The organism is Streptomyces sp. Ag109_O5-10 (assembly GCF_900105755.1).
Taxonomy (GTDB): domain Bacteria; phylum Actinomycetota; class Actinomycetes; order Streptomycetales; family Streptomycetaceae; genus Streptomyces.
The window spans coordinates 5,819,418-5,930,961 of record NZ_FNTQ01000001.1 but is presented as its reverse complement, the minus strand read 5'-3'; the positions used below and the strand labels follow the sequence as shown (position 1 = coordinate 5,930,961).

At 70.2% G+C, this 111,544-nt stretch carries 103 protein-coding genes, 4 tRNA genes and 1 riboswitch (2 of these 108 only partly in view); of the genes, 55 read left to right on the top strand and 52 right to left on the bottom strand.

Features of this window, described 5'->3' with window-relative positions:
• The 5 genes from BLW82_RS27165 to BLW82_RS27145 all read left to right on the top strand — a co-directional run.
• Positions 1-535: the 3' portion of a hypothetical protein gene (locus BLW82_RS27165; protein WP_093502612.1), read on the top strand. The gene continues 1,055 nt to the left of window position 1, outside the view; the window shows 535 of its 1,590 coding nt (coding positions 1,056-1,590); its start codon lies off the left edge, out of view; its stop codon occupies positions 533-535.
• Positions 535-1,869 (top strand): AAA domain-containing protein, encoded by a 1,335-nt coding sequence (locus BLW82_RS27160; RefSeq protein ID WP_177233324.1) that lies wholly within the window; start codon positions 535-537, stop codon positions 1,867-1,869. Before BLW82_RS27165 ends, BLW82_RS27160 begins: the two co-directional genes overlap by 1 nt.
• Before the next feature lie 112 nt (positions 1,870-1,981).
• Positions 1,982-2,344: a hypothetical protein gene (locus BLW82_RS27155; RefSeq protein ID WP_093502608.1), complete on the top strand. Its 363-nt coding sequence runs from the start codon at positions 1,982-1,984 to the stop codon at positions 2,342-2,344.
• Between the two features lie 115 nt (positions 2,345-2,459).
• Positions 2,460-3,083, top strand: a complete 624-nt coding sequence (locus BLW82_RS27150) for a bifunctional DNA primase/polymerase (protein WP_093502606.1) — start codon at positions 2,460-2,462, stop codon at positions 3,081-3,083.
• A tRNA-Lys gene (locus BLW82_RS27145) sits at positions 3,074-3,147 on the top strand. The genes BLW82_RS27150 and BLW82_RS27145 overlap by 10 nt, the downstream gene beginning before the upstream one ends.
• A gap of 117 nt (positions 3,148-3,264) precedes the next feature.
• On the opposite strand, the gene BLW82_RS27140 is transcribed toward BLW82_RS27145, so the two are convergent.
• Positions 3,265-4,479 carry a M6 family metalloprotease domain-containing protein gene (locus tag BLW82_RS27140; RefSeq protein WP_093508298.1) on the bottom strand — a complete coding sequence of 405 codons (1,215 nt, stop codon included), beginning with the start codon at positions 4,477-4,479 and terminating at the stop codon, positions 3,265-3,267.
• A gap of 372 nt (positions 4,480-4,851) precedes the next feature.
• On the opposite strand from BLW82_RS27140, the gene BLW82_RS27135 reads away from it, so the two are divergent.
• Complete coding sequence (locus BLW82_RS27135) at positions 4,852-6,717, top strand: putative bifunctional diguanylate cyclase/phosphodiesterase (RefSeq protein WP_093502604.1); 1,866 nt, start codon at positions 4,852-4,854, stop codon at positions 6,715-6,717.
• Here BLW82_RS27135 and BLW82_RS27130 read toward each other — a convergent pair.
• From BLW82_RS27130 to BLW82_RS27120, 3 genes are all read right to left on the bottom strand, one after another.
• Positions 6,687-7,784: an LLM class flavin-dependent oxidoreductase gene (locus tag BLW82_RS27130; protein ID WP_093502602.1), complete on the bottom strand. Its 1,098-nt coding sequence runs from the start codon at positions 7,782-7,784 to the stop codon at positions 6,687-6,689. The genes BLW82_RS27135 and BLW82_RS27130 overlap by 31 nt on opposite strands.
• Before the next feature lie 614 nt (positions 7,785-8,398).
• Complete coding sequence (locus BLW82_RS27125; RefSeq protein ID WP_093502600.1) at positions 8,399-9,130, bottom strand: maleate cis-trans isomerase family protein; 732 nt, start codon at positions 9,128-9,130, stop codon at positions 8,399-8,401.
• A complete protein-coding gene (locus BLW82_RS27120; protein ID WP_093502598.1) occupies positions 9,127-9,924 on the bottom strand; it encodes a maleate cis-trans isomerase family protein in 798 nt (265 codons plus the stop codon). Before BLW82_RS27120 ends, BLW82_RS27125 begins: the two co-directional genes overlap by 4 nt.
• Positions 9,925-10,084: 160 nt before the next feature.
• Between BLW82_RS27120 and BLW82_RS27115 the strand changes: the two genes are divergently transcribed.
• Positions 10,085-11,038, top strand: coding sequence for a D-2-hydroxyacid dehydrogenase (locus tag BLW82_RS27115; protein WP_093502596.1), 954 nt, complete (start codon positions 10,085-10,087; stop codon positions 11,036-11,038).
• A 20-nt stretch (positions 11,039-11,058) separates the two neighbouring features.
• Positions 11,059-12,465: an amidase gene (locus BLW82_RS27110; RefSeq protein WP_093502594.1), complete on the top strand. Its 1,407-nt coding sequence runs from the start codon at positions 11,059-11,061 to the stop codon at positions 12,463-12,465.
• 190 nt (positions 12,466-12,655) lie between these two features.
• Here the strand turns inward: BLW82_RS27110 and BLW82_RS27105 are convergent, their stop codons facing one another.
• Positions 12,656-13,150: a DUF3830 family protein gene (locus tag BLW82_RS27105; protein ID WP_177233081.1), complete on the bottom strand. Its 495-nt coding sequence runs from the start codon at positions 13,148-13,150 to the stop codon at positions 12,656-12,658.
• A 47-nt stretch (positions 13,151-13,197) separates the two neighbouring features.
• On the opposite strand from BLW82_RS27105, the gene ehuB reads away from it, so the two are divergent.
• The 6 genes from ehuB (at position 13,198) to BLW82_RS27075 (ending at position 17,477) form a co-directional block, all read left to right on the top strand.
• Complete coding sequence (gene ehuB / locus BLW82_RS27100; protein ID WP_093502590.1) at positions 13,198-14,136, top strand: ectoine/hydroxyectoine ABC transporter substrate-binding protein EhuB; 939 nt, start codon at positions 13,198-13,200, stop codon at positions 14,134-14,136.
• The gene (gene ehuC / locus BLW82_RS27095; RefSeq protein WP_093502588.1) at positions 14,133-14,849 is read left to right on the top strand and encodes an ectoine/hydroxyectoine ABC transporter permease subunit EhuC; all 717 of its coding nucleotides are present in this window, start codon (positions 14,133-14,135) and stop codon (positions 14,847-14,849) included. The genes ehuB and ehuC overlap by 4 nt, the downstream gene beginning before the upstream one ends.
• Positions 14,846-15,496 carry an ectoine/hydroxyectoine ABC transporter permease subunit EhuD gene (gene ehuD, locus BLW82_RS27090; RefSeq protein ID WP_093502586.1) on the top strand — a complete coding sequence of 217 codons (651 nt, stop codon included), beginning with the start codon at positions 14,846-14,848 and terminating at the stop codon, positions 15,494-15,496. Before ehuC ends, ehuD begins: the two co-directional genes overlap by 4 nt.
• A complete protein-coding gene (gene ehuA / locus BLW82_RS27085; RefSeq protein WP_093502584.1) occupies positions 15,486-16,268 on the top strand; it encodes an ectoine/hydroxyectoine ABC transporter ATP-binding protein EhuA in 783 nt (260 codons plus the stop codon). Before ehuD ends, ehuA begins: the two co-directional genes overlap by 11 nt.
• A gap of 268 nt (positions 16,269-16,536) precedes the next feature.
• Complete coding sequence (locus BLW82_RS27080; protein ID WP_177233080.1) at positions 16,537-17,295, top strand: IclR family transcriptional regulator; 759 nt, start codon at positions 16,537-16,539, stop codon at positions 17,293-17,295.
• Between the two features lie 108 nt (positions 17,296-17,403).
• A tRNA-Lys gene (locus tag BLW82_RS27075) sits at positions 17,404-17,477 on the top strand.
• Here the strand turns inward: BLW82_RS27075 and BLW82_RS27070 are convergent.
• The 5 genes from BLW82_RS27070 to BLW82_RS27050 all read right to left on the bottom strand — a co-directional run bounded on the left by BLW82_RS27070 (position 17,443) and on the right by BLW82_RS27050 (position 23,041).
• Positions 17,443-19,098 (bottom strand): long-chain-fatty-acid--CoA ligase, encoded by a 1,656-nt coding sequence (locus BLW82_RS27070; protein ID WP_256215968.1) that lies wholly within the window; start codon positions 19,096-19,098, stop codon positions 17,443-17,445. The genes BLW82_RS27075 and BLW82_RS27070 overlap by 35 nt on opposite strands.
• Before the next feature lie 105 nt (positions 19,099-19,203).
• Positions 19,204-19,677 carry a DUF3592 domain-containing protein gene (locus tag BLW82_RS27065; RefSeq protein ID WP_371131415.1) on the bottom strand — a complete coding sequence of 158 codons (474 nt, stop codon included), beginning with the start codon at positions 19,675-19,677 and terminating at the stop codon, positions 19,204-19,206.
• Between the two features lie 130 nt (positions 19,678-19,807).
• Entirely contained in the window at positions 19,808-20,413 is a 606-nt protein-coding gene (locus BLW82_RS27060) for a lytic polysaccharide monooxygenase auxiliary activity family 9 protein (RefSeq protein ID WP_093502580.1), read from the bottom strand.
• A 127-nt stretch (positions 20,414-20,540) separates the two neighbouring features.
• Complete coding sequence (locus BLW82_RS27055) at positions 20,541-21,671, bottom strand: SPFH domain-containing protein (RefSeq protein WP_093502578.1); 1,131 nt, start codon at positions 21,669-21,671, stop codon at positions 20,541-20,543.
• Positions 21,672-21,745: 74 nt separating this feature from the next.
• Positions 21,746-23,041 (bottom strand): peptidoglycan-binding protein, encoded by a 1,296-nt coding sequence (locus BLW82_RS27050; protein ID WP_093502576.1) that lies wholly within the window; start codon positions 23,039-23,041, stop codon positions 21,746-21,748.
• A gap of 186 nt (positions 23,042-23,227) precedes the next feature.
• On the opposite strand from BLW82_RS27050, the gene BLW82_RS27045 reads away from it, so the two are divergent.
• From BLW82_RS27045 to BLW82_RS27035, 3 genes are all read left to right on the top strand, one after another.
• Positions 23,228-23,301 (top strand) — tRNA-Lys (locus tag BLW82_RS27045).
• A gap of 473 nt (positions 23,302-23,774) precedes the next feature.
• Positions 23,775-25,733, top strand: a complete 1,959-nt coding sequence (locus BLW82_RS27040) for a glycosyltransferase family 2 protein (protein WP_093502574.1) — start codon at positions 23,775-23,777, stop codon at positions 25,731-25,733.
• Complete coding sequence (locus BLW82_RS27035; RefSeq protein WP_093502572.1) at positions 25,730-27,667, top strand: radical copper oxidase GlxA; 1,938 nt, start codon at positions 25,730-25,732, stop codon at positions 27,665-27,667. Before BLW82_RS27040 ends, BLW82_RS27035 begins: the two co-directional genes overlap by 4 nt.
• 65 nt (positions 27,668-27,732) lie before the next feature.
• On the opposite strand, the gene BLW82_RS27030 is transcribed toward BLW82_RS27035, so the two are convergent.
• The 7 genes from BLW82_RS27030 to BLW82_RS27000 form a co-directional block, all read right to left on the bottom strand.
• Positions 27,733-28,761 (bottom strand): glycoside hydrolase family 6 protein, encoded by a 1,029-nt coding sequence (locus BLW82_RS27030; protein WP_093502570.1) that lies wholly within the window; start codon positions 28,759-28,761, stop codon positions 27,733-27,735.
• 324 nt (positions 28,762-29,085) lie between these two features.
• Positions 29,086-29,394 (bottom strand): hypothetical protein, encoded by a 309-nt coding sequence (locus BLW82_RS27025; protein ID WP_093502568.1) that lies wholly within the window; start codon positions 29,392-29,394, stop codon positions 29,086-29,088.
• Between the two features lie 99 nt (positions 29,395-29,493).
• A complete protein-coding gene (locus tag BLW82_RS27020) occupies positions 29,494-30,165 on the bottom strand; it encodes a class F sortase (RefSeq protein WP_093502566.1) in 672 nt (223 codons plus the stop codon).
• Positions 30,166-30,176: 11 nt separating this feature from the next.
• Positions 30,177-30,719 carry a hypothetical protein gene (locus BLW82_RS27015; protein ID WP_093502564.1) on the bottom strand — a complete coding sequence of 181 codons (543 nt, stop codon included), beginning with the start codon at positions 30,717-30,719 and terminating at the stop codon, positions 30,177-30,179.
• A gap of 190 nt (positions 30,720-30,909) precedes the next feature.
• On the bottom strand, positions 30,910-31,689 hold the full coding sequence (locus tag BLW82_RS27010) for an HAD-IIA family hydrolase (RefSeq protein ID WP_093502562.1): 780 nt from the start codon (positions 31,687-31,689) through the stop codon (positions 30,910-30,912).
• A 199-nt stretch (positions 31,690-31,888) separates the two neighbouring features.
• Positions 31,889-32,887: a hypothetical protein gene (locus tag BLW82_RS27005; protein WP_093508295.1), complete on the bottom strand. Its 999-nt coding sequence runs from the start codon at positions 32,885-32,887 to the stop codon at positions 31,889-31,891.
• 904 nt (positions 32,888-33,791) lie between these two features.
• Complete coding sequence (locus tag BLW82_RS27000; RefSeq protein WP_093502560.1) at positions 33,792-34,910, bottom strand: ROK family transcriptional regulator; 1,119 nt, start codon at positions 34,908-34,910, stop codon at positions 33,792-33,794.
• A gap of 48 nt (positions 34,911-34,958) precedes the next feature.
• On the opposite strand from BLW82_RS27000, the gene BLW82_RS26995 reads away from it, so the two are divergent.
• A complete protein-coding gene (locus tag BLW82_RS26995; RefSeq protein ID WP_093502558.1) occupies positions 34,959-36,038 on the top strand; it encodes a Gfo/Idh/MocA family protein in 1,080 nt (359 codons plus the stop codon).
• Complete coding sequence (locus BLW82_RS26990) at positions 36,038-36,538, top strand: heme-degrading domain-containing protein (RefSeq protein ID WP_093502556.1); 501 nt, start codon at positions 36,038-36,040, stop codon at positions 36,536-36,538. The genes BLW82_RS26995 and BLW82_RS26990 overlap by 1 nt, the downstream gene beginning before the upstream one ends.
• A 108-nt stretch (positions 36,539-36,646) precedes the next feature.
• On the opposite strand, the gene BLW82_RS26985 is transcribed toward BLW82_RS26990, so the two are convergent.
• The 4 genes from BLW82_RS26985 to BLW82_RS26970 form a co-directional block, all read right to left on the bottom strand.
• Entirely contained in the window at positions 36,647-37,504 is an 858-nt protein-coding gene (locus tag BLW82_RS26985) for a fumarylacetoacetate hydrolase family protein (protein WP_093508294.1), read from the bottom strand.
• Between the two features lie 133 nt (positions 37,505-37,637).
• Positions 37,638-38,357 (bottom strand): membrane protein insertase YidC, encoded by a 720-nt coding sequence (gene yidC, locus BLW82_RS26980; protein ID WP_093508293.1) that lies wholly within the window; start codon positions 38,355-38,357, stop codon positions 37,638-37,640.
• A gap of 281 nt (positions 38,358-38,638) precedes the next feature.
• The gene (locus tag BLW82_RS26975; RefSeq protein ID WP_093502554.1) at positions 38,639-38,965 is read right to left on the bottom strand and encodes a DUF6412 domain-containing protein; all 327 of its coding nucleotides are present in this window, start codon (positions 38,963-38,965) and stop codon (positions 38,639-38,641) included.
• A gap of 32 nt (positions 38,966-38,997) precedes the next feature.
• Positions 38,998-39,525, bottom strand: a complete 528-nt coding sequence (locus BLW82_RS26970) for a winged helix-turn-helix transcriptional regulator (protein WP_177233079.1) — start codon at positions 39,523-39,525, stop codon at positions 38,998-39,000.
• 66 nt (positions 39,526-39,591) lie between these two features.
• On the opposite strand from BLW82_RS26970, the gene BLW82_RS26965 reads away from it, so the two are divergent.
• Complete coding sequence (locus BLW82_RS26965; RefSeq protein WP_093502550.1) at positions 39,592-40,998, top strand: MFS transporter; 1,407 nt, start codon at positions 39,592-39,594, stop codon at positions 40,996-40,998.
• A gap of 70 nt (positions 40,999-41,068) precedes the next feature.
• Here the strand turns inward: BLW82_RS26965 and BLW82_RS26960 are convergent, their stop codons facing one another.
• Both BLW82_RS26960 and BLW82_RS26955 read right to left on the bottom strand, forming a co-directional pair.
• Complete coding sequence (locus BLW82_RS26960) at positions 41,069-41,353, bottom strand: hypothetical protein (RefSeq protein ID WP_093502548.1); 285 nt, start codon at positions 41,351-41,353, stop codon at positions 41,069-41,071.
• A 133-nt stretch (positions 41,354-41,486) separates the two neighbouring features.
• On the bottom strand, positions 41,487-42,269 hold the full coding sequence (locus tag BLW82_RS26955) for a class E sortase (protein ID WP_256215966.1): 783 nt from the start codon (positions 42,267-42,269) through the stop codon (positions 41,487-41,489).
• A gap of 340 nt (positions 42,270-42,609) precedes the next feature.
• Between BLW82_RS26955 and BLW82_RS26950 the strand changes: the two genes are divergently transcribed.
• On the top strand, positions 42,610-44,082 hold the full coding sequence (locus BLW82_RS26950; protein WP_093502547.1) for a glycoside hydrolase: 1,473 nt from the start codon (positions 42,610-42,612) through the stop codon (positions 44,080-44,082).
• A gap of 67 nt (positions 44,083-44,149) precedes the next feature.
• Here the strand turns inward: BLW82_RS26950 and BLW82_RS26945 are convergent, their stop codons facing one another.
• Complete coding sequence (locus BLW82_RS26945) at positions 44,150-44,449, bottom strand: DUF1905 domain-containing protein (RefSeq protein ID WP_093502546.1); 300 nt, start codon at positions 44,447-44,449, stop codon at positions 44,150-44,152.
• Positions 44,450-44,543: 94 nt separating this feature from the next.
• Here BLW82_RS26945 and BLW82_RS26940 point away from each other — a divergent pair, with 94 nt between their 5' ends.
• The 8 genes from BLW82_RS26940 (at position 44,544) to BLW82_RS26905 (ending at position 60,158) form a co-directional block, all read left to right on the top strand.
• Positions 44,544-45,563, top strand: coding sequence for a hypothetical protein (locus BLW82_RS26940; protein ID WP_093502545.1), 1,020 nt, complete (start codon positions 44,544-44,546; stop codon positions 45,561-45,563).
• Positions 45,564-46,690: 1,127 nt separating this feature from the next.
• Positions 46,691-48,784 (top strand): hypothetical protein, encoded by a 2,094-nt coding sequence (locus tag BLW82_RS26935; RefSeq protein ID WP_093502543.1) that lies wholly within the window; start codon positions 46,691-46,693, stop codon positions 48,782-48,784.
• Positions 48,784-49,734: a hypothetical protein gene (locus tag BLW82_RS26930; RefSeq protein ID WP_093502541.1), complete on the top strand. Its 951-nt coding sequence runs from the start codon at positions 48,784-48,786 to the stop codon at positions 49,732-49,734. The genes BLW82_RS26935 and BLW82_RS26930 overlap by 1 nt, the downstream gene beginning before the upstream one ends.
• The gene (locus BLW82_RS26925; protein WP_093502539.1) at positions 49,727-55,312 is read left to right on the top strand and encodes a DEAD/DEAH box helicase; all 5,586 of its coding nucleotides are present in this window, start codon (positions 49,727-49,729) and stop codon (positions 55,310-55,312) included. Before BLW82_RS26930 ends, BLW82_RS26925 begins: the two co-directional genes overlap by 8 nt.
• 118 nt (positions 55,313-55,430) lie before the next feature.
• Positions 55,431-56,897 carry a PIN-like domain-containing protein gene (locus BLW82_RS26920; protein WP_143063722.1) on the top strand — a complete coding sequence of 489 codons (1,467 nt, stop codon included), beginning with the start codon at positions 55,431-55,433 and terminating at the stop codon, positions 56,895-56,897.
• 356 nt (positions 56,898-57,253) lie between these two features.
• A complete protein-coding gene (locus BLW82_RS26915) occupies positions 57,254-58,168 on the top strand; it encodes a transposase family protein (protein WP_177233323.1) in 915 nt (304 codons plus the stop codon).
• Between the two features lie 261 nt (positions 58,169-58,429).
• Positions 58,430-59,410, top strand: coding sequence for a NaeI family type II restriction endonuclease (locus tag BLW82_RS26910; protein ID WP_093502535.1), 981 nt, complete (start codon positions 58,430-58,432; stop codon positions 59,408-59,410).
• Between the two features lie 262 nt (positions 59,411-59,672).
• Complete coding sequence (locus BLW82_RS26905) at positions 59,673-60,158, top strand: very short patch repair endonuclease (RefSeq protein ID WP_093502533.1); 486 nt, start codon at positions 59,673-59,675, stop codon at positions 60,156-60,158.
• Here BLW82_RS26905 and BLW82_RS26900 read toward each other — a convergent pair.
• Positions 60,136-60,825, bottom strand: a complete 690-nt coding sequence (locus BLW82_RS26900; protein ID WP_143063721.1) for a hypothetical protein — start codon at positions 60,823-60,825, stop codon at positions 60,136-60,138. The two genes, BLW82_RS26905 and BLW82_RS26900, sit on opposite strands and share 23 nt — an antisense overlap.
• Positions 60,826-61,043: 218 nt before the next feature.
• On the opposite strand from BLW82_RS26900, the gene BLW82_RS26895 reads away from it, so the two are divergent.
• The 3 genes from BLW82_RS26895 (at position 61,044) to BLW82_RS26885 (ending at position 65,045) form a co-directional block, all read left to right on the top strand.
• Complete coding sequence (locus BLW82_RS26895) at positions 61,044-61,721, top strand: hypothetical protein (RefSeq protein WP_177233322.1); 678 nt, start codon at positions 61,044-61,046, stop codon at positions 61,719-61,721.
• A gap of 88 nt (positions 61,722-61,809) precedes the next feature.
• Entirely contained in the window at positions 61,810-63,225 is a 1,416-nt protein-coding gene (locus tag BLW82_RS26890; RefSeq protein WP_093502527.1) for a ParB N-terminal domain-containing protein, read from the top strand.
• The gene (locus BLW82_RS26885; protein WP_093502525.1) at positions 63,222-65,045 is read left to right on the top strand and encodes a DEAD/DEAH box helicase; all 1,824 of its coding nucleotides are present in this window, start codon (positions 63,222-63,224) and stop codon (positions 65,043-65,045) included. The genes BLW82_RS26890 and BLW82_RS26885 overlap by 4 nt, the downstream gene beginning before the upstream one ends.
• 54 nt (positions 65,046-65,099) lie before the next feature.
• On the opposite strand, the gene BLW82_RS26880 is transcribed toward BLW82_RS26885, so the two are convergent.
• Positions 65,100-66,230, bottom strand: a complete 1,131-nt coding sequence (locus BLW82_RS26880; protein ID WP_093502523.1) for a DNA cytosine methyltransferase — start codon at positions 66,228-66,230, stop codon at positions 65,100-65,102.
• 270 nt (positions 66,231-66,500) lie between these two features.
• On the opposite strand from BLW82_RS26880, the gene BLW82_RS26875 reads away from it, so the two are divergent.
• Entirely contained in the window at positions 66,501-67,127 is a 627-nt protein-coding gene (locus BLW82_RS26875; RefSeq protein WP_256215965.1) for an HNH endonuclease, read from the top strand.
• A gap of 8 nt (positions 67,128-67,135) precedes the next feature.
• Here BLW82_RS26875 and BLW82_RS26870 read toward each other — a convergent pair whose 3' ends face one another.
• The gene (locus tag BLW82_RS26870) at positions 67,136-67,762 is read right to left on the bottom strand and encodes an ATP-binding protein (RefSeq protein ID WP_093502521.1); all 627 of its coding nucleotides are present in this window, start codon (positions 67,760-67,762) and stop codon (positions 67,136-67,138) included.
• A gap of 215 nt (positions 67,763-67,977) precedes the next feature.
• Here BLW82_RS26870 and BLW82_RS26865 point away from each other — a divergent pair, with 215 nt between their 5' ends.
• The 5 genes from BLW82_RS26865 (at position 67,978) to BLW82_RS26845 (ending at position 71,937) form a co-directional block, all read left to right on the top strand.
• A complete protein-coding gene (locus tag BLW82_RS26865; RefSeq protein ID WP_093502519.1) occupies positions 67,978-68,826 on the top strand; it encodes a helix-turn-helix domain-containing protein in 849 nt (282 codons plus the stop codon).
• On the top strand, positions 68,827-69,027 hold the full coding sequence (locus tag BLW82_RS26860) for a DUF397 domain-containing protein (protein WP_093502517.1): 201 nt from the start codon (positions 68,827-68,829) through the stop codon (positions 69,025-69,027).
• A 142-nt stretch (positions 69,028-69,169) separates the two neighbouring features.
• Positions 69,170-70,861 (top strand): hypothetical protein, encoded by a 1,692-nt coding sequence (locus tag BLW82_RS26855; protein WP_093502515.1) that lies wholly within the window; start codon positions 69,170-69,172, stop codon positions 70,859-70,861.
• A complete protein-coding gene (locus tag BLW82_RS26850; protein ID WP_093502513.1) occupies positions 70,858-71,385 on the top strand; it encodes a hypothetical protein in 528 nt (175 codons plus the stop codon). The genes BLW82_RS26855 and BLW82_RS26850 overlap by 4 nt, the downstream gene beginning before the upstream one ends.
• A gap of 39 nt (positions 71,386-71,424) precedes the next feature.
• Positions 71,425-71,937 carry a nucleoside deaminase gene (locus BLW82_RS26845; RefSeq protein WP_093502511.1) on the top strand — a complete coding sequence of 171 codons (513 nt, stop codon included), beginning with the start codon at positions 71,425-71,427 and terminating at the stop codon, positions 71,935-71,937.
• 267 nt (positions 71,938-72,204) lie between these two features.
• On the opposite strand, the gene BLW82_RS26840 is transcribed toward BLW82_RS26845, so the two are convergent.
• A complete protein-coding gene (locus BLW82_RS26840) occupies positions 72,205-72,537 on the bottom strand; it encodes a hypothetical protein (RefSeq protein ID WP_143063720.1) in 333 nt (110 codons plus the stop codon).
• A gap of 529 nt (positions 72,538-73,066) precedes the next feature.
• Between BLW82_RS26840 and BLW82_RS26835 the strand changes: the two genes are divergently transcribed.
• Complete coding sequence (locus BLW82_RS26835) at positions 73,067-74,989, top strand: N-acetylmuramoyl-L-alanine amidase (RefSeq protein WP_093502507.1); 1,923 nt, start codon at positions 73,067-73,069, stop codon at positions 74,987-74,989.
• A gap of 95 nt (positions 74,990-75,084) precedes the next feature.
• Here BLW82_RS26835 and BLW82_RS26830 read toward each other — a convergent pair whose 3' ends face one another.
• Positions 75,085-75,789 carry a Clp protease N-terminal domain-containing protein gene (locus BLW82_RS26830; RefSeq protein ID WP_093502505.1) on the bottom strand — a complete coding sequence of 235 codons (705 nt, stop codon included), beginning with the start codon at positions 75,787-75,789 and terminating at the stop codon, positions 75,085-75,087.
• A 96-nt stretch (positions 75,790-75,885) separates the two neighbouring features.
• Here BLW82_RS26830 and BLW82_RS26825 point away from each other — a divergent pair, with 96 nt between their 5' ends.
• The gene (locus BLW82_RS26825; RefSeq protein WP_093502503.1) at positions 75,886-77,055 is read left to right on the top strand and encodes a serine hydrolase domain-containing protein; all 1,170 of its coding nucleotides are present in this window, start codon (positions 75,886-75,888) and stop codon (positions 77,053-77,055) included.
• Between the two features lie 276 nt (positions 77,056-77,331).
• Here BLW82_RS26825 and BLW82_RS26815 read toward each other — a convergent pair whose 3' ends face one another.
• On the bottom strand, positions 77,332-78,207 hold the full coding sequence (locus BLW82_RS26815; protein WP_093502501.1) for an SDR family oxidoreductase: 876 nt from the start codon (positions 78,205-78,207) through the stop codon (positions 77,332-77,334).
• A gap of 142 nt (positions 78,208-78,349) precedes the next feature.
• Here BLW82_RS26815 and BLW82_RS26810 point away from each other — a divergent pair, with 142 nt between their 5' ends.
• The 4 genes from BLW82_RS26810 to BLW82_RS26795 all read left to right on the top strand — a co-directional run bounded on the left by BLW82_RS26810 (position 78,350) and on the right by BLW82_RS26795 (position 81,353).
• A complete protein-coding gene (locus BLW82_RS26810) occupies positions 78,350-78,889 on the top strand; it encodes a TetR/AcrR family transcriptional regulator (RefSeq protein ID WP_218162418.1) in 540 nt (179 codons plus the stop codon).
• 145 nt (positions 78,890-79,034) lie between these two features.
• Positions 79,035-79,556, top strand: coding sequence for a SigE family RNA polymerase sigma factor (locus tag BLW82_RS26805; RefSeq protein WP_093502499.1), 522 nt, complete (start codon positions 79,035-79,037; stop codon positions 79,554-79,556).
• 69 nt (positions 79,557-79,625) lie between these two features.
• Positions 79,626-80,903 carry a hypothetical protein gene (locus tag BLW82_RS26800; RefSeq protein WP_093502497.1) on the top strand — a complete coding sequence of 426 codons (1,278 nt, stop codon included), beginning with the start codon at positions 79,626-79,628 and terminating at the stop codon, positions 80,901-80,903.
• Positions 80,904-81,050: 147 nt separating this feature from the next.
• Positions 81,051-81,353, top strand: coding sequence for a hypothetical protein (locus BLW82_RS26795; protein WP_093502495.1), 303 nt, complete (start codon positions 81,051-81,053; stop codon positions 81,351-81,353).
• 109 nt (positions 81,354-81,462) lie between these two features.
• Here the strand turns inward: BLW82_RS26795 and BLW82_RS26790 are convergent, their stop codons facing one another.
• Positions 81,463-82,413, bottom strand: a complete 951-nt coding sequence (locus tag BLW82_RS26790; RefSeq protein WP_093508289.1) for a GlxA family transcriptional regulator — start codon at positions 82,411-82,413, stop codon at positions 81,463-81,465.
• A gap of 144 nt (positions 82,414-82,557) precedes the next feature.
• On the opposite strand from BLW82_RS26790, the gene BLW82_RS26785 reads away from it, so the two are divergent.
• The 3 genes from BLW82_RS26785 to BLW82_RS26775 all read left to right on the top strand — a co-directional run bounded on the left by BLW82_RS26785 (position 82,558) and on the right by BLW82_RS26775 (position 85,426).
• A complete protein-coding gene (locus BLW82_RS26785) occupies positions 82,558-83,016 on the top strand; it encodes a hypothetical protein (protein WP_093502493.1) in 459 nt (152 codons plus the stop codon).
• A gap of 341 nt (positions 83,017-83,357) precedes the next feature.
• The gene (gene ctaD / locus BLW82_RS26780) at positions 83,358-85,052 is read left to right on the top strand and encodes an aa3-type cytochrome oxidase subunit I (RefSeq protein WP_093502491.1); all 1,695 of its coding nucleotides are present in this window, start codon (positions 83,358-83,360) and stop codon (positions 85,050-85,052) included.
• Positions 85,049-85,426, top strand: a complete 378-nt coding sequence (locus BLW82_RS26775) for a cytochrome C oxidase subunit I (protein ID WP_093502489.1) — start codon at positions 85,049-85,051, stop codon at positions 85,424-85,426. Before ctaD ends, BLW82_RS26775 begins: the two co-directional genes overlap by 4 nt.
• A gap of 152 nt (positions 85,427-85,578) precedes the next feature.
• Here BLW82_RS26775 and BLW82_RS26770 read toward each other — a convergent pair whose 3' ends face one another.
• From BLW82_RS26770 to BLW82_RS26745, 6 genes are all read right to left on the bottom strand, one after another.
• The gene (locus BLW82_RS26770) at positions 85,579-87,063 is read right to left on the bottom strand and encodes an MFS transporter (RefSeq protein ID WP_093508288.1); all 1,485 of its coding nucleotides are present in this window, start codon (positions 87,061-87,063) and stop codon (positions 85,579-85,581) included.
• An 84-nt stretch (positions 87,064-87,147) separates the two neighbouring features.
• Positions 87,148-88,467, bottom strand: coding sequence for a DUF445 domain-containing protein (locus BLW82_RS26765; RefSeq protein ID WP_093508287.1), 1,320 nt, complete (start codon positions 88,465-88,467; stop codon positions 87,148-87,150).
• A 705-nt stretch (positions 88,468-89,172) separates the two neighbouring features.
• The gene (locus BLW82_RS26760; RefSeq protein ID WP_093502487.1) at positions 89,173-89,907 is read right to left on the bottom strand and encodes a DUF1707 SHOCT-like domain-containing protein; all 735 of its coding nucleotides are present in this window, start codon (positions 89,905-89,907) and stop codon (positions 89,173-89,175) included.
• Between the two features lie 50 nt (positions 89,908-89,957).
• Positions 89,958-90,926, bottom strand: a complete 969-nt coding sequence (locus BLW82_RS26755; protein WP_093502486.1) for an ABC transporter ATP-binding protein — start codon at positions 90,924-90,926, stop codon at positions 89,958-89,960.
• Between the two features lie 4 nt (positions 90,927-90,930).
• Positions 90,931-91,695, bottom strand: a complete 765-nt coding sequence (locus tag BLW82_RS26750) for an ABC transporter permease (protein WP_093508286.1) — start codon at positions 91,693-91,695, stop codon at positions 90,931-90,933.
• 76 nt (positions 91,696-91,771) lie between these two features.
• Positions 91,772-92,557 (bottom strand): ABC transporter permease, encoded by a 786-nt coding sequence (locus BLW82_RS26745; RefSeq protein WP_177233077.1) that lies wholly within the window; start codon positions 92,555-92,557, stop codon positions 91,772-91,774.
• A gap of 221 nt (positions 92,558-92,778) precedes the next feature.
• On the opposite strand from BLW82_RS26745, the gene BLW82_RS26740 reads away from it, so the two are divergent.
• On the top strand, positions 92,779-95,634 hold the full coding sequence (locus BLW82_RS26740; RefSeq protein ID WP_371131413.1) for a transglycosylase domain-containing protein: 2,856 nt from the start codon (positions 92,779-92,781) through the stop codon (positions 95,632-95,634).
• A gap of 21 nt (positions 95,635-95,655) precedes the next feature.
• On the opposite strand, the gene BLW82_RS26735 is transcribed toward BLW82_RS26740, so the two are convergent.
• From BLW82_RS26735 to BLW82_RS26725, 3 genes are all read right to left on the bottom strand, one after another.
• Positions 95,656-95,979, bottom strand: a complete 324-nt coding sequence (locus BLW82_RS26735) for a DMT family transporter (protein ID WP_093508284.1) — start codon at positions 95,977-95,979, stop codon at positions 95,656-95,658.
• Between the two features lie 34 nt (positions 95,980-96,013).
• A riboswitch (guanidine-III (ykkC-III) riboswitch) is annotated at positions 96,014-96,082 on the bottom strand.
• Between the two features lie 66 nt (positions 96,083-96,148).
• Entirely contained in the window at positions 96,149-96,505 is a 357-nt protein-coding gene (locus BLW82_RS26730; protein WP_093502483.1) for a GroES family chaperonin, read from the bottom strand.
• Positions 96,506-96,529: 24 nt separating this feature from the next.
• Positions 96,530-96,862 carry a DUF3618 domain-containing protein gene (locus tag BLW82_RS26725; RefSeq protein WP_093502481.1) on the bottom strand — a complete coding sequence of 111 codons (333 nt, stop codon included), beginning with the start codon at positions 96,860-96,862 and terminating at the stop codon, positions 96,530-96,532.
• Between the two features lie 96 nt (positions 96,863-96,958).
• Here BLW82_RS26725 and bcp point away from each other — a divergent pair, with 96 nt between their 5' ends.
• The 4 genes from bcp (at position 96,959) to BLW82_RS26705 (ending at position 98,978) form a co-directional block, all read left to right on the top strand.
• Positions 96,959-97,426: a thioredoxin-dependent thiol peroxidase gene (gene bcp, locus BLW82_RS26720; protein WP_093502479.1), complete on the top strand. Its 468-nt coding sequence runs from the start codon at positions 96,959-96,961 to the stop codon at positions 97,424-97,426.
• Positions 97,427-97,577: 151 nt separating this feature from the next.
• Complete coding sequence (locus tag BLW82_RS26715) at positions 97,578-98,231, top strand: HNH endonuclease signature motif containing protein (RefSeq protein ID WP_093502477.1); 654 nt, start codon at positions 97,578-97,580, stop codon at positions 98,229-98,231.
• Positions 98,228-98,893 (top strand): HNH endonuclease signature motif containing protein, encoded by a 666-nt coding sequence (locus BLW82_RS26710; RefSeq protein ID WP_093502475.1) that lies wholly within the window; start codon positions 98,228-98,230, stop codon positions 98,891-98,893. Before BLW82_RS26715 ends, BLW82_RS26710 begins: the two co-directional genes overlap by 4 nt.
• 9 nt (positions 98,894-98,902) lie before the next feature.
• Positions 98,903-98,978: transfer RNA gene (locus BLW82_RS26705), tRNA-Leu, on the top strand.
• A gap of 44 nt (positions 98,979-99,022) precedes the next feature.
• On the opposite strand, the gene rdgB is transcribed toward BLW82_RS26705, so the two are convergent.
• From rdgB to BLW82_RS26685, 4 genes are all read right to left on the bottom strand, one after another.
• Positions 99,023-99,628 carry an RdgB/HAM1 family non-canonical purine NTP pyrophosphatase gene (rdgB, locus tag BLW82_RS26700; RefSeq protein ID WP_093502473.1) on the bottom strand — a complete coding sequence of 202 codons (606 nt, stop codon included), beginning with the start codon at positions 99,626-99,628 and terminating at the stop codon, positions 99,023-99,025.
• Between the two features lie 33 nt (positions 99,629-99,661).
• Entirely contained in the window at positions 99,662-100,069 is a 408-nt protein-coding gene (locus BLW82_RS26695) for a hypothetical protein (protein WP_093502471.1), read from the bottom strand.
• 147 nt (positions 100,070-100,216) lie between these two features.
• Positions 100,217-100,954, bottom strand: a complete 738-nt coding sequence (rph, locus tag BLW82_RS26690) for a ribonuclease PH (RefSeq protein WP_093502469.1) — start codon at positions 100,952-100,954, stop codon at positions 100,217-100,219.
• A 79-nt stretch (positions 100,955-101,033) separates the two neighbouring features.
• Positions 101,034-101,267 carry a PTS sugar transporter subunit IIB gene (locus tag BLW82_RS26685; RefSeq protein WP_089106674.1) on the bottom strand — a complete coding sequence of 78 codons (234 nt, stop codon included), beginning with the start codon at positions 101,265-101,267 and terminating at the stop codon, positions 101,034-101,036.
• 169 nt (positions 101,268-101,436) lie between these two features.
• Here BLW82_RS26685 and BLW82_RS26680 point away from each other — a divergent pair, with 169 nt between their 5' ends.
• Both BLW82_RS26680 and BLW82_RS26675 read left to right on the top strand, forming a co-directional pair.
• On the top strand, positions 101,437-102,735 hold the full coding sequence (locus BLW82_RS26680; RefSeq protein ID WP_093502467.1) for a PTS transporter subunit EIIC: 1,299 nt from the start codon (positions 101,437-101,439) through the stop codon (positions 102,733-102,735).
• A gap of 132 nt (positions 102,736-102,867) precedes the next feature.
• A complete protein-coding gene (locus BLW82_RS26675; RefSeq protein ID WP_093502465.1) occupies positions 102,868-104,115 on the top strand; it encodes a PTS transporter subunit EIIC in 1,248 nt (415 codons plus the stop codon).
• 121 nt (positions 104,116-104,236) lie between these two features.
• Here BLW82_RS26675 and BLW82_RS26670 read toward each other — a convergent pair whose 3' ends face one another.
• Positions 104,237-104,989: an MBL fold metallo-hydrolase gene (locus tag BLW82_RS26670; RefSeq protein ID WP_093502463.1), complete on the bottom strand. Its 753-nt coding sequence runs from the start codon at positions 104,987-104,989 to the stop codon at positions 104,237-104,239.
• A gap of 237 nt (positions 104,990-105,226) precedes the next feature.
• Between BLW82_RS26670 and BLW82_RS26665 the strand changes: the two genes are divergently transcribed.
• A complete protein-coding gene (locus BLW82_RS26665; protein ID WP_093502459.1) occupies positions 105,227-105,682 on the top strand; it encodes a type II toxin-antitoxin system PemK/MazF family toxin in 456 nt (151 codons plus the stop codon).
• 6 nt (positions 105,683-105,688) lie between these two features.
• Here the strand turns inward: BLW82_RS26665 and BLW82_RS26660 are convergent, their stop codons facing one another.
• The 7 genes from BLW82_RS26660 to BLW82_RS26630 all read right to left on the bottom strand — a co-directional run.
• Positions 105,689-106,165 (bottom strand): hypothetical protein, encoded by a 477-nt coding sequence (locus BLW82_RS26660; protein ID WP_093502457.1) that lies wholly within the window; start codon positions 106,163-106,165, stop codon positions 105,689-105,691.
• A 135-nt stretch (positions 106,166-106,300) separates the two neighbouring features.
• On the bottom strand, positions 106,301-108,373 hold the full coding sequence (locus tag BLW82_RS26655; RefSeq protein WP_093502455.1) for a putative Ig domain-containing protein: 2,073 nt from the start codon (positions 108,371-108,373) through the stop codon (positions 106,301-106,303).
• Positions 108,374-108,618: 245 nt separating this feature from the next.
• Entirely contained in the window at positions 108,619-109,569 is a 951-nt protein-coding gene (locus BLW82_RS26650) for a PLP-dependent cysteine synthase family protein (RefSeq protein ID WP_093502453.1), read from the bottom strand.
• A gap of 7 nt (positions 109,570-109,576) precedes the next feature.
• A complete protein-coding gene (locus tag BLW82_RS26645; RefSeq protein ID WP_093502452.1) occupies positions 109,577-109,855 on the bottom strand; it encodes a MoaD/ThiS family protein in 279 nt (92 codons plus the stop codon).
• Between the two features lie 84 nt (positions 109,856-109,939).
• Positions 109,940-110,035, bottom strand: a complete 96-nt coding sequence (locus BLW82_RS46350) for a putative leader peptide (protein WP_345053128.1) — start codon at positions 110,033-110,035, stop codon at positions 109,940-109,942.
• Between the two features lie 592 nt (positions 110,036-110,627).
• The gene (locus tag BLW82_RS26635) at positions 110,628-111,050 is read right to left on the bottom strand and encodes a M67 family metallopeptidase (RefSeq protein ID WP_093502448.1); all 423 of its coding nucleotides are present in this window, start codon (positions 111,048-111,050) and stop codon (positions 110,628-110,630) included.
• Positions 111,051-111,182: 132 nt separating this feature from the next.
• Positions 111,183-111,544, bottom strand: partial view of an amino acid permease gene (locus tag BLW82_RS26630; protein ID WP_093502446.1) — the final stretch only. Its footprint extends 1,078 nt past the window's final position; the window shows 362 of its 1,440 coding nt (coding positions 1,079-1,440); the start codon falls outside the window, past its right edge — the gene reads right to left on this strand; it ends in the stop codon at positions 111,183-111,185.

The window sequence follows — 111,544 nt, the reverse complement described above, 5'->3', positions numbered from 1 at the left end:
GCGCCGCGACGACGCGGTGACCGCCGCGAACAAGCTGGCGACGCGCGAGCGCGAACAGGCCCGCCTCGACGCCCAGGAGGCCCTCGACGACCCGCTGGTGATGGCGGGGCGGCGGCTGTCCGGGGAGGCGTTCGCGGGCGAGGTCCTCGACGTCGTCATGGCGTACAGCGAGGGCAAGCGGCCCAGCCCGCGCCCGCTGCTGACCGTGCGCACGGAGGACCGGCCGCAGCTGGGCGAGCGCGCCAAGGCGTACCGCTCACTGGGCGGCAAGCCGCAGTCGGTGGAGTTCGCCGGCTACGAGGCGGAGGGGGTCCTGGTGCTGCGCGTCCTGGACAAGATGGGCCGCGGCAAGGAACCCGAACCCGGTTCGGTCCCCGAGAAGGGCGACCGGCTCGTCTTCACCCTGTTCGAGCACGAGCAGCGCGGCGGCGCCAAGCTGCCCGACCCGGAGGACACCCCGTGGACGCACGGCGGGCCGCCGGGCGAGACGGCGCCCGAAGCGGCCGACACCGCGACGCCGGAGGACATCCTTTGATCACCACGGACTCCGATCCCGGCACGGCCGCCGCACAGGCCACCGCCGCGATCCTGCACGACACCCTGCACGGCACCGAGCGGGGTGTGGTCGTGGACTCCCCGCCGGGCGCCGGCAAGTCCACGCTGGTGGTGCGGGCGGCGCTCGAACTCGCCGACGCCGGCCGCCCGCTGATGGTGGTCGCGCAGACGAACGCGCAGGTCGACGACCTGGTCCTGCGGCTCGCCGAGAAGAACCCGGAGCTGCCCGTCGGCCGCCTGCACAGCAGCGACGCGGACCCGTACGACAAGGCGCTGGACGACCTGCCGAGCGTCCGCAAGTCGGCGAAGGCGGCCGACCTGAAGGAGGCGCAGGTCGTGCTCTCCACCGCCGCGAAGTGGGCGCACGTGACGGTGGACGAGCCCTGGCGGCACGCGATCGTCGACGAGGCGTACCAGATGCGCTCGGACTCCCTGCTCGCCGTGGCCGGCCTGTTCGAACGGGCGCTGTTCGTGGGCGACCCCGGCCAGCTGGACCCGTTCGCGATCGTGGGCAGCGAGCAGTGGGCGGGCCTGTCGTACGACCCCTCGGCGTCCGCCGTCTCCACCCTCCTCGCCCACAACCCGGGCCTGCCCCAGCACCGCCTCCCGGTCTCCTGGCGCCTCCCGGCGTCTGCGGCCCCCCTGGTCTCCGGCGCGTTCTACCCGTACACCCCGTTCCGCAGCGGAACCGGCCACGGCGACCGCCGCCTCACCTTCGCCGTCCCCTCCGACGGTTCCGGGCCCGACCGGGTCATCGACGAGGCGGCGGAGTCCGGCTGGGGCCTGCTGGAACTGCCCGCCCGGCACACCCCGCGCACCGACCCGGAGGCGGTCCGCGCGGTGGCCACGGTGGTACGGCGCCTGCTCGACCGCGGCGGCGCGGCCCTCTCGGAACGCTCCCCGGCCCCCGCGCCCCTCACCGCCGACCGGATCGCCGTCGGCACCGCCCACCGGGACCAGGCGGCAGCCGTCCGCGCGGCCCTGGCGGAGCTGGGCGCGGCCGACGTCACCGTGGACACGGCGAACCGTCTCCAGGGCCGGGAGTACGACGTGACGGTGGTCCTCCACCCGCTCTCCGGCCGCCCCGACGCCACCGCGTTCCACCTGGAGACGGGCCGCCTCTGCGTCCTCGCCTCCCGCCACCGCCACGCCTGCATCATGGTCTGCCGCGCCGGCGTGACCGACCTCCTGGACGACTACCCGTCCACGGAACCGGTCCAGCTGGGAACCCTCGTCAAGTTTCCGGACGGCTGGGAGGCGAACCACGCCGTGCTGGCCCACCTGGGCGAGCACCGGGTGACGTGGCGGTCCTGAGTGGCAGAGCACCCGGTGAGCCACCGGCCTCAGGGTCCCCTTGCGCGGGCGCGGGACAATGGACGGTGGTCATCGGACCGCAGTCGTCGACACCGTACGAGGAGGACCAGACATGGCGGAGCCCACGCCGCGTCGGAACGAACCGCGGCTACGCCCCGCGCCCCTGCTCTTCGAGCCTGTGGAAGCGGTCGCCGACCCCGAGCACTTCTTCGGCCTGGAGTCGGTCGACGACCCCGGGGCGCTGCTGAGCCGTGCGACGGAGCTGACCCAGGCGTTCCGGGTGGCCACCGACCGGGCGGTGGAGTTCCAGGCCATGGCCGCCGCCCAGCTCGCCGACCCGCGCCGCTTCGACCGGCTGACCCCGGCCGACATCGCCGAGCGGGCCGAGTGGACCGAGGACTACGCGAAGAAGATGGTCGAGTTCGGCCGGGATCTGCTGAGGGGGAAGGAGGGCCGGGGGCCCGAGCAGATCTAGCCGGACCGCGCTGATGGCATATGCCGGGTGGGCAAGATACGCCCCTCCGATCGGTCCTGTCCGGGTTTCCCGCAACTGACGGCGAGCGGGTGTTCACGCGAGGTATCAATTCCTCATGAGCCGCACACCGTACGAGACCTTCCCGGGCCACCTCGCCGAGCTCCGCGAGCTCGGCGACGCGGCCGGGGTCACCCCGGACGGAGCCGCCTGGCTGGCCTCCGCAGGAACGTATCCGCGGAGCACGCTCGCGTTCTGGGAGGAGCGGCCGGACGCCCCGGTCGTGCTGCCCTGCGGGACCGTGTTCGACGTGGTGAACGCCCCGGCGATCTTCGGCCGCCGCATGCTGGACCGGCTGTGGGACGAGGGGCCGGGCTCCGGGCCGGTCGCGGTCTTCCGGGGCCGGATGCTCCTGTTCGCCGCCCCCGGCACCGCCGCCCGGCTGCCGTCGCTCCTGGACTGGGAGGAGTGGGGCGGCCGGAGCGGCGCCGTACCGCCGCTGCTGTGCCACGGCACCGGCGACGCGGTGACCGTACCGGCGCCGGCACCGCGCGCCGCTCCCGCTCCCGCCCCGGCCGGCACCCGCTGGCTGGTCGCCCCGGACACCCGGCATCCATGGCTTCCCGGCCCGGAGATCCTGCTCTGGGCGGCCGTCCGCGCGGCCCGCCCGACCGTCCGCATATCGATTTTTCCTCCCGCCGACCAGGATGCTAAGGTCTACGACGTCAGCAGGCGCCGCTAGCTCAGTTGGTTAGAGCAGCTGACTCTTAATCAGCGGGTCCGGGGTTCGAGTCCCTGGCGGCGCACGCGAAGTAACCGAAGGCCAAGCTCCTGTGAGCTTGGCCTTCGGCTTTTGGTCGGCGGGTTTCCGTCGATGGCCTTTCGCGGGCGGGTTTCGGTCGGCGGGTTTCGGTCGGCGGGTTTCAGTCCGGCTTCGCCGGCGTGATCTTCACGTTCCAGGCGCCGGACGCCGTCCGCCCCTCCACGGCCACCTGCACGCCGTCCCCCGGCACGGTGAAGCTCTCACCGAGGGCGACCGGGGCGTCGGCCAGCGGCGGGTAGACCGAGTTCTCCCAGCAGGCCTCGGTACGCGGATGGGCGTCGATCACCTGGATCGGCCCGTTGCCGGACGTGGTGTCGTCGCGGACCCGGTAGACGAGGATGCCCTGCCGGCAGGCCGCGCTGTCGTTGCCGGACGCGTCCCGCGCCTCGAAGGCCAGCGCGGCGCCGGGCCCGGTGCGCACCACCGCCAGCTTGGAGCCGTCGCCGAGCCCGAAGGCCGGGGCGCCCGCGGCGCCCCGCGCGGGGCCGCCCGGCCCGGCGGAGAGCGGTTCCAGGGTCAGCCGGGTCGGCGCGGCCCCCCGGACACACACCACCTGGCGCGGATCCAGCCATCCGAGCTTCCACTTGTGCCAGGCGAAGAGGTCCGGGGAGAGCCCGAACTGGCTGCCCATCAGGTCCCAGTCCCCGACGTACGTGTCCCAGTCGCCCTTGCCGTCCACCGGGCGGTGGTAGAGGTCGGGGAGGTCGAAGACGTGTCCGGTCTCATGGGCGAGAACCAGCCGGTCCGGGGGATGCTTCTCGAAGACCGTGACGACCCGGCGGACGTCGGTGCCGTCCACGTGCACCGGGGTGTCGAGGTTGACCACCTTCGTGGCGTCGGAGTCGACGCCGGGCGCGTCCGGGTCGGCCACGAGGTACACGATGTCGTAGTGCGAGAAGTCGACCTCGGGATCGGCCGCCGCGAACGCGTCCCGCAGGTAGGCGGCCCGCAGCGGGATGCTCCAGTCGCGCCGCATCCCGTAGGCGGCCGAGGGCCGCGGCATGCGCAGCCAGCGGCTGAGCGGGTGCGGGTGGATGGTGAACTTCCCGTAGGAGGCCTGCTCGTAGTAGCGGCTGGTGGCCGGGAAGTGGTCGGCGACCAGCTCCGCGGGGGTGGTCCGCGGGACCGCGTCCGGGAAGGAGAGGAACACCATCACGGCCGAAAGCGGGTGGGTGGGGCGCGTGTAGTCGGGGTTCCAGGTGTCGACGCCCTCGGAGTGGTGCGCGTCGGTGCGGTGCAGGGCGCAGGGGGCCGTGGAGAACGGCTCGGCGGACGACGGCCCGGTCAGGATCGTCGTGGCGACGAGCGCCGACATCGTGGTGAACACGGCGGCGGAACTGCGCAGCAGGAGACGCGGCACGGAAGGACCTCCGGAGGCGGTTCGCGGGACACCGCACCCAGCCTCTGTGAGTTTGTCACCTTATGACCTGTTTATCTGCACCAGAAGGGTGAGGAGCCACCTGCTCACCACAGGCAGACCCGAACGGCCGACACCCCGGGACGCTAACGGAACGTCACAAGTGGTCGCACGGCTCAAGAACCCGTCCAGGTGCGGGCAGAAACGATCTGTCAGAATCCCCGGTTCATCGGGGACACTGGACAGTGGCTGGAAGGCCCTCGGGCCAGCCTCTATGATCGGCACACTTTCCTGCACGGACAGAGATCGAGTGCACTGCGGGAGCGAGCGGTGAGCGGAACGTCCGAAGGGCCGACGCCCGCGGCAGACCTCGACCGGTCAGCCGTCACAGAGAGTGACAATACCTACCGGAAGTCGTACGAGAAGACAGACGAAACGACAGACGCGCAGACAGCGCCGGCGACCTACGAGCACGCCTTCGCGGCCGCCGCGCTGCCCATGGCCATGGTCGACCGCGAAGGGCTGGTCACCGCCGCCAACGAGGCGTTCGCCACCCTGATCGGCGCCGATCAGGCCGGGCTGCCCGGGCGGATCGCCGCGGACCTGGTGGACCTGGCCTCCGACGCCCGTACCTGGCACGCCTACCGTGAGGTACTGCGCGGCCGGCAGGCCAGGCTGCGCTGCACCCGCCGGCTGAAGCACCCCGACGGGCACTCGGTCTGGACCCAGGTCACCATCGCCCCGCTGGCCAAGGACGTGCCGGGCGTGCTGATCTCGGTCTCCGACATCAGTGCCCGCCGCGAACTCCAGGCCCGGCTGCGGCACTTGCAGATGCACGACCCGGTGACCCGGCTGCCCAACCGGACGCTGTTCTTCGAGCGGCTGTCGGCCGCGCTGGAGGCGGAGTCGTACGAGCAGAGCGGCACCGGCCGGATCGGCCTGTGCTACCTGGACCTGGACGGCTTCAAGGCGGTCAACGACACCCTCGGCCACCGGGTCGGCGACCGCCTGCTGGCGGCCGTCGCCGAACGGCTGACCCGGGTCGCCGACGAGGCCGGCTTCGCGCGGGCCGGGGCGCCGCTGGTGGCCCGGCTCGGCGGCGACGAGTTCGCCCTGCTGGTCGAGGACTCCACGGGCACGGAGCAGCTGGCCGACCTCGCGGAGTCCGCCCTCGCGGCCCTCCAGGCGCCGTTCGACCTGGCCGGTCAACGGCTGTCGCTGTCGGCGTCGATCGGGGTGGTGGAGCGGCACGCCGCCGGCACCACCGCCACCGGCCTGATGCAGGCCGCCGACACGACGCTGTACTGGGCGAAGGCCGACGGCAAGTCCCGCTGGACGCTGTTCGACCCGGAGCGCAACGCCCACCTGGTGACCCGGCAGGCGCTCTCCTCCACCCTCCGCCCGGCCATCGAGCGCGGCGAGTTCGTGCTGGAGTACCAGCCGCTGGTGGGCATGGGGGACGGCCGGCTCAGCGGGGTCGAAGCCCTTGTCCGCTGGCACCACCCGGAGTTCGGCACACTAGCGCCGAATCGGTTCATCGGATTGGCGGAGGAGGACGGCTCGATCGTCCCGCTCGGCCGCTGGGCCCTGACCACCGCCTGCCGGCAGGCCCGCCGCTGGCAGCTGGACCACCCCGGCGAGCCGCCGATCTTCGTCAGTGTGAACGTGGCGGTCCGCCAGGTCTGGGACTCCGACCTGGTCGCGGACGTGGCGGAGACGCTGGCCGAGACCGGTCTGGCCCCGCACCTGCTCCAGCTGGAGCTGACGGAGTCGGCGGTCATGGGCTCGGCGGGCCGCCCGCTCCAGGCCCTCCAGGCCCTCAGCGACATGGGGGTGCGCATCGCCATCGACGACTTCGGCACCGGCTACTCGAACCTGGCGTACCTGAGCCGGCTCCCGGTGTCGGTCCTCAAGCTGGACGGTTCCTTCGTCCGGGGCTTCCAGTACGACGACCCGGGCGACCGCCCCAACCCGGCCGACGAGGTGGTGGTGGAGGCGATGATCCAGCTGGCCCACCGCCTGGGGCTCACCGTCACCGCGGAATGCGTCGAGACCTCGGCGCAGGCCTCCCGGCTCCGCCACATCGGCTGCGACACCGGCCAGGGGTGGCTCTACTCCCGGCCGGTGACGGCGGATCGTATCTCCGAGCTGCTGGACACCGGGACCTACGCGGACGCCCCGGCCGGCAAACCGTAGGCGTCGGCGACCAGTTCGTAGGAGCGCAGGCGCAGCTCGCCGCGGTGGGCGTGGGTGGTGAGCATCAGCTCGTCGGCGCCGGTGCGCTTCTGCAGGTCGTCGAGGCCGGCGCGGACCTCGTCGGCGGTGCCGTGCACGATGTTGGCGGTCCAGGAGTGCACGAACTCCTCCTCCATCGGGGAGAACTCGTGCTTCTCGACGTCGTCGGGGTCGGGGAACAGGCCGGGCCGCCCGGTGCGCAGCCGCAGCATGTTCACCGCACCGGCCCGCACCTGCCGCCGCGCCTCGCGCTCCTCGTCCACGGCGAGGACGGACACGCCGATGAGGGCGTAGGGCTCGTCGAGGACTGCGGACGGGCTGAAGGACTCGCGGTACAGGTCGAGGGCCGGGACGGTGTTCTGCGCGGAGAAGTGGTGCGCGAAGGCGAACGGCAGCCCGAGCATGCCGGCGAGCCGGGCGCTGAACCCGGAGGAGCCGAGCAGCCAGACGGGCGGGCGGTGCGGCGACTGCACCCCGCCGGGGGTGGTGGCCTGGACGGGCCCGGGGATGGCGTGGATCTTCCGGTACGGGTGCCCGTCCGGGAAGTCGTCGTCCAGGAACCGGAGCAGCTCGGCGAGCTGCTGGGGGAAGTCGTCGGCGCCCTCGTTGAGGGTCGGGGTCCGGCGCAGGGCGGCGGCGGTGGCGCCGTCGGTGCCCGGCGCCCGCCCGAGCCCCAGGTCGACCCGCCCCGGCGCCAGCGCCTCCAGCGTGCCGAACTGCTCGGCGATCACGAGCGGCGCGTGGTTGGGGAGCATCACACCGCCCGACCCGAGCCGGATCCGCTCGGTGTGGGCGGCGAGGTTCGCGAGGATCACGGCGGGTGAGGAGGAGGCCACGCCGGGCATCGAGTGGTGCTCGGCGACCCAGTACCGGTGGAAGCCGCGCGACTCGGTGAGCCGCGCGAGCGAGGCGCTGGTGCGCAGGGCGTCGGTGGCGGTACTGCCCGTGCCGACGGTCACCAGGTCCAGTACGGAGAGAGGGACGGGGGCCGTCCCGTGCGTGATGCCCCGGATCTCGTCTGCCGACACGGTGAGAGCCTCCTGTTTTGCGGCCGTGAGCTGTCCTCCCGGCGTTAACAGGAGGATGTCTCCGGTTATTCCGGCGCTTCCCGTCCTGGCACGACCGCGACTGAGTGGGGGCTGTTCGCGCAGTTCCCCGCGCCCCTCGGCCCACTGCGCCACCCGGCACCGCAGAGCGCCGCCAGGCCCGCCCCTCACCCTTCGGCCGCCCGTACTCCCCGCCCCTCGCGTCTCAGCCGACCGGGTCGGGGGTGGGTGGGGTGGGCGGAGGATCCGGTCTTCCGGCCGCCCCGTGCTCCCCGCCCCTCGCGTCTCAGCCGACCGGGTCGAGGGTGGGGTGGGGTGGGCGGAGGATCCGGTCTTCCGGCCGCCCGTGCCTCCCGCTCTCCGCACATCTCAGCCGACCGGGTCGGGGGTGGGAGGCGGAGGATCCGGTCTTCCGGCCGCCCGTGCCTCCCGCTCTCCGCACATCTCAGCCGACCGGGTCGGGGGGTGGGTGCAGGGTCCGGCGCATCGGCCGACCGTGTCTTGCCCTTCTCTCGTCTCAGCCGACCGAGTCGGGGGGTGGGTGGGCGAAGGATTTCGGGGGGCCGGGGGCGGAGCCCCGTGGTGTGGGGGCTGTGTCAGGCCTGGACGATCGGTTCGCGGGTGAAGAGGGTGCCGAGGGACGGGGCGTTGACCCGGCGGTCGGCCAGGCGGAGGCCCTCCCAGACGGTCACCTGGTTCGCCGTGAGCACCGGCTTGGAGAGGGCCTTCTCCAGGAGGGACACGTGGGCCGCCGTGTGCAGTGCCGTGTCCGGGAGGAGGACCGCCTCGGCCTCCCCCACGTCCGCGGCCCGCGCCAGGGTCAGGACCTCCTCCTCACCCCACGTCCCCACCTCCGCCGCCGTCACTATCCCCGAGGACCGCACGCCGGTCACCTCCAGGCCTCCGGCCCGGAGGAACTCGGCGAAGAGGGACGCCACGTCCTCGGGGTAGGTCGCGCCGACCGCCACCCGCCGTACCCCGAGTTCCCGCGCCGCGTGCACGAACGCGAAGGAGGTGGACGACGCGGGCATCCCGGCCGCCATGGCGAGCGCCCGGACCTGCTGCTGGGCGCCCTCCCAGCCGTACACGAAGCTGCCGCTGGTGCACGCCCACACCACCGCGTCCGCACCCGCGAGCCGTAGCTCCGCCACCCCGGCGGCCAGCCGTTCCTCGGTCCCCATCTCGCGGAGCGCGTCCACCCGGTGCGCGTCCTCGCCGATGTCGGTGTGGACGACGTCCACCCGGATGTCGCTGCCGAGGAGCTGTTCGATACGGGGGTAGTCGTCCTCCGCGGAGTGTCCCGGATAGAGGAGTCCGAGCGCTGTCATGTCCACCCTTCCTGCTGTTCTTCCGGCAGTACGGGCCAGTCACGCGCCGCCGATTCGTCCAGGTGACGGATCAGCGCCTGATAAGGGCCCACCGCTCGGGTACCCAGCCTGCGCAGCGCCGCCCACATCGTGACCTGGTTGGCCGACAGGACGGGTATCCGCAGCTCGGCCTCCAGCTGGGGGATGACGTCGTAGGTGGAGAGGTTGGTGCAGGAGATGAACAGGGCGTCGGCGGCCCCGGGCCGTACCGCCTGCCGGGCCATGGCCACCACGTCCCGGTACGGCACCTGCCAGATGTGCCTGGTCAGACCCATGAACGCGCAGCCGGCGACCTGTACGCCCGCCTCCGCCACGTACTCCTCCAGGACCCGGGTCACCGAGACCGTGTAGGGCGTGACCAGCGCCAGCCGTCGTACGCCCAGCTCGGTCAGCGCGTCGAGGAGCGCCCCGGAGGTGGTGAGGGCGGGCACCGCGCCGGAGCGGGCCATCGCCTCGCACATCGCCCGCTCGCCCGCGATGCCGCCGACGAAGCTGCCGGAGGTGCAGGCGTAGGCGACGACCTCGGGCGCGACCGCGGTCAGCGCGCGTACCGCCTCGCCGAGGGTCTCGTGCTCGCTGACCAGCCGGGCCAGGTCCAGGCTGACCTCGACCGGCACGAACGGTGTCCTGGTCAGATGCAGGGAGACGTCGTCCGGCACCCATCGCCACAGCTCACGGTCGAGCGCGAAGTCGAAGGGCGCCACGACGCCGACACCGCGCTGGGGACGAGGTCCGCCCAGAAAGGAGACGTCCATGGGAAGTCACCGGCCTCAGGTGGGAGAGCGAGGGGCAACGGTCGACGGATACGCCCGTGTTGACGAAGGTAGGTTCGGGTGCCAGCGTGGTCAATCCGCGCATCCGAGACGTTCCGTCCGCCCATGTCAGACACTGTCGGACACCGGGAGACCGCCCCGAATGACACCGCCCGTGCCCACTCTGCTGGTCCTCGACGCCGACCCGCCCCCGCGGCTCGGCCGGCTCACCGGCCGCGCCCGGATCGTGCACACCGACGCGGCGGGCCTGGCGGCGCGGCTGCCGGCGGCGGACGTCCTGCTCGTCTGGGACTTCGCCTCGCCCGCCGTCCGCGAGGCCTGGCCCGGCGAGGGGCCCCGGCCGGGCTGGGTGCACACGGCGAGCGCGGGCGTCGACCATCTGATGTGCCCGGAGCTGGCCGCGTCCGACACGGTCGTCACCAACGCGCGCGGGGTCTTCGACGCGCCCATCGCCGAGTACGTGGCCGCGCTGGTACTGGCCGTCGCCAAGGACCTGCCCCGGACCCTGGACCTCCAGCGGGAGCGGACCTGGCGGCACCGCGAGGCGCGCCGGGTGGCCGGCACGCGCGCGTGCGTGGTCGGTTCCGGGCCGATCGGCAGGGCGATCGTCCGCGCCCTCAAGGCGCTCGGCGTCACCACGGCCCTCGTCGGCCGCGTCCCGCGCACCGGCATCCACGGCCCGGACGACCTGGACCGGCTGATGTCCCGCGCGGACTGGGTCATCGCCGCCGCTCCGCTGACCGAGCAGACGTACGGCATGTTCGACGCGCACCGCTTCGGCGTGATGCAGCCGTCGGCCTGCTTCATCAACGTCGGCCGGGGCGGGCTGGTCGACGAGGAGGCCCTGGTCCGGGCGCTGACCCGGCGCTGGATCGCCGCCGCGGCCCTGGACGTCTTCGCGACCGAGCCGCTGCCCGCCGACAGCCCGTTGTGGAACGTGCCGGGCCTGCTGGTCTCGCCCCACATGAGCGGGGACACAGTGGGCTGGCGGGACGAACTGGGCTCCCAGTTCGTGGAGTTGTACGAGCGGTGGGCGGCGGGCAGGTCCCTGCTGAACGTGGTGGACAAGAAGCGCGGTTACGTACGCGGTCACTGACTCCCGGGAGGGTGCCCCTCATGCAGCTCACCGACCTCACCGCCCGGCAGCTCCTCGACGGTTACCGCAAGGGCGAGTTCGGCCCGGTGGCGGCGGTCCGGGCGGTCCTGGAGCGGGCGGCGCGGATCCAGCCGGAGGTCAACGCCTTCGTCCGGCTCACCGAGGAGGACGCCCTGGCGCAGGCGCGGGCGTCGGAGGAGCGGTGGCGGCGGGGCGAGCCGCGGGGCCTGCTCGACGGCGTGCCGGTGACGGTCAAGGACATCCTCCTGATGCGCGGCCACCCGACCCTGCGCGGCTCGAAGACGATCGCGGAGACCGGGAGTTGGGACGAGGACGCGCCGTCCGTCGCCCGGCTGCGCGAGCACGGCGCGGTGTTCGTCGGGAAGACCACCACACCCGAGTTCGGCTGGAAGGGCGTGACCGACTCCCCGCTCTCCGGGGTCACCCGCAACCCGTACGACGTCTCCCGCACCGCGGGCGGTTCGAGCGGCGGCAGCGCGGCGGCCGTCGCCCTGGGCGCGGGTCCGCTCTCCCTCGGCACGGACGGCGGCGGCAGCGTGCGCATCCCGGCCGCGTTCTGCGGCATCTTCGGCCTGAAACCGACGTACGGCCGGATCCCCCTGTATCCCGCGAGCGCCTTCGGCACGCTGTCCCACGTGGGCCCGATGACCCGGGACGCGGCCGACGCGGCGCTGCTGCTGGACGTGATCGGGACCCCGGACGCCCGCGACTGGTCCGCCCTGGGCCCGGCGCCCGGCTCCTTCGTGGCCGGCCTGGCCGGTGGCGTCCACGGCCTGCGGGTGGCCTTCTCACCCACGCTCGGCGGTCAGGTCGCGGTGGATCCGGCGGTCGCGGCGGCGGTACGCCGGGCGGTGGCGCGGCTCGCGGAACTCGGGGCGTACGTCGAGGAGACCGACCCGGACTTCAGCGACCCGGTGGAGGCCTTCCACGCCCTGTGGTTCGCCGGTGCCGCCCGGGTGACGCAGCGGCTCTCCCCCGGGCAGCGGGAGTCGCTCGACCCGGGGCTGCGGGAGATCTGCGGTACCGGTGCCCGCCTGTCCGCGCTGGACTACCTCGCCGCGGCGGACGTCCGGACGGACCTGGGCCGCCGGATGGGGCTCTTCCACGAGTCGTACGACCTCCTCGTCACGCCCACCCTGCCCGTCACGGCGTTCGAGGCGGGCCGGGAGGTGCCGAAGGGCTCGGGCCTCCGCCGCTGGACGGGCTGGACCCCGTTCACCTACCCGTTCAACCTGACCCAGCAGCCGGCGGCGACGGTCCCGGTGGGCACGGACGCCGACGGCCTGCCGGTGGGCCTCCAGCTCGTGGCCGCCCGCCACCGCGACGACCTGGTCCTGCGCACGGCCCACGCCCTGTACGAGGCCGGGGTGGCCACGGCACCGCCGGGCAGCGCCGTCCTGGCCTAGCGCCGTGGCGGCGGAAGAGAGAGACCGACACCCCACGAGGAAACAGGCGGCGGCACCGCAGGAGAAGGCAGGAGAAGAGCGGGCAGCGCGACGGCCCGGTCGGGTTCGGCACCGCCGGGCAGCACCGCCGTGGCGGAGAGACGGGTGAGCGGCGGTGGAAGGCGCTGAAGGCGGGAGCCGGAGGTCCCGGTCAGAGCGCCCGGAACGCCAGTTGTTCTCCCGCCGCGCCGTTGCGCCACAGGTCGTTGCAGGCCTCGGCGAGGGCCGGCAGGCCTTCCACCACCTCGGCCCAGACGGTGCCTGGGACCCAGCCCACGTCGCCGTTGAGCAGGAGGTTGTTGCGTTCGTAGAAGAGGGCCAGGTCGACGACCGTGGTGCCGGGGGGTGGCTCGCGGTCGTAGCCGTAGGCCTTCGTGGCCAGTTCCGAGCCGGCGAAGGAGAAATAACAGAGGTCGCCGGGGATCGGTGTGACCGTCGGGTTCTCCAGGGGCGGTTCCGTCGGCGTGAACGGCGGGAAAAGCGCGTAGATCTCGTTGCGGGCGTACTTGGCGTGGTAGACGTCGCCGGACAGCGGCAGGGCCGCCCAGACCGCGGCGCAGGTGACGGGAGCGCGGTCGTCCAGGAGCCTGGCCCTGGCGGCGACACCGCGGCTGACCAGCGAGACTTCGATGAATCGTTCGGTCATGCCTTCCATGGTGCATAAGTCGGTTGGGGTCGGGTAGCCGCGCCGCCATGGCTCCACCTCTCCGGAACGAATCAGACACATCAGGGCACGAATCCAGACAGAGTCGGCGGGCCGTGCTCGCGGGTGCCGCCGCGGTCGGCGCACTCGGCGCACTCGGCGCCGCCGGCTGCACGCGCGTCGCCACCGCGGCCGGCACCGACGGGGGTGACCTGCTGCAACGGCTGCGTGCCCAGGGTGTCGTTCGGCTCGGCATCGCCGGTGAGATCCCCTTCGGGTACATCGACAAGGACGGGCACCTGACCGGTGAGGCGCCGGAGCTGGCGAAGGCGGTCTTCAAGCGGCTCGGGGTGGACAGGGTCCAGCCGGTGCCGACCGAGTTCGGTTCGCTGATACCCGGGCTGAACTCGCAGCAGTTCGACGTCGTGGCCGCCGGGATGTACGTCAACCCTGAGCGCTGCCAGCAGGTGATCTTCGCCGATCCCGACTACCAGATGCTCGACTCGTTCATCGTGCGCAAAGGCAACCCCAAGGGGCTGCACGACTACAAGGACGTGGTCCGGAAGAAGGCGAAGTTCGCCACCGGGACGGGCTACGCCGAGATCCAGTACGCGGTCGAGGCCGGGTACAAGGAGAGCGACATCCTGATCGTTCCCGACCAGGTCGCCGGGCTGAACGCCGTGGAGGCGGGACGCGTCGACGTCTTCGCCGGTACGGCGCTCACCACGCGTTCCGTCGTCAAGAAGTCCGCCAAGGCGGAGGCGACCAAGGCCTTCGCGCCGCTGGTGGACGGGAAACCGCACGTGGACGGGGGCGCGTTCGCGTTCCGGTCGGCGGAGACGAAGCTGCGGGACGCCTTCAACGTGGAGCTGCACAAGCTGAAGAAGAGCGGCGAACTGTTCCGGATCCTGCGCCCGTTCGGCTTCACCGAGGCCGAGATGACCGACCTGACGGCGAAGGAGCTGTGCGGGGGAGGGAAGAGCGGATGACCTCGGGACTGTGGGACCTCGTACTCAAGGGGGTCTGGACCACCGTTCAGCTTCTCGTGCTCAGCGGGCTGTTGATGACGGCCGTGGCACTGGTGGTGGGCGTGGCGCGGACGAACCGGCACTGGTTCGTCCGGTTTCTCGCCGGTTTCTACACCGAGGTGTTCCGCGGCACCTCGGCACTGGTGATGATCTTCTGGGTGTTCTTCGTGCTGCCGGTCGCCTTCGGCTGGCAGCTGGTGCCGATGTGGGCGGGGACGCTCGCGCTCGGCCTGACCTACGGCGCGTACGGCTCGGAGATCGTGCGCGGGGCGCTGAACGCGGTCGACCCGGCGCAGCGGGAGGGCGGGATCGCCCTCAACTTCACGCCCTGGCAGCGGCTGCGGCTGATCCTGCTGCCGCAGGCGGTGCCGGAGATGATCCCGTCCTACTGCAACCTGCTCGTGGAGCTGCTCAAGGGCACCGCGCTGGTGTCGATCACCGGCATGGGCGACCTGGCGTTCAGCGGGAACCTGGTGCGGCTGGCGTTGCAGGAGAGCGCGCACATCTACACGTACCTGCTGATCGTCTACTTCGTGATCGCGTTCGTGATCACCCGGCTGATGCGCGGTCTGGAGAAGCGGCTGAAGGCCGGCATCGGCAAGGACCCGGGGAACGAACGTGAGGCGCGTGCGGTGAAGCGCAAGGAGACGACCGGGGTCGGTGGTGTCGCGTGACGTGGGACTGGAGTGCCGTACGCGAGTTCATGCCGCACTTCTGGGACGGCCTGTGGGTCACCCTGGAGGCGTTGGCCCTGGGTTCGCTGATCTCGTTCTCGCTGGGGCTGGTGTGGACGCTGCTGATGCGGACGCCCACGCGCTGGGTGCGCTGGCCGGTCGGCGCGGTGACCGAGTTCGTGCGCAACACCCCGCTGCTGGTGCAGCTGTTCTTCCTGTTCTACGTGCTGCCCGAGTGGGGGCTGACGTTCTCCGCGCTGACCACCGGGGTCTTCGCGATCGGCCTGCACTACTCGACGTACACCATGCAGGTCTACCGGGCCGGTATCGAGGCCGTCCCGGCCGGGCAGTGGGAGGCGGCCACCGCGCTCAGCCTGCCGGCCCGGCGGACCTGGTTCGCGGTGATCCTGCCGCAGGCGGTGCGCCGGGTGGTGCCGCCGCTCGGCAACTACGTGATCTCGATGCTCAAGGACACGCCGATCCTGATGTCGATCACCGTGCTGGAGATGCTCGGCCAGGCCCGGCTCTTCTCCCAGCAGCACTTCCAGTTCACCGAGCCTGTGACGGTGATCGGCGTCGCCTTCATCGTCATCTCCTACCTCGCCTCCGTTCTTCTGCGCACCCTGGAGCGTCGCCTTGTCCGTTGACACCAGCAAGCAGCCGAGTACCGCCGGCATCACCTCCGACGAGCTGATCCGCATCGAGGGGGTGACCAAGCGGTTCGGGGACAACACCGTCCTCGACGGGCTCGACCTCGCCGTGCAGGCGGGCCGGCACGTCACCCTGATCGGTCCCTCCGGCTCCGGCAAGACCACGATCCTGCGGCTGCTGATGACCCTGACCAAGCCGGACGCGGGCACCATCACCGTGGACGGGCAGCGGCTCTTCCCGGCACCCGAGAAGGAGCTGCGGGAGGTCCGCAAGCAGATCGGGATGGTGTTCCAGCAGTTCAACCTGTTTCCGAACATGACCGTACTGCGCAACATCACCGAGGCACCGGTGACCGTGCTCGGCCTGTCGAAGGACGAGGCGGAGACGCGGGCCCGGGAGCTGCTCGACCTGGTGGGCCTCGCCGACAAGGCCGACGAGCGGCCGACCCGGCTCTCCGGCGGCCAGCAGCAGCGGGTGGCGATCGCGCGGGCGCTCGCCATGCGCCCGAAGGTGCTGCTCCTCGACGAGGTGACCTCGGCGCTCGACCCCGAGCTGGTCGCGGGCGTCCTCGACGTGCTCAGGGACATCGCCCGCACCACCGACATCACCATGCTCTGCGTGACCCACGAGATGAACTTCGCCCGGGACATCTCCGACCAGGTCCTGATGTTCGACTCGGGCCGGGTCATCGAGGCGGGCCCGCCGGAGCGGATCTTCAGCGAGCCCGAGCACGAGCGGACCCGGGAGTTCCTCAGCGCGGTGCTGTAGATAAATGCACCGTCGGCGCCGTAAAGGTTTTCCCGCACCGCGCCGCCGCTACAGGAAGTGAACGCTCGATCACCCGAGGTCTGGCGGCCGGGTCATTCCGCTGACATATGCCAGAGGGTCTTCTCCGCAGTTGAGAGGGCCGGAATCTCGCCAACACCCCCTCCGTTTCCCGTGCTTGCCCGTTATCGTGGAGAGGATCCGCTGTCCGGATCGCGGCCCAAGCAGTGCAGCCGAAGCAGTATCGCCAAGCGAGCGCAGGGGGACCACCGTGGCGCTGATGCACGAGCCGACCGCCCCGTACCACTCCGCCCAGGACGCCCTCCGGGTCCTGGAGACGGTGGCGGGGCACGCCACCGGCGTCACGGACCCCGAACTGGCCCGCCGGACCGCCCTGGACCCCGAGCGGCTGACCGCGCTGCTGCGCATGCTGCGCCGCGAGGGCTACGTCGAGCAGGTGGCCGACGGCGCGTACGTGACCGGCGAGACACTGCGCCGGCTCGGCTCCGCGCACGAGCGGGAGCAGGCTCTCGGCGAGCAGCTCCAGCAGACCCTCGACCGGCTGCGCGACTCGGTCGGCGCCGCCGTCTACCTCAGCCGGTACATCGACGGCGAGGTACGGATCGGACCGTACGCGGACGGCCCGACCACCCCCGCGGTCAACGAGTGGGTGGACTTCCGCTCCTCCGCGCACGCCACGGCGATCGGCAAGAGCCTGCTCACCCAGCTCGACCACAACGCCCGCCGCGACCACCTCTCCCGGCACAAGATGGCCCGCCTCACCTCGCGCACCATCACCAGCGACAAGCTGCTGCTCTCCCGCCTGGAGGCACAGCCGCCGACGGTCCCCGTCCTGGACCTCCAGGAGTACGCCATCGGCACGGTGTGCGCGGCCGTCCCGATCACCGCCGGCTCGGCCGTGGGCTGCCTGGCCCTCTCCCTGCCGGTCGAGCACGCCCACCGGCTCCGCCAGGCCGCCGACACCCTGAACCGCGGCGCCGCTCCGCTGCTGCTCTCGCTGGCGATCTAGGCCGGTCCGGCGGTGGTCGGAAGCACCCCGCCGGACCAGGTACTATTTTCTTCGTCGCCAGCCGCGAGAGGCCGTCGAAAGACGGTTCGCGCGGTCGGCGTGAGTCATGCGCCGCTAGCTCAGTTGGTTAGAGCAGCTGACTCTTAATCAGCGGGTCCGGGGTTCGAGTCCCTGGCGGCGCACAGATGAAGGGCCTCTCGTGGAGACGAGGGGCCCTTCGGCGTCCTCGGGGGTCAGCCTGCGGTACGTCCGCTCCCCCGGTGGCCGCCACCACACCGGGTCGGCACACCGCACGCCCTCCTTCCGCAGCGTCGCCCGCTGGATCTTGTTGGTCGCCGTCACCGGCATCCGCTCCGCCACCCGCACGAACCGGGGCGCCATCTTCGTCCCCAGGTCGGGCTGGGCCAGCAGGAACTCGGCGAAGTCCAGCGGCTCGAACCGCCCGGCGATCGTCGCCATCACCTGGTCCCCGGTCACCGGGTCCGGCACCCCGTACACGGCCACGGCCTCCGCGCCCTCGTACCGGGCCACGATGTTCTCGATCACCGCGGCGGCCAGGTTCTCCCCGTCGACCCGGATCCGGTCGTCGGTGCGCCCGGCGAAGTACAGGTATCCCGCCGCGTCCCGGTAGAATAGGTCCCCGGTCCAGTACCAGCCGCCCCGGCGCCGCTCCGCCTCCGCCTCGGGGTTGCGCCAGTACCCCTCGAACGGGTTCGGCGCCCGGTTCACCAGTTCCCCTATCGCCGCCTCCCCGTTCAGCAGCCTTCCCCCGGAGTCGAGGACGGCGGGCGGGCACTCCTCCCCCGACTCCTGATCGAGTACGACGAGCCCCGGCGCCGCCCGTCCCACCGCCCCGGCCGGCGTCCCCGGCGACCACTGGACCGCCGCCCCGCCCTCCGAGGACCCGTACCCCTCGACCAGCCGTACCCCGAACCGCTCCTCGAAGGCCGCCGCGTCCACGGCCCCGGCCTCCGTGCCGAACCCGAGCCGCAGCGGGTTGTCCCGGTCGTCGGAGCGCGGCTCGGTGGCGAGTACGTACTGCACTGCCCGGCCGACGTAGGTGAAGTAGGTGGCCCGGTACCGCCGTACGTCGCAGAGGAAGCCGGACGCCGAGAACCGCCGCCGCAACGCCACCCCGGCGCCCGCGACCAGCGCGGGCGCCCAGTCGGCGATCACGGCGTTGCCGTGGAACATCGGCATGCAGACGTAGTGCACGTCGTCGGGTCGGACCCCGAACTGCCCGGCCAGCGAGTGCCCGGCCGCCGCGAGCCGCCCCTGCGAGCAGAGCGCGGCCTTCGGAGCGCCGGTCGAACCGGACGTGAAGTAGAGCAGGATCCGGTCGGCGGGGGCGGCCCGCGAGGCGTCGGGAAGGGCGCCGAGGTAGGGGGCGAGAAGAGCGCCGTACTCCGGTCCGTCGGTGACGAGGAGGCGGACGCCGGGCAGTTCGAGCCCGGCGAGCAGCGGCAGGTGGGCCCGCTCGGTGACGAGCACCGGGCACTCGGTGTGCAGGATGTCCCGGCCGAGCTCGGCCCCCCGCCGCGTGGGATTCACCCCGGCGACAGCGGCCCCGGCGAGCGCGGCCGCCCCCAACCAGAGCGGGAACTCCGGGGTGTTGTCGAGGAGGACACCGACGTGGGGCACGGCGCCGGCGGGCAGCAGATCCTTGAGCAGCGCCGCCCGGGCAGCTGCCCCGGCGGCCACTTCGTGGTGCGTCAGCACCTGCTCCTCGAACCACAGCCCCGGCCGGTGGTCCCCCCACCGGGCGGCGACGGCTTCGGCAACGGTGTGCCCATCGACGGCCATGGAGAAGCAGATTAACTGACACTCCGTCAGATCAGTACCCCGGAAGCCGGAGAACCGCGCGACCATCCCCCACCGGCCCGCAGCGGCTCACGGCCTCACCGGCACTCACGGAGCAAACCCGTCCGCCGCCGAGAAGGCGACGTGCGCGCCGACCATGAAGGCCAGCGCGAACCCGATGACCACCAGGAGGAACGCCACCGAGCACCCGGTCCCCACCGCCAGCTTCCCCTGTGCGGGCGGCCGGGACGTCGCCCCCTCGGGGTGCTCCGGCAGGTAGTAGACCGTCACGAAGTCGCCCTCGACCACGGTCGACCGCCCGCTCGCCTCGTCGAAGCGGACGACCCGCCCGTCGGCCGTGGTGAACTCGTAGACGTGGTGCAGCGTGGTCGTCACGGACGTGTCCCCGCCACCGCCGCTGGTCCTCGTGTACGACCGCAGACAGCGCGCCTCGGCGGTACGCCCGTGACGCCACGTCCGGCTGACCTCGCTCGACCGCCGCAGCGTCTTGACCAACCCGACTACCCCGACGACGACGAAGATGCCGGGAATGATGTAGAAGAACGCTTCCAACAGGCCCATGAGAGTCCCCCCGCCTCCGAACACCGGTCCGATCGACCGGTGTGGCGGGAACGTACCCCCGCGGCCCGCGGCGGGTCCTCAAGCGAAGCTCAGATCAGCCGGGTGTTACCCGCTTGTCGAACTGCGCGGGTCAGAACGTGACGTCCGAGCAGGCGTAGAACGCGTTGCCCGTGTCGGCGATCGTCCAGACCGCCAGGATCACGTGGTGACCGCTCAGCCCCGACGGCAGGGTGCCGCTGTGGCTGAGGGTGGCCGGCGGGCGCTGGCCGTTGTAGGGGACGGTGAGGAACGGGGTGGTGTTGAGGTCCGAACGGGCGAGGGCGTGGTTCTGGTTCCAGCCCTGCTTGGTGACGTAGTACTTGAAGTCGGTCGTGGCGTGCATCGCCGTGAACTGCCAGCGGAACGTGTACGTCTGCCCGCCCGTCACCCTCGTCGTCGGCCAGGCGCCACCCGACGGCGCGGTCGGCGAGCTGAGCTGGGCGAACCTGCTCACCCCGCCGTTGCAGATCTGGCCGTCGGCGGGACCGGCCGCCGGGAAGCCCTTCGGGCCCTCGACGCTCTGCGGCTCGTACTGGATGTCGCCGCAGTTGGTCACGGTGCCGTTGGCACAGAGCTTCTGCCGGCTGATGGGGAGGTCGGTGTAGCCGTGCCCGCTGGCGCCGCCGGTGGAGAGTGCGAAGGCTCCGGCGGTCGCCACGCCGAGCACGACGGCCGAGATCTTGGTCCGTTTACGCATGCTTCCGCTCCTGGAGAACGTGGGGGAGGTTCGGTGAGCCGTGCAGGTCTAGACCAAGTCTCAGATTATTGCCGCTTGTTGAACATGTCCATACCAAAAGGGGTGCCTGTGCCGGCGCCCGTCCCCCTTACGGCACGGGCTCCGTGCGCCCCGAACAGAACGCCACCGTCAGGTCCCGCACCAGCACCTTGCGCTCGTAGTCGTCGAGTTCGACGAGACCGCGCATGGTCAGCCGGGTCACCGTGTCCTCGACCGAGTCCACGACCGAGGTGAGCATGGTGGCCCGCTGCCGGGCGTCGAGCGCGGCGATCCGGCGCCGCTGCATGGCCCCGGCGACCTCCGGGGCGTACTCCACCCGGACCGGCTGCACGGCGAACACCTCCAGGCCGATGCCCGCCGCGTCCGCCGAGACCAGCCGGGTCAGCGCGTCCGTGGCCATCTCCACCGAGCCCCTGGCGGCACCCGGCGGCTCCACCGGCACCCGGGCCAGCGCGGCCTCCACGCACTCGCGCAGATACGTCTCGTGGTCCTCGACGCCGAGCACGGCCCGCGCGGTGTCCCGCACCCGCCACACCACCAGGACGACGACCCTGAGCGCGACCCCGTTGCCGTCCGCCGCCGGCATCTCCTCGCTGCGCCAGTGCCGCAGCCGGACGTCCACCCGGCGGCGCAGCAGCAGCGGGTTGACCCAGAGCAGGCCGGTGCGCCGCACCGTCCCCCGGTAGCGGCCGAACAGGCCGAGCACCCAGGCCCGACCGGTCGTCCCGCGGGCGAGCCCGGCGAAGCCGGTCACGCCGAGCGCACCGGCCCCGGCGTACGCCGCCCACTGCGCCGGGCCGAGTCCCGCGCCCCCGTACGCCGGCAGGTGCAGCGCGTGCGCCGCGAGCGTCGGCAACGCCCCCGCCCACCAGGAGGTGGCGAGCCCCCCGGCCACTCCGGCGAGCCCGGCGCACACGCCGGCCGCGCCCGGCAGCACCCGGGCCGGACGCTCCACCAGGTCCGGGTCGACGGCGGCGACCGGCCGGGGCTTGGCCGGGAGCGGGCGGCGCAGCCGGGGCTGTTCGCCGGTGCCCTGCCGACGGGCGACCACGGCGGGCCGCAGCGGTACCGCGACCGGGTCGGGGTCGTCGCGGAACAGCAGGTGGACGGGGATCTCGGTGGTGATCTCGTTCTGGATGAGCCGGGGGGTCGGGCGGGTGGGCGGCCCCCCGTCCGGGGGCCCGTCCGAATCGGGAGTGTGTTCGGTGGTCGTACTCATGCCTGCCTCCAGCCTCCGCGCCAGATGCCTCAGGTGTTCCTGGGGTGGTCCTCAGGGGGTCGCAGTCGGGGTCGTCACAGGAACAGGCGGCGCCAGGTCTCCGGCCCCGGGTAGCCGTCGGCCGCGCCGCCGCGCCAGCCCTGGGCGCGCTGGAACGCCTCGACGGCCCTGCGGTCCGCCTCGCCCCAGGCGGCATGCGGGCCGTTCGGGTAGAACCGGCCGTACCCCTTCTCGACCAGCCGCCTGCCGAGTTGGGCGACATGGTCGTTGGCCGCACCCGGGCGGAAGAAGTTCTTGCCCGGGTAGCCCGGGACCCCGTGCGAGGCGGGGGCGGCCGGGGCCGCGGTGGCGGACTTGATGTCCTTCCCCCTGCCGGTGGCGAGGAGTTCCCAGGTGCGCGGTCCCGGCAGGCCGTCGGCGGCGGCGCCGGTCCAGCCCTGGGCCTGCTGGAACGCCCGGGTGGCCCGCTGGTCGGCCGGGCCCCAGTCCGGCCCCGGGCCCTTGGGGTAGTGGGCCCCCCGGGCGACCAGCAGCTGCCCGAGGAGGGTGACGTACTTGTTGTGGGCGCCGGGCCCGAAGTAGGCGGCGCCCGGGAACGCCACCGACGTCTTCGCGGCCTGGGCACCGGGGGTGGCCGGGTCCGCGATCAGGCCCTTGTAGCGGTAGGGGACGTACTTGGAGGAATTGCTCCAGTAGGCGTAGGGGGTGGGCTGGCTGCGGGCGTGCGGGGGCGTCTGCTCGTACACCGTGTAGGAGGTGTGCGTGTAGTCCGTCCAGCCCCCGAAGATCACGACGTGGGAGCCCTTCTCGGGGTCGTCCGGGTTGTGGAAGAGCAGGATGTCGCCGGGCTGGAGCTCCTCCTTGGTGGTCTTCGTGCCGAACTGGTCGAGGCTCCCGGTCCACTCGTTGCCGGTCAGCCCCCAGGCCATGGAGACGTAGCCGGAGCAGTCCTGCCGGTATCCGTCCGTCCAGTAGAGGGACATGCTGTACGGCACCTTGGCGGTGACCCAGGTCTTGGCCCGGTTGATGATCTGCGTGCGGGTGATGGGGGGCGTGGTGACGGGACCCTTGGCGGGCTTTCCGTGCGGCCCGTGCAGGGGGGATCTGGCGCCCTGCGGGGTCTGGGGCTCGGGGTCCGCGGGAGCGGCGGACCGGTGCGGGGCGGGCGGGGTGCCGTGGGCGGCGGCGGTGGGTGCGCCCGCGGCGAGGGCGGCGGACGCGGCGGCGGCCACGACCAGGACGCCGCGGGCCGCCGGGTGCCCGCCGAAGCGGCCGGGCAGCGGGGAGGGGCTCACCCGCCGCCAGTGGACGCAGCCGGGGCATTCGCAGGTGGTCGTGGGGTCGAATTCCTGGAAGACCGGGGCCGGCATGCGATTCCCCTCACACTTCATGTTGATATGTCCGGGACTGTACACGTTGATCAGTTTCCCAACTGAGCCCCCGGTGCGCATGCTGACGGTCCGAATGATGTACGGCAGAGGGCGGACGGGGGTCGCCCTGGTGGCCGATGGTCAGGAGCACGGTTTCCGGTCGGGTAGAGTTCTCGGTGTCAGCAGGCGCCGCTAGCTCAGTTGGTTAGAGCAGCTGACTCTTAATCAGCGGGTCCGGGGTTCGAGTCCCTGGCGGCGCACAGACACCGGGAAGGCCCTCCGCATCAGCGGGGGGCCTTTCGGCGTACACCCCGCCGGACACGCGAGGCCGCTTTCGACCTCTCTTGCCGCCTCTTGTCCCTTTATGTCAACAACCGACACACCCGGTCCACACAACCCCCACACGCTCCACAATGAACGCGTATGCCCGGTAAACACGGCGTTTCGCCCTTGCGATCATGCTGAGCGCCGTAGAACCCTGGTTGTCCAAAGTGCCGGTGTTTCGCGGCACTTGGGGGGTAGGTAGCCGGTTGCCAGATCTGCGGGGTTGAGGGGCCCCGGTCATGAATCGGTGCCGAGGGGGGCACCAGGCAACCGGACGGTCACGGTCCGTGTCCATCATCCGTGGGACGACTGTGCCCCGCCTTTGACGCGCCCGGCAGGGTCGAGGGGGATCCGAGCGGGCTCCAGCACCGATGAAACACGCGCTGACCTGCGTGTGGGGGGATGACTCATGACGTCGACGCCGATGGGCGCCCGGCAGGAACAGGACTACGACCCGTCACAGACCGCACAGCTCCGGGTGCCCGCGCACCGCACCGCCGCCGGCGCCCTGGGCCACATCAAGAAGACCCTGCCCAGATACGACTACGAGCACTACAGCCGGCTCGCGGGCCCCCTCACCCAGCCCGATCCGACCCGGCCGTACACCGTGCAGTACCGCTCACTGCTCTCCCAGGAGCCGCACCGCGTCCGCGCCGCGCTGATGCTGGGCGCCGCCCCGCTGCTCTCGCTGGTCCTGCTGGCCTGGCTGCTGCAGCCCCAGCACTGGACCCAGCGGGACTACCCGGCGTACGACTTCCTGCCGTCCCTCGACATCGTGATGCTGGTGTCGATCGGCCTGATCGAGTTCTTCCGCTGCATGAACGTGCTGTCCAACGCGCACGCCACCCTGGTCGCCCGCGACCCGGTCCCGGTGGTCCCGGAGACCGGCACCCGGGTCGCCTTCATCACCACGTTCGTGCCCGGCAAGGAACCCCTCGACATGGTCACCCGCACCCTTCAGGCGGCGGTCCGGCTGCGCCACCGGGGCCTGCTGCACGTGTGGCTGCTCGACGAGGGCGACGACCCGGAGGTGAAGGAGGTCTGCGCGCGCCTGGGCGTGCACCACTTCACCCGCAAGGGGGTCGCGAAGTGGAACCAGCCGGCCGGCCCGCACCGCGCGAAGACCAAGCACGGCAACTACAACGCCTGGCTGGAGGCGCACGGCGACGAGTACGACTTCTTCGCCTCCGTCGACACCGACCACGTCCCGCTCCCCAACTACCTGGAACGGATGCTGGGTTACTTCCGCGACCCGGACGTCGGCTTCGTCATCGGCCCGCAGGTCTACGGCAACTACGACACGTTCGTCACCAAGGCCGCCGAGTCCCAGCAGTTCCTCTTCCACGCCCTGATCCAGCGCGCCGGCAACCGCTACGGCGCCCCCATGTTCGTCGGCACCTCCAACGCCGTACGGATCAGGGCGCTCCGGCAGATCGGCGGGCTGTACGACTCGATCACCGAGGACATGGCCACCGGCTTCGAGATGCACCGCGCGAAGAACCCGGCGACCGGCCGCAAGTGGCGCTCGGTCTACACCCCGGACGTGCTCGCGGTCGGCGAGGGCCCGAACGCCTGGACCGACTTCTTCACCCAGCAGCTCCGCTGGTCCCGGGGCACGTACGAGACGATCCTCAAGCAGTACTGGAAGGGCCTGTTCAGCCTGGGTCCCGGCAAGCTCTTCAACTACACCATGATGATCATCTTCTACCCGATGTCGGCCCTCAACTGGATCCTGGCGGCGCTGAGCTGCGCGCTGTTCCTGGGCCTGGGCGCCTCGGGCGTGAACATCGACCCCGCCGTGTGGCTGATGCTCTACGGCAACGCCTCCGCGCTCCAGATCGGCCTGTACATCTGGAACCGACGGCACAACGTCTCCCCGCACGAGCCGGAGGGCTCCGGCGGGGTCGCCGGCATGGTGATGTCGGCGCTGTCCGCACCCGTCTACGCCCGGTCCCTCATGGACGCCGTGCTGCGCCGCAAGAGCAGGTTCGTGGTCACGCCGAAGGGCGAGTCGGCCAGTCCCGACACCCTCTTCGGGACCTTCCGCATCCACTGGTTCTTCATCCTGGTCTTCGGCGGCTCGCTCGCCGCCGGCTTCGTCGAGGGCCACTCGCAGCCCGCGATGATCACCTGGGCCACGCTGGCGCTGCTGATCACGGCCGCCCCGATCTTCGCCTGGCAGTACACGCTGCGGAAGGAACGCGGGGCGCCGGGGACGGTGCCCGAACCCGAGGACGCGGTACCGGCGGGATACCTGCCCGCGGGACACGCACCGCAGCAGCGGCCGACCTGGACGCCGCCCGCCGGCACCCCAGCGGAACAGACCCTGCGGATCGCGCTCGGCGGACTGGGAGGTCGTGAGGAATGAACGACAGCGCCGGCCGTCGCCGGGCCCGTCGGCTCGCGATCAGTACGGTGGTCGTCCTCGCCCTGGCCGGGATGAACGGGCCCTGGCTGTACCGCTTCGGGGCCGACCGGTACCACCAGTACAAGATCAACAGAGCGGAGTACAAGGCCGCGAACGGCCACTGGGACGTCATCGAGTTCCCGAAGGAGTACCGCCAGGACACCATCCACGCGGTGCTCCTGCACACCGGGAAGGTGCTGCTCGTCGCGGGCTCGGGCAACAACCAGGACAACTTCGACGCGAAGATCTACGACAGCCGGATCTGGGACCCGGTCAAGGGCACGATCAAGAAGGTGCCCACCCCGGCCGACCTGTTCTGCACCGGCCACACCCAGCTCGCCGACGGCAACATCCTGATCGCGGGCGGCACCAAGCAGTACGAGAAGCTCAAGGGCGACGTCAAGAAGGCCGGCGGCGTCATGATCCTCTACAACGAGAACCCGGACAAACCGATGACCCTGCCCAAGGGCACCCGGTTCACCGGCAAGCAGAACGGCAAGACGTTCGTCTCCGACGACTCGGCGCTGATCCCGCGCGCGACGAAGGTCTTCGACAAGAAGACCGGCAGGTTCCTGCGGAACAACCCCGGCTACGCCCGGGTCGTCGTGGAGGCGCCCAAGCAGGGCACCGGATACGAGACCGGCACCCAGGACAACTACCGCATCCAGGGACTGACCGGCGCCGACGCCCGCAACACCTACGGCATCGCCAACAAACTCGGCATGGACAAGCGGGACTTCGAGGGCATCAAGAACGCCTACGAGTTCGACCCGGTCGCCGAGAAGTACATCAAGGTCGACCCGATGAACGAGGCACGCTGGTACCCGACGCTCACGACCCTGTCCGACGGGAAGATCCTCAGCGTCTCCGGCCTCGACGACATCGGGCAGCTGGTGCCCGGCAAGAACGAGGTCTTCGACCCGAAGACGAAGACCTGGACGTACACGAAGTACAAGCGCCAGTTCCCCACCTATCCGGCACTGTTCCTGCTCCAGAACGGCAAGCTCTTCTACTCGGGCTCCAACGCCGGATACGGTCCGGACGACGTCGGCCGGGACCCGGGCATCTGGGACGTCGACACCAACGAGTTCACCAGGCTGTCCGGGCTCAGCGACCCGAACATGCTGGAGACGTCCGGGACGGTGCTGCTGCCCCCGGCGCAGGACGAGAAGTACATGGTGGTCGGGGGCGGCGGGGTCGGCGAGTCCAGCCTGTCGACGAACAGGACGCGGCTGATCGACCTCAAGGACCCCGACCCGAAGTTCGTGGACGGCCCCTCACTGGAGAAGGGGACGCGGTACCCGCAGATCTCCGTGCTGCCCGACGACTCCGTGCTGGTGTCGGGCGGCTCCGAGGACTACCGGGGCCGCGGCGCCTCCGACATCAGGCAGGCGCGGATCTACGACACCGCGACCAGCTCCTTCCGGAGGGTGGCCGACCCGCTCGTGGGCCGCGACTACCACTCCGGCTCGATCCTTCTTCCCGACGGCCGGGTCATGTTCTTCGGCTCCAACCCGCTCTTCGCGGACAGGGCGGACACCAAGCCGGGGGTGTTCGAGCAGCGGATCGAGATCTACACCCCGCCGTACCTGTACCGCGACTCCCGGCCGTCCCTGAGCGGCGGCCCGCAGACCATCGCGCGGGGCGGGACGGGCACGTTCACCTCGCGGCACGCGTCGACGATCAGGAAGGTGCGGTTGATCCGGCCGAGTGCGACCACCCATGTGACCGACGTGGATCAGCGCTCGGTGGCCCTCGGCTTCAAGACGTCGGGCGACCGGATCACGGTGACGGTGCCGGAGAACCGGAATCTGGTTCCTTCGGGGTGGTACATGATTTTCGTGGACGACGATCAGGGGACGCCGAGCGTGGCGCAGTGGGTGAAGGTGCCGTAGCGCTCCCGCGTGTGCGGTTCTCGGGTGCGGGAGCGCTGTGGCCGGTCGCGCGGTTTCCCGCACCCCTAGGTGTGTGAGGCTTGCGCCAGTTTCAAGGCGTAGGTGGGCCACCAGTCGCCTGCCTGGGGGCCGCCCTTGCAGGTGCCGTCGGACTCGCCGGGGCGCTTGACCCACAGGTAGGCGTCCACCAGGGGGTCCGCCGTCTTCGTGGTGGGCGTCTCCCCCAGCGCCCGCCCTGGCGGGTTGCACCAGCGCTCCTCCGGATCGCCGCCCGCGTACGGGCCGTTGCCGTTCCTGCTGGTGTCGATGACGAAGTGTTTGTCGCCGACCTTCGCGGAGAGTTGCTTGCCGTAGGTGACGGAGTCCTGGGTGGAGTAGAAGTTGGAGACGTTGACGGCGAAGCCGTCCGCCTGGGCGATGCCGGCCTGCTGGAGGGACTGGTAGATCTGGTCGGGGTGGCCCCAGCCGGCGTTGCCCGCGTCCAGGTAGACCTTGGTGTTCTTCAGGGACTTGAGTTTCGTGATCGCGCCGCGCAGGAGGTCGTAGCGCTCCTCGGCGAACCGGGCCGGGGTGCAGCCGTCGACGAGGTGCAGTACCGCGTCCGGTTCCAGGACGACGGTGGCCGGGCGGTCCTGGATGCCGTTCGCGACCCCGGCGATCCACGCCCGGTACGCGTCGCCGTCGGCCGCGCCGCCCTGGCTGTACTGGCCGCAGTCACGGTGCGGGATGTCGTAGAGGACCAGGAGGGCCGTGCGGTCGGACTTCTGGGCGGCCTCGGTGAAGCCGCGCGCCTCCTGCTCCGGGTTCTCCGGGCCGATCCACTCGCCGGTCGGCTGTGCCGCTATCTTGCGGATCTGCTCGGCGTCGCCGTCCTTGCCGGCCTGCGCGTAGGCCTTCACCTGGCGGGCCGCGTTGGAGTCCGGGTTCACCCAGAACGGGTCGGCCTCCTTGGGCTGTTGGGTGATCGCCGCCCGCGGGCTCGCGGCCGGCCCGTCCCCGCCCGAGCCGCCGCCCGAGGAGCAGCCGGCGAGCAGCAGCGCCGCCCCCAGAGCCCCGGCCCGGGCCGCCGAGCGGGCCCCCCTGCTGTCGTACATCCAATTCCCCCCCTGGGTGGGTGCACTTGACCAGGGTCTAATCGTGACATACCCGCCGCACTCGCCACGAGATCGTCCGGCCCTTGTCGGTGAGCTGTTACAGCCCCCGTTGACAGGCTCGGCGGGCGCGAACCTAGGCTCCGGTGCCGGTTGCCCTCTAGAGTCGCTTGCGGGCGGCCCGGACACCGGTTCGCCTTCCCAGCCTCCCGCGCCTGACGCCGGGTTACTCCCGCAACCCGAGCGCGCGCGGTCGAGGACCGGCCCGGTCGGCGGTCTCAGGGGAGCGGGCCGTCGACCGGGCGACAGGTGCGGACGAGCAGGCGGTCAGGCCTTCCGGCGCCTGACGACGAACACCAGACCGCCACCGAGCTGCAGCGCGCCCGCGGCCGTGTCGCCGCCCGCGGCCATGTCGGCGGTGTTGTCCTTCGCGGCGCCCGGCCCGTCGTTGTCCAGGCCCCAGCTGATCTGCGGCGGATCCTGGGTCGGCACCGGTACCCCGATGCTGTCGTTCACCACGAAGATGTGCACCACCGGCCCGTCCGCGGCCTGTGCGGACGTGGCGGGCAGCCATGCGGCCACGGCGGCCGCGAAGGCGGCCGGCACCGCCCCCGCCTTGCACTGACGGTTGGTCATTCCGCGCCCCTCCCCACGGGGCGCCTCTCGCCCCGCCACCCTTCAGACACCCCCGGGAGGCCAAGGTTTGTCAGGGAGTTCGGGGCACCGCCGCGCGTGCTACGGCCCGGTGCCCGTCAGGTACGCCGAGACGACCACGTTCGCCGTGTAGCTGTGCGTCGTCCGGTCGAAGGTGCCGCCGCAGGTGATCAGGCGGAGCTCGGCGCGGCCCGACTCGCGCGGGCCGTAGGCCTGCTGGGCGTCGAAGTGGTCGCGGGGCAGCACCCGGACGTCGTCGACGGTGAACTCGGCGACCGTGTTGTCGGCGCGGACCACGCGGATCGTCTCGCCGGGGCGCATCGCGCTGATCTTGTAGAAGACGGCGGGCCGGGTCTCGGTGTCGACGTGCCCGACCAGGACCGCGGTGCCGGCCGCGCCGGGGTCGGTCCCGGAGCCGTACCAGCCGACCACGCCGGGCTGGTCGAAGGGGGGCGGGTCGACCCCGCCGTCCCCGTCGAGGCCGCGGGCGACCACGGGGGCCTGCACGCCCAGGTCCGGTATGTCGACGCGCTGGGGCACGGACGGGGTCAACGGTTTGGCGGCGGGCGGGAGTTCGGGGTCCGAGGGAGGGCGGCCGACGGCGGCCACGTCACCCGTGGTGGGCCCCGTCATGCCGTCGGGTATCTCGGTCACACCCCGGCCCCACAGCCAGAGCCCGAGCAGCAGGACCGCCCAGGCCACCCCGGTCAGCAGCCGTCCGGTGCCGGGGGAACGTTCGGTGTCGTCGGACATCGCTCCCGTCCTCAGCGCGAGCCGTGCCGGCGACGGGCGCCCAGCAGTCCGACGGCGACCGCGGCGACCGCGGCCAGGAGCAGGCCGGTGACCGCCTGCGCGGTGTCCGGACCGGCCGAGCGGACATCCACCGAGGCGAGCGGAGCCGTGCCGCCGCCGCCCGCGTGCACGGGCGCGAACGGCGAGGCGGGCACCACGCCGGGCGTGTCCGGCTGGGACTGCCGTACGACGGTGACGCTGCCGGTGACGGCGGAGCCGCCGCAGGTGACCTGCACGGTGTAGTTGCCGGCGCCGGCCGTGGAGCGGACCTGGGCCTGGCCGGTCAGGTCACCGCCGGTACCGGCCAGGTGGACGTCCGTGACGAAGGCCGTCGAGGCGGCGGTGCCGGTCGTACCGGAGCAGCCGCTCGCCCGCAGCGCCACCACGGATCCGGCGGACGGGGAAGCAGGGGTCACGGTGACGCCCTGGCCGTCCGCCGCGAGGGCCGCCGCCGGGGCGAGACCGGCGGCGCAGACCAGGAGTCCGGTACAGAAAGTGAGGGGAATTGAGCCCATCGTGAACCTCCAGATATCTGGAGGCTCCCCCGCACGGGGCGCCCCCGCATCCTCTGGGGGCGCCTTGTTGCTCCGTACGGGTGGTCTCAGGTTTGGTGCCCGACGGTCGCAGCCGTGTTCGGAGTCGATCAGGAGCGATCCGGAGTGATCCGGAGTGATCCGGAGTGATCCGGAGTGATCCGGAGTCGGTTCAGATCCGGTCGACGAGGTCCGCGATCGAGTCCACGACCTCGGATGGCCGGAACGGGTAGCGGTCGACCTCGTCCGGCTGGGTGACGCCGGACAGCACCAGGAAGGTGCGCATCCCGGCCTCCAGGCCCGCGAGGACGTCGGTGTCCATGCGGTCGCCGATCATCGCCGAGGTCTCCGAGTGGGCGCCGAGCGCGTTCAGGCCGGCCCGCATCATCAGCGGGTTGGGCTTGCCGACGAAGTACGGCTTCTTGCCGGTCGCGGCGGTGATCAGCGCGGCGACCGAGCCGGTGGCGGGCAGGTCGCCCTCCACGGACGGGCCGACGTTGTCGGGGTTGGTGGCGATGAACCGGGCGCCGCCGTTGATCAGCCGCACGGCCTTGGTCAGCGCCTCGAAGGAGTAGGTGCGGGTCTCGCCGAGGATGACGAAGTCGGGCTCGTGGTCGGTGAGGATGTACCCGATGTCGTGCAGGGCGGTGGTCAGCCCGGCCTCGCCGATGACGTAGGCGCTGCCGCCGGGCCGCTGGTCGTCCAGGAACTGGGCGGTGGCCAGCGCCGAGGTCCAGATGTTCTCCACCGGCACGTCGAGTCCCATCCGGCGCAGCCGTGCGTGCAGGTCACGGGCGGTGTAGATGGAGTTGTTGGTGAGCACCAGGAACGGCCGTCCGGACTCCCGCAGCTTCTTGAGGAAGGCGTCCGCTCCGGGGATCGGAACCCCCTCGTGGATGAGGACCCCGTCCATGTCGGTGAGCCACGACTCGATGGGCTTGCGCTCTGCCATGTGGTGCGTCTCCAGGCGTGCGGGTGCGTTTGGGGCGCCGGAACCACGGCGTACCGACGCCCCAGCCTAGACACACACCGGATCACCCGGGAATGCCCCGTTCAACTGCCGGTGGGCGGCCGGCCGCCGCCTTCCTGGTCTCCGGGTCTGCACGGCCGTACGAGCCTGGCCCTGGAGCTCCCCCGACGGCCGACCGCGGTCACCGCCGTCGGCGTGCCAGCAGGAAGGCGCTTGCCCCTACGGCGAGCAGGGCGACGGAGGCCGTGAACAGCCCGTGGGCCAGGCCGAGGCCGGTGCGGGCCAGTTCGCGGGCGCGTTCCCCGGCCTCCCAGGGGCCCTCGGCACCCCAGGCGCCGCGGTTTTCCCAGGCCTCCCGGCGGCGGTCCCAGGCCTCCCGGCCGTCACGGCCGTCCCGGCCGTCCCGGTGGCCGTCCCGCATGCCGCCGGCCTCGTCGGTGAAGGGCGGGGCGCTGTCGCCCGGGGTGACTCCGGGGCTGGCCCCCGGGCTGGTGTCGGGACTGGCACTGCTGGTCCCCGCGGCCGTCTGCGCGGGCGTCTCCGGGCCGACCTGCGAGGAGCCGCTGGACGGCACGGCGGGGGCCACGCTCGCGGGCGGCAGCGGCGGTGCCTCGCCGCCGATGCCGAAGCGGTAGTCGTTCGACTCGCCCACCCACGCGCCGTCCGACCCCTGGCGCTGCACGGCGGCCGCGCTGGCCGTGACCCCGTTGCGTACGGCGTCGGAGGTGATCGCCAGTCTCACCTTGACCGAGACGGTCGCACCGGGCGCCACGGTGAGCCCCGGGAAGTCGGTCCCGTCGAAGACGCCGACCAGCTCGGACTCGTCGGTCTCCGTCAGCGGGACCGGGCGGGTGCGCGGGCCGTCGTAGAACTCCAGCTCGGTCTGGGACGGCTTGAGGGCCTTCTTGTCGTCGACGAGCACGACGACCGGGTGGACGTCGGCGCAGGTGTGGCTGGTGTTGTTGGTGAGGTCGAGGTACCAGGTGCCGAAGCCGCCCCCGGGCTCGTAGGACGAGGGGCCGTCGTGGAGGCGGGTGGTGAGGGGGAACCCCTGCTGGCCCGCGGCCGCGCAGGAGGCCTCGGCGACGGCGGGGGCGGCCGTCGCCTGCGGCGCGGGGACGAGTACGGCGGCTGCGGCGGCCAGGCAGAGGGACAGGGGGGTGCTCAGTCGCATGCGCATGAACAGGTGAGCCTGCCGGGCGCGGACCGCCACCACCGTCTGCCACTCCGCACAAGCCGCCCCACTCCGCCCGAACGGCCGCGCCGACGGACCCGGCCGGTACCCCGCGGCCGGTGGCGGGCCGACCGCGCAGTTCCCCGCGCCCCCAGGTCAGCTGCACCCACGATGCCCACAACGCCCCGCCGGTTCGACTGAGCGCCGCTCCCCCCACCCGCCGGTTCGGCTGACCGCCGCCCTCCCCCAACCCCGCCGGTTCGGCTGATCGCCGCCCTCCCCCACCCCACCGCAACAGCGACCCGCCACGACGGCGGATCCCGGCGGTGCCGAACGGTCGGTCGCCACCTGCGGGCCGGTGGGGGCCGACCGCGCAGTTCCCCGCGCCCCCAGGTCGGCTGCACCCACGATGCTCACAACGCCCCGCCGGTTCGGCTGACCGCCGCTCCCCCCACCCCACCGGGTCGGCTGACCGCCGCTCCCCCACCCCGCCGGTTCGGCTGCTCGCCGCCCTCCCCCACCCCGCCGCAACGGCGACCCGCCACGTCGGCGGATCCGGGCGGTGCCGAACGGTCGGTGACCACCCGCGGGCCGGTGGGGGCCGACCGCGCAGTTCCCCGCGCCCCCAGGTCGGCTGCACCCACGGTGCCCACAACGCCCCGCCGGTTCGGCTGACCACCGCTCCCCCCACCCCGCCGGTTCGGCTGATCGCCGCCCTCCCCCACCCCACCGCAACGGCGACCCGCCACGACGGCGGATCCGGGCGGTGCCGAACGGTCGGTGACCACCTGCGCGCCGGTGGGGGCCGACCGCGCAGTTCCCCGCGCCCCTGGGGCGGCTGCACCCACGGTGCTCACAACGCCCCGCCCACTCGGCTGGTCGCGCCTCTTCGGTGGCTGCCGCGGCGCGGTCAGCCGTCCGCGCGGCCGAAGAGGGGGGCGAGGAGCAGTTGGGCCGCGCCCTCCGCGACGCCGCGGCCGCCGCCGGGAGCGAGACGGACGGGGACGGCGGTTCGCAGGCTGCCCTCCCGCCGGGTGTGGGCGTCGAGGACGGCGGCGACCCCGCGTACGAAGGGCTCCGGCGCGGCGGCGATCGTCCGGCCGCCGAGCAGCACGAGGTCGATGTCGAGCAGGCCGGCCAGGTTCGCGGCGCCGACGCCGAGGACCCGCGCGGCCTCGGCCGTGTCGCCGCGGGCCACCGCCGCCAGGCACAGCGCCTCGATGCAGCCGCGGTTGCCGCAGTGGCAGGGCGGCCCGTCGAGCTGGACGACCTGGTGCCCGAACTCCCCCGCCCCGGTGCGCGCCCCCCGGTGCACGGTGTCGCCGATCACCAGGCCGGCGCCCAGCCCCGTGCCGAGGAGCAGGCAGGCGAAGGAGCCGGCCTCGCCGCCGACGGCGAGTCCGAGGGCCGCCGCGTTGCTGTCCTTGTCGACGACGACCGGCACCCCGAGCCGCTCGGCGAGCGCGTCCCGCAGCGGGAAGCCGTCCCACTCGGGGAACCCGGTGACCCGGTGCAACACCCCGTGGCTGTGGTCGAGCGGCCCCGGCGCCCCGACCCCGACCCCGAGCAGGGTGTCGCCACCGCGCTCCACCAGCTCACCGGCCAGCTCCACGACCGCGCCGAGGACGGCCTCCGCCCCGGCGCCCATGTCCACCCCCGCCTGCCGCTCCGCGACCACCGTGCCGTCGAGGTCGACGAGCACCGCCCGCAGTTCGTCCCGGTCGAGCTGGATCCCCACCGCGTGCCCGGCGTCCGGCACCAGCCGGAGCACGGTGGCCGGCTTGCCGCCCGTGGACGCGCGCCGCCCGGCCTCCGCCGCGAGCCCGTCCTCCCGCAGCCGGGCGGTGATCTTGCTGACCGCCTGCGGGGTGAGCCCGGTCCGCTCGGCCAGTTCGAGCCGGCTGATGCCGTCCTCCCCCGCCGTGCGCAGCAGGTCCAGCACCAGCGCGCTGTTGTGGCTGCGCATGGCCGGCAGATTCGCCCCGACCGCCCCCGGCCGCCCGCTCCTCGTCCTGTTCACGCCACTCATTCTCCCTCCCACTTGCACTTTGGCAACAGCGTTGCGAAAGTAGGACGCATGACAGCAGCTGCCCCTCCCCTCCGCGTCGGCCTCATCGGCTACGGCCTCGCCGGATCCGTCTTCCACGCCCCCCTGATCGCCGCCGCCGAGGGCCTCGCACTGGACACGGTGGTCACCTCGAACCCCGAGCGGCAGGCGCAGGCAAAGGCCGAGTTCCCCGACGTCCGGACGGTCGCCACCCCTGACGAACTGTTCGACCGCGCCACCGAACTCGACCTCGTCGTCATCGCGTCCCCGAACAGGACGCACGTCCCGCTGGCGACGACCGCCCTCAAGGCGGGCCTGCCGGTCGTGGTCGACAAGCCGGTCGCCGGCACCGCCGCCGAGGCGCGCGAGCTCGCCGCCCTCGCCGAGGACCGCGGTCTGCTGCTCTCGGTCTTCCAGAACCGCCGCTGGGACAACGACTTCCTGACCCTGCGCAGCCTCCTCGACGAAGGTGCGCTGGGCGACCCCTGGCGCTTCGAGTCCCGCTTCGAACGCTGGCGTCCGCAGCCCAAGGGCGGCTGGCGCGAGTCCGGCGACCCGGCAGAGATCGGAGGTCTCCTCTACGACCTCGGCAGCCACATCGTCGACCAGGCCCTGGTCCTCTTCGGCCCCGCCACCGAGGTGTACGCCGAGTCGGTGATCCGCCGGGCCGGCGCCGAGACGGACGACGACACCTTCATCGCCGTCACGCACGCGAACGGCGTCCGCTCCCACCTCTACGCCTCGGCGACGACCGCCCAGCTCGGCCCGCGCTTCCGGGTGCTGGGCTCGAAGGCGGGCTACGTCAAGTACGGCCTGGACCCGCAGGAGGACGCCCTGCGCAAGGGCGAGCGCCCCGGCACCGCGGCCGCCTGGGGCCGGGAACCGGAGTCGCTGTACGGCCGTATCGGCGCTGGCGAGTCCCCGGTCACCGGCGGCGGCCGTGGCGTCCCGACCCTCCCCGGTGACTACCCCGCCTACTACGCGGCCGTCGCCAAGGCCCTGCGGGGCGAGGGCTCGAACCCGGTGACGGCGCTGGAGGCGGCCGCCGCCCTGGACGTACTGGAAGCAGCCCGCCGTTCGGCACGCGACAAGGTGACGGTGACCCTCTGATGCACCACCCGCAGCTCACCCCGAAGACCACTCCCGAACTCACCCCGCCCGTGGAGGAGTTGGAGAAGCAGGAACGCCGCCTGGTGTTCCGGCAGTTCACGTACGACGACGCGTGGGCGCTCGGCTCCCTGCTGGTGGAGATGGCCCGGGAGCGACAGGCCCCCGTCGCCGTCGACATCCACCGCGCGGGCCAGCAGCTCTTCCACGCGGCCCTGCCCGGCTCCACGCCCGACAACGACGCCTGGATCACCCGCAAGCGCCGCGTGGTCGAACGCTACGGCTCGGCCTCCTACCTGGTCGGCGCCCGCTTCCGCGCCAAGGGCACGACCTTCGAGGAGTCCTCCCGCCTGGACCCCGACGAGTACGCGGCCCACGGCGGCTCCTTCCCGATCACCGTGGAGAACGTGGGCGTCATCGGCTCGGTGACGGTCTCGGGCCTGCCCCAACTGGAGGACCACCGCTTCGTGGTGGAGGCCCTGGAGAGTTTCCTGAAGCTGTAGCAGGCCTCACCGGGGCGCCCCCTCAGGGGCGCGGGGAACTGCGCGGCCAGCCACATCCGGCCCGCGGACGACCGGCGAGCGCGGTTCCCCGGCTCTCCCGGCGGAGCGCTACGCGTCCTTGAACTCCTGCCGCTGACGACCGAGCCCCGCGATCTCCAGCTCCACCACGTCCCCGGCCCGCAGGAACGGCTTCGGCTCCGGCGCTCCCAGCGCGACCCCCGCCGGAGTGCCGGTGTTGATGACGTCCCCGGGGTACAGCACCATGAACTGGCTCACGTACCGCACGACCTCCGCCACCGGGAAGATCTGCTCGGCGGTGGTCCCGTCCTGCTTGAGCTCGCCGTTGACCCAGAGCTTCAGCGACAGGTCCTGCGGGTCGGCGACCTCGTCGGCCGTCACCAGCCACGGCCCGAGCGGGTTGAACGTCTCACAGTTCTTCCCCTTGTCCCAGGTCCCGCCCCGCTCGATCTGGAACTCCCGCTCGGACACGTCGTGCGCGACCGCGTACCCGGCGACGTACGCCAGCGGGTCCTCGTCGTCGGCCACGTAACGCGCCGTACGCCCGATGACCACCGCCAGCTCCACCTCCCAGTCGGTCTTCACCGAGCCGCGGGGCACCAGCACGGTGTCGTTCGGCCCCACGACCGTGTCCGCGGCCTTGAAGAAGACGACCGGCTCGGCCGGCGGCTGGGCCCCCGTCTCGCGGGCGTGGTCGTGGTAGTTGAGCCCGATGCACACGACCTTCCCGATCCGCCCCAGCGGCGGCCCGATCCGCAGCCCGGCCGCGTCGAGCGCCGGCAGTTCCCCGGCCTCGGCGGCGGCCCGGACCCGCCCGAGCGCCGCAGCGTCGGCGAGCAGCGCCCCGTCGATGTCGTCGACGATTCCCGTCAGGTCCCGCAGGACACCCCCGGCGTCGAGCAGCGCGGGCCGCTCCGCCCCCGCCGTACCGACTCGCAGCAGCTTCATGGTCGTCACCATCTCCCTTGACAGCAGTCGCCCTGCCGATGGGTGCAGCCATCGGAGGACTGGTCGATCCTCCAAGATGAGTGTGCAGCGGGCAAGAGTGTGTTCACGTACTGGACCGTAGGCATCACGGCCCTCACCTGTACAGCACCGCGCGCTCCACCGCGCTCCACGTCGTACTGGTCACGACGTACAGCGCCGCGGCGAGCGGCACCACGGCCACGGTGACCAGCGTGGCGTACGACAGGTACGGCATGGCCTTGGAGACCGCGCCGACCCCGGGCACCTGCTGGTCCGCCTCGCCCACCACGGCCGTCGCCCCCGCCGCCGCCTTCCTGGCGCGCCGGAAGTTGGCGGTGGCGACGGCGGCGACCACGGCGAACAGCGCCAGGTAGACCAGCCCGGCGCTCCCGAACCCCCCGCCGCCCGCACCGCCGAGGACATCGCTCCACCGCCCGCCGAGCGGGGCGCCCAGCAATTCGTGCGCGAGCAGGCCGTTGCCGTGACCGCCGATCGAGGGGTTGGAGAAGAGGTGGTAGAGCAGGAAGAACGCGGGCAGTTGCAGCAGTCCGGGCAGGCAGCCGGAGAGCGGGGACACCTTCTCCGCCGCGTGCAGTTCCAGCACGGCCTTCTGGAACGCCTCCTGGTTCCTGCCGTGCCGCTTGCGCAGTTCGGCGACCCTGGGCTGGAGCGCGGCCCGGGCGCGCTGCCCGCGGGCGGCCGCGCGGGAGAGGGGATGTACGAGCAGTCGTACGAGCGCGGTGAACAGGACGATCGCGGCGGCGGCCGCGGAGGCGTGGAACAGCGGCTGGAGCAGGTCGGCGAGGTGCTCGACCAGGCCGGCGAAAGCCGACAGGGAACCAGACAGGAAAGCGGACATGGGTGGGAGCCCTCCGAGGGGTCTCGTCGTGCCGTGGATGAAGACGCGGGACGGCATGACGACGCGCGCGAGAGACCGCCCGGGAGCCGGCGGCCGGGAGCCGGCGGCCGGGAGCCTCAGGCCCGGAGGCCGGGGGCCAGGGCCGGGAGCCTCAGGCCCGGAGGCCGGGGGCCAGGGCCGGGAGCCTCAGGCCCGGAGGCCGGGGGCCAGGGCCGGAGGCCGCGGGCCAAGGGGCCGGGAGCCGGGAGCCGGGTGGGTTACGCGGGGGTCGCCGGGAGGGCGTGTCCGGGTGCTCGCGGGCGACTGCGGCCCTTCGCGTCCGGGTCGCGCTGCGGCAGGAAGGCGGTACGCCGGGCCCGGTCGCGGATCGCCGTGCGGACCCGGGTGGGCGGCACGGCGGGCGCGGAGCGTGCGGCACGCAGCGCACAGACGGCGAGGGCCGAGCCGACGGCGGCGGTCGCGGCGAGCGCGACGGTGGTGAAGAGGCTGCCGGAGTCGAGCAGCAGGAGGTCGAGCAGGAGGAGCAGCAGGAGCGCGGCGGGCCGGGACGGCAGCACCCAGCGGCTGTTCGCGTTCACGCGCATTCCGAGCACCCCCCTCTCCGTCTCACCACCGTTTATACAGGATCTGTTTCCAGCGGCTCCAGGAGCCTCTTGGGCCTGAGGAGCGCCCTGCTGACCGGATCGGCCGGGTCGGGGTCGAGTCCCGGGCCCGGTGCGACGACGACGTCCGCGACGGGGACGACGGTTCCGCAGGCGGGGCATTCGCCGGACGGGCCGAGTTCGGTCCCGCAGTCCGCGTGCTGGAAGTAGCGCAGCCGGCGGTCCATGAGGTGCTCGCGCCCCCAGACGGCGAGGGTGCGCAGGACGGGCCAGAGCTCCTTGCCGCGCTCGGTGATGACGTACTCGTCCCGGGGCGGCGACTCCTGGTACCGGCGCCTCTCCAGGATCCCCTCCTCGGTGAGCGTCTTCAGGCGGGCCGACAGGACGGCGCGCGGGATGCCGAGGTGGACGAGGAAGTCGTTGTACCGCCGGACGCCGTAGAGCGCGTCGCGGATGACGAGCAGCGTCCAGCGCTCGCCGACGACCTCCAGTGCGCGGGCGATCGAGCACTCCTGCGTCGCGTAGTCCTTGCCCAGTGCCATGCGGTCCACCTTAGCCACTTTCCACCGTGGGTTCAATGAACGAACCTACGGTGCTACGGTACCCCCATGACTAGGTTCAATGAAAGAACCATGAAGCACGCGGGCCCCTCACCCGCACCCGTCCCGGATCCGGCCCCCGTCCCGAGCGGCCGCCCCACCCTGGCTCTCACCAGCGCGGCGACCGCCGTGGCCCTGATGACGTACACCGCCCCGGTGGTCACCCTCCCGAACACGGTCGCCGCCCTGCACACCCCGCTCTCCGCGCAGGCCTGGCTGCTGAACGGCACCCCGCTCGGCCTCGCCGCCCTCCTCCTGGTCGCGGGCAGCCTGGCCGACGACTACGGCCGCCGCCGGATCTTCGTCGCCGGCACCCTCGCCCTCGGCCTGACCACCGCCCTCGGCGGCCTGACGACCTCCACCTGGGCGTTCACCCTGGCCCGGGTCGCGCAGGGTGCGGCGAGCGCGGCGATCCTGGCGAGCAGCCTGGGCCTGCTGGTGGCCGCGTTCCCGAGCCCGCGCGGCCGGCTGCACGCGACGGGCGTGTGGGGCGCGTTCGTGAGCGGCGGCATCGCGCTGGGCCCGCTGGTCGCCGGCGCGATGCCCGACTGGCGGGTGGCGTACGCCGTACTGGGCGCCGCCGCCCTTCTGGTGGCCGCGTTGTCCTTCCGCACCCTGACGGAGTCCCGCTCACCGCGCGGCGGCCGCCCGGACGTCGCCGGGGCCCTGGCCTTCGGCCTCGCGCTGGTCTCCCTGGTGGCGGCCCTCACCCTCGGCCGGGACGGGTGGCTGCGCACACCGGTGGCCCTGCTGCTGGCGGCGACCGTCGTCCTGCTGGGCGCCTTCGCCCTGATCGAGCGCCGCTTCGCCGCCACCCCGATGATCGACCTCGCCCTCTTCCGCGCCCCCCGCTTCCTGGTCTCCTCGCTCAGCGGCCTGGTCACGGGCCTGACGGTGATCGGCCTGTTCAGCTACCTCCCGGCGCTGCTCCAGCAGACGCTGGGGATGTCCGCGATGGACACGGCATGGCTGTTCCTGCTCTGGTCCGGCCTGTCCTTCACGGTGGCCCTGCAGGCCAAGCGCCTGGCGGGCCGGGTCTCACCCCGCCGGCAACTGGCGGCCGGTTTCGTCCTGCACGCGGCGGGCGCGCTGGCCATGCTGGGCGCCCTGGACGCGGGCTCCTGGCCCCGCCTGCTGCCGGGCCTGATCCTGGGCGGCGCCGGCAGCGGCCTCCTCAACGCCGCGCTCCCCCTCCAGGCGGTGGAGTCGGTCCCCGCCGCCCGAGCGGCGATGGGCTCGGGCGCCCAGCAGACGTTCCGCTACATCGGCTCCTGTGCGGGCGTGGCCCTGACCATCGCCCTCGCGACGTCGTCCGGCGGCGGCCTGGCCCACGGGGCGGACGTGGCGATGGCGGTCTCGGCGGGGGTGGCGGTGCTGGGAGCGGCCGGGGTGGTGGGGCTGCGGGAGCGGGCGTGAGCCGGTGCGGCAGGCCGGCCCGGCGCCGGGACCACCGGTCCGGCCCGGAGGGACCCCACCCCGGCGGGGGCTACCCGGCGGCGACGACCTGACCGGCCGTGACCTGGGGCGGATGGGGCAGCAGCGACGCGAGCTGGTCCCGTACGAAGGCCGCGGCCCTCCTGACCGACTCCTCGGCGCCGGCCTGGTCGTCGTAGACGCTGGTGGAGAGCATCACCCCGTCCCCGGCGTCGACCCAGTAGTAGGCCACGAAACCGGGGACCTGCCGGAGGAGGGGAACGAACCCCTCGTTCACCCGGCGTCCCGCCTCGGCAGGATCCGTCACCCCTTCGTACCGCCGAACCACCGCGTACATAGCCGATCTCCTCACGGATCTCCCGAAGTCACCTCTCTCGCATCGACATATCCCCCGGCGCGCGTCTCCCCTCGCGGCACGTCCGGAAGCCCCCCGGACAGCCGCACGAATCACCGGATCCGCGCTCCCCGCGTCACGCCCGCGGCCGCGTGGACACCAGCCTCCCCCACACCACCATCCGGTACCGGGAGGTGAACTCCGGGGTGCAGGTGGTGAGCGTGATGTAGTACCCCGGCTCCTTGTACCCGTACGACGGCTTCACGACCGACCGCGGTACGGGCCGTACGACCCCCGTGTCGCGCGCCGACGTCTGCGGCAGGACCTGGTCCACGACGTACGTGTAGGTCGCCGACGCCGTCTCCACCTCGACGGGGTCCCCGAGCCGGAGCCGCGGCAGGTACCGGAACGGCTCGCCGTGCGTGTTCCGGTGCCCGGCGAGCGCGAAGTTCCCGGCCTGGCCCGGCTGCTGGGTGCCGGGGTAGTGGCCGACGTACCCGTGGTTGAGCACCTTCGGCTTGCTGACGCCCTCGGCGACCGGCACGCGCAGCCCGAGCCGCGGGATGACGAGGACGGCGTAGGCCTGGGAGGCGACGACCCGGGTGGTGTACGACGACCGCGCCCCGCCGGACCCGGCGGCCCCACCGGACGTGGCGGACCCGGCGGCCGCACCGGAACCGCCCGTCCCCTCCGCACCCCCCGATCCCCCGGAGCCGTCCACCGCCCCTCCCCCGGAACCCCACTCCCGCTCCAGGGCCTCGACCTTCCGCTCGGCCCCCTGCTTCGCCTCCCGGTTGGTCCACCACAGCTGGTGCACGACCAGGAGCATCAGCACCACGCCCACCGTGACGAGCAGTTCGCCCCCGGTCCACAGCACCCGCCGACGCCGGGCCCGCCACCGCCGCTCACCGTGCCCCACGACCCGCACCGCGCACCTCCCGCCGGCCCCGCCGATCCCCGGCCGGTCACACTGCCGCCGGCCGGTTGCACCGACTCCCGGCCCGTTGGCCCGGCCCCGGCCGGTCCCGCACGATAGGGCGCCCGCCGCCAACTCACCAGAGCCGCACGGCCACTCGTCACCGCACCTCCCCACGACCTCTTCCTCCACCGGTTTTAGAAACCACTGTCAGAAACCGCTGTCACACCCCTCGACAACCTCACGCACCACACCTGATGCTTCCTGTTGGCATGCGGGGGGACGAGTCAACGCCGGTCCGGGAACCGGTGTTTGAGCCGCACGGAGAGGTTGAGAAACAGCCATGATCCGACGCAGAACACTCCTGGCCGCCGCGGGCGGCGGCCTCCTGGGCAGCGCCCTGGCCACCGGCACGGCCCGCGCCGACGCCACCATCGCCGTCAGCCCGTCCACCTCCTGGGGCACCTGGGAGGGCTGGGGCACCTCCCTGGCCTGGTGGGGCAACGTCTTCGGCACCCGCGACGACTTCGCCGACATCTTCTTCACCACCAAGTCGACGACGTACAACAGCACGTCGCTGCCCGGCCTCGGCCTGAACATCGCCCGCTACAACCTGGGCGCGTCCAGCTGGAACAGCGTGAACGGCGAATCGATGGTCGCCTCCGCCAACATCCCCTCCTTCAAACAGATCGAGGGCTACTGGCAGGACTGGAACAACGAGGACCCCACCTCCTCGGCCTGGGACTGGACGGCGGACGCCACCCAGCGCGCCATGCTCGTCAAAGCCGTCAACCGGGGCGCGACGGCCGAACTCTTCGCCAACTCCCCCATGTGGTGGATGTGTCTCAACCACAACCCGTCCGGCGCCTCCGACGGCGGCAACAACCTCCAGTCCTGGAACTACCGCCAGCACGCCTCCCACCTCGCCTCCGTGGTCCTGCACGCCAAGAACAACTGGGGCGTGAACTTCGCGACGGTGGAGGCCTTCAACGAACCGTCCTCCTCCTGGTGGACGGCGACCGGCACCCAGGAGGGCTGCCACATCGACTCGACCGTCCAGGCGGCCGTACTCCCCTACCTGCGCAGCGAGTTGAACAGCCGGGGCCTGACGACGACCAAGATCTCGGCATCGGACGAGACGAGCTACGACCTGGCCCGCACCACCTGGAACTCCTTCTCCTCCACCACGAAGGGGTACGTGGACCGCGTCAACGTCCACGGCTACCAGGGCTCGGGCGGCCGCCGAGACCTCCTCTACACCGACGTCGTCACGACGGCCGGCAAGGCCCTCTGGAACTCCGAGACCGGCGACAACGACGGCAGCGGCTACACCATGGCCTTCAACCTGCTCTACGACTTCCGCTGGCTGCACCCCACCGCCTGGGTCTACTGGCAGGTCATGGACCCCTCCACGAACTGGGCGATGATCGCGTACGACGCGAACACCCTGGCCGCCGGCGCGGTCACCACCAAGTACTACGTGATGGCCCAGTTCAGCCGCCACATCCGCCCCGGCATGAAGATCCTCGACACGGGCGTGAGCAACGCCGTGGCCGCCTACGACTCCTCGGCCAGACGCCTGGTGATCGTGGCCCTCAACACCGCCTCCTCCGCCCAGACCCTCACCTTCAACCTCTCCGGCTTCACGACGGTGACGGGCGGCACGAACGGCCTGGTCCCCCGCTGGAACACGGTGACGACGGGCGGCGACGCGTACAGGTCGTACTCGGACACCTACCTGTCCGGAAAGACGGTGGCGGTGTCGGTGGCGGCGAAGGCGGTCCAGACCCTCCAGATCGACGGCGTGACGATCTGACCCGCCCGGTCCGGCCCGGCGGCGGGGGCACGCAGCTCACCGCGCCCTCGCCGTCGCGGCCGTACGACTACCCGACCCGCACCCGCATCACCACCCGCACCTCGTCCCCCGCCTCCACCCCGTGCGCCTTCCGCACCGCGCTCTTCAACGGCAGCAGATACCCCCCGTCCTTGGGAAACAGGGACGTCTCGAACACCACCCCGCCCACCCCACCCAAGGTCACTTCAACAGGCACGACTCCCCACCCGTACGAGGCCATGCCCGCCACGGCCCGCACCTCCTCGCACTCCTCCTCAGGCACCGGCACGAAGTAGTACGGAGCGGGCCCCCGCCACTCCACCACGGACCCACCGAACTCGAACCGCACGGACGACTCCCCTCACTACCGGCTGCGTCGACTGCACCGACTGCTCCCCATCCCTATCTCTTCTTTGTCACCGCCGGGCAGTACCGTGTCGTTCATGCGCCCCGACACGCCTGCCGAGAACGTCGACCACACCGCCGAAGCGGCACGCCTGGAGCGGACCGCCGGCCGCTACCCCGAGGACGCCGAAGCCCTCCTCCTCCAAGCCGCGGCCCACCTGGAACTGGCGGACGACCGCCCCGCCGCCACCGCGCTCTACGACCGCCTCCTCGCCACCCCGGACACCCTGGAGAACGCGCCCCTGGTCCGGGCCCTCAAGGCGTCGAACCTGTGGGAGTACGACCACGAGGCGGAGGCCAGGGCGATCATCGACGGCATCCGCGCCGCGGCCCCCCGCGACCCGGCCCCCTGGGTCATCGTCGCCGAATCCCTCGAATCCCACGACGAGCTGGAAGCGGCCCACGACACGTTCACGCAGGCGGCCACCCTGCTCCTCACGGACGTAGCCGAACCCCCCTACGCCACGCGCCCCGTCCTCTTCGGCCGCCACCGCGTCCGCCGCATGCTCGGCCTCCCCCACGACGACTGGGACGCCCGCGCCGACACCCTCCACTCGTCCCCCATCTCCCTGGACGAACTCCACGACCCCAAGCGCGTCTGGTCCCTGGGCTCCGACAACCCCCAGGAGCTGGAGGCCGAGATCTCCCGCCTCCGAGCCGAACTCGGCACCTACCGCGAGGCCCTCTCCCGCCCCTTCCCGGTGGCGGTCCTCCACTGGCCCGCGGAAGAACTGACGGAGCTCCTGTCGGCGTACCCCGACCTGACCACGGAGTACCCGTCCCACCCCGAGCACCTCGCGACCATAGAGACCTCCCTACGCGAACTCTCCACCTCCGGCACCGGCAACCTCGGCATCGTCACCGGCACGGTCCCCTCCTACGAGGCCTTCGCGGCGTCGGAGGGCTCGTCCCCGTCCGACACCGCCCTCCTCCCGCAGTACGCGACGACCCTGGCGGCCCGGGGGCGAGCGGTGGCGTGGCCGCCGCAGCGGACGTCGGAGTGCTGGTGCGGGGTGGGAACGGTCTATGTCGAGTGTCACGGCGGCGCGAACGCCTGAAGCATCGGCACGGCCCCCGCTCTCACCCATCCGGAGGGGCACGGGATCCTGCCCTGCAAGTGAGCGGTGGACGGCCCGAAGATCTGTCGATGGCCCTGCCCACCGCTCAGGGGGTCAGTATTTACGGAGTTGCACGGCCAGGGCAGCCAGTGTCCGAGAGGCCTCGGTAAGGCTGGATACGGCGGCTTCCAGCGCCGAGGCAAGGCCGGGAACGGCGCTGAGCTCGCGGACGGCGGAGATGACGGGTGTACTCCGATAGCCGATGGAACCTTCACCGTGGAGACGCTCGCAATCTCGAAGGAGTCCCTAACCCGGCGATACAACGCTGCTCTCGCAGTACGCGGCGACGCCGACTGCGGGGCCGGCGATGGCTTGGCCGCCGCAGCGTACCCCGGCCTGCTGGTGCGGGCTGGAGCTGTACGCAGCGTGACATGGGAGTCCCAACCTCTTCGCTGACGATGCCCGGGACAACTGCCACCTTCACGGGTTTCGTTCGCGTGATCGGCCGGGTCACCGTCGCAGAGCCCACAACGGTGAAACGGCGACGTTGTGGCCGCAGCCGATCCGGGCTTGCGTCTGCCATCAGGCGGGCGAATCTACGGACTGTGGGGTGAGCACCCCGGCACGGTCGGCGTGCCACCACTCGGTGGGGCAGGCCCTCAGGGCGCGGTGGAGACGCCGATCGGCGGCCGGTCGCTGGCCAACGACCGCTTGACCGCTCTTCGAGATGCTCAGATCTCTCACGATCGCGCGGTGCAGCCTGCGAATATCTGACCAGCCCTCCGCGCAGATCGCCCTCTACCCCTAATCCGCTGTCAGAGGTTCAGAGATCAGACCGTGCCATCAAAATCTTCTTGCCTGCTAGGCAAGATCACGATTTCGGCACAGGTGGTTATTTCGTGCAGAGAGCATGGATATTCTGCGTCCAGTCCCAGGTCCTTCGCGTTGAGGTATGTGTTCGGACTGAGAAGGCTTGCCTATCGCGTCAGGAGCCCCGTGAGTAGCGTTGGTTGGGCTGGGCGGTTGGCAGGGTCATCCGGCGTGGCCGGCATGCCGGGGGCATAGGGGCTTGTGCCCGGAACCGTAGATGGGCACGCGGCGTGGGTGGGGGGAGCTGGAAAAGTCAGATGAAATCTGAGTACAAACAGTGGCACGAGGTGCTCTCTTCGGAGTTCTTCGGGGCGGACAATGCGCTTCGAAGTACCGTCCTGTACGTCGACTTCGAAGTCGAACGGGAACTGGCCGACCGTGTAGGCATGGGCCTCGCCGAGGCGGTCGCCGGTGAACTCAACTGGAGCGATCCGGACCGACCGCTGTTCAGCCGCATTCAGCGCGAGTGCGAGGTATGGGAGCAGCAAGGGAGCGCGGTCCCGCCGCCAAGCCTGCCGGTGCTGGCCCTGTCCGTGCTGGCCGCTACTCGGATGGCGTCCTCTGACGGCATGCTGAAGACCAATTTCTACGGACGGTGGATCCAGCTCTTCGGCGAGCAGCTCTCCAGCTCCCGGGCAAACAAGCTCGAGCACGCCTTCCAGGACGTCGCAGTGATGTGGGAGGAACTCGACACCTGGCTCGAGCAGACAGGCGGCCTTTACGGCACCAGCACGGTCAGCACTGACGAGTTCTACTGGAAGATCGGCTTCCCCATCTCGCAGGCGCTGGTGCGGGGTTCAGACCGGCAGGTCCTCACCCGGTTCTTTGCGGCCACCCGCTTGCGGCCGCACAACCCCGACGAGGTCTCTGGACGCGAGCTGCTACGGCGCCTGCGGGTATGGACGGCAGGCCGGGACCGGCGCCTGTCGCCTCGGCTCATGGAGGAACTATCCAGTGCCCCGGATACGGGCGAAACCCTGATCGCCAGCCTGGTCAAGCGGCTCGCCGATGACTGGGACGGCACCCTCCACGAGCCGGAGCGCGAGCACCGACGCCGCGCCGTCGGCCTGAGGCTCGTAGTCGCGGACCGAGGCAGGCGGCTGGAATGGCTCGCCGATGCCTGCGTCGGCATCGACGAGACCAGCGTCGCTGTGCCGGGCGGCCGTACGTTCACGCTGTACAAGGCGTACGGGGAGGTCTACGAGGGACTGGAGTCGCTGCATCCCTCTTGGCAGCAACTGGAACACGGCCTGCACCTTGAGGGCGACGACCTGGTCCTTGAGTGGGCTCCGCAAGAGGTGGTACTTCTGCGGCTGCACCCGCATCTGGGTGAGTGGGTGAGCACTGAGTACTTCGAGCCCGGCGAGCAGCACTGGATCCTGGCCGCTGACTCGGCCCTCCGCGCCGTGCGCTCCATGGTCGATGCCCTCGGCGGCCGCACCGTCCGGGAAGCGTCGGCGCCGGTGCCCGGGTGGAAGCTATTCAAGGGCGTGCGCGCTGTCAACGGGGTGGCCTTCGCCCGCACACTCGACCGAGGCGGAGACCACGCACACGTCCTCGAGCCTCAGATCCGGCACCGCGCTGCGCTGTCCGGCGGTCTGCGCATCGCACCCGAGTACCGGGCGGGTGCCGGAGTAGCGGGCCATTTCCTCCGCGGCGGTGCTCCCGACCTCCTGTTGCCGGCCAGCGACTCTCCCGACGGCCGGGTAGAAGTTGTCCTCGACGGCCGCACCGAGAAGCTGCGCGCCGACCCGCGAGTGCCTTTTCCGCTGTGCATGATCCCCCTCGAAGAAGGGGATCACCGTGTGGGTACGGCACCCAGCAGCCAGGTCTTTACGCTGCACGACGGGCTGCACGAGGGACTGCCGCCCGGCACCGGGACGCTCGGATACCTCTGCGACGGTACCGCCCGGCCCGAGCTGAGCGATGCAGCAGGCTCCGAGACCCGAATCCGCGGTGCGGAGGCGCCGCGCACTATCCGCCTCCCGCGGACTGAACTGCTGCGCTCAAGCGTCCTGGAAGCCGTGCTGCTCGATCCCCACGGCGGAGTGCGCCCGGCCAAGCAGCAGTCGGTCCCCGACTGGATGGCCTCCCGGTTGCCCGCACATGCGCTCGGCCCCTGCCTTGAAGTTGAGGTACCCGCTGGGTATGTCTGGCTGGTCTACCGGACAGCGGCCCGCTGGTCGGTCAGGGCGCTGGCAACAGCAGAAGACACACCCTCGCCCGCTCCGGCGCCTGACGACTACGCCTGGGCGTACGCCGTCCTCAGCGCCGCCCAGCGCCTGCACAACCCTGTCTGGCTCGACTACGTAGCGGCAGCGGAAACGATCAGCGGAAGACGGGGAGCCTGATGGCCGATACAGGAGGCCTGCTGCTGCGCTGGCTGAGCGAGCAGGGCGCCGGCACTCTGTCCGACGTCAAGCAGGGGATGTGGTGGCTGGCAGCCAAGCACTGCCAGGACATCGAACCGGGAGCCCCGGGCCGCTGGCTGCGCGATGCCGTCTCCCTGGCCTACATGGACATCGACTGGCCCAACCGGCGATGGTGCGCGGCCCCTCCAGTCCTGACCCGACTGCCGCAGGCGCGGGGACTGGCAGTACTCACCGGGAGCCGGACGGCCGCGTTCGAAGCGCGCGTAGCGCAGGCGGGACAGGACGGCTTGCTGGAGCTGTTCCGAGTACCCAGCGGCCGCCCGCTCAGGGACATCCCCTTGCCCCCGTCCCTCATCGTCCAGTACGACGACGAAGCAGGGCTCGCAAGCTGGGCGGCCGAACTCGGCGTCTCCTACACACCCTGCTTCGCGCTACAAGGAGCTGCGCTGCTGCCGCCTTTGAGCCCTGGAGCACCGACCTCTGCACCGGAGTTCGGCAAACCGCTGGAACAGTACGACCTTGAACGCGGCGAATACCGGCCTGTCCCGCGGCCTCGGGACGAGGGCCTGTACCGGCTCAAGCGGCGCGATAGCAAACGCGTATGCCAGATCCTGCGCGACGGCCAGTGGTATGAAACGAGCCACGAGCAGGGTGTCTATCTGGCACTGGAGACCCGGAGCCGGCCAGCGGACGTGCTGCGCTGGCTGCCCGAGAAGGACTGCAGGCGTGAGCGGTTCGGGACCCTCTTCGTCGACTGGGGCTACCCCCTGCCAGACCTGCACCGGCGCGTCGCCGTGATGTGCTGCGGCCTTGCGCCCCGCATTAATGCCCAAGCCGAGAACCTCGCCTACGACAACGTGCCCTACGCCATAGCCATCAAGATCGCGCAATCGCTCGGCCAGCATCTGGGGGAGAACAACGATGAGTGACACCGCTTCGCAACAGCCTGGGCATGCTGGCCGGGACGTGGACATTCTCGGTACGTTCGAGCACTTGAAGGATGCGCTCTTCCGCTACTACAACACGCCGTTCGGGCTCGCTGACGAGCACCTCCAACGCGAGCGCCAGGACCTGTTTGATGTGAACGGCGGAGCCTGGCAACGCCCCCTGTTGGAGGTCCGCCCGAGCTACGTCCAGATGGATGCGGGCATCGCCGCATCCGTGGAGGCAGCAGGAGCCCACCCTGACCTCACGGAACTGGTGCAGCTCGGACTGATGCGGGGCGTCCCCTCGCTCTACGAGCACCAGCACCGGGCCCTGGCCGCCGCTGTGCGGGACGGGCGCGACGTCGTCGTAACGGCCGGCACAGGGTCGGGCAAGACGGAGTCGTTCATGCTGCCCATCCTGGCCGACCTCGTCCGCGAGTCCGCCGCCTGGCCGGCCGCCTCCCTGCCGACGAACCGCTGGTGGACCTCTCCCTACGGCGACTACCAGCCGCAGCGGGCAAGCGAGTCCGGCCGGCACGCAGCGGTACGCGCTCTGGTCCTCTACCCCATGAACGCGCTCGTCGACGACCAGATGATGCGCCTGCGCAGAGCGTTGGACAGCGACGACGCCAGGGCGTGGCTCGCCCGATCGCGGCCCGGCCACCGCTTCTACTTCGGCCGCTACACCGGTGCAACCCCTGTCCCCGGCAAGATCGGCTCGCCGACTGGCGTCAAAACGCTGCGCAAGGAGTTCACCGCCACAGAGGAACGCTCCAGTCAGGCGCAGAAAGCCCCCGGCGACGGCCGTTACTTCATCCCCCGCCTGGACGGCGCCGAGATGCGCAGCCGCTGGGACATGATCCAGGCTCCACCCGACATCATGATCACGAACTACAGCATGCTCAACGTCATGCTGATGCGCTCACGTGAGTCGCAGATTTTCGACAAGACACGCCGCTGGCTAGAGGATGTGCCAGAGGCCCGCTTCACCCTGGTCGTCGACGAGCTCCACATGTACCGCGGCACCGCAGGCACAGAGATCGCCTACCTCCTGCGCAACCTGCGTCACCGCCTCGGCCTGGACCACAGACCGGACAAGTTCCGCGTCCTGGCCGCGTCCGCTTCCCTCGAAGCCCCGCGCGATCTGGACTTCCTGCAGGAGTTCTTCGGCGTCGACCGCAACCGGTTCGAGGTCCTCGGCGGCCAGCTCGTGCTGCCCCCGCACACCCGCACCGACATCTCCCAGCACGCCGACGCCTACGCCGCCCTGGACCCGGATCCCGAGGCCGCCCAAGCGGACCAGCTCCTGACCGTCACCGGCGCCGGTGACGCATTGGTCAACGCACTGCGCGACGGCGACAGGCTCATAGCCGATTTCGATTCCGCCGTCGCCGCCCGCCTCTTCCCTGCCACCGACACAACCACGCAAGAGAAAGCGCTACGTGGAGTCCTCACCGCGCTGCGCCGCTCAGCCAACCCACGGGCCCCCAAGCTGCGCGGACACCTCTTCTTCCGTAACATTCCCGGTGTCTGGGCGTGCTCAGACCCGCAGTGCCCCGACGCCTCGCGCCCGGAAGGCATGCAGAGGACCGTCGGCAAGCTGTACTCGCGTCCTACGCCGCGCTGCAGCTGCGACGCACGAGTGCTGGAACTCCTCTACTGCCAGAACTGCGGAGATACATTTCTCGGCGGCTACGCACCGGCCTCGGCCTTCCGTAACGCGGCGAAGGGGCGCCCCTTCGAAGCCGGCCTGCTCGCAGACCTGCCCGACCTCGACTCGCTACCCGACTCCGCTGCCCTGGGACCGAGCGCGGCCAATTACGTCGTCTACTGGCCGCGCAAGGAGAACCCGTCGGAGAAGCAAGAGTGGGGTGCCACCTCGGACAAGGGCGCGCTGAGCGCCGACTTCGAGTTCAAGCGCAGCCACTACGACCCGGGCACCGGCACCCTCCGCAACCAGCGCGATCATACCGGCTGGTCCTTCCACACCAGCGTGCCGCAACCTAAGAAGGGGCGGCCCCGGCTCAAGGCTGAGGACCTCCCAGCGGCACCAACCCAGTGCCCCAACTGCGGCGACGACTGGGAGCTCAGGCAGGTCGGCAGTGAGCACCTCAGCCTGAGCGACCCGCGCCGCATGCGCACACCCGTCAGGTCCATGCGCACCGGTTTCGAGAAGGTCAACCAGGTACTGACCACCGGGATCCTCTCCCTCCTGCCGAACCGGCAGGCCGTGGTCTTCTCCGACAGTCGTCAAGACGCAGCGAAGCTGTCCGCAGGCCTGGGGCTGCGCCACTACCAGGACCTCCTGCGCCTGCTGCTCGCCAAGGAAGTCGAGGGCCAGGGCGATCCGGTCGCCGACCTCGCAGCCGTATCGGGCTTCTACCGCAAGTCCCCCGACAACCCCGTGGACAAGGAGACGGGCAAGGCCGCACGCGCCCGACTGCGCGCCCGAGACCCGGAATCCTTCGACGCCTGGGAGAAGCTCCAGAAGCCCCGAGGAGGCGACCTCGACGACGACCTTGACGACGACCTCCCCGACCCGGCCGAAGAGGCCGCGCTCTATAGCCGCCTAAGTCGCGTGCCCAGCCTCGACAGCCATGGCGCCGCCGTCGCCGAACGTCTGGCCCAGCTCGGCATCAACCCCGGTGGCCCGAAGGCGTCCTTGCAACAGACCAGCTCCCAGAGAGACTCCCAGCCGCAGTCCTGGACTTCTCTGTACAAGTGGCCCGAGCCTCCCGGCGGCAAAGTACGCGACGAATCCAGCCTGGTCCTCAGCGAACGGCAAGAGAACCTGCGCCAGGACATCCGCGAAGCCCTCAGCAGCGAGCTGCTTAACGGGTTGTTCGGCAGCGCCGGACGCGACTTCGAGTCCCTGGGCCTGGGCTGGCTCACCCTTGCCTCCGACCAGGCGCCGCTCGAAGCCGAGCGAGCATCCGATGCCGCACTGGCCCGGGCCAGTTTGCGGGTCCTCGGCCACATGCGCCGTTTCGCAGGACTGCGCAGCCCGGCTGACGAACCGCCGAAGAAGCTGCGGGACTTCTGGGCCAGCACGGCCGACCACCTGGGGCAGGACCCAGAAGACCTCCGGCAGACCGTCGAGCGGATCTGGGGAGAGGCAGTCAAGAAGTACGTCATCCAGCCCGAGCACGTTGCCTTGCGCCACGGCCGAGCAGTGTCCTGGACCTGCTCCGTCTGCCGCAGACGGCACCTCCACCCCGGCGTCGGAATATGCACGAAGTGCCGACGGCCCCTTCCCACCGCGTCCGAGCCGTTCGAAAGCACAGACGCCGACTACTACGCTTGGATGGCGCACAGGAAGTCTGGCGATTTCCGCCTCAACTCCGCCGAACTCACCGGCCAGACCGACCGCCTGGACGCACAGGCCCGCCAGGCCCGCTTCCAGGGGATCTTCCTCGACGGCAAGGAGCACGAGCTTCCCGACACCCTCGACGTCCTCTCCGTCACCACCACGATGGAAGCTGGAGTCGATATCGGCCCGTTGTCCGCTGTCCTGATGGCGAACATGCCGCCGACCCGGTTCAACTACCAGCAGCGCGTCGGACGGGCAGGACGGCGAACCTCGCCGGTCGCGCTCGCGCTCACCGTGTGCCGCGGCCGCAGCCACGACGAGCACTACTTCCAAGACCCCAAGCGCATCACCAACGACCCGACCCCACCGCCGTACCTGTCCACCGACATGAAGGACATCTACCAGCGAGTCCTCGCTGCCGAGGTGCTTCGCCGGGCATTCGACGCTATACATGGCGCGGCTGGGGACGACGCAGGGCTAGACCCGACCCGCAACGTCCACGGCCAGTTCGGCCGCACCGCGGACTGGCCCACCGTCAGTGAAGCGGTCAGCCTGTGGATCAAATCGCACGACGCCGAAGTCCGCAGCCTCACTGAGGCGCTCGCCGACCGCACGCGCAGAACCTGGTCGCCGACGCAGGCAGCGGCATGGGTGGCCCAGGAACTCGTCACCTGCGTCACGCAGATCGCCGACGAGACCCACGGCCACCATGAACTCAGCCAGCGGCTGGCGGAGTCTGGCCTGCTGCCGATGTTCGGATTCCCGACCTCAGCCCGTTACCTGTACACCAAGCGCCCCTCCGACTCCTACCCGTGGCCGCCAAGCGGAGTGGTCGACCGGTCGCTAGACATCGCGGTCTCGCAGTTCGCTCCCGGCGCCGAGACGGTAAAGGACGGCCGGGTCCACACAGCGGTCGGCGCCGTCGCGTTCGAGCCGACCGGACGATTCCCTCAAGCGGTGGATGATCCACTGGGGCAGCCCATCCTCATCGGAATTTGCCGCGCCTGTGGCCACCTCGCAGAGGACGTGCAGGTGCTGCCGGAGCAGGAGGATGCCCCTCCGCAGCCCTGCCGCGCCTGCGGGACGGCCGACGGCTCCTACCGCGAGATCGAACTGCGCGAACCGGCAGGCTTCTACTCCGGCGGCAAGCCCCGTGACTTTGACGGCAACTTCGCATGGAGGGCTCGGTCACTCGCTCCTCGCACCGCCGCAGACCTTGAGCATGGCGCACCGCGGAAGATCGCTGCGCCCGGCATGGTGGTCCACGCCGGCAAGGGCCAGCGATACGCGGTCAACGACAACGGCAGCCGACTGTTCCGCTTCGCGAAAGTAAGCCCGGCTGCACGCTGGTCCGGCGCGTACCTGGAGACCGGGGCGGCTGAGCTGTTCCCCTGGCTCGCGAAGGACATCGCCATCGACGAGGAACCCCTCACTACCGCTATCGGCGCCACGCAGCACACCGACCTATTCCTGCTCGGACCCCAGGCAGGCGAGATCCCGGCGCTCGGTCTACGCCTGAACCTCACCTCCGTGCCGCAGAGCACCGGCTTCCCCGATGACCGCTCGGGGAGACGGGCGGCCTGGTACTCGCTGGCTGCCTTGCTGCGCACGGCCGCGGGCTCGCTCCTGCAGGTGCAGCCCAACGAGATCGCATCCGGTATCCACGGAGCAGGCTCCGGGAGCAGCAAGGCGCGTACCTTCGCCTTCCTCTCCGACACATTGGACAACGGCGCTGGCTACTGCACACACCTCGCCGACCGGGAGGTCTTCGAGCAGCTCATGGCGACCGTCAGCACGATGCTCGCCGACTTCGCGGACGGTGCACACGGCCGCGACTGCCGCGGCTCGTGCTACCAGTGCTTGCGCGACTACACGAACATGGCGTATCACAGCCTTCTGGACTGGCAGCTGGCGGGCGAACTCCTGGCCGTCCTCCAAGGCGCGGGCGCCACCGGCAGCCAGCGTGGTCGCCGGGCCGCGGGACTCCTGCGGAACTGGGCATCCGACTACCCGCCCGGCGATGCGCACTTTGTAGACGACCTGGGCGGCACCGGCCCCGCCGTCCTCTTCGAGGAGCGGGTCTGGGTCGCTGCCAAGGGCCCATTTGAGGCGGCAGACGCCACCCTGTCCTCCCCCCGCATCAGCACCGTGCGTGACGCCGCCGCAGCCGACAGCCGAGGTGTTCCCGACGTGGTATTCGTCGACGACTTCCTTCTAGACAAGGCCCCGACGCGGGTGTCAGCCATGCTCGCCGACTTCGACGGTGTGTAGAGGATTCACCCTTTGCGGGTCTGGGGCCGCAAGAGGCAACGGGGTGTTGCTAGGTAGCGCAGCGGCCGCAGCCGTACTTCCGGCTGTCGGCTGTCGGCTGTCGGCTGCTCGTGCCAAGATGATCGGCTACGGGAGAGGCACGGCCGAGCTGGAGAGAGATATGGGCGACCCGGTACTGCTGCGACGGTTCGCAGCCTGGCTCCAGCCCGGGCCTTCTGCTGAGGACGGGGAGCGCAGCGTCTTCTTCAAAGACGGCGTCATCGTGCTGGACACGAACGTCCTACTGAGCCTGTACGAGTACACCGAGACCTCGAGGCAAGAGGTCCTGTCTGCGCTGGAGCAGACGGCAGGACGGCTATGGATGCCTTATCAGGTCGGCCTTGAGTTCGTCCGAGGCCGCCGCAGCACACTGGAGTCCCGCAAGAGAGCCCTAGCCGATGCCGCCTCAGAGGTCAACAAGAAGCTCATGGCGGCCCGTAAAGCGATCGTCGAGGCCAAGAACGTCGTGTGCGCTCAGCTCGACAAGTACGCCCGGGCTCAGGAGGAGATAGCCGCGCTCGACTCACTCGTTGCGGATTCCGACGTCGATGCACACCTCGACGTGTATCGGCACGAGTTCAAGCGCCACCTGGACATGCTCAAAGCCGACCACGGCTTGGCACTGAACTCGGCCGATGCGGAAGACCCCATCCTTCCACGCATCGCGAAGCTCTACGGAGAAGGCGTCGGCGAGCAGCCGGACGACGATGTCCTGCGCAGGCGTCTGGAGGAGGCGACCGGCTTCCGGTTCCCCAACAAGATCCCGCCCGGATTCGCCGACTCCGGCAAGGACACGCCGCTGAAGTCCGCTGGAGACTTCCTTCTCTGGGCGGAGCTGATCGAGCATGTCCGCCAACTGCCGCCCGACGGCCGCCGCGTACTGTTCGTGTCGAACGACACCAAGGAGGACTGGTATGAGCAGGGCTCCGGCTCAAGCAGCTCCCGTCCGTGGCCAAGCCTTGTCGACGAGCTGAGGCGGAGGGCCCAGGCAGATTTAAGGATCGAGACGCCGCCGCACTTCTTCGGCGGGATCAGGGAGTTTCTGGACGCCGAGCTCGCCGCGGACACGTACGCGGAGATCGAGCGCGTGTCAGAGGCGTTTGAGGTTAAGGTGCCAGACACCCGGCTGGTGGTCACACAGGAGACAGCGCCTCACCTGGACCCGCCGGAGGGACTGGCGCATGCTGCGTATAGATCAGCGGGGCTCACCTCTTCGACCGTGCGTAGCGCTGCCGAGGCGGCGTCGCCGCCTTGGCGGCTTTTTCAATGGTGGCTGATCGGTGTGACAGCCCAGCTCGGGCGGCGGGCTGCAGGAGAAGCGGAACCGGCCGTCAGCATCGCTGCGGCTTCTAGAAGCAGCGGGCCGCCCTCCGGAGACTGGGTCCCTGGTACCGCCCTCTCACCAGACGAGTGGCTCCACCGGGACTCATCGTGGATCGCACCCTGGTTCATGGACTTGTTGGCATCCGCTCCGCAGACGGACCGCGCGCTCCTGCGCCGACTGGCAGCGCAGCAGGCGGAGAGCAACAGGCGCTCCGGCATCTGACTCCGTGTGCCATGCTGACATCGTTCAGGAAGCACGAGACACGCCGCAGGACCCAGGCCGTCCCGTCCGACGCCCCCGCCGTCACCAGCCGTGGCGACCGGACTCCGCTCGCAACGGAAGGTAGCCACCCGGCAGGAATGGGCTGCTTTGGCCTGGAGAACCACCTGAACGCACAGCAACTGATCGGCCACCCGGAATCGGCCTCGGCCAGAGACAGCCTCCTGCCCTCGTGCCGTATCGCGATGGACTCCTGCTGACGTCGTTGACGCTCGCCACGACCATGCGGTTAACGAGTTGGTGCGTGATAGCGGGTGAGGCGGCGTGCCTGGCCGGTGGCATGACCGACTGTGGCGATCATGGTCAATCGGGCGGTGCTGGCGCATCGGCTGTTCACGGGGATCTCTCGGCGTCATCTCGCCCGCCTGGTAGAGGAGTTGGCGGTGCCGTGGCAGGCCCGGGTCGAGGGCCGTCGCCATGCTGCGCGAGGCGGGGACCGCAAGCGGGCCGCGGGGGCCGGCGCCCGTCACCAGCTGGTGTTCGTCGACCGGCTGGTGGCCACGCTGATCCATCTGAGACACGACCTGCCGCACGCGGTGCTGGGACTGCTGTTCGACGTCGACCGCTCCACCGTCACCCGCGCGATCGCAGAAGTACGCACGCTGCTTGCGGAGCGAGGATGCGCGGTCCCCGACCATCCCGGCCTGCGTCTTCGGACGCTGCCGGATGTGTTTGCCTACGCCCAGGCCGAGGGCGTCGAGCTGCGCTTGGACGCCACGGAGATCCAGGTCCGCCGGCCACCGGCCGGCCGCGGCGGACGACGCGCGTTCGTCTCCGGCAAGAAGAAACAGAACACCATGAAGGCCACCGTCATCGCCGACGATCAAGGCCGCACGTTATGGACCGACGCCTTGCGACCTGGGCGTATGCACGCTGCCACGGCTGCCCGCAACGAAGGCATCGCCATCTGCTTCCAACACTTTCCCGACGTCGAGGTCCTCCTGGACGACGGCTACCTCGGCCTGAGCCGCGACCACCGCGGACAAGCAATCACACCACCCAGGAAACCGCGTCCGGGAGCACTGCCCGGCAGAGTCGAACAGTGGGAACGCGACCGCCACGCGCACTCCTCCGACCGCATCACCGTCGAACACGCCCTCGCTGATCACAAACGCTGGAAGCAACTGACGCGCTGGACCCATCACCGCGACCGTCTGCCCGACACCTACCGCGCCATCGCCGGCCTCGTCTCTGACCGCACCTGCATCACCTGAACACAGTCCACGACCAGGCCAAACACGCCTCATCCGCTATCACGCACCAACTCGTAAGGCCGGCACCGCAACCGGCACGGCCGCCTTTGGCCAAGTCATCTTGGCGATCACGTGATTCCACCGAAGACGGCAGTAGGCGCGGAACGACGGGCTGGTGTGCTGCAAGACGAAGCGTTCCTGCCGTCCCGTTGCAGTTATCGTCGGAGCGTTCTGAGACGCCCTCGCTTCAAGCACCACGAGTGACTCACCCACGGGGAGAGCATGCTTCCTTTCGAAGAAGCCGACATCCAGGCCGCCAAGTCGGTCGCCCTGCGCAGCATGGCGGCCTTGCCAGACCCTGAGCTGGACCAAGTCTACGAGCACGTCAAGGCGCTCGATCCTACGGGCCGGCGGTTTGCCGCGGTCCTCCGCGACACCATCGACCAGCTGCTCAACGGCGAGGTGACCGGGCGGTACGACTGGAAGACGCTCTTCAAGACCGAGAAGACGCACGCGGGGACCCTGGTAGAGATCAACTTGCAGCGCGAGTTCCGGTTCGCGGATGGCGACGCCATGGACTACCAGATCGTCGGCATCGACGTGGACTGCAAGTACTCACAGCAGTTCGGCGGCTGGATGATTCCGCCGGAAGCGGTAGGTCACCTCTGTCTGCTGGCCTGGGCGGACGACTACAGGTCGCGCTGGAGCATCGGTCTTGTCCGGATACGTGGTGAGTGGCTTAACACGGGCAACAACCGTGATCTCAAGCTCACCATCAAGGCTGCACACCGAGACAAGATCCACTGGCTGTGGCGGAACGAGCCGCTGCCTGAGAACGTGCTTCTCCACATGGATGCCGCCGATCGCAACGCCGTGCTCGCCGCGGGTTCAGGTCAGCAGCGCTTGAACGAACTCTTCCGGCGGGTTCAGAGGCGGCGCATAGGCCGCAACGTGGTGCGCACAGTGGCCCAGCAGAAGGACTACATGAAACGAGTCCGCGGCAACGGCGGCAGCCGGTCGGCGCTGAGGCCGGAGGGCATCCTCATCATGGGGGACTATGCCAGCCACCGCATGATCGCCGGCCGACTTGGCCTTCCCCTCCCCGAGGAAGGCGAATTCGTCAGCGCCCGAGTGACACCCTCCGGACCCCAGCACGGGGATTCCCCGCGAGTCTCCCTCGACGGTAAGGAATGGGTCCTCGCTCAGCCGGATGACCTGGTTGTACCCGCACCGGCTCTTCCTTCACACACCAGAGGAGACTGACGCCAGACATGCCGGGCCACATTTGCCTGCCGCAGTACCCTATAAGCAAGTAAATAGTCCGATCGCCATAAATAGCACACCATGACTTTCATCAACTGCTCGGCCCTCAACGTGTCCGGCTCCTACCGGATAATGGAAGGCGGATCCCGGCCGCAGCGAGGTCGCCGAACAGAACTGTCCTCCCCTGGAACATTGCCGCCGACTCTGCCCGGCTGATAGCTCACTACTGATGACTACTCCCACCCCAGAACCAGACCCGTCCATGGCCGCCTGGGTGCCGCCCGAGGGCTCTTGGGCGTCGTCCGCCGCACGCCGCCGCAACATGCAGGCGATCCGGAGCCGGGACACCACGCCTGAACGGCTTGTCCGTCGACTCGTGCACGCCCAAGGTCTGCGCTACCGAGTAGCGGCTCGCCCGCTACCCGGCCTCCGCCGTACCGCCGATATGGTCTTCCGGCCCGCGAAAGTAGCCGTCTTCATCGATGGCTGCTACTGGCACGGCTGCCCGGAGCATTACGTTTCCCCAAAGACCAATCCGGGCTACTGGTCCGACAAAGTGGCCCGGAATATGACCCGGGACCGCGATACGGACGAGCGCCTGCGGGCAGCCGGCTGGCTTGTTCTGCGCTTCTGGGAGCACGAGTCAGCAGAGGAAAGCAGTGCAGCGATCTGCCAGGCGGTGATATCCAGGCGTCCGGTCTCTGGTGCCGGAAAGGCAGACACCGCTACAGAGCCAGAGACATCTTGAGCACCCGCCGGGCCATGATGTGGTCTTCGATGTTCAGAAACTCATAGGCGATCTCTGCAAGCTGGCGCCCATCGCGCCCGGTCTGCGCGTAGCGGAGAATCACGTCTGCCTCGGACCCCAGCCCGCATGCCTGACACGCGGCCACCGCGTGAGCTACTTCGGCCGGCTCGCTGACCACGCCCACGTGCCTCAGGATGCCGGCAACGTCCTCGGCCCTTCGGTTCTGCTTCATGTCCAGCAGGGTCAGCGCGGTGGGCCACTGACCTTGCGCGTGTTGCCGGTCCCCCTGCGCTCGGGGGACCGGCAACACGGTGCGCTCGCAGTTCGCACACAAAGCCGCCGGCGGTTCGCATGCCTTGACCCGAAGGTTCTCAAGCTCTTCCCAGGTGACTGGCATGGAGGCGTCGCTTGTCCTCGCGACTGTCTCGGCCAATTCGTAGAGTCCGCGGATCACCTCACGCTTTGGCTTGTAGATGCGTGCGTTGAGCAGGTCGGAGAGTGCGCTCGCCGAGGTGTCGCAGCCGTGGTTGCGCCTCGCCAGCTCCTTGTGTGTCTCCCTCAGAGAGAGGTCGACCACGCTCAGCAAGCGGCGCACGGCCCTGGCCAGAGCCTTTCTCTCCTCCGGTATTCCAGCATCCAGTTCTTTGAAGCGACCCGGTCTCGGCACGCCAGCTCCTTGTGTCCCACCCCATCAAAGCTTTGACGACAGTGTGCCTCTGCCCATCCCTCACTCGACCCTCAGTTTTGTCCGGATGCTCATCCGGACACCCAGACACTTTGCTTTCAGACGGACGTGATGTTCCGTTGTGTCATGCGGGCCACTGTCAGGCATCAACTGTCCTGACACGCAGTCGGGCTGGCCCGCTCAGGCTCTGCGAGGTGGAGATGAGCACGGCCTTGCCTTCTTGGCAGGACAGCAAACTGGGCACGATGAAGCGCGCCGCTCTCTGGCTCGTCCAGGTGGTCGGCGAGGGGAACGTCTTCACCAAGACGGAACTCCGTGACGCCTTTCCGGATGTGTCGCAGATCGACCGCCGCATGCGGGATCTCCGCGACTTCGGCTGGAAGATCGACACTAAGCGCGAGGACATCGACCTCGATGCGAACGAACAGCGCTACGTCCAGCGCGGCGAAGCCGTCTGGGAGCCCGGCCGCGGCACTCGGCCGAAGAGCGCGATCACGGTGAACCAGCGCCGGGAGCTGCTGGCCACCTACAACCACAAGTGCAGTTCGTGTGGTGCCACTCCCGGGGACACGTACACCGGCTCTGAAGTCACCGCTCAGCTCGATGTGGCCAAGCGCGAGGTCCGGCTCCCGAACGGCACGAAGGCTCAGCAGTACGTCGTCGAGTGCAACCGGTGCCGAGTCGGCGGTATCGGTGCCACGTACGACGTGCCGGCGCTGCTCGCGGAGGCCTCCGCGCTCCCTTCGTTCGAACTCGGCATTCTGAAGTCCTGGATCAGGGAGGACGCCCGAACCTTCAGTTCAGTGGAGGATGTCTGGGCGAAGTACCGGGCACTGCCGGCTGAGGCACGCGAAGCCTTCCGCAGCGGCTTGGGCTAAACGCCGATGGGGGCGGGCCAGCCGCCGACGACCGCCCCGACCCGTTCGAAACCGGTCCCACAGACCGCTCCAGCTATGAGAGGTAATCATGCCGACGGACTTCGGCGTCCCGCCCACAGCGAACGACATCCGCGCCAAGGTGGAGCAGCGTCTCCAAGACGCGCGCTCGGGAGTCTCTGTACCCGAAACACTCCGGGTGGAGTTCCGGGGTCGTCCGATCCACGTCGAAGTCATCGACATGCCGGTGGATGAGCTCTACTACAATCCGGCAACTCACAGGGTGAGCGCTCAGCGCGCCTACGACCCCGCACAGGAAGAGGCACTGACGAAGGACCACTGGTCCGAGGCCGGCCAGGGTTACCTGCACCAGCTGCTGATGGCCAAGCCGTCTGACCCGCACCTGCGCGACCCTGATTTCGAAAAGCTGAAGCAAAGCCTCCAGGACCACCACCAGAACGAGCCTGGGCTCATCTCCCGTGATGGTGTTCTCGTCAACGGAAACACCCGGCGAGCCGCTCTCAAGGAACTCGGTGTCCAATCCATCCGCGTGGGTGTACTGCCTGCCAGCTGCACCTGGGATGACATTCGCTCTGTCGAATTGTCGTTGCAGCTCAGGCCCGACCGTCGACGTGAATACTCCTACATCAACCGCCTAATGGCCGTTGAGGAGCAGATTCAGCAAGGTCTTCCTCTCGCTGCCATCGCCAAGCTGTTCCACACCTCGACACCCGCGCTTGAGCGAGACACCTGGGTTCTCGGACAGTTGCGTGATCTAGTGAGGCGCAGCGAGCACGGTCGGGCCAAGCTACGACTGATGGATTTTGAAGACGCTCAGGAACGCTTCGCTGAGCTGTACCGGACCTATGTCAAGGAGAAGGCCAAGGACAAGGAGAAGGCCGACACCCTGCTTGAGTACCGACTGGCAGCCATCGTCCTGGATGTCGCCAAGACCGACATCCGCTACATCCGCACGGACTTCCGGGAAAGCTATCTGGCTCATCGTCTGCCTGACGGACCCTGGGACATGCCTGCGGAGTCTCCGAAGGCAGTCTCCATTCCGGGCCTTAGCCGTAGTGTGCCAGGGCCTAGTTCTGAGACCGCTAAGGCGCGTGCCCTTACTGACACTCTCCTCAGAGCCAAGGCCACGCAGAACTCCGGGACCACCGCGACTCCCGAAGAGATGGTCGAGGCCAACCGCTCCATAACCCTGCTGGAGAAGGCGTTCGACGAATCGATCGATGCCGCTGAAGATGCGATCCGCAAGCAGAAGAAGCGGCTTGTCGCTCCCGACCGCATCATCGCCGCAGTTGATGATCTTCAGCAGTGCGTCACAGACCTGGTACTGGCGCGGGGCAACAACAGCCTGGACGAGGGCGCTTTCGATGACACTCTGATCGTACTCAGGCAAACGCTGGTCAAGCTGTCAGCGGAGGCGTCGAGGAGCATCCAGCTCCCAGGGGAGGGCCTGTCGTGGCTGCGTGAGGCCGTGGCAGACCAGCGATGACGCACTCTGACCTCCCGTCTCTTCGAATTGCCTTCGACATCACCAGGACGCGGGCAGTGCTCCGTGCCCGGCCCGGTCTGGAAAGGGACTTCGGGATGCTGGCCACCCGGGTGACTCCGGGTGGCCAGCGCGGGCCGCTGACCTCCGATGCCGATCTGGACAGCTTTCTGTTCTCCATCGGCGAGCTGGCCAGCTGGCCCCACTCCGATGTCGAGTGGGAGCCTGAGCTGGCAAGCCTGGTCACAGGTGTCCTTGATGACGCCGAGACTGTGCAGACCCGGCTCAGCTCCCCAGCTGTTATTTCTGATGAGGTACCGCTCGCGCCCGACAGCGTGCACGCACTGCTGGGCGCAGGGTGGCAAGCAGACCTCACTGCGTTCCAGCTGAGGGAGATCGCGGAGCTGCTGTCACTGGGACACGGCGCGAATTTCAGCGTTCCCGGTGCCGGCAAGACCCGGACGGCACTGGCGGTTTTCAGTGCCCTGCGCGAGCGGGGAGAAGTCCGGCGCCTGCTCGTCGTATGCCCCAAGTCGGCCTACGAAGCCTGGCAGTTCGAAGGAGACGCCTGCTTCAAGGAGCCCTTGCTCACATCAGTCATGGACAGTGGATTCCCCGATCCACGAGCTGATGTCGTTCTGGTCAACTACGAACGGCTGGCTGGCTCTGTCAGCCACCTGTCAGAGTGGCTGCGTACGGCCCCGGCGATGTTCGTGCTTGATGAGGCGCACCGCATGAAACTCGGGGCGCGCGGCACCTACGGCTCCGCCTGTCTGTCGCTAGGGCCGCTGGCCCGGCGGCGCCTCATCCTCACCGGGACACCAGCTCCAAACGGTGCCCGGGATCTGGAGAGCCTTCTCTCGTTCGTCTGGCCAGGGCGCGGCAAGCAACTCGTCGTCGAAGCGGTCAGCGGCGGGGATCTCGCTTACGCCAGCCAAGCCCTGCGCCCGCTGTTCACTCGGACGACGAAGAAGGAGTTGGGTCTCCCTCCCTTCGAACCCACAGTCCGCTATGTCGATCTTCCGCCATTGCACCGCGAGTTGTACGACGCGCTCAAAGGGGATCCGTCCGCACGCCGAGGCGACCTGGCCGCACTCGGCAAGGCGGCCATGCGCACGCTCATGGCCGCAATCAGCCCGGCCCTGCTGGCCCCGAGCGACACCCCCTATGAAGCGCTCGCCTTTCAACTTCCCGCGCTTGACGTCTCCGACGACGACTCACTTCACTCTCTGCTCCAGCGGCTCCCTCGGCATGAACTGTCGCCCAAATACGAGGAAACCGTTCGCATTGTCGCGAAGAACGCACGGGCCGACCGCAAGACACTGGTCTGGACTGGGTTCATTCGAAGCCAGAAAACCCTGGAGGAGCTACTGGCGCCGTACGCCCCCGCTTCCGTCCACGGAGCCACCCAGGACCGGGAAGCTGAGCTCAGCCGCTTCCGTGAGGACCCATCCTGCATGGTCCTGATCTCCAACCCCGCGACCCTGGGCGAGGGGATCAGCCTTCACCAGGTTTGCCATGACGCCGTGTACGTGGACCGCGACTTCATGGCCGGCCGCTTCCTCCAGAGCCTTGACCGCATTCACCGGCTAGGACTGCCCAGAGGCACCGAGACCCGCGTGACCGTACTGGCGGCCCGGGGCACGATCGACGAGATCGTGGCCGTGCGCCTCGAAAAGAAGCTGCACTTCCTGGGCAGCGTGCTCGATGACCCTGCGGTTCGCCAACTAGGCGACCTCCAGGAGGAGGAGACCACGGGCTTGGGCATGGACGCCGATGACATCCATGCCCTGCTCGCGCACTTGAACAGCCGCCTGCCTTGACGGACGGCTGAGCTGCGATACCGCTTATGTGCGCCGCAGCTCAGCCGCCCTCAGTCACTGGCTGGCGGCGCGTTTGCGGTCCGCCTTGAGCACTTCCATGATCGATTGGCCGATGGCCTGTGCGACGGGCGGCGGAAACGCGTTCCCGACCTGCCGGTACTGGGCTGTCTTGCCGCCCGAGAATTCCCAGTACGTCGGGAATCCCTGAATGATCGCGGCTTGGCGAACTGTGAGCATGGGCCCTCCGGCACGAAACAGATCGCGGTCCTCGGTGCCGGTCGGCTTGCCGTCTACAGGCGCGTTGGCCACACCCATGCCTGAGACGCCCAGATTTGCCCACGCCTTCTTAGCTCGGCTGGGACCGAGGTCAGCGCCACCGTGCTTCTTGGAGCCGCCCACGAGCGTCGGGGCTACGCCCTTTTTAGCGCCGACTGCCCAATCGTCGAAGACCTTCTGCGCTTGGACAGCTTTAGCCCCCGTCAAAAACGGTGCAATGCGCTCTTGCATCGTATCTTTTAGTGCCTTATAGACCGTTACCGTCTCGGCACTGGGCGCAGGAGCTTCGTACTTCAGATCCTTCAGCACGTCTTTCCGGAAAGCGACGAGGATGGAGCGCGGCCGAAGCTGCGGAACACCGAACTCCGCCGCCTCGTAAACGTCCCACCCCACGACCTCGTAGCCCGGCCTCCCGTCCTCGTCAGCCTCCATCTCCTCAAGGCTGGCCTGGATGCGCGACCTGTAGTCGTGGAACTTGGGGTCCATGAGTCCGCGGACGTTCTCGATCATCACCGCGCGAGGACGGATGAGTTCGGCCAGCTCCAGGATGCGCGGGAAGAGATCACGCTCATCGTCCTCGCCGAGCTGCTTGCCAGCGTGAGAGAAAGGCGGGCAGGGCACACCCCCGGCAAGAAGGTCAACCTCACCCCGCTTGTAGAGACCGGCACTCTTCACCAAGTCACGCGCGGGGTCGAACTCCACCACGTCTTGGCAGAGCACGTCACAGTTGGCGCGCTCCCAGTCCCACTTCGGGTGCACCTCGATGTTTTCGCGCAGGGTCGCCGCCGCGTACCTGTCGATCTCCACAAGGGCGAGGTGTCTGAAACCCGCCAGGTGCAGTCCGATCGCCTGTCCGCCAGCACCGGCGCAGATCTCGATCGACGTGTAGTCCTGGTCAGTGCCCGTCATGGCCCCTCCTCTTGCACGAATTCCAGTGACGCCTCATACGGCAGCCATCACAGAGGGTGACATGACCCACTGACATTGCGACTCGACACGGCGGCACACACCAGTGTGCGGCATCCTCTGCCTCACCTTCGTCACCAACCGCATGGCGATTTCGAATACTCGTACGATACTGCTGTGGCAAAAATCAACTGGACGCGTGACGAGCTGTTGCTGGCTTGAGCGCTCGTTGTCGAAAACCGCTGGCGTGAGCTGGGGCCAGCCGACAAGCGGGTGCAGAACCTGTCCCAGATCCTCAGGAAGCTTCCGTTGCACGATGGCGCGGCGGCAGATCCGAGGTTCCGCTCCCCTGGCAGCGTCAGCCTCAAGGCCGGCAACATCGTGACAGCCCGTGCCGGGTATCACGGGGTCGCCATGAAGGGCGGCCAGCTGACCCGTGAGGTAGTGGCCGACTTCACAGAGCGTCCCGCCGAGATGCTCGCCGCCGCCAAGGCTCTGCACGCTGGCGTTGCATCCGCCGAGATCGTCGGCATACCCGCCCAGGAGGGCGAGACCGATTTGGCACGCGAAGGACAGCTGCTCAGACGCTGGGCCCTCTACCGCGAGCGGAGCAAGCCCCTGCGCGACCGGAAGATCCAGGCGGTCCTGGAAGAGGGCCTCCCTCTGCGGTGCGAGGTGTGCTCGTTCGACTTCACTGCTGCCTACGGCGAGCTGGGGGACGGCTACATCGAGGTCCACCACAGCCTGCCTCTCCACGTATCGGGGGTGACAGAGACCCGGCTCCTGGATCTTGCCCTTCTGTGCGCCAACTGCCACCGCATGTGCCACAAGAGTTTCCGCAGAGAATCCTGGCGCACACCTGACGCCATTCGCGAGCAGATGCAGAAGCTTGGGCAGTGAGACATCCATCAGGCCGCATCCGCTTCGGCCTCGTAGTGCATCTGGGCCAAGTCCAGAACGTCATCTGGGTCATGACCGCGGGCGACGGACCAGTGGAGCAGGTCGGCAATAAGTTCGATCACCGACTCCTCGATGCCTGCCTCCGTCATCTTTCCGTGTCGGCCACGGCAACCGGCCCGGTAACCCTCCAGAGCCTCGGCCGCTCGTTCGACGCGGCGAGAGCCCTTCCCTGCGCTGAGCGGAATCTCGCACCAGACCGCCTTGCCGGCTGCGGTCAGGACGGCACCCCAGTCCAGCGCGCACGCCGCGATGAGATGCAAGCCCCGGCCGCATTCCTCGTCACACCCAGCCGACCTTAGCGCCGGGATGGTACGACTCTTGTCGTGGACCTCCACCCGCAGTCGCCCACCTCTCCATTCGAGGATCAAGGTCGCCGACGCGCCTTCACCGACGTGTTTGAGAACGTTCGTCGCCAACTCCGTCACCAGTAGCGCGGCCTCGTCGGCGGCAGCGAGCAAGCCCCATCGCCCTAGCTGACCGACCACCGCTTTCCGAAGCAGGCGCACTTCCGGCGGCGCCGCCTCGAACGGCAGGACACAGCGGAGTCGGGGCTCGGGGATCTCGCAACCAGACATGTCAGCTTCTCCTTCACAGCCACGCGCATGCTGCGCCCGCCGTATCCGTACGACTTCAGCGCGTAGCGACCCGTAAGAGAGGATGACAGAGAGAAATCTCTCTGTGTAACTTCTCACGAGAATCCATCGAGTGAATCTGGTGGTCAGCCAGTTCGCCCGCTGCCTAGCCTGAGGACGATCACCGGGCCATGCCCGGGCGTAAGCAGAGGAGTCGTATGGCTGAGCGGACCACCACTCGCCGCCGCCAACTGGGTGCGATGATGCGCAAGTTGCGTGCCCGCAAAGGCCTGACGCTTGAGGAGGCGGGAGGGCTCGTCGGTGTCTCCAAGGCCACAGTCAGCCGGTACGAGACACAGGCGGGGCCTGTTAAGTGGATCGTCGTCGATGCCCTGTGCCGGGAGTACGACGCAACCGAGGCCGAGCGACAGGCGGTTGTCGGGCTGGCGAAAGACGCCAAGCAGCAGGGCTGGTGGAGTTCCTTCGCCGACTCCATCCCGGAGAGCATGAACCTGCTGCTCACCCTTGAGGACGAAGCGGTGAGCGAGAGCCACTTCTCCTGCGTCTATGTCCCCGGCCTTCTGCAGACGCGCGCCTACAGCACCGCGCTGCAGCGGGCCAACGAGATCCCCCTGGAATCAAGGGAAATCGAGCGGTTGGTCGACATCCGCATGAAACGGCAGGGGATCCTTAACCGCGCGCCCAGGCCGTTGCGGCTCTGGGCGATTCTCGACGAGTCCGTGATCCGCCGGGTCGTCGGGTCACCACAGATCATGAAGGAACAGCTCATCCGGCTCCTCGAAGCGAACGAGTCGCCCCACATCACGCTCCAAGTGCTGCCCTTCTCCAAGGGCGCCCACGCCGCCGCTCTGGGCAGCTTCGTCATCATCGGCGGTACCGAGCCGGCCCTCGACGTGGTGTACGTGGACTTCCACACAGGCTCACTCTTCCTTGAGAAGGACGAGGAACTTGACCGGTACAGACTTGCGTTCGAGTACCTTCGCGCCCAAGCGTTGGACATGGAAGCTTCCTCATCCATGATCCAAAGCATCTGCCAGGAGTTGTGAATGCCCCCCGTCGTCAGTGGAGTTACCGAAGGAACCAGATGGTTTAAATCGTCATATAGCGGGGGGAACGCCACAGAGTGTCTTGAGGCAGCATTTGGCCGGGCAGAGGTTCTCATACGCGATTCCAAGCGACCAGCCGGTCCTCACCTGAGTATCGCGGCTGAGACGTGGAACAGGTTCGTGGCCGACATCGCGACATGACCGGCTGGCGGGTCCAGCCCGGCCACGGGCTTTAGGCCTCGTTGGCAACTCCCCTCACAAATGCCAGAGTTAACCATGTCGGCTGAGGCGCAGGGGGAGCGAGCGGGCTGTGGTGCAGAGGCGTCGGCAAGTCGTGTTGTGCGTGTGTGCTGTCGTACTCGCCGTCGTGGCGGTCCTGTATCCGCGCAGCGCCGATGACGTCGTGGCCGCCACCCAGTTCAGCATCGCGTTCTTCGCCACGCTGCTGACCGGCGAGGCCGTGATCTTCGCGCTCACCTTCTCGGCGGCCAGTTCCTGGCCCTCCTTACAGGCGATAGACAGCCACATCGCCTTCCGGGAGTGGGTGCTCATCGGCTGGTTCGCCGCTCTCTTCACCGGTTGTGGCCTGCTCGGCGGCAACGGGATGAGCGCGACCTACGGCGCGTTGCTGTTCCTGTTGGCCAACATCTTCGGGATCTTCTCGTTCATACAGCTCTTCGGTCTGGCCAGCGTCGGCGGGCGTAACCGGCTGTTGTGCCGGACGCTCGCCGGGGAGCTCGGGCAGGCCGGCGCCGGAGGCGGTGCGTCGGCCGGTGACTTCGAGAACGGTTCCGTAGTCAATGCCTACCTCAGCGCCATCAGCCAAGCCGTGACCAGCAACGATCCGACGGCTGTGCGGAATCTCGTGGACCAGTTGGCCGATGCCGAGGTGAGTGTGGTGGCGGCCGAGCGTGCGATCACGCTTCATATCGACGTCCTGCACCGACTCGCCCGCGCCGCCCTCGTCAGCGGGGCCGATCCGATCCAGGTGACCGCCTGTGCCGACACCCTGGTCGATTCCGTCGTCCGGCTGTGCCGGAGACTGCCCGATCCGGCCCCGCCACTCGGCGCGCTCAGCCGCTACCTGGCCTGGCTGGCCAACACCGCGCTGCTGATGTCGGTCCGGGGCGTCGCCTCTAACCGGTCCGCCCGTGAGCTGGTCGCGCTGAGCACGGACGCCCGGTCGAGGATCCTGCGGTGCGTGGACCCGGACCCGAAGTCGGCGAGCGGGCCGGACGAGATCGGCACCCTGCTTCCTCGGCCGCACCAAGTGCTTCTGTGGAGCGCGGACTTCGCCGAGTTCCATGGCGCGCATCAGGCCGGGGCCCTGTACGGGGTGTACGAGATCCTCACCGGCACGAAGTTCATGGGGAACTACTGGGACGGCGCGTCGATTCTCACGCAGCTGCGGCGGGCGCTGTTCGGGGGTGAGGACGCCGTGGCGACGTCGGCGGCGGACGCGGCGCGTGCTGCCTTCGCGAGTGTCGAGGAGTACGACCACTTCTGGGCCCTGACCTCGGTGACCGCGCTCGCCACCCTGCGGGACTGCCGTGTTCTCCACCCTCCGGAGCTCGTGCGGCCCGAGTTCACCCCGGATCATCAGCTGCTGGGTGCGTATCTGCGGACGTTCGCGACTCACCGTTACTTCGGTACGGCCGAGGAGGCACGTACGGCCCTGCTCGGGCTCATCTCCCGTACGGCTGCGACCGGGTCGGCGAGTGAACGCGTGCACCATGGGCGGGTCGGCCGTACCTATCGGGTGTCCGCCCCGCATGTGGAGCCGCAGCTCCGGCCCGCCGCCGTGATCCTGGCCGTCGCGTGCCGGCTGGCTCCGCTGGCGCCCGGCGGTGACGACACGGAACTGCGTGACTTCCTCACCGCGCTGCCCTCTGTCAGCCTGAGAATCACTGCTGGTCTGGCCGCCCGCGTCCTGCCCGGTGCGGCCGAGGTCGCGCAGACGGACCCGGTCGAGGCCATCGTCGTAGGCCTGAAAATCCTGACGCTGGTCGGGTCTCACACCAGGGAGGGGGCATGACGGATCCGGATGTGGACATAGCCGTCTGGCGTGAGCGCATCGCCGCGCTGGAATCGGACGCGGTGACGGCCGCCGTCATCGTGCAGTGCGATCTGGCGTGGCTCCGGCCCGGCCTCCTCGGCATACGCAACGAGATCGACCAAGCTGTCATGAAGGCCCAGTTGCGTCGCGGTGGCAGTCTCACCGTGGACCGCGTCGTCCTGCACAGTCTGCCGGTCGAATCCGCTGCCGCTGTCAGGGCGTTCGAGGAGTGGCAGCTCCGGATGTCGGCCGCCGCTCTGCTCCTCTGCGCGGACGGCCGGCCGGCGCCAAGGACCCACCGTCTCATCCTCGGGGGTGACCAGTCGTCCGCGCCCATCCCGGATATGGTCGAAGTGCTGGACAACGGCGACTGGACCGACCACCAGCGGGCCGGGCTGGCGCTGGACATCATCCATACGGTCGGCGCGACCACGCCCCTCACGGGCTACGACATGGACCTGGACGGCCCCTTCGGCGACGCCGATCCCTCCGTCTACATGTGAGAGTGGCCGCGAGCGGCCTATCAGAGACTTGGAGACCAGGTGCCTTTCTCTCCCGAGACCCCCGAGGACCACGTCTTTCTCGCCCAGGCCATCGAGCTGTCCCGTCATGCCCTGGAGGACGAGGGCAAGACCCCGTTCGGTGCCCTGATCGTCGTCGACGGGGAGGTCGTCGCCACCGGGACGAGTTCGGTCGTCGAACTGCGCGACCCGACCGCGCATGCTGAGGTGATGGCCCTGCGGGCTGCGGGCAGCAAACTCGGCCGCCATCTCATGGAAGACGCCGTGATGTACTCCAGCAGCGAGCCGTGCCCCATGTGCCTGGTGGCCTGCTACTGGGCCCGCGTGTCCCGGCTCGTGTATGCCGCCACCAGTCACGATGTCGGGGTCAGCGGGTTCGAGGACCTTCAGTACTACCGGGAACTCAGCGTCCCCAATGCGGAGCGGACCCTGCTCCAGGAAACCGCGGTCGGCGGTGAGACGCGGGAGGTCGCGGCGGCGGCCCTCGCAAGTTGGGCCGACAAGCTGCCCTTCCCCGTAGAGCCCAAGCTCTGAAGTTCAGAAGGATGCCCCCGGCCGCCCGCTTCCTCGGCAGTGTCGTGCCTCCATGAGCCGAGTAAAGGGCGCTCCCGCTCCGCTGCGCTCCGCGTCCGCGTCGGCTGGCGCCGATCGGCCTTCGGCCGACCCTTGACCCGGCTCACTCCAGCACGGGGAAGAAGCGAGCGGGCGGCCGGGAAGGGTGGGGTGGGGCCTGCGTTGGACGGCCCTTGGGTGGGTCGCAGGGGGCCGTTGGCGGGGGCTTCACGTCAGGGAGTAAAGGGGTCAGAGCGACGGGTTGGTGCCCTGGATGATCTGCCAGCCGGAGGCCTGTGTGGCCGGCCCGAGGTGCTGGACGCCTTTCCCCCGGCGCATCACGAAGGCGGTGAGGCCGGTGTCGAGGGCCGGTACTCGATGCCCGTAGACGTGGGCCTCGGTCAGGGTCAGGTCGACTGCTTGTGCTGAACCGCTGAGGCGGTTGAAGCGGGCACCGCGACGGACCGGGCCCCGCAGGCAGCGCACATGGACCGTGGCCTGTTCGAGGGCGGCGACGATGACCCGCTCGATCTGCAGTTCCACGCCGCTACGACAACTGTCGTAGCACGGGGTCCCGTTCACGCGGCTACCTCCTCTTGCTCGACCAGTACACGGACCCCGCCTGCCTTCACTTGATCGTTCAGGGAACGTACGCCCCTCCGCGTGCCCTTGTGGAACTGGACGACGCCTTGCGGGCGTTGCGCGTGCCGGACGTGTGACCAGCCCCTCCCGGAGACCTCGGTCAGAGTTCCGGAGCTCCGCGGGCAAGGTATGGGAGGCGGCCCCTCGGTCAGAGTTCCGGAGCTCCGCGGGCAGGGTATGGGAGGCCCCTCGGGCGGGCTTCCGAGGCGGTCCCGGTGGCTTCGGTCGTGTGCCCGGTAATGGCCGTCGTTGTGTGGGGTTCTCCTCGGGGCGTTCAAGTGGCGTTTGGACGGGACGAGTTGACTGCACTTCTTGCACAGGGGGATCATCCACTTCCAGGCGTTGACGGACGGAGCCCCGCGTAGGGCGTGGGGCCGTGCGCGTACCGGGCCGGGGGATGTGAACCGATGGCTCGTCGTGTGCATCCTCCAGTCCGCCATTTGATCCTCCGAGGTTCGGGGACTTTTTCATGAGCTCAAGCAATTCCAGACGCGGGGACGCCGCGTCGAAGCGTCGTCGGCCGGCCCTGTTGACCGCTGTTGCCGCGCTCGCGGTCGCGGGTGGGGCGGCTGTGCCGGTGCCGGCGCTGGCCGACGGTGGGACCGCGGACACCGGGGCCAGGCTGCAGCAGGAGTTCGCGGCCGCCGCCGACGCGTACCACGTGCCGCTGCAGGTGCTGCTGGCGGTGGCGTACCAGGAGTCGGCGTGGGACACGCACGCCGGGCAGCACAGCACCGACGGCGGGTTCGGGCCAATGCACCTCACGGACGTGACGCCGGCGATGATGGCCGGGGGCGACGCGGGGGCGGCGGGGCGTGGGGACGTGGCGAAGCTCGCCGCCCAGCCCGCCCTGCACACCGTGCAGGCCGCCGCGAAGCTGACCGGACTGCCGGTGGAGGAGTTGCGCAGCGATCCCGCGGCGAACGTCCGTGGGGGTGCGGCGCTGCTCGCCTCTTATCAGAAGGCCGTGGCTGGGTCGGTGTCCGCGGATCCCGGTGACTGGTACGGGGCCGTGGCCCGTTACAGCCAGGCCACCGAGCGGCAGGGGGCCGCTGTCTTCGCCGGGCGCGTGTTCGCCACCATCAAGAAGGGTGCCGGGCGGACCACGGCCGACGGTGAGCGCGTGCGCCTGGCGGCTGACAGCGATGTCGTCGCGGACAGCGGGCAGTTGAACGCGCTGGACCTGAAGTCTGCCGCGACCACCGACACCGAGTGCCCGGCCACCGTCGCCTGCACGTTCGTACCGGCGTCGCCGTCCAACGGGCAGGTCTCCAACCGGCCCGCCAACGGCATCCGGATCGACAGCATCGTCATCCACGACACGGAGACGTCGTACGACGCGGCCGTCAACCTCTTCACGCAGCCGGGCGGGTCCGCCGCGCACTACGTCATGCGGTCCTCGGACGGCGCGGTGACGCAGATGGTGCCGACGAAGGACCTCGCCTTCCACGCGGGCAACTACTCCACCAACATGCACTCGATCGGCATCGAGCACGAGGGCTACGCCGCGCACGGTGCCACCTGGTACACCGAGGCGCAGTACGAGGCCACGGCCGACCTGGTGAAGTACCTGGCCGACCGGTTCGGCATACCTCTGGACCGGCAGCACATCGTCGGCCACGACAACGTCGCCGGGCCGAAGTCGTCCCTCGTCTCCGGCATGCACTGGGACCCGGGCCCGTCCTGGGACTGGAACCACCTGATGAGCCTGCTCGGCGTGCACACCGGGCGGCACGGCGTCGGGCCCGTCGGGTCGGTGGTGACCATCGCACCCCGGTTCGAGGACAACCTGCAGACCGTGCAGATCTGCCCCTCCGACGACCCGACCGGCGCGACCACCGCGTGCACCGAGACGCAGCAGCCGTCGGACTTCGTCTACCTGCGGACCGGGCCCAGCGACACGGCGCCGCTGTTCGGGGACCAGGCGCTGCACCCGGGGGCGGCCGGCACCGACCGGATCAACGACTGGGGTGCCATGGCCGCGGCGGGACAGCAGTTCGTGGTCGCCGACCGGGACGGTGACTGGACCGCGATCTGGTACAGCGGCTCGAAGGTGTGGTTCTACAACCCGCACGGCTGCAACACCGCGCCCGCCCACGGCGTGAAGGTGATCTCGGCCGCCGGCGACTCGGCGGTGGCGGTGTACGGCTCCAGCTACCCGGACGCCTCCGAGTACCCCGCGGGTCTGTCGCCCTCCACGCAGGCCCCGTTGAGCATGTACACCGTCCCGGCCGGGCAGGCGTACGTGGCCACCACGGCGCCGTCGCTCACGGACGACTTCTTCCCGTCCAGCGGCGCGGTGGTGACCGGCGCCAAGGCGATGTACACCATCCAGTACAACCACCGGGTCGCGCTGGTGTACGCCTCGGACGTCACGGCGACGGACGGCTGACCGCACGCCCGCACACCCGCACACCCGCACACCCGCACACCCGCAGCGCATGTGGTGCCCAGGAGGTCCCTACCGGCCTCCTGGGCACCGCTCGTTCATCGGTCGTCGCGTGCCGCGCCCCGCCTGGTGATCTCGGTCCTGACGGTCTCGTGCAGTTCCTCCGGCGTGAAGCCGAGGTCGCGGAGGACCCGGGCGGCCGGGCTGTCCGGGACCCGGATCAGGCCGATGAGGGTGTGTTCCGTGCCGACCCAGTCGTGACCGAGGTCGGCGGAGGCGCGGCGGGCCTGGCCGATGGCCTCCTTGCTCTCCTCCCGGAACGGGATGTGGCCGCGCAGCGTCTTCTCCCCGGCCGGCGGCAGCGCCCCCTGGACCGCGTCACGGACGCGTTGTTCCGAGCCGGTCTTCGCGACCAGCACCTCGTACGCCAGGCCGCGCGGTTCGCCGAGCAGGCCGAGCAGGAGGTGTTCGGTGCCGATGGAGTCGTGCCGGTGCGTGCGGGCGGCCTCCTGGGCCAGCACGATGCCGTGCCGGTTGAGGTTGGTGAACCGCTCGAACGCGGCGGGTGTGTGGCGTTGCTGGGCGGCCTGCTTGGAGACCCCGATGGCGTCGCCGATCTCCGTCCACGAGGCGCCGTTCTGCTTGGCCTTGCTGACGTAGTGGTCGATGAGCTGGTCACCGAGGTCGGACAGGGTCTGGGCGCGCAGTCGCGCCTCGCTGACGCGGGCCAGTTCGCCGGCCTCGGGGAGTTCCTCGTCGAGTCGGGCGATCAGGTCGGCGAGACTGATGTCGAGTGGGCTCATGCGTCAACTTTAAATTGACGACCCCTCACCGTCAACTTGTAATTGACGATGACCGTTCCGGGACCGTGCGGACCGGGCCCGGTGCAGGATGAGGGCATGACGACCATCCACGGGGAAGCGGCCGACGGGTTCGAAGGCGTGCGGGAGGCGTTCCGCGCCAACTTCGCGGAGCGGGGGGATGTGGGAGCCGCCGTGTGCGTGTACCGGGACGGGCGGCCGGTGGTGGATCTGTGGGGCGGGGTGGCGGATCCCGAAACCGGGCGGGAGTGGGAGCGGGACACCTTGCAGCTGGTGTACTCCGCGACCAAGGGGGCCACCGCCACCGTGGCCCATCTGCTCGCCCAGCGCGGGGAGTTGGACCTCGACGCCCCGGTGGCCGACTACTGGCCGGAGTTCGGGGCGGCGGGGAAGGCGGAGATCCCGGTGCGGTGGCTGCTGTCGCACCGGGCCGGGGTGGTCACGGTGCGGCCGCCCGTGCCGCTGGCCGACGCGTTGCGCTGGCGGCCGATGGCCGACGCGCTCGCCGTGCAGCGGCCGGAGTGGGAGCCGGGGACCGCGCACGGGTACCACGGGCGGACCTTCGGGTGGCTGGTCGGGGAGGTCGTACGGCGGGTCTCCGGGCGCACCCCGGGACGGCTCTTCGCGGAGGAGGTCGCCGGGCCGCTGGGCCTCGACTTCTTCATCGGGCTGCCGGCGGCCGAGCGCGGGCGGGTCAGCCGGATGGTGTACCCGAAGCCGGAGGTCGATCTCAGCACCGTGCCGCTGGACCTCGTGCCGCCGGAGGCACGGGAGTTCGTCGCCGCGCTGCAGGATCCCGAGTCGCTGAGCAACCGGGCGTTCGCCGTCACCGACCCCGCCGAGATCGACTTCAACTCGGCCGAGGTGCAGGCCGCGGAACTCCCCGCCTCCAACGGCATCGGCACCGCGCGGAGCCTCGCCCGGATGTACGCGGCGCTGATCGGGGAGGTGGACGGCGTACGGCTGTTCAGTCCCGAGACGCTCGCGTCGTCCACCGCGGAGCAGGCCGGCGGGGCGGACAAGGTCATCATGCTGCCGATCCGGTACGCCTCCGGGTACATGCTGCCCGTCGAGACCAACCCGCTCACCGGTCCCCGTGCCTTCGGGCATCCCGGGCGCGGCGGCTCGCTGGGCTTCGCCGACCCCGAGCACGGCATCGCCTTCGGATACGTCATGAACAGCATCGTCGAGGGCGCGGAGGACACACGGGCGTCCGCGCTCGTCGAGGCGGTGCGGGCCGCGCTGTGACCGGGTGAGTCCGGCGGCGGACGGAGCAGGCGCGGCGGGGGGAGCGGGCGCGGCGGACGGAGCGGGCACGGCAGCGCGAGCGGGCACGGCGGCGCGAGCGGACACGGCGGCGCGAGCGGACACGGCGGCGCGAGCGGACACGGCGGCGCGAGCGGACACGGCGGCGCGAGCGGACACGGCGGCGCGAGCGGACACGGCGGCGCGAGCGGACACGGCGGACGGAAGGGGCCCTGGCCGCACACGGAATCCCGTGCGGCCTGGGCGCCTTCCGTCCGTCTACCGGAACGCCGGCAGGTTGCGCTCGACCCATCCCGCGAACCCGCCCGCCGGGCGGCCCAGCACGGTCGCCACGTCCGCGCTGACCCTCGACTCGGCGGGAAGCGGCGCGCCGAGGACGTCCAGGGTGCCCGCGGCCGCCTCCTCCGGCATGAAGCGGGCCATGGCCGCGTGGGCCTCCTCGCGCGAAAGCTCCACGAACGTCACCTCCTCGCCCAGCGCCGCGGAGATGACCGCCGCCTGCTGGCGGGGGCTGATCGGCTCCGGGCCGGTCAGCTCGTAGACGCGGCCTCCGTGACCGCCCTCGCCGTCGCCGTCCTGACCGCGGGGTGAGCGGAGCGCCTTCGCCGCCACCGCCGCGATGTCCGCCGGGTCCACGACCGGGAGGGCCACGTCGGCGAAGGGGGCGAAGACCGTGCGCTTGGTACGGATCGTGTCGGCCCACGCGAAGGCGTTGGAGGCGAAGCCGCCGGGGCGCAGGATCGTGAAGTCGAGGTCCGATGCGCGTACCGCCGCCTCGAACTCGCGCAGGCGGGCATGCGAGGGCGCCTCCGGGCGGGTGGCGCTGACCTGGGAGGAGACCAGGACGACCCGTTCGACGCCGGCATCCGCGGCGGCCCGGAGCAGCAGCTCCGGGTCCTCGCCGAAGGCGTTGAGTTCGCCGCCCAGGACGATGAACAGGGCGCGGGCCCCGGTCAGGGGCGCCCGCATGCTCGCCGCGTCCCCGACGTGGCCCTCAATCCAGCGGACGCCGGGGGCGGCGGACGAGGCCTGCCGGGGGTGCCTGGACACCGCCACCACTTCCTCGCCCGCCTCGGTCAGCAGGTCCACCAGCGTCCGGCCGATGTTGCCGGTGGCGCCCGTCACTGTGATCATCGATTCCCCCTGTTAGTTAGTTGACTGACTAAGTCGGCTGGCTCAGACGCTAGCACGGATGACTCCCCGGTTGTCTATAGTCAGTTGGGTGACCAACTCAGTGGACCGGCGGGTGCGGGCGTCGCAGAAGCGGCAGCGGCTGATGGCCGCGGCCGCCCGGGTCCTGCACGAGCAGGGCGTCGAGCGCACCACCCTCGCGGACATCGCGCGGGAGGCCGACGTCCCGGTCGGGAACGTCTACTACTACTTCAAGACCAAGGACGAGCTGGTCCGGGCCGCGCTCGGCGAACACACCGCGCACCTCGACGAACTCACGGCCCGCCTCGACCGGCTGCCCGACCCGCGCGACCGGCTCAAGGCGCTGGTCGAGGCGTGGGTCGAGCAGCGTGACGTCGCCGCCCGGTACGGCTGCCCCACCGGCACCCTGGCCACCGAGCTCGGCAAACGCGGCGACGGGACCCTCGACGCGGAGGCCGGCGCGGTGATCCGGCGGCTGCTGGACTGGGCGGCACGCCAGTTCCGCGAGATGCGGCTGTCCGGCCCGGACGATCCTGACGACCTGGCCCTCACCCTCGTTGCCGGCTACCAGGGCATGTCGCTGCTGGCCAACGCGCTGCGCGACCCGGGCGTCATGACCCGCGAAGGCGCCCGTCTCCTCGACTGGCTCGGCTCACTACGGTGACGACGGCGGTGGGGACGGGAGCCAATGAGCCTCTCCTGAGAATTCCTTGAAACATTTTCCCCGGCCCACCGCATCAGTGAGGTGGAACGGCAGAGCGCCGGGCCGCGGGTGGGGTCAGGGACCGGGAAGCGGGGGAAGCTTGCGGATGAGCCAGAGGGCTGGGGAGGACTACGCCGAGTTCGCCGCGGCGCGGGCCGGGCATCTGTACCGGTCCGCCTGTCTGCTCACCGCCGGGGACACCTACCTCGCGGAGGACCTGGTGCAGGAGGCCCTCGGACGGATCTACGTCCGCTGGGGCCGGGTCTCCCGCGCCGAGAACCCCGCCGGGTACGCGCAGACCGTCCTCACCCGGACCTTCCTCGCCCACCGGCGGCGGTTCAGCAGCAGGGAGCGGGCCAGGGACTCGTTCCCCGAACTGGCCGACACCAGCGCCGATTCCGGCGGCGCCGATCCCTCGCTGCGGCTGACCCTGCTCGACGCGCTGGCGCGACTGCCTGCCAAGGACCGGGCCGTGGTCGTCCTGCGGTACTGGGAGGACCGGTCGGTGCACGAGACCGCGGACACGCTCAGCATGAGCTCGGCCGCGGTCCGTACGCGGTGCGTGCGCGCCCTCGGGCGGTTGCGCGAGCTGCTGGGCGCGGACCTCGCCGAGTACGCCCGCCCCTGACGTCAAGCCGCATCAACCCACATCAACCTGCATCAACCCGCATCGACCTTGTGGAGACGGTGGTTCGTCATGCCCGTGGAGCGGCAGCACAACGACAGTGAAAGCAGCGGTGAGCGCCCCTTCGAGGTGCGGCTCGCCGCCGCCCTGCACGACGCCGGGGACACCTTCGAGGCCGACCGGGGCACGCTCGTCGCCGGCGGTACGGTGCGGGGGCGGCGGCTACGGCTGTGGCGGCGGACGACCGTGCTGGGCGGCGCGGCCGGGGTCGCGCTCGCCGGGGTCGGCGGGGCGCTGCTGGCGCCCTGGAGCGGGGCGCCCTCCGAGCGGTCCCCGTCCGCCGTGAGCACCACCCCGCGCCCCGCCGCCTCCCCCACCGCCCGCGCCGTCACCTCGGACGACATGATCAGCATGCTGGAGAAGCTGCTGCCCGAGGGGAAGTTCAGCAAGCCGGCAGGGCGGGGCGTCGACGCGAACGGGCCGCTCGTGGCGCCGTACGCGCAGGTCGTGTTCGACGACGGGCACGGCCCCGGCGCCATCAGCGTCGCCGTGAACCGGGTGCTGCCGGGCGGGTCCGACGCCCGGCAGGCCGTGCAGTGCCCGGACAAGATCTACACGCCGTACGACGGTTGCGTCACCCGCCATCTGCCCGACGCGTCCGTCGTCACCGTCGTCAAGGGGTACGAGTATCCCGACCGGCGGGTGGACACCAAGCTCTGGACGGCGAACCTCGTCACCCCGGACGGCCACCACGTGTCCGTCAGCGAGTGGAACGCCGCCGCCGAGAAGGGCGCACCGATCAGCCGGGACGAACCGCCGCTGTCCGCCACCCAGTTGATGAAACTGGCGGCCGCGAAGGAGTGGCGCGGGGTCGTCGACGCCATTCCGGAGGACCCCCGGCAGACCCAGGAACCGCCCGTGGCGCAGGGGGACGGCAGGCCGATCCTGAAGACCCTCACCTCGCTCGTCCCCAAGGGGCTGAAGGTGGTCGCGCACGGGAGCGATGACGACAGCGAGTTCAGCTACGTCGTGGTCGACGACGGCAAGGGACGCAGTCTCGTCCAGATCAACGTGCAGCCGGACATGTCCGACGTCGCGAATCAGCTGTTCGGGGCCGGGTCCGAGACCCTTCCCGACGGGACCAGGGTCGCCGAGCGGAAGGAGCCCGGGGAGAAGGGTGGCGCCGGGGTCGTCATGTGGACCGTCGACACCATGCGCGCGGACGGCTTCCGCGTGGTGATCAGCGCCTTCAACTCGGGCTCGCAGCAGAGCGCCGCGACCCGCACCGCTCCGGCGCTGACCATGAAGCAGCTCCGCGCGATCGCACTGAGCGCGAAGTGGCGGCCGTAGGTCGCGTGCGGGTGGGTGGGGGCCGGTCGCGCAGTTCTCCTCCCCCGACCTTCGGCCGGGGTACCCCGGCGCCCCTTCGGGGGCGCTGCGGCCGACGCCGCGTTAGCCTCGGGAAGATCAGGCAGCAGGCGGCAGAAGGAGACACGCATGGCCAGGGTTCCCAGTTCGGTGATCGCCGCGGGCGGGCTCGTCGGGGGTTACGGCGTGGCCCGGTGGACGAAGCGGCGGCCGCTGGGCGGGGCCGTGCTGGCCGTCGCCGGGGCCGCTGCCGCGCAGCAGTGGCGGCAGCGGGCGGGCGGGAAGGCGGCGGGGGCGCTGTCCGCCGCGTACGTCGCCGCGTTCGCCGGGTCGCATCCGCTGGCCAAGAAGGTCGGCGCCTGGCCGTCCGTGCTCGGGGTGGCGGGTGCGGTGGCGCTGGCGTCCTGGGCCGTGGCGGACCGGCGGGCCTGAGCGCCGGGCGCTCCGCCGGGAGGGCCACGATGTGCGGTGTGCCGGCCCGCCGCCGTTTTGCGACTGCGGCGCCGTCGTGGCTGGAGCGCGGCTCCTCCCCCGGCGCCCTTCAAGGAGTGCGGAACGCCCGGCGGTAGGCCTGGGGGCTGGTGCCGACCACTCTCCTGAAGCGTTCACGGAAGGCGGTCGGGGAGCCGAAGCCCGACTGGGTGGCGATGCGTTCGACGGGGTGGGCGGTGGTCTCCAGCAGGTGCTGGGCCCTGCGCACCCGGGCCCGGTGCAGCCACTGCAGCGGGGTCGTGCCGGTCTGGTCGCGGAAGCGGCGGTTGAGGGTACGGGTGCTCATGCCGGCCTGGGCGGCGACCTCGTCCAGGGTGAGGTCGCGGTCGCAGTTGTCCTCCAGCCAGGCCAGGAGCGGCTCCAGGGTGGCACCGGCCGGGGCCGGCGGCTGGTCGTGGACGATGAACTGGGCCTGGCCGCCCTCCCGTTCCAGCGGCATGACCGACATCCGGGCGGTGTGCGCGGCGACCGCCGAGCCGTAGTCCTTGCGGACCATGTGCAGGCACATGTCCATCGCCGCGGCCGCGCCCGCCGAGGTCAGGAACTGGCCGTTGTCGACGTACAGGACGTTCGGGTCGACGTCGACGTCCGGGTGCAGCGCGGCCAGGGCGTCGGCCGCCGCCCAGTGCGTGGTGGCGCGCAGGCCGTCCAGGAGGCCGGTGGCCGCGAGGACGAACGCCCCGACGCAGACCGACGCGATCCGCGTGCCGTCCGCCGCCGCCGCGTGCAGGGCCTCGGCGACCTCGGGCGGCAGCGCGGGGTCGGGATCCGCGACGCCCGGCACGATGATCGTGTCCGCCTCGGCCAGCGTGTCCAGCCCGTACGGCGCCCTCACCGTGAACGCGCCGCCCGCCGCGGTCACCTCGTCCGCGGCCCCGCACACCCGCACCCGGTAGGCGTCCCGGCCGTCGGGCAGCCGGGCCCAGCCGAAGGTGTCGATCGGCACGGTGAAGTCGGACGGGATGACCTGGTCCAGGACGAGTACGGCGACGGTGTGCATGGCAGGAACGTAGCCGTTCGACGGGTTGCCGCCAAGCGTCCGTCCCATTTCCGCACGCCGGCATCCAGCGCTTGGCGAGAATCCGTCGAAGGGTGGCAGTATCGCCGGTTCTGCGCGATCATCCCGCCGCCTACGGTCGTCGCCGTGACCAAGTTCCTCCTCGCCGTCCATGTCCTCGCGGCGATCGTCGCGATCGGTCCCCTCACCGTCGCCGCCAGCATGTTCCCGCCGGCCGCCCGCCGTGCCATCGAGGCGCCGGACGGCGTCCGGGCCGCCGAGACCGTCCGGCTGCTGCACCGGATATGCCGGGTGTACGCCGTCGTCGGCGTCGCCGTCCCCGTGTTCGGGTTCGCCACGGCGAGCACCATGCATGTGCTGGGCAGTGCCTGGCTGATCACGTCGATCGCGCTCACCGCGCTCGCGGCGGTCGTCCTCGCCGCGCTGGTCCTGCCCCGGCAGAGCGCCCTTATGGAGGCCGGCGCGGGCAGCGGTACGCGGCAGATGACCGTCCAATTGACCATGTCCACCGGGGTGTTCAACCTGCTGTGGGCCGCCGTCACGGTGCTGATGATCGTGCGGCCGGGGTCGACCACCGGCGCCTGAGCGTCGTATCGGACGGCGGGGTTTCTGTCATCGGGGGGGCGGGCCGGTCCGGTGGAGGCGGGCGCGCGCTACGCCGTCGTTCGGGTGCGGGTACGCGGGGGCTGGTCGCGCAGTTCCCCGCGCCCCTGACGGGGCGCTGCCGAACCGGAGTGGGCCGGTCGCGCAGGTCCCGTGTCTCCGGTGGGGCGTTCAGGTTGCGGTGTTTCTTGGGGCGCTGCTCCACCCGTGGGGCCTGGACGCCCGTTCGGCCGTATGCGGGGGGCTTGGGGGCTTCTGTCCCGGTCGGCAGGCGCCAGGATGGCCGGAGGATCACGCCATGGAGCGTCTGGAGACACACACCGGTGACCGTTCTCAACGAACCCGAGCCCTCGGCCGTCCCCCATTACGACACTGAGGTGCCGCTGCGGGGCCGACAGCCCGGCAACGTCGTGGTGAAGTGGATGACCACCACCGACCACAAGACGATCGGCACGCTGTACCTGTCGACGTCGTTCGCGTTCTTCCTGATCGGCGGTGTGATGGCGCTGGTGATGCGCGCCGAGCTCGCTCGCCCCGGTCTGCAGATCGTCTCGAACGAGCAGTTCAACCAGGCGTTCACGATGCACGGCACGGTGATGCTGCTGATGTTCGCGACGCCGTTGTTCGCCGGCTTCACGAACTGGATCATGCCGCTCCAGATCGGCGCGCCCGATGTCGCGTTCCCGCGGCTGAACATGTTCGCCTACTGGCTCTACCTGTTCGGCTCGACCATCGCGGTCGGCGGCTTCCTCACCCCGCAGGGCGCGGCCGACTTCGGCTGGTTCGCCTACTCCCCGCTGTCGGACGCAATCCGCTCGCCGGGCATCGGCGCCGACATGTGGATCATGGGTCTGGCCTTCTCCGGCTTCGGCACCATCCTCGGCGCGGTCAACTTCATCACCACGATCATCTGCATGCGCGCCCCGGGCATGACCATGTTCCGCATGCCGATCTTCGTGTGGAACGTGCTGCTGACCGCCGTGCTGGTCCTCTTCGCCTTCCCCGTGCTCGCCGCGGCGCTCTTCGCCCTTGAGGCGGACCGGAAGTTCGGGGCGCACGTGTTCGACGCGGCGAACGGCGGGGCACTGCTCTGGCAGCACCTCTTCTGGTTCTTCGGCCATCCGGAGGTGTACATCATCGCGCTGCCGTTCTTCGGCATCGTGACCGAGGTGTTCCCGGTCTTCTCCCGCAAGCCGGTCTTCGGCTACATGGGCCTGGTGGCGGCGACCATCGCGATCGCCGGTCTGTCCGTGACCGTGTGGGCGCACCACATGTACGTCACCGGCGGTGTGCTCCTCCCCTTCTTCTCGTTCATGACCTTCCTGATCGCCGTCCCGACCGGGGTGAAGTTCTTCAACTGGATCGGCACCCTGTGGAAGGGCTCGGTGTCGTTCGAGACCCCGATGCTGTGGGCGACGGGCTTCCTCGTGACGTTCCTCTTCGGTGGCCTGACCGGCGTCATCCTGGCCTCGCCGCCGCTGGACTTCCACGTCTCCGACTCGTACTTCGTCGTCGCCCACTTCCACTACGTCGTCTTCGGCACGGTCGTCTTCGCGATGTTCTCCGGCTTCCACTTCTGGTGGCCGAAGATGACCGGCAAGATGCTCGACGAGCGGCTCGGGAAGATCACCTTCTGGACGCTGTTCATCGGCTTCCACGGCACCTTCCTGGTCCAGCACTGGCTGGGCGCCGAGGGCATGCCCCGTCGTTACGCCGACTACCTGGCGGCCGACGGCTTCACCACGCTGAACACGATCTCGTCGATCAGCTCCTTCCTGCTCGGCCTGTCGATGCTGCCGTTCCTCTACAACGTGTGGAAGACCGCCAGGTACGGCAAGCCGGTCGGCGTCGACGACCCGTGGGGCTACGGCCGTTCGCTGGAGTGGGCTACGTCCTGCCCGCCGCCGCGGCACAACTTCGTCACCCTGCCGCGGATCCGCAGCGAATCGCCCGCCTTCGACCTGCACCACCCCGACATCGCCGTGGCCGAGGCCGAGGCCCACGGCGTCCACTCATGACCGACCCGGGACACCGGGTGGGCGGCGGGCCGGGGCCGGGAGCCGGCGGAGACCTCGGCAACGAGGTGGAGGGCTACCTGCTGTGGCGGGCCAGGATCACGGAGGCCGAGCAGCGGGCGCGGGAGTTCACCGGGCGCATGGACTGGCTGACCACGGCCCAGCGCGACGAGGTCGAGCGCCACTACGTCGAGGACAGTCTCCGGCGCGCCCGGCAGGACCTCGAACGGATCGCCGCCCGCTGTGTGTCCCTGCGGGACGAGTACGAGCGGCGCTACCGGGAGCTGCGGGCGCGCTGCGTGGGATGGGCGGTGGCCGTGTGCGGGGGCGTCGCCTTCGTGGCCACCGCGATGACGGCCGTGTCGCTGGGCCGGTGAGCCGGTGAGCCGGTGAGCCGGTGAGCCGGTGAGCCGGTGAGCCGGTGAGCCGGTGAGCCGGTGAGCCGGTGAGCCGGTGAGCCGGTGAGCCGGTGAGCCGGTGAGCCGGTGAGGTGAATCGGCCGGCGGGAGGTGAGCCGCTCCGGGGACTCCTATGCGGGGGTCTTCGCCGGTCCGCCCTTCTCCGCCGTCGCGGCCGTCAGTGGACGTGCGATGTCCTCCAGGGACCGGCGTTCCGCGTTCACCGCGCACACCGCCGCCACCAGCCCCGCCGCGCACATCAGGCCCGCCCCGATCTGGAACGCCAGCACCGTGTCGGCCACCTTGCCCGTCCCCGTGAGGTCGGCGAAGAGCAGGGGGCCGCTGATGCCGCCCGCGGCCGTGCCCAGGGCGTAGAAGAACGCGATGGACATCGCCCGCGTCTCCATCGGGAAGATCTCGGAGACGGTCAGGTAGGCGCTGGACGCTCCCGCCGAGGCGAAGAAGAGGACCGCGCACCAGCAGGCCGTCAGCGTTCCCGCCGTCAGCACACCCTGGTCGAACAGCCAGGCGGTGAGGAACAGCAGCAGGCCGGACAGGAGATACGTCGACGAGATCATCACCCTCCTGCCCACCGTGTCGAAGAGCTTGCCCAGGAGCAGCGGGCCGAGGAAGTTGCCGACCGCGATGACCACGAAGTAGTAGCCGGTGTCCCCCGTCGGCACGTCGAAGAACTTGGTGAGGATCGCGCCGAAGCCGAAGGTGATCGCGTTGTAGAGGAACGCCTGGCCGATGAAGAGGGAGAAGCCGAGGACGGCGCGGCGCCGGTAGTCGTGGAAGACCGTGCGGGCGATCTCGGCGAAGGTGACGCTCCCGCGCTGGTGGATCACCAGTTCGCTCTCCGGTGCCGGGAGCGGCTTCCCGGTCTCCTCCTCGACCTTCCGCTCGATCGAGGAGACGATCTCCTCGGCTTCCCGTTCCCTGCCGTGGATCAGCAGCCAGCGCGGGCTCTCCGGGACGCTGCGCCGTACCAGCAGGATGACCAGGCCGAGGACGACGCCCAGCGCGAAGGTCAGGCGCCAGCCGACGTCCTTCGCCAGGAAGTCGGTGTTCAGCGCGACGATCGAGAGCAGCGAGCCGCCCACCGCGCCCACCCAGAAGCTGCCGTTGATGATCAGGTCGACGCGGCCGCGGTGGTAGGCGGGGATCAGCTCGTCGATCGCCGAGTTGATCGCCGCGTACTCGCCGCCGATGCCGAAGCCGGTCAGGAAGCGGAAGACGAAGAACCACCAGGGGGCGAAGGAGATCGAGGTCAGGGCGGTGGCGGCCAGGTAGACCGCCAGGGTGATCATGAAGAGCTTCTTGCGGCCGTAGCGGTCGGTCAGTCGGCCCCAGAAGAGGGCGCCGGTGCAGGCACCGGCCACGTAGAGGGCCGCTGCGATGCCGGTGACCTGGGAGGAGGAGATCGCGAGGCCGCTGCCCGGTTCGGAGAGGCGGCTCGCGATGTTGCCGACGACCGTGACCTCCAGGCCGTCCAGGATCCAGACGGTGCCGAGGCCGATGACGATCGTCCAGTGCCAGCGGGACCAGGGGAGCCGGTCCAGGCGGGCCGGGATGCGGGTGGTGACCGTCCGGCCGCCGTTTCCGTCCGCACCCATGTCCATAGCCGTACCCAACGCGCGCCTCCTTGCCCGGGAGTCCAGAACCGAAGCCGCCCGTTCGAGTGCCCCGGCCCGCGCGGTCTACGCCCCCAGAGCTCGCGACACCGTGAAGATCAGCACGCCGGCCAGCGACCCCACCACCGTGCCATTGATCCGGATGAACTGCAGGTCGCGGCCGATGTGCGCCTCGATCTTCCGGGTGGTGTGCTCGGCGTCCCAGCCGGCCACCGTGTCGGTGATGAGGGAGGTGATCTCCTTGCGGTACGTCGAGACGACGTGCACGGCCGCGCCCTCGACCCAGCTGTCGACCTTGTCCTGGACCTTGGGTTCGTTCGCCATCCGGGCGCCCAGCGAGATCAGGGAGGCGCGGACGCGCAGCCGCAGTTCGCTGCGCTCGTCCTCGGCCGCGGAGACGATCATGGAGCGTACGGCCGTCCAGGCGGACGCGATCAGGTCCTGCACCTCGCCGCGGCCCAGGACCTCGCCCTTGAGCCGCTCGACGCGGGCGCGGGTGTCGGTGTCGGACTGGAGGTCGTTCGCGAAGTCGGTGAGGAAGCGGTCGAGGGCGCCGCGGGCCGGGTGGGAGGGCATGTCCCGCATCTCGGAGCAGAAGCGGAGCAGCTCCTTGTAGACGCGCTCGCCGACGCGGCGGTCGACGAACCGGGGGGTCCAGCCGGGGGCGCCGCCCTGGACGGCGTCCATCACGGAGTCGCCGTGCAGCACCAGCCAGTCGTAGGCCCGGGTGACGACGAGGTCCACGGCGCGTTTGTGGCCGCCGTCGGCGACGACCCGCTCCAGCATCTTGCCGATGCCGGGGGCGATCTCCCGGGCGTCGGCGCGGCGGGTGATGGCCTCGCCGACGACCGCCTGGACGTCGGAGTCCCGCAGCACGGTGAGCGCGCCGCGAAGCGCTGTCGCGAGCTCGGCCGTGACCCGGTCGGCGTTCTTCGGCTCGGCCAGCCAGGCGCCGAGCCGGCTCCCGATCCCGACGGCGCGCAGCCGCTGCCGCACGACGTCCTGGGAGAGGAAGTTCTCCCCCACGAACTCGCCGAGCGAGACGCCGAGCTGGTCCTTCTTCGTGGGGATGATCGCGGTGTGCGGGATGGGCAGGCCGAGGGGGTGCCGGAAGAGGGCGGTCACCGCGAACCAGTCGGCGAGCGCGCCGACCATGCCGGCCTCGGCGGCCGCGGCGACGTAGTCCGCCCAGGTGCCGGCGCCGGCGCCGGACGCCCACTTGGCGAGGGCGTACACGAGGGCGACGAGCAGCAGCAGGCCGGTGGCCGTGGTCTTCATGCGCCGCACGCCGCGCTGGCGCTCCTCGTCTGCGGGCGTGAAGGCGTTCATGGACTTGTAGGACGGGGCGGGCTTCGCCCGGTCCACCGCTTCCGTACGTTCCTCCATCTGCTCCACCCGTTCGCACCCGGCACCACCCTCACGGTGATCCCGCACCCATTGTCCCTACCTGACCGACTCCCGAACCGAACCAAGAGTTCCCACCCCGGCCACACGGCGGTGCCGAACCGGGCCGTGGGCGCCTGCGGGCCGGTGGGGGCTTGTCGCGCAGTTCCCCGCGCCCCTTTGCGCCGGCTGTCCCACCGCCGCCCGAAGCACCCCGCTTCTCCCCACGCCCCGCACTCGGGGTTCCCCGCTCCCGCGGCTCCAGGCATCCGCTGCCGCTCTCCGCCCCCCGCCGCAACGGCGGTGCCGAACCGGGCCGGGGGCGCCTGCGGGCCGGTGGGGGCTTGTCGCGCAGTTCCCCGCGCCCCTTTGCGCCGGCTGTCCCACCGCCGCCAGAAGCGCCCCGCTTCTCCCCACGCCCCGCACTCGGGGTTCCCCGCTCCCGCGGCTCCAGGCATCCGCCGCGGCTCTCCGCCCCCCGCCGCAACGGCGGTGCCGAACCGGGCCGTGGGCGCCTGCGGGCCGGTGGGGGCTTGTCGCGCAGTTCCCCGCGCCCCTTTGCGGCGGCTGTCCCACCGCCGCCAGAAGCGCCCCGCTCCACGCCCCGCCGCAGCGGCGCTCAGGCACCACGGCGGTGTCCGGCGGTGGCGCCTGCGGGGCGGTGGGGGTTCTCCGCGCCTCTTTGCGGCGGGTGCGTCGCCGTCGTTCTCAGTGGTCGTCGTGCCTTCGGCGGGTGCGGTCCTCGCGGCGTTGGTGGTGGCGGGCGGCGTGGAGTTCGTGGCGGGCGGACTGGCGGTCCAGTCGGTCCTGGCGGCGTTCCTCCTTGAGGCGCTGGCGTTCGGCCCTCGTGACCTTGTGGGCCACCTCGACGCCGCCCCAGAAGGCGAAGCCCGTCACCACCACCCTGGGGGCGCCCGGGTCCGGCGACATGTCGTGCTCGCGTTCGTCGAAGCCGCCCATGACGCCGATGCCGCGCATCACGACCTCGACGCCCGGCGGCACGATCACGCTCATCCCGCCCATGATCGCGATGCAGTTGATCACGACCTCGCCGTCCGCGAAGTTCGCCTCGCGCAGGTCGATCTCGCCGCCGCCCCAGAACGCGAAGGAGTTGAAGCGCCTCGGCACCGTCCAGCGCCCCTTGCGCTGGAAGCCGGACATCACGGCCACCGCCCAGGAGGAGGTGCCCTCGCCGCCGACGATCCGGCTCGCCCAACTGCCGCTCGGGGATGCGGGCTTGGTGAGCGACACGGCCGGCGCCGCGGGCAGGTCCCGGGTGATCGGCGTCAGCTCGCCGTACGTACGGGCCCGGTACGTCGCCTCCAGCCGCTCCTCGAACTCCTCCATGTCGAGGCGCCCCTCCGCGAGGGCGTCCCGGAGGATCTCGGCGACTCGTTCACGATCGGCGTCGGAGGCGCGCAGCTCCGGGGCATCGTCGGTCATAGAGTGCAGACTACGAGTTCGCGGCGCCGGGGACCACGGGGCTACGGGGCCTATGCGGTGGCCCGGTCCGCGTACATCTTCGCGATCACCGCCTCGATGTCCGGCTCCCGTACCGAAAGGTCGGCCAACGGGTACTCCGCCGCGATCCGCGCCACCAGCGGCGCCGCCGACTCGGACGCCGGGAACGCCAGCCACTGCCGCGGCCCCTCCACCCTCACCACCCGCGCCGCCGGGCCCGCGTCGATCGGCGGGAGCTCCCGCTCCAGGTCGACCACGAGGGTGCGCTCGCTCTCCCCCGCCTCGTGCAGGCCGGCGAGCGGACCGTCGTACATCAGCCGCCCGTGGTCGATGACCATCACGCGGGAGCACAACTGCTCGATGTCCTGGAGGTCGTGGGTGGTGAGCAGGACCGTGGTGCCGCGTTCGGTGTTCAGTTCGCGCAGGAAGTCGCGGACCCTGGCCTTCGAGATGACGTCCAGGCCGATCGTCGGCTCGTCGAGATAGAGGACGTCCGGGTCGTGCAGGAGCGCGGCCACGATGTCGCCGCGCATCCGCTGGCCGAGGGAGAGCTGCCGTACCGGGACGTCCAGGAGGGAGGCCAGGGAGAGGAGTTCGACCAGGCGGTCCAGGTTCTCGCGGTAACGGGCGTCCGGGATGCGGTACATGCGGTGCATCAGGCGGTAGGAGTCGATGAGCGGGAGGTCCCACCAGAGTGTTGTGCGCTGGCCGAAGACCACGCCGATGCGGTGGGCCAGGCGGGTGCGTTCGCGGGAGGGGTCGATGCCGGCCACCCGGAGCCGGCCGCCGCTCGGGGTGAGGATGCCCGTCAGCATCTTGATCGTGGTCGACTTCCCGGCGCCGTTCGGGCCGATGTAGCCGACCATCTCGCCGCGCGCCACCGTGAAGGAGAGCGAGTCGACCGCCCGTACCTGCCGGCGTTCCCGTTTCAGGAAGCCGGTCCGCTTGCGGACGTCGAAGACCTTCTCGACCCCGTCGACCTCGATGAACATGTCCGACATCGGATCAACTCCCTGTACTTCGGTACGACTTGAGTCCCACCCGCCAGGCCGCGCCCGCCAGTGCGCAGCACACGGCCGCCACCAGCGGTGTCGACCACACCGTCCACGCCGGCAGCGCCAGCGGATAGGGCCGGCCCAGCACGTACGCGGCCGGCACCCAGTTGACGAAGGCCAGCGGCAGCATGAACGTCACCCCGCGCACGAAGTCCTTCCCGAACACCGTCGGCGGGTACTGGAGCAGCGTCGTACCGCCGTACGTGAACGCGTTCTGCACCTCCGCCGCGTCCTGCGCCAGGAACTGGAAGGCCGCGCCCGCCACGAACAGCGCGCAGAAGATCGCCGCGCCGCCGGCCAGTGTCAGCGGGACCAGCAGCACCTTCGCCGGTGTCCAGGCGACGTCCACGGAGACCAGCGCCCAGCCCAGCGCCACCCCGCCCTGGGTGATCCGGCCGAGGCGGCGCAGCGCGAAACGGTCGGCGCCGATCTGCGCGAGCACCGGGGCCGGCCGGACCAGCAGGGTGTCGAAGGAGCCGTCGCGGATCCGGGCGCCCAGCACGTCCATCGAGCCCAGCACCAGGTCGGCGACGCCGAACGCGGTGGCGGACAGGCCGTACAGGAAGCAGACCTCGGGCAGCGACCAGCCGCCGAGCGAGCGGACCTGTGTGAACATCAGCAGGATCGTGACGAGGTCCAGCCCGGTCACCAGCAGGTTCCCGGTCATCGTGAGGGCGAAGGACGTGCGGTAGATCATCGTGGAGCGGATCCACATCCCGGCGATCAGCCGGTAGGCCCGCAGCCCCTCCCGGACCCGTTCACCCGCCCCGCGCCACCTGCCCGGAGCACGCTCACCCACCCTGCACCACCACCCTCCGCGTCGCCGCCGACTGCACCAGCCGCCCCGCCGCCAGCAGCGCCACCGCCCATCCGGCCTGGAAGGCGAGCGCCTCCCCCACCCCGGTCTCGCCCATCAGCACGTCCGCCGGCATCTGGATCTGGGCCGCCCAGGGCAGCACGCGCACGACCTCGCCCAGGGCGCCCGGGAAGACGTTCAGCGGCAGGGTCATGCCCGAGAAGAAGATCCCCGCGACCATCATCACCTGGTTGGCGCCCATGCCGTCCATCAGCCAGAACGCGCTCAGCGCGACCAGGTAGCGGATGCCGAAGCTGACGACCATCGCGAGCAGCAGCGCGACCAGGAAGGCGGCCCAGGTGCCGGCGTCCGCGGGCAGCGCCATCGGGAAGAACACCGCGCCGACCAGGAAGGGGACCACGCCGCGACCCAGCAGCTGGAACAGCGAGCGGCCCAGGTCGGTCGCCAGCCACCACATCTGAAGATCGGCCGGACGGTACAGATCGATCGCGATCGCACCGGTGCGGATACGCTCCATCAGGTCTTTTTCCACGCCCCCGCCCTGGATCGCGAGCGTCGCGTACAGGCACTGCCCGAGCCACACATAGGTCACCGCCTGTGCCTGGTCATAGCCTCCGAGGTGCGGTTTCTCGTCCCACAGCGCCAAGTACGTGTAGACGAGGATGATCCCGAAGGCCGTATTGGTGAAGACCCCGGCGGCGGTGGCCGCCCGATACGTCGCGTACCGTCGGAAACCCCCCGCTGCGACGGCCGTGTACAACCGTCCCGCACCCACGCCAACCGACCTCCCGGACCGCCCGACACCGAAGCGCAGGAGCCTACTGCGCCGACGACACCGCAGGCCACGCAATTTCCGTGACCGAAGCGTGCCGGAATCCGGGAACGGAACGCGCGGTGCGAGAGTCTTCACCTGGGGGCGCAGAAGCGTACGAGGTCGTACGGGAACGAATGTACGACGCGAAACAGGAGTCCGTGCACGACATGAGCGACGAGCCGCAGCCGCAACAGCCGAACCAGGGCGGCAGAGGCCCGACGGAGCCGCCGGCCGCGGCCGAGGAGAAGCCGACCCCGGCGCAGCCGACGGCCGGGACGAAGCAGCCGGAGCCGCCCGCGGCGGCCGAGGAGAAGACGCCGGAGGCACCCGGACCGGCGGGAACGGAGCGGAAGCCGGCGGCCGAGGACACGCAGACCCGGCAGCTCGCCGCGGTCAGGGTGCCGAAGGCGCGACCGCCCGTTGCGGCCGAGGACCGGAACACGCAGGACCCACAGAGCGCGCAGAGCGCACGGGACGGGCAGCGCACACCGGACGGGCAGCGCACGCAGAACGCACAAGGCGGGCAGGACACGCAGACCCGGCAGCTCGCGGCGATCAGGCCGCCGAGGACGGCGGCGGTCGCCGCGGCCGCGCCGGTCACGCCGACCGGGACGGCCGGGGCGACCGGAACGGCCGGAGCGGAACCGCCCGGTGCCGAGCCGCCCGTGGCCGGCGTGCAGACGACGGGGGGCGGGAACAAGATGAAGAGGCCCAAGCGGACCGGATGGCGGCGGATCGTCCCGACCTGGCGGATGGTGCTCGGCACCTTCGTCATCGGGGTGCTGCTGGTGATCGGCCTGTTCTTCCTCGGCTACTCGATGGTGCAGATCCCGGCGGCCAACACGTTCGCCACCAAGCAGTCCAACGTGTACCTGTACGCCGACGGCTCCCAGCTCGCCCGCGACGGCGAGGTCAACCGGGAGAACGTGGACCTCTCCCAGGTCTCCGTGGACGCCCAGCACGCCGTGCTCGCCGCCGAGGACCGCGACTTCTACACCGAGTCCGCCGTCGACCCCAAGGCGATGCTGCGCGCCGCCTGGAACACCGCGACCGGCAAGGGCACCCAGTCCGGCTCGACCATCACCCAGCAGTACGTGAAGAACTACTACCTCGCGCAGGAGCAGACCGTCACCCGCAAGGTGAAGGAGTTCTTCATCTCGATCAAGCTGGACCGCAGCGAGCCCAAGGACCAGATCCTCGAGGGCTACCTCAACACCAGCTACTTCGGCCGCAACGCCTACGGCATCCAGGCCGCCGCCCAGGCCTACTACGGCAAGGACGCCATCGACCTCGACCCGGGCCGCGCCGCCTACCTCGCCGCGCTGGTCAACGCGCCGAGCGAATACGACGTCGTCGCCCACCCCGAGAACAAGGCGGCCGCGGTCGCCCGCTGGAACTACGTCCTGGACGGCATGGTCAAAAAGGGCTGGCTCAGCGAGTCCAAGCGGGCCGGCATGACGTTCCCGATGCCCAAGCAGCAGACCGTCTCCACCGGCATGTCCGGGCAGCGCGGCTACATCGTCAACGCGGTCAACGACTACCTGATCAAGAACAAGATCGTCGACTCGGACGCCCTGGAGGCCGGCGGCTACCGCATCACCACGACCCTGCAGAAGAGCCGGCAGAACGCCTTCGTCAAGGCGGTCGACGACAAGCTGATGTCGAAGCTGAGCAAGAACAACAAGGTCGACAACTACGTGCGGGCCGGCGGCGCCTCCGTCGACCCGAAGACCGGCCAGGTCGTCGCCATGTACGGCGGCATCGACTACGTGAAGCAGTACACCAACGGCGCGACCCGCGGTGACTTCCAGGTCGGCTCCACCTTCAAGCCGTTCGTCTTCGCCTCCGCCGTCGACAACGGCTCCACCACCCAGTCCGGGCAGCCCATCACCCCGAACACCTACTACGACGGCACCAACAAGCGCACCGTCCAGGGCTGGCCCGGCGGCGCCTACGCACCGGAGAACGAGGACGAGAAGTCGTACGGCCAGATCACCGTCCGCAAGGCCACCGACCTCTCCGTGAACTCGGTGTACGCGCAGATGGCGGTCGACGTCGGCCCGTCCAAGGTCAAGCAGACCGCCGTCGGCCTGGGCATCCCGGCCGACACCAAGGACCTCCAGCCGTACCCGTCGATCGCCCTGGGCACCGCCACCGCCAGCGTCCTCGACATGGCGGAGGCCTACGCCACGCTCGCCAACCACGGCAAGCACGGCACGTACACCATGGTCGACAAGGTCACCAGGGACGGCACGCAGGAGATCAAGCTGCCGGAGTCGGCGACCAAGCAGGCCGTCAGCCGGCAGGCCGCCGACACCACCACCTCGATCCTGCAGAGCGTGGTCGACAACGGCACCGCCACCGCCGCCCAGGCCGCGGGCCGCCCGGCCGCCGGCAAGACCGGCACCGCCGAGGAGGACACCGCCGCCTGGTTCGCGGGCTACACCCCCGACCTCTCCACCGTCGTCTCCGTGATGGGGCAGGACCCGGTCACGGCCGCCCACAAGTCGCTCTACGGCGCGCTCGGGCTGGAGCGCATCAACGGCGGCGGGGCCCCGACCGAGATCTGGGCGCAGTACACCAAGGACGCCCTGAAGGGCACCACGGCCTCCGACTTCGACCTGGAGCTCCAGGCCGGCGCCGAGACCGTGGCCCCGCCCACCCAGGGCACGGCCACCCCGGGCACCGGCGGCCAGGACAACGGCGGCACCACCGGCGGGAACCAGGACAACGGCGGCACCACCGACGGAGGCCAGGACAACGGCGGCACGACGGACGGCTCCACGACCGCCGGCACCACCGACGGCGGCACGACCGGCGGTGCCACCACCGACGGCTCGACCACGTCCGGTACGACGACCTCCGGAACCAATTCCGGCACGACCACCTCGGGAACGGACGCCGGCACCTCGACCGGGACCACGACCGACGGCACCAGTACCGGGACGACGGCGGGCGACGGGGGCGGCACCAACAACGGCACGACGGCGGGCGACGGGGGCGGGTTCGGGTTCGTCCAGTGACCGCCGGCCGCTGAGGGCCGGTCAATGACCGCTGGTCGCCTTGAGCCCCACCACGGCGACCAGCAGCAGGCACACGAAGAAGATCCGGGCGGCGGTGGCCGGCTCCCCCAGCACCACCATCCCGAACACCGCCGCCCCCGCCGCCCCGATCCCCACCCACACGCCGTAGGCGGTACCGATGGGGAGCGTCTTCGCGGCATACGACAGCAGCACCATGCTGGCGACGATCCCGCCGCCGGTGAACAGACTGGGCACGAGCCGGGTGAACCCGTCGGTGTACTTCATCCCCGCCGACCACCCGACCTCGAGCAGACCGGCGACGACCAGCAGAACCCAGGCAACCATGACGAGCACCTCCGAGACGTTTCACTGAGCACGGGGTGCGTCGTCTTTGCCTTCACGGTCCCGGTACGGCGCGTCTCGTCGGGCTGGCTCCTTCGAACATAGCAAAGAAACGACAAAGGGGCCTGGTGACCAAAGCCACCAGGCCCCTTTGGGTCTCTGAATCAGAGAATCAGAGATACAGGCCGGTCGAGTCCTCCGAGCCCTCGAACCGGTCGGCCGCCACCGCGTGCAGATCACGCTCCCGCATCAGCACGTACGCCACCCCCCGCACCTCGACCTCGGCACGGTCCTCCGGGTCGTACAGCACCCGGTCGCCGGGCTCCACCGTCCGCACGTTCTGCCCGACCGCGACCACCTCGGCCCAGGCCAGCCGGCGCCCGACGGCCGCCGTGGCGGGGATCAGGATGCCCCCGCCGGACCGTCGCTCGCCCTCACCGGTCTCCTGCTTGACCAGGACCCGGTCGTGCAGCATCCGGATGGGCAGCTTGTCGTGCTGGCTGCTCTGCTCGTCTCTCTTGGCGCTCACGCCTGTGAACCTACCTGCCTCTGATCAGCTCTTACGCCGCCGGGTACCGCTGAAGACCAGCAGCCCGACCACGCCCACGGCGACGAGCGCGACCGGCACCACCCGCTCCAGGCGCGGCGCGCCCTCGTCGTCCACGAACTGGGCCTTCACCTCGCTCACGACCCGGTTGACCTGGACGTAGGCCCTCCCGAGCGTGTGATCGACGTTGGCCGCGACCTTGGCCTTCGCATCGCCGACGATGGTCTTCGGGTGCACCCGCACCCCGATCTCGTCCAGCGTCTCGGCCAGCACCTCGCGGCGGCGCTTGATGTCCGCCTCGATCTGCGCCGGGGTTCTGGTGTCCGACGTCTCCGCCACCGTAGGCCCTCCGAAGTCTGCCGTACTGCCTGTTCTGGACAGTCTGTCAGCTCTCGCCGCCACCGCACGGCCAGGACCCCCCGTTACGCTAGACCGATGAGCGAGCGACTCCAGCCCGGGGACGTAGCCCCCGACTTCACCCTCCCCGACGCCGACGGCAACAAGGTGTCCCTCTCCGCCCACAAGGGCCGCAAGGTCATCGTCTACTTCTACCCCGCGGCCCTCACCCCAGGCTGCACGAAGCAGGCCTGTGACTTCACGGACAACCTCTCCCTCCTCGCCGACGCCGGCTACGACGTCCTGGGCATCTCCCCGGACGCCCCGGAGAAGCTGGGCAAGTTCCGCGAGAAGGAGAACCTCAAGGTCACCCTCCTCGCCGACCCCGACAAGAAGGTCCTCGACGCGTACGGCGCCTTCGGCGAGAAGATGAACTACGGCAAGACCTACCTGGGCGTCATCCGCTCCACGATCATCGTGGACGAGGAAGGCAAGGTGGAGAAGGCCCTCTACAACGTCCGCGCCACCGGCCACGTGGCCAAGATCATCAAGGACCTGGGCATCTGAGCACCACCTGACCCACCGCCGCAGACGGCTCGCACCGGGGTGCCCTGGTGCGAGCCGTTCTCTCTTTTCCGGCTTCCGTGCGTGACTGTCCGATAACCGGTTCGTTACTCCGTACGGGCTGCGAACGTGCGGCCGGAACGGAGGGGGCTCGATGGGGGCCAGTGCGTACACCAGGGAGCGGCTGGAGGAGGCGGCTCGGGGGGCGCGGACGTTGTCGGAGGCGCTGGGGAGGCTCGGGGTGGATCCGGGGAGTTCGACGCGGCGGTACGTGCTCGGACGGATGAAAAAGCTGGGGGTGGATGTGTCGCACTTCGAGCGGGAGGGGGTGAAGTGGACGCGGGAGGTGTTGGAGGGAGCAGTGGCGGCTTCGACGAACATGTGCGAGGTGTTGCGCAGGCTTGGGTTGGAGGTGGTCGGCGGGCATCACACGCACATCAGCCGGAGGATCAAGGCGTACGGGATCGACACGTCGCATTTCCAGCTGCCCACACGGAAGGGCAAACCGTGGCGTCCCCGGACCCCTGAAGGCCTACTCGTCGAGCAATCGGAGGACCGCACTCGGCGCATCCCGAGCGACCGGCTCAGGTGGGCGATGACGGCGATGGGGGTGCCGGAGCGCTGCGCCCAGTGCGGCACCGAGGCAGTCTGGCGAGGTCACCCGCTTCCGCTGGAGGTCGACCACATCGACGGCAACTGGCGCGACAACCGCATCGAGAACCTGCGGTTGCTGTGCCCCAACTGCCATTCGGTGACGGACAACTACCGAGGGCGGGGCAAAGGCCGCGCGCAGGGTGGGGCGGCATGAGCAGCGCCGCGCGGTACACCCGTGAACTGCTGGATGAGGCGGCCCGGCTGTGCTCCAGCATCGACGAGGTCATCGCCTACTTCGGCAACGAGCCCTACAACAAACTCGACCGCTACCTCCGCAAGCGCTTCGCCCACTTCGGGATCGACATCTCGCACTTCCACGATTCCGGCGGACAGCGAGGGCCCGGGGCCGAAGAGTTGCGGACCGCTGTGGCCGAGTCGGTTTCCATCGCAATGACGCTACGCCTGCTGCGGCGGCCTGACACCGGCACACAGCGTGCGCTGCTGCGGCAGTGGATCACGGAAGAGGGACTGTCGACGGCGCATTTTCTGGGGCAGGCGCATCAACGGGGAAAGCCTCGGCCGGACAAGGCCAGGCGTCCCGAGGACATCTTGGTCAAGCACGACGGCACGCGCCGCACCAGGACCGCGCTGTTACGCCGAGCCCTTCGGAAGGTCGGCGTGCCGGACGTGTGCGCCGAATGCGGTGTGGGTTCGGAATGGCTCGGGAAGCCAATGACACTGGAGGTCGACCACATCAACGGGGACTGGAGCGACGACCGACAGCAGAACTTGCGGTTGCTGTGCCCCAACTGCCACGCGATCACCAGCACCTGGTGCAGGGGAGGCAATCGGCAATCGCTCGCCGAGAACCAGTAGGGTGTACGTGGGGCCGTAGCCCAACTTGGCAGGAGGCACCACTTTTAGGTAGTGGACAGTGCGAGTTCGAGTCTCGTCGGCCCCACTTGCAGGGCGCGGCTCCCCAGGGGCGCCGCGCTCCTGTATTTCTCAGCCCAACAGCTCCCGCACCACCGGCACCAGCGCCCGGAACGCCTTCCCCCGGTGGCTGATCGCGTTCTTCTCGGCGGGGGTCAGTTCGGCGCAGGTCCTGGTGTCCCCCTCCGGCTGGAGGATCGGGTCGTAGCCGAAGCCGTTCGTGCCGGACGGGGCGTGGCGGAGGGTGCCGCGCAGTTGGCCCTCGACCACGCGTTCGGTGCCGTCGGGCAGGGCCAGGGCCGCCGCGCAGGCGAAGTGGGCCCCCCTGTGCTCCTCGGCGATGTCCGCGAGCTGGGCCAGCAGGAGGTCCAGGTTGGCCTTGTCGTCGCCGTGGCGGCCTGCCCAGCGGGCGGAGAAGATGCCGGGGGCGCCGTTGAGGACGTCGACGCAGAGGCCGGAGTCGTCGGCGACGGCCGGGAGGCCGGTGGCCTGGGCGAGGGCGTGGGCCTTGAGGAGGGCGTTCTCGGCGAAGGTGACGCCTGTTTCCTTGACGTCGGGGATGTCGGGGTACTCCTCGGCCCCGACGAGCTCGTGGGGCAGGCCCGCCTCGGCGAGGATGGCGCGGAGTTCGGTGATCTTTCCGGCGTTGCGGGTGGCGAGAATCAGGCGGGTCGTCATGCGCAGCAGTATCGCAAGGGCGGGCGCGACGTCTTACGGGGTGCAGACCTTGGTGAGTTCGCCGGCGGCGTCGGTGACGGAGGTGACGTCGGGGGTGGAGTCGCCGTTCCTCACGGCCGTGCGGACGTTGTCCACGGCCTGCTGGAGGTGGTCGACGGCCTTGTTGACGTCGGCGTCGTCGGTCTTGTCGCCGATCTTCTTCAGGTTCTGCTGGATGGAGTCGAGGGCCGCGTCGGTGCGGGTGGGGTCGTTCGCGGCGTTCTCCACGGCCTGCTGGAGTGCGGTGACGCTGTCGGCGATGGAGTCGGCGGTGCGCACGCAGTCCAGGGCGGTGTTGACGGAGTCGCAGCCGGCCAGGAAGGCGGTGGTGAGCGCGGTGGCCGCGGCCACGGCGGCGATGGTGGTGACGCGACGGCGTCCTCGGCGTCGACTGGCGGCCATGCTGGTGTTTCCCTCCCCGTGGTACGGCTGGCCGGGCGCACGGTTGTACGTGCCGTGCGCCCGTACTCATAGGGACGCGGGGTCGGCCGCCGGGGTTGCCCTCTCGTACCTCGGGTTTTTCCCTTCCCTTTACTTCAGGGGGTCCCGCTACCTCTTGAGTGCCTCTTCGAGCGCCGCCCGCTGGATCGCGGCGAGGTCGGTGCAGCCGGCGACGGCGAGGTCGAGGAGGGCGTTGAGTTCGTCGCGGGCGAAGGGTTCGGCCTCGGCGGTGCCCTGGACCTCGACGAAGCGGCCGTCGCCGGTGCAGACGACGTTCATGTCGGTCTCGGCCCTGACGTCCTCCTCGTAGCAGAGGTCGAGGAGGGGTACTCCGCCGACGATGCCCACCGAGACGGCCGAGACGGTGCCGGTGAGGGGCTGACGGCCGGCCTTGACGAGCTTGCGTTCCTTCGCCCAGGTGACGGCGTCGGCGAGGGCGACGTAGGCGCCGGTGATCGCGGCGGTGCGGGTGCCGCCGTCGGCCTGGAGGACGTCGCAGTCGAGGACGACGGTGTTCTCGCCGAGGGCCTTGTAGTCGATGACGGCGCGCAGGGAGCGGCCGATGAGGCGGGAGATCTCGTGGGTGCGCCCGCCGATCTTGCCCTTGACGGACTCGCGGTCGCCGCGGGTGTTGGTGGCGCGGGGGAGCATGGCGTACTCCGCGGTGACCCAGCCCTCGCCGCTGCCCTTGCGCCAGCGGGGGACGCCTTCGGTGACGGAGGCGGTGCAGAAGACCTTGGTGTCGCCGAAGGAGACGAGGACGGAGCCCTCGGCGTGCTTGCTCCAGCCGCGTTCGATGGTGACCGGGCGGAGTTGTTCGGGGGTGCGGCCGTCGATTCGAGACATGGCGACGAGCCTATCCGGAGCGCGGGAAGGGGCTCTTCCCCAGGTGGGAAGAGCCCCTTTTGCGCGGTGAGCCGGAGGCTCACATCATGTCTTCGATCTCCGCGGCGATCGGGTCGGCGTCGGTGCCGATGACGACCTGGATCGCGGTGCCCATCTTGACGACGCCGTGGGCGCCGGCGGCCTTGAGGGCGGCATCGTCGACCAGCGAGGCGTCGTGGACCTCGGTGCGCAGCCGGGTGATGCAGCCTTCGATCTCGTCGATGTTCTCGATTCCGCCGAGGCCGGCGACGATCTTCTCAGCCTTGCTGGCCATGTTCCTTCTCCCTGATCCGAACCGCTTTGTCGCAGTAACCCACAGTTGGCCCATCTTTGCGAGCGGCCGTACCGCGTGTGCCGGATGATGGCGAGCAGCGCGGCGGAACCGTCTGTCGACTGGTCTACACCAGCTGGTGGGCGGTCGACAAACCCCGGAGGAGGCGCCCGTGAGTGCCGAGAGCGCCGACAGCGCGGCCCCTCCCGCGCGGGAGCGGTGGAGCGCCCTCTTCCAGGGGCTGCAGAAGATGGGCCGCAGCCTTCAGCTGCCGATCGCGGTGCTGCCGGCCGCGGGGATCCTGAACCGGCTGGGCCAGCCCGACGTGTTCGGCGCGCAGGGGCTGGGCTGGACGGCGGTCTCCAAGGTGATGAAGGGGGCGGGCGGGGCGCTGCTCGACGGTTCGGTCGGGCTGCCGTTGCTGTTCTGCGTGGGGGTCGCGATCGGGATGGCGCGGAAGGCGGACGGTTCGACGGCACTGGCGGCGGTGGCCGGCTTCCTCGTCTATTACGGGGTGCTGCACCAGTTCCCCGAGGACTGCCCGGGCGGGTCGAGGACGCTGCCGGGGATCGGGTGCCAGGTGCGGGACGGGTCGGTGTCGGCGTTCACATTCCAGAATCCGGGGGTGTTCGGCGGGATCGCGCTGGGGTTGCTGACCGCGTTCTTCTGGGCGCGGTACCACCGGACGCGACTGGTGGACTGGCTGGGATTCTTCAACGGGCGGCGGCTGGTGCCGATCATCATGTCGTTCGTGGCCATCGCGTTCGCCGGGCTGTGTCTGTGGGTCTGGCCGCCGGTCGGTGACGGTCTGGAGAGTTTCAGCCGCTGGCTGCGGGAGGCGGGGGCGTGGGGTGCGGGGGTGTTCGGGGTTGCGAACCGGGCGTTGCTGGTGGTCGGGCTGCACCAGTTCCTGAACGTGCCGATCTGGTTCCAGTTCGGCAGTTACACCCCGCCGGGCGGGCAGACGGTGCACGGTGACATCAACATGTTCCTGGCGGGTGATCCGGACGCGGGTCAGTTCACGTCGGGGTTCTTCCCGATCATGATGTTCGCGCTGCCGGCCGCCGCGCTGGCGATCACGCACTGCGCGAGGCCGCACCGGCGCAAGGAGATCGGCGGTCTGATGCTGTCGGTGGCGCTGACGTCGTTCGTGACGGGCATCACGGAGCCGCTCGAGTACTCGTTCATGTTCGTGGCGCCGCTGCTGTACGGGGTGCACGCGGTGCTGACGGGGGTGTCGATGGCGGCGACGTGGGGCCTGGGGGTGCACGACGGGTTCAGCTTCTCGGCGGGGCTCATCGACTACGTCATCAACTGGAAGCTGGCGACGCGGCCGTGGGCGATCATTCCGATCGGGCTGTGCTTCGCGGCGGTCTACTACGTGATCTTCCGGTTCGCGATCACGCGGTTCGACCTGAAGACCCCGGGCCGGGAACCGGAGGACGAGGTGGAAGACGTCACAGGGGCTTGAGCAGCCTGTGGCCGAATGACATACGCCGCGTAGCGCTCCGGTTGCGGAATTGACGGGTTCCTTATAACGCCCCCATCGTGTACAACAGGTCTACACCACTGAGTGGTGTAGACCACCACCGATGGAGGAAGTATGACAACCGCCACCGCGACGGCGGCCCCCACAAAGAAGTGGGGATCCGGTCTTTTCCAGGGCCTGCAGAAGATCGGCCGCAGCCTTCAGCTCCCCATCGCCGTGCTGCCGGCGGCGGGCCTGCTGCTCCGCTTCGGCCAGCAGGACATCCATGACAAGCTGCACCTGCCGGACAAGGTCACGGCGGTGTTCGCCACGGCGGGTGGCGCGATCTTCGACAACCTGCCGCTGCTGTTCTGCGTCGGTGTCGCGATCGGCTTCGCCAAGAAGGCGGACGGCTCCACCGCACTGGCCGCGCTGGTCGGCTTCCTGGTCTACAAGAACGTCCTCACGGCGTTCCCCGTCACCGACGCCAAGGTCCAGGCGGGCGCCGACGTCGCCGCGACCTACAACAACCCCGGTGTGCTCGGCGGCCTGGTGATGGGTCTGCTCGGCGCGGTGGTCTGGCAGCGCTTCCACCGGACCAAGCTGGTGGACTGGCTCGGCTTCTTCAACGGCCGTCGGCTCGTCCCGATCATCATGGCCTTCGTCGGCACGATCATGGGTGTCTTCTTCGGCCTGGTCTGGAAGCCCATCGGTGACGGCATCTCCGACTTCGGCAAGTGGATCACCGGTCTCGGTGCCCTCGGTGCCGGTCTGTTCGGTCTGATCAACCGCGCGCTGATCCCGGTCGGCATGCACCAGTTCGTGAACACCGTCTCCTGGTTCCAGATCGGTGACTACAAGACCGCGTCCGGCACGATCGTCCACGGTGACCTCACCCGCTTCTTCGCCGGTGACCCGACGGCCGGTCAGTTCATGTCCGGCTTCTTCCCCATCATGATGTTCGGCCTCCCGGCCGCCGCCCTGGCCATCGCGCACACCGCCCGGCCCGAGCGCCGCGCCGCCGTGATGGGCATGATGCTGTCGATGGCGCTGACCTCCTTCGTGACCGGCGTGACCGAGCCGATCGAGTTCACGTTCATGTTCATCGCGCCGCTGCTGTACGCGATCCACGCCGTGCTCACCGCACTGTCCATGGCGATCACCTGGGCGCTCGGGGTGCACGCGGGCTTCACCTTCTCCGCGGGTGTCATCGACTACATACTCAACTGGAACCTGGCGACCAAGCCCTGGCTGATCATTCCGATCGGCCTGGTGTTCGGAGCGATCTACTACTTCGTCTTCCGCTTCGCCATCGTCCGCTTCAACCTCCCCACCCCGGGCCGCGAGCCCGAGGAGGAGGTCGAGGACCTCACGAAGGCCTGAGACACCTCCGGCAGCACCCATGACGAAGGCCCCCGCCGCGGCGGGGGCCTTCTCGTCGTACGGGCGCCTTCTCGTCGTACGGGCGCCTTCTTCTCGTACGGCCCCGAACGCCGTACACGTGTCAGATCTCGTACGTCGCGCGCGGTACCGCGAGATCCACCGGCCCGTCGAACGCCTCGCGGGCGTGGGCGAGGTTGACGGCGGGGTCGGTCCACGGCGGGATGTGGGTGAGGACCAGGCGGCGGGCGCCGGCGCGGGCCGCGGTCTCACCGGCCTCGCGGCCGTTGAGGTGCAGGTCCGGGATGTCCTCCTTGCCGTGCGTGAAGGCGGCCTCGCACAGGAACAGGTCGGTGTCCCGGGCCAGGTCCTCCAGCGCCGGCGAGACGCCGGTGTCGCCGGAGTACGTCAGGGACTTCCCGGCGTGCTCGACGCGGATGCCGTACGCCTCCACGGGGTGCCGGACCCGCTCGGTGTGGACCGTGAAGGGGCCGACTTCGAACGTGGACGGCTTGACCGTGTGGAAGTCGAAGACCTCGCTCATCGAGGAGGCGGTGGGGGTGTCGGCGTAGGCGGTGGTGAGGCGGTGCTCGGTGCCCTCGGGGCCGTAGACCGGGATCGGGGGGCACGGGCCGCCGTCGTGGCGGTAGTAGCGCGCCACGAAGTAGGCGCACATGTCGATGCAGTGGTCGGCGTGCAGATGGCTCAGGAAGATCGCGTCGAGGTCGTAGAGACCGCAGTGGCGCTGCAGCTCGCCCAGGGCGCCGTTGCCCATGTCGAGGAGCAGCCGGAAGCCGTCGGCCTCTACGAGGTAGCTCGAGCAGGCCGATTCCGCGGACGGGAACGACCCCGAGCAGCCGACGACGGTGAGCTTCATGAAGCAGAAACCTCCGTTGGCGGAAACCCAGATGCGCTGGGAAACCGGGTCGGGAAAAAGGGCATGACGGGGGTCGTGCGGTCCGTCGAGCGTAAGGCGCAAAAGAGCCGGTCGCTCCTCTGCCAGGGGCCGTTGTGGGCGAACTCACCTGTGGTGTCACCGGTTCGGCTGGACCGGGGGCGCATGAGGATCGCGCAAGGGCGCGCATTGATTATCTCGCGCCGGTAACGTCGTCGTATGGACACGTCATGGTGGCTCGCCCTCGCGGCGGTCGTCCTGCTGGCGCTGGTCGCCACGCTCGTCGACGGCTGGGGCAGAGGCCACCGCCCGCGCGGGCACCGCACCCGCCCGCCGGGACACCCGCGCTCCACGCGCACGCAGACCGGGCGCCCCCACCCGGGGGACATCTGGTGGGTCAACGTGCCCTACGAGGACGGCCCCGGCGCCAAGGACCGGCCCTGCCTGGTGCTGGCCGTGCACGGCAACCGGGCGACGGTCGCGAAGATCACCAGCAAGTACCACGACGAGCGGGCCGGGGTGATCCCGCTGCCGCCGGGTTCGGTCGGGGACGCCCAGGGCCGGCCGAGCTTCCTGGAGACGGACGAGCTCCGCGAGATCGCGGTGTGGGAGTTCCGGCGCCGGGTGGGCGTGGTCGACCCGGTGCTGTGGGACCAGGTGCGACACCTCGCGTAGGGCCGGTCAGTTCACCTTCACGGTGACCCGCCACTCCTGGATGCCCTTGCAGGAGACCCCGCCGGGCGCAGTGGGCTGGGCGCACAGGGGGCGGGTGGAGGAGAGGGTGACGGTGCCGGGGGCGACGGCCTCGTAGGCGGCGGAGGCGTCGCCCGGCTGGAGCACGATCCCGGCGTTGGCGGCGCGCAGCGCGGAGCCGCTGGCGGTGACGGCCTTCCAGGGGCGCTGCCGGGTGCCGTCGAGGCTGAGCCGGAGCTGTCCGCCGACCGTCATGCAGTAGGTGCTGCCGTTGTCCGCCGCGGTGAGCTCGCCGACGCTGACGCAGCGGGTGGCGACCCCGGACGAGGACGCGCTCGGCGCGGTGGACACCGTGCCGCCGCCCTTGTCCGCGTTGTTCCCGCTCCCGCTCTGCGAGCCGCAGGCCGCCAGCAGGAGCAGGCTCGCCGCGGCGAGCGACGTGCGGTGGAACGTCGTACGGCGCATGGGGTGTCCGCCTTTCCGTCGGGGAACGGACCCTTGGTGCCGATATGACGTACCCGGCTGTCATACGGATCCCGCACCCGGACGGCTTCCGGGTACGGGATCGGTTCAGTTCACCGGATCAGCTCACGGGCGGGGTCAGCCGGTCGTGACGGCGGTGTCGTCGACGACGAAGCTGGTCTGGAGCGAGGAGTCCTCGACACCGCTGAACTTCAGGGTGACGGTCGAGCCCGCGTACGACCCGAGGCTGAAGGACTTCTGCACGTACCCGGAGGACTTGTTGAGGTTGGAGTACGTGGCCAGGGTGGTCGAACCGGCGGTGACCGTCAGCTTGTCGTACTGGGTGCTGGTGGTGGTCTCGGCCGTGTCGACGTGCAGGTAGAAGGTGAAGGTGGTGTTGGTGCAGGCGGCGGGGATCGTCACCGACTGGGAGAGCGTGTCGGTGTGCGAGGAGCCGTAGCCGTCGAGCCAGGCCTTGTACGAGCCCGCGTGGGCCGCCTCGCCGCTGTCGTTGGTGATGACACCGCTGGACGCGGTCCAGGTGGTGTCGCCCGACTCGAAGCCCGGGTTGCCGAGCAGCTGGGTCGAGGTGCAGGTGCCCCCGCCGCCGGTGCTGACGGTCCAGGTGAAGGAGGCCGAGCCGGAGGCGCCGGTGGAGTCGGTCGCGGTGACGGTGGTGCTGTAGGTGCCCGCGGTGGACGCCGTGCCGGAGATCAGACCGGTGGAGCTGGAGATGGACAGGCCGGTGGGCAGGCCGGAGGCGCTGTAGGTGAGGGCCGCGCCCGCGCTGTCCGAGGCCGAGATCTGAAGGCTGACCGAGCTGCCGGTGACGGTGGACTGGCTGCCGGGGTTGGTGACGGTCACCGTGTTGCCCGTGCTGGTGCCGGAGGTGAAGGCGGCGGTGCCGTTCGGGGTGCCCCAGCCGGTCGGTCCGTCGTAGCCGGTGCGGGCGGTGCAGAAGTACGACGTCGAGCAGGAGCCGTTGTTGCCGCTGGTGACGTCGTACAGGTTGCCGGTGTGGGAGTACGGGTACTTCGCCGGGTAGTCGCCGGAGCCCGGGGTGCCCGCGAGGGCGTAGACGCCGGCGATGATCGGCGAGGAGGCGCTGGTGCCGCCGTAGACCGCCCAGCCGGAGCCGCCGTAGGTGTCGTAGACCGCCACGCCGGTGGCCGGGTCGGCGACCGCGGAGACGTCGGACTCCATGCGCTTGGTGCAGCCGGTGTCGGTCTGCCAGCTCGGCTTCGCGTCGTAGGCGGAGCAGCCGGAGCCGGTGCCCTCGGTGGAGCTGGTCTTCCACACGGACTCGGTCCAGCCACGGGAGTTGGACGAGGTGGAGAGCGCGGTGCCGCCGACGGCGGTCACGTACTGGGAGGTCGCCGGGTACTCGGCGCCGTAGCCGGAGTCGCCCGCGGAGACGGTGATCGCGACACCCGGGTGCTTGAAGTAGGAGGTGTCCTCGCTGGTCTGGGAGGAGGACTCGGAGCCGCCCCAGCTGTTGGAGACGAACTTGGCGCCGAGCGCGACGGCCTCGTTCTCGGCGGTGCCGAGGTCGGAGTCGGTGGCGGAGTTGGCCTCGACGAGGATGATGTTGCAGTTCGGGCAGACGGCGCTGACCATGTCGATGTCGAGCGCTTCCTCGCCGGCCCAGCCGGAGTCGTTCGTGGGCAGCGAGGTCGTCGAACCGGTCTGGCTGACCTGCTTGAAGCAGCCGTTGGCGACGGTGCACGCCGACAGGCCGTACTGCGAGCGGTAGGTGGCGAGGTCCGAGGCCGCGTTCGGGTCGTTGTACGCGTCGACCACGGCGACGGTCAGGCCGGAGCCGCCTGTCGAGGGCAGGTTGTAGGCGCTGTGCAGGTTGGACGGGCTCAGGCCGGAGGGGGCGGCGGCGAGAGCGGAGCCCAGCTGCTGCTTGATGTCGGTGCGGCGCTGCGCGAAGCAGCTGACCTCACCGGGCTTGGACACGGCGGCGCACAGGTGCTTGGTGGGCACCTTCTGCCCGGCCTTGCCGGTGCCGTGCACGGCGCGTCGGGCGGGGTCGGTCAGGGCCTTGGCGTTCTGGGCAGCCCGGGAGGCCGGGGCGGTGGCCCGGGGGGAGGTGGCGTGTGCCTGTGCCTGTGCGGCCGGTGCCGCGACGAATCCGGAGACGGTGAGGGCGAGGGCGGGGAACGCGAAGGCCAGAAGTCTTCGCAGGCTCCGTCGTGATTCACGCATGGGGGTACTGCCTCCATCGGTGGGGTTACAAGGCAGGCCCGTGACGCGCGTAGCGGCGGCAGAGTGCGCGGTCATGAGCATGACACTTAGAACACCCTGGGATGCCGATGAGCGTGGCATGACAGGACGGTGAGGAACCTAGCCGGGTTCGCCCGGGACCGGTTCCCCCCGGCGAAGATCTTTGCTACGCCATAGGCAGCGCTTAGCCCCCTCATAGAGGGGGGTTGGCGCGTACATGATGAGCGCTATGCCCAGAGCTGACCCTGGAGGGTCTCGATGGCTTCCTCGGTCGTGGCGGCGGTGTACACGCCCGTAGACAGGTACTTCCAGCCGCCGTCGGCGACGACGAACACGATGTCCGCGCTCTCGCCGGCCTGTACGGCCTTCTTCCCGACGCCGATCGCGGCGTGCAGCGCGGCGCCGGTGGAGATGCCCGCGAAGATGCCCTCCTGCTGGAGGAGGTCCCGGGTCCGGGTGACCGCGTCCGCGGAGCCCACGGAGTACCGGGTGGTCAGCACGGAGGCGTCGTACAGCTCGGGTACGAAGCCCTCGTCGAGGTTCCTGAGCCCGTAGACCAGGTCGTCGTACCGCGGTTCGGCGGCGACGATCTTGACGTCGGGCCTGTGCTCGCGCAGGTACCGGCCGACACCCATCAGCGTGCCGGTGGTCCCGAGCCCCGCGACGAAGTGCGTCACGGACGGCAGGTCGGCGAGGATCTCCGGACCGGTCGTCGCATAGTGCGCGCCCGCGTTGTCCGGGTTGCCGTACTGGTAGAGCATCACCCAGTCGGGATGCTCGGCGGACAGTTCCTTCGCGACCCGCACGGCGGTGTTGGAACCGCCCGCGGCCGGGCTGGAGATGATCTCCGCGCCCCACATCCCCAGCAGGTCGCGCCGCTCCTGCGAGGTGTTCTCGGGCATCACGCAGACCATGCGGTAGCCCTTGAGCTTGGCGGCCATCGCCAGCGAGATGCCGGTGTTGCCCGACGTCGGCTCCAGGATGGTGCAGCCCGGGGTGAGCCGGCCGTCCTTCTCCGCCTGCTCGATCATGTGCAGGGCGGGACGGTCCTTGACCGAGCCGGTCGGGTTGCGGTCCTCCAGCTTGGCCCAGATCCGGACCTCGGCGGACGGCGAGAGCCGCGGCAGGCGCACCAGGGGGGTGTTGCCGACCGCGGCCAACGGGGAGTCGTAGCGCATGCCGATCTCAGGCCATGCCGCCGGCGACCGCCGGCAGGATCGTCACGGTGTCGCCGTCGCTGAGCTTGGTGTTGATGCCGTCGACGAAACGGACGTCCTCGTCGTTCAGGTACACGTTCACGAAGCGGCGCAGCTTGCCGTCGTCGACGATGCGGGCGTGGATGCCCGGGTGCCGGGTCTCGAGGTCGTTGAAGAGGTCGGCGAGGGTGTCACCGCTGCCCTCCACCGCCTTCTGACCGTCGGTGTACTGGCGGAGGATGGTCGGGATGCGGACCTCGATGGCCATGGCTCAGGGCTCCTGTCGGAAAGTCTGGGTGGGTGGGCGCGCAGCGGCACGCCGCGGCTCACGGCCGTACGGCGGCAGGGAACGTCAACAGATGGCGCTGTTCAGCCTGCACAGGTCGACGTGCAGCCGGGCCACGAGCAGCATGCCCGGCGCCTTGTCGCTCACGTCGTTCAGAACCATGCGGTCATCGTATCGATTCCCGACCCCGGTCCCGGAGTGTGATTCCACCCACCGGACGCATTCTGACCGAACCCTGAGACAGCCCCCACCGGCCCACGGGTCCCGGCGGGTTCGGCACCGTCGGGATCCGCCGTCGCGGCTGGGCGCCGTCGCGGCGGAGAAAGATTCTGGTGAGCGGCGAAGAAGAGGGGACGGGCCATCCCCGGGCCGGGCAGCCCACCCAGGGGCGCGGGGAACTGCGCGGCCAACCCCCACCGGCCCGCAGATACCCACCGGCAGGTACGGCACCGCCGGGAACCGCCGTCGCGGCTGGGCGCCGTCGCGGCGGAGAAAGATTCTGGTGAGCGGCGAAGAAGAGGGGACGGATCATCCCCGGGCCGGGCGCCCCACCCAGGGGCGCGGGGAACTGCGCGGCCAGCCCCCACCGGCCCGCAGGGGACCACCGGCGGGTTCGGCTCCGTCGGCCTGCAGGGGACCACCGGCGGGTTCGGCACCGTCGGCCCGCAGATGGCCGCCGGCCGGGCCGGCACCGCCGGGAACCGCCGTCGCGGTGGAGAGGGTGGCGAAAGTGCCGGTGGCGGCTGGGTGGGGGTCAGTACGACTCGACGATCCTCACCTCTTCCTCTGTCACCTCGCCCTCGACGATGCGGTAGGAGCGGAACTGGAAGTCGCCGAGGCCGTCGGTGTCGGCAGTGGAGACGAGGACGTAGTGGGCGCCGGGCTCGTTGGCGTAGCTGATGTCGGTGCGGGAGGGGTACGCCTCCGTCGCCGTGTGGGAGTGGTAGACGACCACCGGCTCCTCGTCGCGGTCGTCCATCTCCCGGTAGAGCTTCAAGAGGTCGCCGGAGTCGAACTCGTAGAACGTGGGGGACATCGCCGCGTTCAGCATGGGGATGAAGCGTTCGGGGCGGTCGGAGCCGGCCGGCCCGGCGACGACGCCGCACGCCTCGTCGGGGTGGTCCGTGCGCGCGTGGGCGACGATCTGGTCGACGAGGGCCTGGGTGATGGTCAGCATGGTCGCCAGGATAAGCAAGGGGCCGTCCCGTACCGAAGGCTGGTACGGGACGGCCCGAATGCCGGACGCCCTGAGCGGCTGCCGCAGGGGGCGCCACGAGTGCTCCCCGCGGCGGGCGTCCCGGAGGGGTGGTCAGTTCACTTTCTCCAGCGGCGCCGGCTCACGGCGCTCGGCGACCTCGGGGTTGCGCTTCTTCAGCACCAGCCAGCCGACACCGAGCGCGGCGGCCCAGCCGGCCATCACGTAGAGGCAGACGCGGGAGTCGGCGTCGTACGCGATCAGGCAGGTGACGAAGAGGAGGAAGGCGATGGCGATCCAGCTGCACTTCGCGCCGCCCGGTGCAGGGAAGGCGGAGGCCGGCAGGCGGCCCGCGTCGACCGCGCGTCGGTAGAGGACGTGGCTGATCAGGATCATCAGCCAGGTCCAGATGCCGGCCGCGGTGGCGACGGAGGTGACGTAACCGAACGCCTTCTCCGGGACGACGTAGTTGAGGA

Excerpts from the sequence above, each read along its gene's own strand:
- BLW82_RS26910 (WP_093502535.1), top strand. The coding sequence starts at position 58,430 with ATGCTTCCTTTCGAAGAAGCCGACATCCAGGCCGCCAAGTCGGTCGCC.
- BLW82_RS26645 (WP_093502452.1), bottom strand. The coding sequence starts at position 109,855 with ATGGCCATCGAGGTCCGCATCCCGACCATCCTCCGCCAGTACACCGAC.
- BLW82_RS26735 (WP_093508284.1), bottom strand. The coding sequence starts at position 95,979 with ATGGTTGCCTGGGTTCTGCTGGTCGTCGCCGGTCTGCTCGAGGTCGGG.
- BLW82_RS26935 (WP_093502543.1), top strand. The coding sequence starts at position 46,691 with ATGAAATCTGAGTACAAACAGTGGCACGAGGTGCTCTCTTCGGAGTTC.
- BLW82_RS26965 (WP_093502550.1), top strand. The coding sequence starts at position 39,592 with ATGACTAGGTTCAATGAAAGAACCATGAAGCACGCGGGCCCCTCACCC.
- BLW82_RS26675 (WP_093502465.1), top strand. The coding sequence starts at position 102,868 with ATGACAACCGCCACCGCGACGGCGGCCCCCACAAAGAAGTGGGGATCC.
- BLW82_RS26860 (WP_093502517.1), top strand. The coding sequence starts at position 68,827 with ATGCCCCCCGTCGTCAGTGGAGTTACCGAAGGAACCAGATGGTTTAAA.
- BLW82_RS26830 (WP_093502505.1), bottom strand. The coding sequence starts at position 75,789 with ATGAGCCCACTCGACATCAGTCTCGCCGACCTGATCGCCCGACTCGAC.
- bcp (WP_093502479.1), top strand. The coding sequence starts at position 96,959 with ATGAGCGAGCGACTCCAGCCCGGGGACGTAGCCCCCGACTTCACCCTC.
- BLW82_RS26805 (WP_093502499.1), top strand. The coding sequence starts at position 79,035 with ATGAGCCAGAGGGCTGGGGAGGACTACGCCGAGTTCGCCGCGGCGCGG.
- ehuB (WP_093502590.1), top strand. The coding sequence starts at position 13,198 with ATGGCTCCACCTCTCCGGAACGAATCAGACACATCAGGGCACGAATCC.
- BLW82_RS26905 (WP_093502533.1), top strand. The coding sequence starts at position 59,673 with ATGGCCGCCTGGGTGCCGCCCGAGGGCTCTTGGGCGTCGTCCGCCGCA.
- BLW82_RS26890 (WP_093502527.1), top strand. The coding sequence starts at position 61,810 with ATGCCGACGGACTTCGGCGTCCCGCCCACAGCGAACGACATCCGCGCC.
- BLW82_RS27150 (WP_093502606.1), top strand. The coding sequence starts at position 2,460 with ATGAGCCGCACACCGTACGAGACCTTCCCGGGCCACCTCGCCGAGCTC.
- BLW82_RS27015 (WP_093502564.1), bottom strand. The coding sequence starts at position 30,719 with ATGGGCTCAATTCCCCTCACTTTCTGTACCGGACTCCTGGTCTGCGCC.
- BLW82_RS27070 (WP_256215968.1), bottom strand. The coding sequence starts at position 19,098 with ATGGCCGTCGATGGGCACACCGTTGCCGAAGCCGTCGCCGCCCGGTGG.
- BLW82_RS26755 (WP_093502486.1), bottom strand. The coding sequence starts at position 90,926 with ATGTCGGACATGTTCATCGAGGTCGACGGGGTCGAGAAGGTCTTCGAC.
- BLW82_RS27110 (WP_093502594.1), top strand. The coding sequence starts at position 11,059 with ATGCAGCTCACCGACCTCACCGCCCGGCAGCTCCTCGACGGTTACCGC.
- BLW82_RS26950 (WP_093502547.1), top strand. The coding sequence starts at position 42,610 with ATGATCCGACGCAGAACACTCCTGGCCGCCGCGGGCGGCGGCCTCCTG.
- BLW82_RS26975 (WP_093502554.1), bottom strand. The coding sequence starts at position 38,965 with ATGCGCGTGAACGCGAACAGCCGCTGGGTGCTGCCGTCCCGGCCCGCC.
- BLW82_RS26930 (WP_093502541.1), top strand. The coding sequence starts at position 48,784 with ATGGCCGATACAGGAGGCCTGCTGCTGCGCTGGCTGAGCGAGCAGGGC.
- BLW82_RS26915 (WP_177233323.1), top strand. The coding sequence starts at position 57,254 with ATGGTCAATCGGGCGGTGCTGGCGCATCGGCTGTTCACGGGGATCTCT.
- BLW82_RS26815 (WP_093502501.1), bottom strand. The coding sequence starts at position 78,207 with ATGATCACAGTGACGGGCGCCACCGGCAACATCGGCCGGACGCTGGTG.
- BLW82_RS26970 (WP_177233079.1), bottom strand. The coding sequence starts at position 39,525 with ATGGCACTGGGCAAGGACTACGCGACGCAGGAGTGCTCGATCGCCCGC.
- BLW82_RS26810 (WP_218162418.1), top strand. The coding sequence starts at position 78,350 with ATGGCCGCGGCCGCCCGGGTCCTGCACGAGCAGGGCGTCGAGCGCACC.
- BLW82_RS26850 (WP_093502513.1), top strand. The coding sequence starts at position 70,858 with ATGACGGATCCGGATGTGGACATAGCCGTCTGGCGTGAGCGCATCGCC.
- BLW82_RS27025 (WP_093502568.1), bottom strand. The coding sequence starts at position 29,394 with ATGACCAACCGTCAGTGCAAGGCGGGGGCGGTGCCGGCCGCCTTCGCG.
- BLW82_RS26940 (WP_093502545.1), top strand. The coding sequence starts at position 44,544 with ATGCGCCCCGACACGCCTGCCGAGAACGTCGACCACACCGCCGAAGCG.
- BLW82_RS26825 (WP_093502503.1), top strand. The coding sequence starts at position 75,886 with ATGACGACCATCCACGGGGAAGCGGCCGACGGGTTCGAAGGCGTGCGG.
- BLW82_RS26885 (WP_093502525.1), top strand. The coding sequence starts at position 63,222 with ATGACGCACTCTGACCTCCCGTCTCTTCGAATTGCCTTCGACATCACC.
- BLW82_RS27010 (WP_093502562.1), bottom strand. The coding sequence starts at position 31,689 with ATGGCAGAGCGCAAGCCCATCGAGTCGTGGCTCACCGACATGGACGGG.
- BLW82_RS26835 (WP_093502507.1), top strand. The coding sequence starts at position 73,067 with ATGAGCTCAAGCAATTCCAGACGCGGGGACGCCGCGTCGAAGCGTCGT.
- BLW82_RS26985 (WP_093508294.1), bottom strand. The coding sequence starts at position 37,504 with ATGAAGCTGCTGCGAGTCGGTACGGCGGGGGCGGAGCGGCCCGCGCTG.
- BLW82_RS26770 (WP_093508288.1), bottom strand. The coding sequence starts at position 87,063 with ATGGGTGCGGACGGAAACGGCGGCCGGACGGTCACCACCCGCATCCCG.
- BLW82_RS27055 (WP_093502578.1), bottom strand. The coding sequence starts at position 21,671 with ATGAGTACGACCACCGAACACACTCCCGATTCGGACGGGCCCCCGGAC.
- BLW82_RS26800 (WP_093502497.1), top strand. The coding sequence starts at position 79,626 with ATGCCCGTGGAGCGGCAGCACAACGACAGTGAAAGCAGCGGTGAGCGC.
- BLW82_RS46350 (WP_345053128.1), bottom strand. The coding sequence starts at position 110,035 with ATGGTTCTGAACGACGTGAGCGACAAGGCGCCGGGCATGCTGCTCGTG.
- BLW82_RS27155 (WP_093502608.1), top strand. The coding sequence starts at position 1,982 with ATGGCGGAGCCCACGCCGCGTCGGAACGAACCGCGGCTACGCCCCGCG.
- BLW82_RS26655 (WP_093502455.1), bottom strand. The coding sequence starts at position 108,373 with ATGCGTGAATCACGACGGAGCCTGCGAAGACTTCTGGCCTTCGCGTTC.
- BLW82_RS26760 (WP_093502487.1), bottom strand. The coding sequence starts at position 89,907 with ATGACCGACGATGCCCCGGAGCTGCGCGCCTCCGACGCCGATCGTGAA.
- BLW82_RS26995 (WP_093502558.1), top strand. The coding sequence starts at position 34,959 with ATGACAGCAGCTGCCCCTCCCCTCCGCGTCGGCCTCATCGGCTACGGC.
- BLW82_RS26795 (WP_093502495.1), top strand. The coding sequence starts at position 81,051 with ATGGCCAGGGTTCCCAGTTCGGTGATCGCCGCGGGCGGGCTCGTCGGG.
- BLW82_RS27005 (WP_093508295.1), bottom strand. The coding sequence starts at position 32,887 with ATGCGCATGCGACTGAGCACCCCCCTGTCCCTCTGCCTGGCCGCCGCA.
- BLW82_RS26635 (WP_093502448.1), bottom strand. The coding sequence starts at position 111,050 with ATGCTGACCATCACCCAGGCCCTCGTCGACCAGATCGTCGCCCACGCG.
- rph (WP_093502469.1), bottom strand. The coding sequence starts at position 100,954 with ATGTCTCGAATCGACGGCCGCACCCCCGAACAACTCCGCCCGGTCACC.
- BLW82_RS26925 (WP_093502539.1), top strand. The coding sequence starts at position 49,727 with ATGAGTGACACCGCTTCGCAACAGCCTGGGCATGCTGGCCGGGACGTG.
- BLW82_RS26865 (WP_093502519.1), top strand. The coding sequence starts at position 67,978 with ATGGCTGAGCGGACCACCACTCGCCGCCGCCAACTGGGTGCGATGATG.
- BLW82_RS27030 (WP_093502570.1), bottom strand. The coding sequence starts at position 28,761 with ATGTACGACAGCAGGGGGGCCCGCTCGGCGGCCCGGGCCGGGGCTCTG.
- BLW82_RS26685 (WP_089106674.1), bottom strand. The coding sequence starts at position 101,267 with ATGGCCAGCAAGGCTGAGAAGATCGTCGCCGGCCTCGGCGGAATCGAG.
- ehuC (WP_093502588.1), top strand. The coding sequence starts at position 14,133 with ATGACCTCGGGACTGTGGGACCTCGTACTCAAGGGGGTCTGGACCACC.
- BLW82_RS27120 (WP_093502598.1), bottom strand. The coding sequence starts at position 9,924 with ATGGACGTCTCCTTTCTGGGCGGACCTCGTCCCCAGCGCGGTGTCGGC.
- BLW82_RS26710 (WP_093502475.1), top strand. The coding sequence starts at position 98,228 with ATGAGCAGCGCCGCGCGGTACACCCGTGAACTGCTGGATGAGGCGGCC.
- BLW82_RS26870 (WP_093502521.1), bottom strand. The coding sequence starts at position 67,762 with ATGTCTGGTTGCGAGATCCCCGAGCCCCGACTCCGCTGTGTCCTGCCG.
- BLW82_RS26740 (WP_371131413.1), top strand. The coding sequence starts at position 92,779 with ATGAGCGACGAGCCGCAGCCGCAACAGCCGAACCAGGGCGGCAGAGGC.
- BLW82_RS27060 (WP_093502580.1), bottom strand. The coding sequence starts at position 20,413 with ATGCGTAAACGGACCAAGATCTCGGCCGTCGTGCTCGGCGTGGCGACC.
- BLW82_RS27020 (WP_093502566.1), bottom strand. The coding sequence starts at position 30,165 with ATGTCCGACGACACCGAACGTTCCCCCGGCACCGGACGGCTGCTGACC.
- BLW82_RS26990 (WP_093502556.1), top strand. The coding sequence starts at position 36,038 with ATGCACCACCCGCAGCTCACCCCGAAGACCACTCCCGAACTCACCCCG.
- BLW82_RS27115 (WP_093502596.1), top strand. The coding sequence starts at position 10,085 with ATGACACCGCCCGTGCCCACTCTGCTGGTCCTCGACGCCGACCCGCCC.
- BLW82_RS26790 (WP_093508289.1), bottom strand. The coding sequence starts at position 82,413 with ATGCACACCGTCGCCGTACTCGTCCTGGACCAGGTCATCCCGTCCGAC.
- BLW82_RS27000 (WP_093502560.1), bottom strand. The coding sequence starts at position 34,910 with ATGAGTGGCGTGAACAGGACGAGGAGCGGGCGGCCGGGGGCGGTCGGG.
- rdgB (WP_093502473.1), bottom strand. The coding sequence starts at position 99,628 with ATGACGACCCGCCTGATTCTCGCCACCCGCAACGCCGGAAAGATCACC.
- BLW82_RS27050 (WP_093502576.1), bottom strand. The coding sequence starts at position 23,041 with ATGCCGGCCCCGGTCTTCCAGGAATTCGACCCCACGACCACCTGCGAA.
- BLW82_RS26695 (WP_093502471.1), bottom strand. The coding sequence starts at position 100,069 with ATGGCCGCCAGTCGACGCCGAGGACGCCGTCGCGTCACCACCATCGCC.
- BLW82_RS26670 (WP_093502463.1), bottom strand. The coding sequence starts at position 104,989 with ATGAAGCTCACCGTCGTCGGCTGCTCGGGGTCGTTCCCGTCCGCGGAA.
- BLW82_RS27040 (WP_093502574.1), top strand. The coding sequence starts at position 23,775 with ATGACGTCGACGCCGATGGGCGCCCGGCAGGAACAGGACTACGACCCG.
- BLW82_RS27140 (WP_093508298.1), bottom strand. The coding sequence starts at position 4,479 with ATGTCGGCGCTCGTCGCCACGACGATCCTGACCGGGCCGTCGTCCGCC.
- BLW82_RS26660 (WP_093502457.1), bottom strand. The coding sequence starts at position 106,165 with ATGCGCCGTACGACGTTCCACCGCACGTCGCTCGCCGCGGCGAGCCTG.
- BLW82_RS27125 (WP_093502600.1), bottom strand. The coding sequence starts at position 9,130 with ATGACAGCGCTCGGACTCCTCTATCCGGGACACTCCGCGGAGGACGAC.
- BLW82_RS27035 (WP_093502572.1), top strand. The coding sequence starts at position 25,730 with ATGAACGACAGCGCCGGCCGTCGCCGGGCCCGTCGGCTCGCGATCAGT.
- BLW82_RS26775 (WP_093502489.1), top strand. The coding sequence starts at position 85,049 with ATGACCGACCCGGGACACCGGGTGGGCGGCGGGCCGGGGCCGGGAGCC.
- BLW82_RS27105 (WP_177233081.1), bottom strand. The coding sequence starts at position 13,150 with ATGACCGAACGATTCATCGAAGTCTCGCTGGTCAGCCGCGGTGTCGCC.
- BLW82_RS26895 (WP_177233322.1), top strand. The coding sequence starts at position 61,044 with ATGAGCACGGCCTTGCCTTCTTGGCAGGACAGCAAACTGGGCACGATG.
- BLW82_RS26715 (WP_093502477.1), top strand. The coding sequence starts at position 97,578 with ATGGGGGCCAGTGCGTACACCAGGGAGCGGCTGGAGGAGGCGGCTCGG.
- BLW82_RS26920 (WP_143063722.1), top strand. The coding sequence starts at position 55,431 with ATGATCGGCTACGGGAGAGGCACGGCCGAGCTGGAGAGAGATATGGGC.
- BLW82_RS26960 (WP_093502548.1), bottom strand. The coding sequence starts at position 41,353 with ATGTACGCGGTGGTTCGGCGGTACGAAGGGGTGACGGATCCTGCCGAG.
- BLW82_RS26650 (WP_093502453.1), bottom strand. The coding sequence starts at position 109,569 with ATGCGCTACGACTCCCCGTTGGCCGCGGTCGGCAACACCCCCCTGGTG.
- BLW82_RS26880 (WP_093502523.1), bottom strand. The coding sequence starts at position 66,230 with ATGACGGGCACTGACCAGGACTACACGTCGATCGAGATCTGCGCCGGT.
- BLW82_RS26665 (WP_093502459.1), top strand. The coding sequence starts at position 105,227 with ATGGACACGTCATGGTGGCTCGCCCTCGCGGCGGTCGTCCTGCTGGCG.
- BLW82_RS26765 (WP_093508287.1), bottom strand. The coding sequence starts at position 88,467 with ATGGAGGAACGTACGGAAGCGGTGGACCGGGCGAAGCCCGCCCCGTCC.
- BLW82_RS26750 (WP_093508286.1), bottom strand. The coding sequence starts at position 91,695 with ATGTGGATCCGCTCCACGATGATCTACCGCACGTCCTTCGCCCTCACG.
- BLW82_RS27065 (WP_371131415.1), bottom strand. The coding sequence starts at position 19,677 with ATGGGCCTGTTGGAAGCGTTCTTCTACATCATTCCCGGCATCTTCGTC.